General features: G+C 64.4%; 82 protein-coding genes. 30 read left to right on the forward strand and 52 right to left on the reverse strand.

Annotation, left to right across the window (positions count from 1 at the left end):
• Positions 1-19: 19 nt before the first annotated feature.
• The 7 genes from HB675_RS23170 to HB675_RS23200 form a co-directional block, all read right to left on the reverse strand.
• On the reverse strand, positions 20-1,492 hold the full coding sequence (locus tag HB675_RS23170; RefSeq protein WP_213881489.1) for an aldehyde dehydrogenase family protein: 1,473 nt from the start codon (positions 1,490-1,492) through the stop codon (positions 20-22).
• Between the two features lie 9 nt (positions 1,493-1,501).
• Positions 1,502-2,311 (reverse strand): ABC transporter permease, encoded by an 810-nt coding sequence (locus HB675_RS23175; protein WP_213881490.1) that lies wholly within the window; start codon positions 2,309-2,311, stop codon positions 1,502-1,504.
• Between the two features lies 1 nt (position 2,312).
• Complete coding sequence (locus tag HB675_RS23180) at positions 2,313-3,230, reverse strand: ABC transporter permease (RefSeq protein ID WP_213881491.1); 918 nt, start codon at positions 3,228-3,230, stop codon at positions 2,313-2,315.
• 31 nt (positions 3,231-3,261) lie between these two features.
• Positions 3,262-4,404, reverse strand: a complete 1,143-nt coding sequence (locus tag HB675_RS23185) for an extracellular solute-binding protein (RefSeq protein WP_213881492.1) — start codon at positions 4,402-4,404, stop codon at positions 3,262-3,264.
• Between the two features lie 35 nt (positions 4,405-4,439).
• A complete protein-coding gene (locus tag HB675_RS23190) occupies positions 4,440-5,555 on the reverse strand; it encodes an ABC transporter ATP-binding protein (protein WP_213881493.1) in 1,116 nt (371 codons plus the stop codon).
• A 101-nt stretch (positions 5,556-5,656) separates the two neighbouring features.
• Positions 5,657-6,466, reverse strand: coding sequence for a LuxR C-terminal-related transcriptional regulator (locus HB675_RS23195; protein ID WP_213881566.1), 810 nt, complete (start codon positions 6,464-6,466; stop codon positions 5,657-5,659).
• A 99-nt stretch (positions 6,467-6,565) separates the two neighbouring features.
• Entirely contained in the window at positions 6,566-6,829 is a 264-nt protein-coding gene (locus tag HB675_RS23200; RefSeq protein WP_213881494.1) for a DUF2798 domain-containing protein, read from the reverse strand.
• 128 nt (positions 6,830-6,957) lie between these two features.
• Between HB675_RS23200 and HB675_RS23205 the strand changes: the two genes are divergently transcribed.
• On the forward strand, positions 6,958-7,875 hold the full coding sequence (locus tag HB675_RS23205) for a LysR family transcriptional regulator (RefSeq protein WP_213881495.1): 918 nt from the start codon (positions 6,958-6,960) through the stop codon (positions 7,873-7,875).
• On the opposite strand, the gene HB675_RS23210 is transcribed toward HB675_RS23205, so the two are convergent.
• Complete coding sequence (locus HB675_RS23210) at positions 7,872-9,086, reverse strand: diguanylate cyclase (RefSeq protein WP_213881496.1); 1,215 nt, start codon at positions 9,084-9,086, stop codon at positions 7,872-7,874. The genes HB675_RS23205 and HB675_RS23210 overlap by 4 nt on opposite strands.
• Before the next feature lie 281 nt (positions 9,087-9,367).
• On the opposite strand from HB675_RS23210, the gene HB675_RS23215 reads away from it, so the two are divergent.
• Complete coding sequence (locus tag HB675_RS23215; protein ID WP_213881497.1) at positions 9,368-10,243, forward strand: undecaprenyl-diphosphate phosphatase; 876 nt, start codon at positions 9,368-9,370, stop codon at positions 10,241-10,243.
• Between the two features lie 53 nt (positions 10,244-10,296).
• Here the strand turns inward: HB675_RS23215 and HB675_RS23220 are convergent, their stop codons facing one another.
• Positions 10,297-10,638, reverse strand: coding sequence for a hypothetical protein (locus HB675_RS23220; RefSeq protein WP_213881498.1), 342 nt, complete (start codon positions 10,636-10,638; stop codon positions 10,297-10,299).
• Between the two features lie 57 nt (positions 10,639-10,695).
• Complete coding sequence (locus HB675_RS23225) at positions 10,696-11,148, reverse strand: response regulator (RefSeq protein ID WP_213881499.1); 453 nt, start codon at positions 11,146-11,148, stop codon at positions 10,696-10,698.
• Between the two features lie 321 nt (positions 11,149-11,469).
• Here HB675_RS23225 and HB675_RS23230 point away from each other — a divergent pair, with 321 nt between their 5' ends.
• A complete protein-coding gene (locus HB675_RS23230; protein ID WP_213881500.1) occupies positions 11,470-12,669 on the forward strand; it encodes an MFS transporter in 1,200 nt (399 codons plus the stop codon).
• A gap of 69 nt (positions 12,670-12,738) precedes the next feature.
• Here the strand turns inward: HB675_RS23230 and HB675_RS23235 are convergent, their stop codons facing one another.
• Entirely contained in the window at positions 12,739-13,434 is a 696-nt protein-coding gene (locus tag HB675_RS23235) for a CerR family C-terminal domain-containing protein (RefSeq protein WP_213881501.1), read from the reverse strand.
• Between the two features lie 99 nt (positions 13,435-13,533).
• Here HB675_RS23235 and HB675_RS23240 point away from each other — a divergent pair, with 99 nt between their 5' ends.
• The 3 genes from HB675_RS23240 to HB675_RS23250 are packed head-to-tail and all read left to right on the forward strand — an operon-like array spanning position 13,534 to position 17,613.
• Positions 13,534-14,643, forward strand: coding sequence for an HlyD family secretion protein (locus HB675_RS23240; RefSeq protein ID WP_213881502.1), 1,110 nt, complete (start codon positions 13,534-13,536; stop codon positions 14,641-14,643).
• A complete protein-coding gene (locus tag HB675_RS23245) occupies positions 14,636-16,201 on the forward strand; it encodes a DHA2 family efflux MFS transporter permease subunit (RefSeq protein ID WP_213881503.1) in 1,566 nt (521 codons plus the stop codon). Before HB675_RS23240 ends, HB675_RS23245 begins: the two co-directional genes overlap by 8 nt.
• The gene (locus HB675_RS23250) at positions 16,198-17,613 is read left to right on the forward strand and encodes an efflux transporter outer membrane subunit (protein WP_213881504.1); all 1,416 of its coding nucleotides are present in this window, start codon (positions 16,198-16,200) and stop codon (positions 17,611-17,613) included. Before HB675_RS23245 ends, HB675_RS23250 begins: the two co-directional genes overlap by 4 nt.
• Before the next feature lie 159 nt (positions 17,614-17,772).
• On the opposite strand, the gene HB675_RS23255 is transcribed toward HB675_RS23250, so the two are convergent.
• Entirely contained in the window at positions 17,773-18,681 is a 909-nt protein-coding gene (locus tag HB675_RS23255) for a LysR family transcriptional regulator (RefSeq protein ID WP_213881505.1), read from the reverse strand.
• A gap of 97 nt (positions 18,682-18,778) precedes the next feature.
• Between HB675_RS23255 and HB675_RS23260 the strand changes: the two genes are divergently transcribed.
• Positions 18,779-19,441 (forward strand): NAD(P)-binding domain-containing protein, encoded by a 663-nt coding sequence (locus HB675_RS23260; protein ID WP_213881506.1) that lies wholly within the window; start codon positions 18,779-18,781, stop codon positions 19,439-19,441.
• Positions 19,442-19,523: 82 nt separating this feature from the next.
• Positions 19,524-19,817 (forward strand): DUF2845 domain-containing protein, encoded by a 294-nt coding sequence (locus tag HB675_RS23265; protein ID WP_213881507.1) that lies wholly within the window; start codon positions 19,524-19,526, stop codon positions 19,815-19,817.
• On the opposite strand, the gene HB675_RS23270 is transcribed toward HB675_RS23265, so the two are convergent.
• The 3 genes from HB675_RS23270 to HB675_RS23280 all read right to left on the reverse strand — a co-directional run bounded on the left by HB675_RS23270 (position 19,809) and on the right by HB675_RS23280 (position 22,971).
• Positions 19,809-20,675 carry a DMT family transporter gene (locus tag HB675_RS23270; protein ID WP_213881508.1) on the reverse strand — a complete coding sequence of 289 codons (867 nt, stop codon included), beginning with the start codon at positions 20,673-20,675 and terminating at the stop codon, positions 19,809-19,811. The two genes, HB675_RS23265 and HB675_RS23270, sit on opposite strands and share 9 nt — an antisense overlap.
• 90 nt (positions 20,676-20,765) lie before the next feature.
• A complete protein-coding gene (locus tag HB675_RS23275; protein WP_213881509.1) occupies positions 20,766-22,406 on the reverse strand; it encodes a methyl-accepting chemotaxis protein in 1,641 nt (546 codons plus the stop codon).
• Between the two features lie 118 nt (positions 22,407-22,524).
• Positions 22,525-22,971 carry a multidrug/biocide efflux PACE transporter gene (locus HB675_RS23280; protein WP_213881510.1) on the reverse strand — a complete coding sequence of 149 codons (447 nt, stop codon included), beginning with the start codon at positions 22,969-22,971 and terminating at the stop codon, positions 22,525-22,527.
• 94 nt (positions 22,972-23,065) lie between these two features.
• Here HB675_RS23280 and HB675_RS23285 point away from each other — a divergent pair, with 94 nt between their 5' ends.
• Both HB675_RS23285 and HB675_RS23290 read left to right on the forward strand, forming a co-directional pair.
• Complete coding sequence (locus HB675_RS23285) at positions 23,066-23,920, forward strand: LysR family transcriptional regulator (RefSeq protein WP_213881511.1); 855 nt, start codon at positions 23,066-23,068, stop codon at positions 23,918-23,920.
• A 106-nt stretch (positions 23,921-24,026) separates the two neighbouring features.
• Positions 24,027-24,365 carry a hypothetical protein gene (locus HB675_RS23290; protein WP_213881512.1) on the forward strand — a complete coding sequence of 113 codons (339 nt, stop codon included), beginning with the start codon at positions 24,027-24,029 and terminating at the stop codon, positions 24,363-24,365.
• 54 nt (positions 24,366-24,419) lie between these two features.
• On the opposite strand, the gene HB675_RS23295 is transcribed toward HB675_RS23290, so the two are convergent.
• Entirely contained in the window at positions 24,420-25,343 is a 924-nt protein-coding gene (locus HB675_RS23295; RefSeq protein WP_213881513.1) for a LysR family transcriptional regulator, read from the reverse strand.
• Positions 25,344-25,456: 113 nt separating this feature from the next.
• On the opposite strand from HB675_RS23295, the gene HB675_RS23300 reads away from it, so the two are divergent.
• Together HB675_RS23300 and HB675_RS23305 are read left to right on the forward strand one after the other, a co-directional pair.
• Positions 25,457-26,452: an aldo/keto reductase gene (locus HB675_RS23300; protein WP_213881514.1), complete on the forward strand. Its 996-nt coding sequence runs from the start codon at positions 25,457-25,459 to the stop codon at positions 26,450-26,452.
• Between the two features lie 366 nt (positions 26,453-26,818).
• Positions 26,819-27,370, forward strand: a complete 552-nt coding sequence (locus tag HB675_RS23305) for a sterol desaturase family protein (protein ID WP_213881567.1) — start codon at positions 26,819-26,821, stop codon at positions 27,368-27,370.
• Here HB675_RS23305 and crtB read toward each other — a convergent pair.
• From crtB to fni, 5 genes are read right to left on the reverse strand one after another with little or no spacing between them, the layout of a single operon-like run.
• Positions 27,300-28,244, reverse strand: a complete 945-nt coding sequence (gene crtB, locus HB675_RS23310; protein WP_213881515.1) for a 15-cis-phytoene synthase CrtB — start codon at positions 28,242-28,244, stop codon at positions 27,300-27,302. The genes HB675_RS23305 and crtB overlap by 71 nt on opposite strands.
• Positions 28,241-29,731 (reverse strand): phytoene desaturase, encoded by a 1,491-nt coding sequence (locus HB675_RS23315; protein WP_213881516.1) that lies wholly within the window; start codon positions 29,729-29,731, stop codon positions 28,241-28,243. Before HB675_RS23315 ends, crtB begins: the two co-directional genes overlap by 4 nt.
• Positions 29,728-30,900, reverse strand: coding sequence for a lycopene beta-cyclase CrtY (gene crtY, locus HB675_RS23320; RefSeq protein WP_213881517.1), 1,173 nt, complete (start codon positions 30,898-30,900; stop codon positions 29,728-29,730). Before crtY ends, HB675_RS23315 begins: the two co-directional genes overlap by 4 nt.
• Entirely contained in the window at positions 30,897-32,171 is a 1,275-nt protein-coding gene (locus tag HB675_RS23325) for a glycosyltransferase (RefSeq protein WP_213881518.1), read from the reverse strand. Before HB675_RS23325 ends, crtY begins: the two co-directional genes overlap by 4 nt.
• Positions 32,168-33,217, reverse strand: a complete 1,050-nt coding sequence (gene fni, locus HB675_RS23330) for a type 2 isopentenyl-diphosphate Delta-isomerase (RefSeq protein WP_213881519.1) — start codon at positions 33,215-33,217, stop codon at positions 32,168-32,170. The genes HB675_RS23325 and fni overlap by 4 nt, the downstream gene beginning before the upstream one ends.
• A gap of 180 nt (positions 33,218-33,397) precedes the next feature.
• On the opposite strand from fni, the gene HB675_RS23335 reads away from it, so the two are divergent.
• Positions 33,398-34,276, forward strand: a complete 879-nt coding sequence (locus HB675_RS23335) for a polyprenyl synthetase family protein (RefSeq protein ID WP_213881520.1) — start codon at positions 33,398-33,400, stop codon at positions 34,274-34,276.
• Positions 34,277-34,315: 39 nt separating this feature from the next.
• Here HB675_RS23335 and HB675_RS23340 read toward each other — a convergent pair whose 3' ends face one another.
• A complete protein-coding gene (locus tag HB675_RS23340) occupies positions 34,316-34,774 on the reverse strand; it encodes a hypothetical protein (protein ID WP_213881521.1) in 459 nt (152 codons plus the stop codon).
• A gap of 65 nt (positions 34,775-34,839) precedes the next feature.
• The gene (locus HB675_RS23345; RefSeq protein WP_213881522.1) at positions 34,840-36,399 is read right to left on the reverse strand and encodes a sensor domain-containing diguanylate cyclase; all 1,560 of its coding nucleotides are present in this window, start codon (positions 36,397-36,399) and stop codon (positions 34,840-34,842) included.
• Between the two features lie 157 nt (positions 36,400-36,556).
• Between HB675_RS23345 and HB675_RS26100 the strand changes: the two genes are divergently transcribed.
• Positions 36,557-37,870, forward strand: coding sequence for a PAS domain-containing methyl-accepting chemotaxis protein (locus HB675_RS26100; RefSeq protein ID WP_213881523.1), 1,314 nt, complete (start codon positions 36,557-36,559; stop codon positions 37,868-37,870).
• On the opposite strand, the gene HB675_RS23355 is transcribed toward HB675_RS26100, so the two are convergent.
• The 11 genes from HB675_RS23355 to HB675_RS23405 form a co-directional block, all read right to left on the reverse strand.
• The gene (locus tag HB675_RS23355; RefSeq protein WP_213881524.1) at positions 37,833-38,132 is read right to left on the reverse strand and encodes a hypothetical protein; all 300 of its coding nucleotides are present in this window, start codon (positions 38,130-38,132) and stop codon (positions 37,833-37,835) included. The genes HB675_RS26100 and HB675_RS23355 overlap by 38 nt on opposite strands.
• A 144-nt stretch (positions 38,133-38,276) precedes the next feature.
• A complete protein-coding gene (locus HB675_RS23360) occupies positions 38,277-39,227 on the reverse strand; it encodes a GlxA family transcriptional regulator (RefSeq protein WP_213881525.1) in 951 nt (316 codons plus the stop codon).
• Positions 39,228-39,275: 48 nt separating this feature from the next.
• Positions 39,276-40,175 (reverse strand): LysR family transcriptional regulator, encoded by a 900-nt coding sequence (locus HB675_RS23365; RefSeq protein WP_213881526.1) that lies wholly within the window; start codon positions 40,173-40,175, stop codon positions 39,276-39,278.
• A gap of 104 nt (positions 40,176-40,279) precedes the next feature.
• Entirely contained in the window at positions 40,280-40,903 is a 624-nt protein-coding gene (gene ycaC / locus HB675_RS23370) for an isochorismate family cysteine hydrolase YcaC (RefSeq protein ID WP_213881527.1), read from the reverse strand.
• 26 nt (positions 40,904-40,929) lie between these two features.
• Entirely contained in the window at positions 40,930-42,768 is a 1,839-nt protein-coding gene (locus HB675_RS23375; protein ID WP_213881528.1) for an amidohydrolase, read from the reverse strand.
• Positions 42,765-43,385, reverse strand: coding sequence for an antibiotic biosynthesis monooxygenase (locus tag HB675_RS23380; RefSeq protein WP_213881529.1), 621 nt, complete (start codon positions 43,383-43,385; stop codon positions 42,765-42,767). The genes HB675_RS23375 and HB675_RS23380 overlap by 4 nt, the downstream gene beginning before the upstream one ends.
• Before the next feature lie 119 nt (positions 43,386-43,504).
• A complete protein-coding gene (locus tag HB675_RS23385) occupies positions 43,505-44,416 on the reverse strand; it encodes a LysR family transcriptional regulator (protein WP_213881530.1) in 912 nt (303 codons plus the stop codon).
• Positions 44,413-44,973 (reverse strand): AraC family transcriptional regulator, encoded by a 561-nt coding sequence (locus tag HB675_RS23390; RefSeq protein WP_213881531.1) that lies wholly within the window; start codon positions 44,971-44,973, stop codon positions 44,413-44,415. Before HB675_RS23390 ends, HB675_RS23385 begins: the two co-directional genes overlap by 4 nt.
• Positions 44,974-45,045: 72 nt before the next feature.
• Positions 45,046-50,241 (reverse strand): AAA family ATPase, encoded by a 5,196-nt coding sequence (locus tag HB675_RS23395; protein WP_213881532.1) that lies wholly within the window; start codon positions 50,239-50,241, stop codon positions 45,046-45,048.
• Positions 50,238-50,597: a response regulator gene (locus HB675_RS23400; RefSeq protein WP_213881568.1), complete on the reverse strand. Its 360-nt coding sequence runs from the start codon at positions 50,595-50,597 to the stop codon at positions 50,238-50,240. The genes HB675_RS23395 and HB675_RS23400 overlap by 4 nt, the downstream gene beginning before the upstream one ends.
• Before the next feature lie 71 nt (positions 50,598-50,668).
• A complete protein-coding gene (locus HB675_RS23405) occupies positions 50,669-51,670 on the reverse strand; it encodes a response regulator (protein ID WP_213881533.1) in 1,002 nt (333 codons plus the stop codon).
• Between the two features lie 274 nt (positions 51,671-51,944).
• On the opposite strand from HB675_RS23405, the gene HB675_RS23410 reads away from it, so the two are divergent.
• The gene (locus tag HB675_RS23410; RefSeq protein ID WP_213881534.1) at positions 51,945-52,667 is read left to right on the forward strand and encodes a pirin family protein; all 723 of its coding nucleotides are present in this window, start codon (positions 51,945-51,947) and stop codon (positions 52,665-52,667) included.
• A gap of 108 nt (positions 52,668-52,775) precedes the next feature.
• On the opposite strand, the gene HB675_RS23415 is transcribed toward HB675_RS23410, so the two are convergent.
• From HB675_RS23415 to HB675_RS23440, 6 genes are all read right to left on the reverse strand, one after another.
• The gene (locus HB675_RS23415) at positions 52,776-56,399 is read right to left on the reverse strand and encodes a transporter substrate-binding domain-containing protein (protein WP_213881535.1); all 3,624 of its coding nucleotides are present in this window, start codon (positions 56,397-56,399) and stop codon (positions 52,776-52,778) included.
• A gap of 17 nt (positions 56,400-56,416) precedes the next feature.
• On the reverse strand, positions 56,417-57,043 hold the full coding sequence (locus tag HB675_RS23420) for a response regulator transcription factor (protein WP_213881536.1): 627 nt from the start codon (positions 57,041-57,043) through the stop codon (positions 56,417-56,419).
• A 39-nt stretch (positions 57,044-57,082) separates the two neighbouring features.
• Positions 57,083-57,817 carry a molecular chaperone gene (locus tag HB675_RS23425; protein WP_213881537.1) on the reverse strand — a complete coding sequence of 245 codons (735 nt, stop codon included), beginning with the start codon at positions 57,815-57,817 and terminating at the stop codon, positions 57,083-57,085.
• A 152-nt stretch (positions 57,818-57,969) separates the two neighbouring features.
• Positions 57,970-59,157, reverse strand: a complete 1,188-nt coding sequence (locus tag HB675_RS23430; RefSeq protein ID WP_213881538.1) for a hypothetical protein — start codon at positions 59,155-59,157, stop codon at positions 57,970-57,972.
• Complete coding sequence (locus tag HB675_RS23435) at positions 59,154-61,709, reverse strand: TcfC E-set like domain-containing protein (protein WP_213881539.1); 2,556 nt, start codon at positions 61,707-61,709, stop codon at positions 59,154-59,156. The genes HB675_RS23430 and HB675_RS23435 overlap by 4 nt, the downstream gene beginning before the upstream one ends.
• Before the next feature lie 102 nt (positions 61,710-61,811).
• The gene (locus tag HB675_RS23440) at positions 61,812-62,306 is read right to left on the reverse strand and encodes a CS1 type fimbrial major subunit (RefSeq protein ID WP_213881540.1); all 495 of its coding nucleotides are present in this window, start codon (positions 62,304-62,306) and stop codon (positions 61,812-61,814) included.
• A 236-nt stretch (positions 62,307-62,542) separates the two neighbouring features.
• Between HB675_RS23440 and HB675_RS23445 the strand changes: the two genes are divergently transcribed.
• Complete coding sequence (locus HB675_RS23445) at positions 62,543-63,565, forward strand: DNA topoisomerase IB (RefSeq protein WP_213881541.1); 1,023 nt, start codon at positions 62,543-62,545, stop codon at positions 63,563-63,565.
• A gap of 164 nt (positions 63,566-63,729) precedes the next feature.
• Positions 63,730-65,352 (forward strand): methyl-accepting chemotaxis protein, encoded by a 1,623-nt coding sequence (locus HB675_RS23450; protein ID WP_213881569.1) that lies wholly within the window; start codon positions 63,730-63,732, stop codon positions 65,350-65,352.
• A gap of 35 nt (positions 65,353-65,387) precedes the next feature.
• Here the strand turns inward: HB675_RS23450 and HB675_RS23455 are convergent, their stop codons facing one another.
• The 3 genes from HB675_RS23455 to HB675_RS23465 form a co-directional block, all read right to left on the reverse strand.
• Entirely contained in the window at positions 65,388-65,918 is a 531-nt protein-coding gene (locus tag HB675_RS23455; protein WP_213881542.1) for a cysteine hydrolase family protein, read from the reverse strand.
• A 220-nt stretch (positions 65,919-66,138) separates the two neighbouring features.
• Positions 66,139-67,380 carry a Gfo/Idh/MocA family oxidoreductase gene (locus HB675_RS23460; protein WP_213881543.1) on the reverse strand — a complete coding sequence of 414 codons (1,242 nt, stop codon included), beginning with the start codon at positions 67,378-67,380 and terminating at the stop codon, positions 66,139-66,141.
• Positions 67,381-67,404: 24 nt separating this feature from the next.
• Positions 67,405-68,040 (reverse strand): DUF1275 family protein, encoded by a 636-nt coding sequence (locus tag HB675_RS23465; protein ID WP_213881544.1) that lies wholly within the window; start codon positions 68,038-68,040, stop codon positions 67,405-67,407.
• A 228-nt stretch (positions 68,041-68,268) separates the two neighbouring features.
• On the opposite strand from HB675_RS23465, the gene HB675_RS23470 reads away from it, so the two are divergent.
• Both HB675_RS23470 and HB675_RS23475 read left to right on the forward strand, forming a co-directional pair.
• Positions 68,269-69,498 carry an N-acetylmuramoyl-L-alanine amidase gene (locus HB675_RS23470; RefSeq protein ID WP_213881545.1) on the forward strand — a complete coding sequence of 410 codons (1,230 nt, stop codon included), beginning with the start codon at positions 68,269-68,271 and terminating at the stop codon, positions 69,496-69,498.
• Positions 69,499-69,572: 74 nt separating this feature from the next.
• Entirely contained in the window at positions 69,573-70,205 is a 633-nt protein-coding gene (locus HB675_RS23475) for a histidine phosphatase family protein (protein ID WP_213881546.1), read from the forward strand.
• 56 nt (positions 70,206-70,261) lie between these two features.
• Here HB675_RS23475 and HB675_RS23480 read toward each other — a convergent pair whose 3' ends face one another.
• A complete protein-coding gene (locus tag HB675_RS23480; RefSeq protein WP_256737660.1) occupies positions 70,262-70,792 on the reverse strand; it encodes a DUF4946 domain-containing protein in 531 nt (176 codons plus the stop codon).
• A gap of 86 nt (positions 70,793-70,878) precedes the next feature.
• Here HB675_RS23480 and HB675_RS23485 point away from each other — a divergent pair, with 86 nt between their 5' ends.
• The 5 genes from HB675_RS23485 to HB675_RS23505 all read left to right on the forward strand — a co-directional run bounded on the left by HB675_RS23485 (position 70,879) and on the right by HB675_RS23505 (position 77,271).
• Positions 70,879-71,904, forward strand: coding sequence for a GlxA family transcriptional regulator (locus HB675_RS23485; RefSeq protein ID WP_213881547.1), 1,026 nt, complete (start codon positions 70,879-70,881; stop codon positions 71,902-71,904).
• 62 nt (positions 71,905-71,966) lie between these two features.
• Positions 71,967-73,097, forward strand: coding sequence for a mechanosensitive ion channel family protein (locus HB675_RS23490; protein ID WP_213881548.1), 1,131 nt, complete (start codon positions 71,967-71,969; stop codon positions 73,095-73,097).
• 105 nt (positions 73,098-73,202) lie between these two features.
• Positions 73,203-74,903, forward strand: a complete 1,701-nt coding sequence (locus HB675_RS23495) for an amidase (RefSeq protein WP_213881549.1) — start codon at positions 73,203-73,205, stop codon at positions 74,901-74,903.
• 147 nt (positions 74,904-75,050) lie between these two features.
• Positions 75,051-75,641, forward strand: coding sequence for a hypothetical protein (locus HB675_RS23500; protein ID WP_213881550.1), 591 nt, complete (start codon positions 75,051-75,053; stop codon positions 75,639-75,641).
• Positions 75,642-75,675: 34 nt separating this feature from the next.
• Positions 75,676-77,271 carry a diguanylate cyclase gene (locus tag HB675_RS23505; RefSeq protein WP_213881551.1) on the forward strand — a complete coding sequence of 532 codons (1,596 nt, stop codon included), beginning with the start codon at positions 75,676-75,678 and terminating at the stop codon, positions 77,269-77,271.
• A 2-nt stretch (positions 77,272-77,273) separates the two neighbouring features.
• On the opposite strand, the gene HB675_RS23510 is transcribed toward HB675_RS23505, so the two are convergent.
• From HB675_RS23510 to HB675_RS23520, 3 genes are all read right to left on the reverse strand, one after another.
• Positions 77,274-77,636, reverse strand: a complete 363-nt coding sequence (locus HB675_RS23510) for a DUF427 domain-containing protein (protein ID WP_213881552.1) — start codon at positions 77,634-77,636, stop codon at positions 77,274-77,276.
• A gap of 230 nt (positions 77,637-77,866) precedes the next feature.
• A complete protein-coding gene (locus HB675_RS23515) occupies positions 77,867-78,577 on the reverse strand; it encodes a tetratricopeptide repeat protein (protein WP_213881553.1) in 711 nt (236 codons plus the stop codon).
• Positions 78,577-80,844 carry a TonB-dependent siderophore receptor gene (locus HB675_RS23520; RefSeq protein ID WP_213881554.1) on the reverse strand — a complete coding sequence of 756 codons (2,268 nt, stop codon included), beginning with the start codon at positions 80,842-80,844 and terminating at the stop codon, positions 78,577-78,579. Before HB675_RS23520 ends, HB675_RS23515 begins: the two co-directional genes overlap by 1 nt.
• A gap of 137 nt (positions 80,845-80,981) precedes the next feature.
• Between HB675_RS23520 and HB675_RS23525 the strand changes: the two genes are divergently transcribed.
• The 5 genes from HB675_RS23525 to HB675_RS23545 all read left to right on the forward strand — a co-directional run bounded on the left by HB675_RS23525 (position 80,982) and on the right by HB675_RS23545 (position 86,134).
• A complete protein-coding gene (locus HB675_RS23525; RefSeq protein WP_213881555.1) occupies positions 80,982-81,656 on the forward strand; it encodes a response regulator transcription factor in 675 nt (224 codons plus the stop codon).
• A complete protein-coding gene (locus tag HB675_RS23530) occupies positions 81,649-82,932 on the forward strand; it encodes a HAMP domain-containing sensor histidine kinase (protein ID WP_213881556.1) in 1,284 nt (427 codons plus the stop codon). Before HB675_RS23525 ends, HB675_RS23530 begins: the two co-directional genes overlap by 8 nt.
• 77 nt (positions 82,933-83,009) lie before the next feature.
• Complete coding sequence (locus HB675_RS23535; RefSeq protein ID WP_213881557.1) at positions 83,010-84,482, forward strand: MFS transporter; 1,473 nt, start codon at positions 83,010-83,012, stop codon at positions 84,480-84,482.
• Between the two features lie 303 nt (positions 84,483-84,785).
• Entirely contained in the window at positions 84,786-85,481 is a 696-nt protein-coding gene (locus HB675_RS23540) for a 3-oxoacid CoA-transferase subunit A (protein WP_213881558.1), read from the forward strand.
• A gap of 8 nt (positions 85,482-85,489) precedes the next feature.
• Entirely contained in the window at positions 85,490-86,134 is a 645-nt protein-coding gene (locus tag HB675_RS23545) for a 3-oxoacid CoA-transferase subunit B (RefSeq protein WP_213881559.1), read from the forward strand.
• Positions 86,135-86,228: 94 nt separating this feature from the next.
• On the opposite strand, the gene HB675_RS23550 is transcribed toward HB675_RS23545, so the two are convergent.
• The 5 genes from HB675_RS23550 to HB675_RS23570 all read right to left on the reverse strand — a co-directional run bounded on the left by HB675_RS23550 (position 86,229) and on the right by HB675_RS23570 (position 92,854).
• Positions 86,229-87,515 carry an amidohydrolase family protein gene (locus tag HB675_RS23550; RefSeq protein WP_213881560.1) on the reverse strand — a complete coding sequence of 429 codons (1,287 nt, stop codon included), beginning with the start codon at positions 87,513-87,515 and terminating at the stop codon, positions 86,229-86,231.
• Positions 87,516-87,608: 93 nt separating this feature from the next.
• Complete coding sequence (locus HB675_RS23555; RefSeq protein WP_213881561.1) at positions 87,609-88,796, reverse strand: L-dopachrome tautomerase-related protein; 1,188 nt, start codon at positions 88,794-88,796, stop codon at positions 87,609-87,611.
• Positions 88,797-88,929: 133 nt separating this feature from the next.
• Positions 88,930-90,306 (reverse strand): MFS transporter, encoded by a 1,377-nt coding sequence (locus HB675_RS23560; RefSeq protein ID WP_213881562.1) that lies wholly within the window; start codon positions 90,304-90,306, stop codon positions 88,930-88,932.
• A gap of 55 nt (positions 90,307-90,361) precedes the next feature.
• A complete protein-coding gene (locus tag HB675_RS23565) occupies positions 90,362-91,564 on the reverse strand; it encodes a mandelate racemase/muconate lactonizing enzyme family protein (RefSeq protein ID WP_213881563.1) in 1,203 nt (400 codons plus the stop codon).
• A 219-nt stretch (positions 91,565-91,783) separates the two neighbouring features.
• Positions 91,784-92,854, reverse strand: coding sequence for a LacI family DNA-binding transcriptional regulator (locus tag HB675_RS23570; protein WP_213881564.1), 1,071 nt, complete (start codon positions 92,852-92,854; stop codon positions 91,784-91,786).
• A gap of 138 nt (positions 92,855-92,992) precedes the next feature.
• Between HB675_RS23570 and HB675_RS23575 the strand changes: the two genes are divergently transcribed.
• On the forward strand, positions 92,993-94,033 hold the full coding sequence (locus HB675_RS23575) for a LacI family DNA-binding transcriptional regulator (protein ID WP_213881565.1): 1,041 nt from the start codon (positions 92,993-92,995) through the stop codon (positions 94,031-94,033).
• The last annotated feature ends 632 nt before the right edge of the window (positions 94,034-94,665 follow it).

A 94,665-nucleotide genomic window follows, 5' to 3' on the forward strand; every position in this document is an offset into this window, starting at 1 on the left:
CGGGGATTACATCAACGCCCTACTTCAAATACCACCCCCAAGCCCCCTCCCCCACATACTCGGTCACCTGTTTGACCTCCAGGTAATTGTCCAACCCCCAGCGCCCCAACTCCCGGCCGATCCCGCTCTGCTTCATCCCCCCCCAAGGCGCCTCGACAAAGGTCGGCTGCGAGCAGTTGACCCAGACGATCCCGGCGCGCAGTTCGTTGGAGACCCGCGTGGCGCGCTGCGGGTCCTGGCTCATGACAGCGGCGGCGAGGCCGAAGCGGCTGGCGTTGGCCATTTGCACGGCCTGGGCCTCGGTCTTGAAGCGTTTGACGCAGAGGAATGGGCCGAAGACTTCTTCGCGCCAGATCGTGCTGTCGGCGTCGGGTTCGTCGAAGATCGTCGGTTCGATGAAGAAGCCCCGGTCAAGGTGGGCCGGGCGCTGGCCGCCGGTGAGCAGGCGCGCGCCGCTGGCCTTGCCCTGGGCGACGAAGTCCAGCACCTTGGCCAGTTGCCCTGCGCTGACCAGCGGTCCCAGCAGCACACCCGGCTCCAGGCCAGGGCCAATGGTGATGGCGCGGGTGGCCTGCACCAGGCGCTCCATGAGCCGTGGCGCGATACCTTCCTGCACCAGTAGCCGGGAAGTCGCGCTGCACACCTGGCCCTGGTTCCAGAAAATCCCGAACAGAATCCACTCCACAGCGGCTTCGACGTCGGCATCGTCGAAGACGATGAAGGCCGACTTGCCGCCCAGTTCCAGGCTGATGTTCTTGATGTCAGCGGCGGCAGCCGACATGATTTTCGAGCCGGTGGGCACGCTGCCGGTGAAGGCCAGTTTGTCCACGCCGGGGTGTTCGGCCAGGGGTGCACCGGCCTCACCACCACGGCCGGTGATGACGTTGAGCACGCCGGCGGGCAGCCCTACACGGTCGGCGGCGCCCGCCAGTTCCAGCGCGGTCAGCGGCGTCAGCTCCGAGGGTTTGAGCACGAGGGTGGCGCCTGCCGCGAGCGCGGGCGCGACTTTCCACGCGGCCATCAACAGCGGGTAGTTCCAGGGAATGATCTGCCCGGCGACGCCGATAGGCTCCAGCCGCGTGTGGCAGCGAAAGCGTTCATCGGGCAAGGCCAGGGGCTGGTCCTGACGTTCATCCAGCTCCCGTGCCAGCCCGGCGTAATAGCGAAAGCAAGCCACGGCGTCGCCGATGTCCCATTGGGCCTCGGGCAGGGGTTTGCCGTTGTCGCGCACTTCAAGCTCGGCCAGGGCTTCCTGGCCGTGCTCAAGCTCTGCCGCCAACGCGTCCAGCCATTGCCCGCGCTCGGCCCCGGTGGTCTGCGACCAGCCCGAGGTGAACGCGCGCCGGGCCGCGCGCACGGCGTGGTCGACGTCTTCTTCGGTGCCGGCCGCCACGCGCTGCAGCGACTGTTCAGTGGCCGGGTCGATGACGTCCATGTAGCCGCCCAGGTCCGGGCTGACCCATTCTCCATTGATGTACAACTGGTCACGCATGCCAGACTCCTAGGCGCCGGTGCGGCGGTTCTGCAAATAACGGGAGGTGAACAGCAGCGCCATGGAGGCGCAGATGATCACGGTCGAGAGGGCGTTGATCTCCGGGGTGACCCCACGGCGGATCGACGAAAAGATGTAGATCGGCAGCGTGGTCTCTGGCCCGGCGACGAAGAAGGCAATGATGAAATCATCGAAGCTGAAGGTGAAGGCCAGCAGAAACCCCGCCATGATCGCCGGGGTGATCTGCGGCAGGGTCACCCGCACGAAGGTGTCGAACGGCGGTGCGTACAGATCTGCCGAAGCCTCCTGCAAGGCCGTGTCCAAGGCATCGACCCGGCTGCGCACGATGATCATCACCAGCGCCATGGTGAACAGCGAATGGGCAGCGATCACCGTGGTAAAGCCCATCTCCAGCTTGGGCAGTTGCGGCACCCAGTGAGCCAGCCACGGGTTGATCAGGTCGAACAGGCTGATGAAGGCAATCAAGGTGGAAATGCCGATGACGATCCCGGGAATGATGATCGCGCAGTAGGTGAAGGCCTCGAACACCGTGCGCACCTTGGGCCCGCAGCGTTGCAGACCGAACACCGCGAGGGTGCCGAACAGCGTGGCGATGATCGCCGAGGTGAACGCGATCAGAGCGCTGTGCCCCAGGGCCTCCATGATGAATGGGTTGCCGAAGGCGCGGCCAAACCATTGCACCGAACAACACTGGAACGCCAGCCCGCTGCGCCCGGCGTTGAAGGCAAAGACCATGATCAGCGCGATGGGCGCATAGAGGAACAGGTACACCGAGGCGGAATAATTGCGCAGCCACATGTCACAACCCTCCATCAGCAGGTCGGCCGCCGTAGCGCGCCACCAGCTTGAGGTACAGGCCGATGATCACCAGCATCATCGCCACCAGGGTCATCGCCAACGCGCTGCCGAACGGCCAGTTGCGCGATTGCAGAAACAGGTCCACCAGCGCGTTGCCGACGAAGAACACCTTGCCGCCTCCCAGTACCGCCGGGATCAGGAACTCGCCCATCAACAGGATGAACACCAGCATGACCCCGGTGATGATCCCCGGCGCCGACAACGGCAAGGTGATCCGGCGCAGGGTCTCGAAACCGCTGGCACCCAGGTCGGCAGACGCCTCCAGCAGGCGCTTGTCGAGTTTTTCCAGGCTGACGTAGATGGGGAAGACCATCAGCGGCAGGTAGCCATAGACGATGCCGATCAGCACCGCCCAGGGTGTGTTGATCAGCCGCACCCCTTCCAGGCCGACACTGGCCAGCAGCGCCGGGATGCCCTTGCCGCTGAGGATGAAGATCCAGGCGTAGGTGCGAATCAGGAAGCTGGTCCAGAACGGCACGATGACCAAAGTCAGCAACAAGGCGCGGTTGCGCCCGGCGCGTACCGCCAGAAAGTAGGCCAGGGGGTAGGCCGCCAACAGACACACCACAGTCCCCAGCGGCGCCAGGGTCAGGGTGTTGCAGAAGGCCGCCGCCCGCGAGCCCAGGTTCAGGTAGTTGTCCAGAGTGAAGCCCCCTGCGTACCCGCCCACCGGGCTGCGCACGCCGAAACTGAATACCAGGATGATCACCATTGGCATCAGCAACAACAGCAGAAACCACAGGGTTGACGGCAACAGCATCAACCAGGTGATTCGCCGCGCGAGGCTGCGCCGACGGTTCGGGTCAGCCGTATGAGCCGCGGCGGCCGGCAGGGTTCGGAGCGAGGCAGCAGCGCTCATGGGCGACTCCTTGGTACGCATAGGGACGGGATCAGGCCGACTTGAAGCGCGCCATCAGCTCGGCGCGAGCCGGGCTGGTGAGCGTGGCGGCGGCGCCGAATTCCAGGGGGCTGAGGGCTTCGGCCGCCGGGTACATGATCGGGTCGTCGAGCATGGCGGTGGGCAGCAACGCATCGACACGCTTGTCGCCGCTGGGATAGCCGTGGCTCAGCACTTCCATTTTGTTGTGCTGGGGGTCGAGCAGGTAGTTGATGAAGGCATAGGCGGCGTCCTTGTGCTCGGAGCTGGTGGGGATGGCGAAGAAATCGCTCCAGATCTCGCCGCCTTCCTTGCCCAGCTGGTAGTGCATGGCCGGGTTGTCACGGTGCAGTTGCGAGGCGTCGCCGGTCCAGGACATGGCCAGGGTCGCGTCGCCGCTGCGCATGGACGGCTGGATGTCCGAGTTGATGGCGAACAAGTGCGGCTTGACCTCGATCAACAGTTTTTCGGCGTCGGCCAGCTCTTTCGGGTCCAGGGAGTTGAAGTCGTAGCCGAAGGACTTGAGGGCGTTGCCGATCGCAGTCAACTGGTAGTCGTGGACGATCACCTGACCGCTGGCTTCGCCTTGGGTCAGGGCCCAGAACTCCTTCCAGGTGGTGGGGCGCGCCTTGAGCTTGCTGGTATCGTAGACCCAGCCGGTGGTGCCCCAATTTTTCGGCACGGCGTAGACCTTGCCGTCGACCGTGCCCTGGGCGATGAACTTGGCCTGGTAATCGGTGGCGTCGAAGTGCGGGATGCGCGACAGGTCCAGCGGCTCGATCAAGCCCAGCTTCACGTAGGTGCTGATGGCGTAGTTGGTGGGCACCAGCACGTCCCAGCCGCTACCGCCAGCCTGCAACTTCGCGAGCATTTCCTCGTTGGAGCCGAACACGCTCATGGACACCTTGGCACCGGTGGTCTTGGCGAAGTTGTCGAGGTTTTCCGGGCTGTGATAGTTGGGCCAGGTGGCCAGGGACAGGCGATCACCGATCTTGCCTTGCTCGGCCGCCTCGGCCGACGAGGTCAGCAGGCCCGGCATGTGGCTGGCGATCACGGCGGCGGCCACTCCCAGCCCGGTCCGACCGAGAAAATCACGGCGGCTGAGGGAGCCGTTCTGCCAGCTGCGCAGGGTCTTGATAAACGATTTCTGATCCATTGCCGTTCCCCGTTTCAGTGATTGATAGAAAGACTTCAGTGGGCCATCGCCAGGCCATTGGCGTGGTCCCAGCCGACGCAGACGGCGGCGCCATGTTCAAAACTGTTGGCCTCGTTTTCCCGAGGCCTTGCGACGCGCACGCTGACGATGCCGAAAGCGTCGGTGCGCACGCGGTATTCGGTACTGTTGCCCAGGTAGATGCGGTCTTCGACGACGCCGTTCAGCACCACATCCTGAGCCAGTCCAGAAGCCGGTGCGGCGATGTTGATCAGCTCAGGGCGCACGGCAATGCAGCCCGGGGCCTGGGCACTCAACGCCAGGCCGTTGGGCGTCAACGGGCTGCTCAGCTCCAGGCCCTGAGCCGTGCGCAACACCGCCGTGTTGCCGTGCAGGCGCTGCACCGTGCCATCGAACAGGTTCGACTCGCCGATGAAGTCGGCGACGTAGCGGCTGGCCGGGGCTTCGTAGAGTTGTTCGGGGCTGGCGGTCTGGACGATGGCGCCGTTGTGCATGACGCTGATGCTGTCGCTCATGGACAAGGCTTCTTCCTGATCGTGGGTGACCAGCACGAACGTGATGCCCACTTCCCGTTGCAGGCGCAGCAGTTCGGACTGCATTTCCTTGCGCAATTTGCGGTCCAGGGCCGCCAGCGGTTCGTCCAGCAACAACACCGTGGGTTTGTTCACCAGCGCCCGGGCCAGGGCCACGCGCTGTTGCTGGCCGCCGGACAACTCGCTGGGCTTGCGCGCGCCAAAACCGCTCAGCCGGACCATTTCCAGGGCCTCGTCGGCCAGCCGTTGCTGGGTCTTGCGGTCAGGGCGCGGGGTGCGATAACGCAGGCCGTAGGCGATGTTGTCGGCGATGCTCAAGTGCGGAAACAGCGCGTAGTGCTGGAACACCATGTTGACCGGCCGCTGGTAGGCCGGGATGCCGGCGACGTTCTGTCCGGCCAGGCGGATCTCGCCGGAGGTGGGCTGCTCGAAGCCGGCGATCATGCGCAGCGTGGTGGTCTTGCCGCAGCCGGAGCCGCCGAGAAAGGAGTGAAACGAGCCGCGCTTGACGCTGAAATCGAGATTGGCCACGGCCTGCACGTCGCCGTAGAGCTTTCTCACGTTGCAGAATTCGATATCGCTGGCTTGAGTCTCGTGCATGTTGGAACCCCGATTGGCGTGGCTGTCGTTCAACGAGGGCCACGCTATCAACCGGGGTTTTGCGGTGTATATATCCCCCGAGGGGTAGAGTCGTTTTCAGATCACGCAGGCGCGCTGATTTCGCTGCCGGCCAGTTCGCGAATGAAAAGCCCCAGCAGCTCCGACTGGCTGCCGATGCCGAGCTTGGCGTAAAGGTTCTTGCGGTGGATCTTCACGGTGCCGACGCTGATGCTCAGTTGCTCGGCCACCGACGCCCCGGAATGCCCGCGCAGCAGCAGTTGCACGATCTCGCGCTCACGGGCGGTGAGGCGCTGGGCACCGAACTGCTCGAAGGCTTCACGGATCTTGAAATCCAGCTCATGGGCCGGCCGGGGCTGCTCGGCGCGCTGCAATTGCCAGGCCTCGTGGATGATCTGCGCCACCGCGCCCTGGGCGCAGTCGAGCCACTGCAACTCGTCGCGACTGAACGCACAGTTGGCGCTGGCGCGCATGAGCGACAGCACCGCCGTGGTGCCCTCCTCCAGGTCGACGAAGAATGCCACTTCTTCGGCCAGCCCCGTTTGCTGGTAGTAGGTCAGGTAGTACTCGCCCAGGTAGAAGTGGTCGGGGGCGAACTGGCGCAGGCGCCACAAGCCCGGGGCCTGCTGGCGGGTGCAGGCGAGGTAGAACGGATCGAGCAGGTAGGGGCCGCACTGGTAGTCGTCGACATAGATGCGGCGGTTGTCGGCCGAAAAGGTGTCGAAAAGCGCCAGCGGCCGATGGCGGCCCTCATAGACGAACAGAACGAAATGATCGATCGGGCAGACCTGGCGCAACCAGCTGCACAGGCCGGACAGCCGCTGGCGGCCTGCGCTCAGGGTATAGACCTGGGCAAGTCCGGTGGTCCAGTTCTTGAGTTCCTTGGGGGTCATGATGAAGGCACGAGCCGAAATGCGAGGGTGCATCATAGGCGCCATTGGCGGGCGCGCCAACGGGGGCTGTGCCTGTCACGACATGCCCCGGCGCGCCCCTCAATGCCCGTGCACCGTCCACGCCACCAGCCGCGCCACCACCGGCCGCACGCCCAGCACACAGAAAAACGCCGACGGCATGGCCACCCGATACGCACTCATCACCCGTGCAAAGTAATGCCCGCCCAGCCCCGACTCGGCGGCGGTGATCACCAGGCACATGAGAAACGCCATGATGGTCGCCATGTACAAAGCGAACACGTAAGGCGTTACCGACTTGGGAAAGCGCAGGCGCGCGGGCTTTGCAAGCGTACTGTTGTCCATGAAACCGTCCTGATGCGCTTGAAGATGACTGACTGGCAGGCAAATTAACAAGCGCCGGGAGACGGCAGTAGCACCGCTGTGCTTGAATCATTGTTAAGTAAACGTGACGAATGCAAGGATCGGTGCCGATGGACCTGCTGGGCTTGATCAAGACGTTCATCCGTGTGGTGGAAAATGGCAGTATCGCCGCCGCCGCCCGCGCTCAGGGCATGAGCCCGGCGGCGATCAGTCAGAGCCTCACGCGGCTGGAAACCCACCTTGGCGTGCGGCTGCTGTCCCGCACCACCCGCAGCATGGTGCTGACTGAAAGCGGCACGCGTTATTTCGACAAAGTGCGGCTCATTCCCCATGAAGTCGACCTTGCCGCACAGGCGGCGGCGATCGCCAGCGCGCCGCAGGGCCCCTTGTGTATCGCCACCACCACTGCATTCGGCCGCCACGTGCTGGCGCCCTTGCTGCCGTCCTTCAAGGCCACCTATCCCGGCATCGACATCGAACTGATCAGCAGCGACCGGCGCGTCGATCACCGTCTGGAGGGTGTGGATGTCAGTATCCGCATCGAAGCACAGCTGAGCGACCAACTGATCGCCAGGCCCATCGGTGCCTTCCCGTTCGTGGTCTGCGCATCGCCTGCCTACCTTGAACGCGCAGGCACTCCCGAGACGCCCGAGGCCCTCGAACAGCATGATTGTCTGGTGTTTCGCTACCCCACCGATGGCCGATTTCTGCCATGGTTCTTCGTCCGCGATGGCCAGCGTTTCGAGGCCAGGCTCAGACCGGGTTTCGTCTGCGATGACATTGACACCATTGCGCAATTGGCCGTCGCCGCAGGCGGCATCGCGCGGTTGGCCAGCTACGTCGCCCAGCCATGGCTGGACGCGGGTCTGCTGCGGCCCCTGTTCACGCCCCAGGAACAGACAGTGGCCTGCGCGGCGCCCGAACCGCTGAACATCTTCGCATGTGTCACCGAACGCTCGGCACTGAATGCCAAAGTGCGGGCATTCATCGATTACCTTGAACAGGCGATTATCGACAGGCAGGTCTAGCCGACCGCTTCAAGACGCGCAAACCGCAGACAATTGCGCCCGGCATGCTTGGCCGCATAAAGAGCACTGTCCGCCGAGGCAATCAGGGCATCGGCGCTGGTGTGAGGAATGATGGCAGCCGCCAACCCGAGGCTGATGGTCACGCACGCGCCCTCGCCCAGCACCGGGTGCGGTATCGCCAGCGCCACCACCGCCGCACGCAAGGACTCGGCCAGCGCTTGTGCCTGAGCGACGTCGGCATCGACCATCAACACCAGCACCTCCTCCCCGCCGTAGCGAAACGCCACGCCACCACCGTCTACGGCGGTGTGGTGAATGACGCGACTGAGGATACGCAGGCAGGTATCGCCCTCAGGATGGCCGTAATTGTCGTTGTAGGCTTTGAAGTGGTCGATATCCAGCAGGATCAGCGCGACGCTGGCGGGTTGGGTCACTGCCTGAGCCCAGACCGAACTTAATACCTCACCGAGATAACGGCGGTTGAACAATTGGGTCAAGGGATCGGTGCGGGCAATGGCGGTCAATTGCACTTCCAGTAATCGCGCCCGTAGCGCATGCAGGTAACTACGTCGCGTGCCCCGTTCGAGGAAATACGACGCCTGCATCAACAGCAGGACCGTGGCAACAAAGAACAAGGCGTTGGACTGCCAGACGACAAAATCGGCCATGTCGGAAAGATAGGTGGTCACCAGCAGGATCACCAACATGCTGCTCAAGGCACCGGCCGCAAAACGTGTCGGCAGTTGCTGGATAAAGGCGCAGTAGACCATGAGCAATAACATGCCCAACTGATAAGGCACTTTGTATGGGCTGTTGCTGTAAATCATCACGATCAAAGGCAACAGCGAGGAGATCGCGGCGCCGGTCATCGCCACCGCTTCCAGACGCCAGCGGGCCATCAGGCGCTGGCTCCACAGAATCAGCACGATGAACATGGGCGTGATCAGCAACAGCCGCGCCAGGGCCACCCAGACGAACATGTCCCGCATCAATAACCAGTCACTGATCATGAACAGGTTGTAGATCAGTGCCCCACCGATCCCCACCGCCGTCAGAAAGTGCCGCCGAGGCTCGAGTGTATCGGCCTGATATCGCTGCTCCAGCCGATCGGCGAAACGCAGCCCCCTGGCCTTGGAGACGAGGGCGCCCTCGACCTCATCCAGCAGGGCGGGGTCGTCAGCGATGGAGCGATCAAATACAGGAGCCAGCATGCGCCACCACAAAATACAGGAGAGTCGAACCTGAGCAGCAAAGCAGTGTCCTAGTTCGGCTCATTCGGAACGGGTTCACAGTCTTCAATGCTCTGTCTAGCAGTATCGGCAGCGCGCCGAGGATAATGAATCCACTGGTCGGCCGGAGGATCGCGGCGAAAAGTGTCAAAAAAATGTTGTGCGAAGATGAAATTCCACTCAAGTAACGGGGTGGGTAAGTTTAATGTCACGGCTTAACGCTATGATCTGTTTTTCAGACTCATTTTATAAGGACATCCCCTTTGGCAACCCTCTGCTCAGGCGGTCTCGATACCGGTTTTGCTTCCCTCGACTACTTGCAAATCGGCATTCTGGGCGTTATCCAGGGTGTTTCCGAACTGCTTCCCATTTCCTCGACAGCGCACATGCGCATCATTCCGGCATTGCTGGGGTGGCAGGATCCAGGGTCGGCCTTTTCAGCGGCTATGCAAATGGCGGCGCTGGCGGCTGTGGTCAGTTACTTCTGGCGTGATATCCAACAGGTGGTGGGCGGCACCGTCACTGCCGTGCGGGAAAAGGACTACAGCAACCCGTGGTTCAAACTGGCGGTGGCAATCATCCTGGCGACCATCCCTATCTGCATTGCCGGGCTGGCCCTGGCGCCCCTCCTCAATGCTTGCAACTCGCCGCTGCGCGGGCTGATGGTGATCGGTGGGGTGTACCTGGTGATGGCGGTGCTGCTGGCGGTGTCTGAACTGACCTGTCGCCATCAAAGGACCATGGAGCAGATGCGCCTGCGTGATGCACTGATAGTCGGCATTGCTCAGGTGGGTGCCTTGATCCCGGGTGTGTCCCGTTCGGGTTCGACCTTGACTGCGGCCCTGTTCCTCAACTTCAAGCGCGAAGAAGCGGCGCGGTTCTCCTTCCTGCTGGGCTTGCCGGCAATCGCCTTGGCCGGGTTGAAGGAGTTCTGGGTGCTGGCCCATGCCAACATTGGCGCCGAGGGCTGGCAGCACCTGGCGTTCGGCCTGGTGATCGCGAGCATCTCGGCATTCTTCGCGATCTGGGGCTTGATGAAATTCCTGGAGCGTTTCTCCACCTGGCCGTTCATTGTGTACCGGGCGGTGTTGGGTGTGTTCCTGATTGTCGCCGTGACCAAAGGCTGGTTGCCAGCCTGATTCTCCTGCACCGGGCGACGGGCCTCATCGAGGCACCGTTGTCCGGTGTTTCCTCAGCGCATCGCGTGGACACCCCTCCCGCGATCGGCGTTTTCGCTGATGGCACTCAATAGCTCGTTGCTGGTTTCACAGACCGGTAGTGGCGTGTATTGCAGGTCGATCAACCGCCGACCATCAATCACCGGTCGCTCGCAGGGCCGGGCCCCGAAGGCCAGCGCCAGCGATTCGTGGGCCGCCTCGAAAAACACCACGGTCTGGGCATCAAGGGCGTCGATGGTCAAGAGGTAAGGGGTGGTCGCTTGTGGGCACAACTGATGACGCAGTTCATTGAGCACCCTCAGTTGGCCATAGCCGAGTGCCCCGCGATCCAACGATTTGCTGTACCAGCGATCCATAACCTGTGCTCATGACGGCTTGATTACAGGTATCGACCGTTGCCCGGTTTTTTTGGTTCAACCGGGGCTCGCGGTGCCGACCAGCTGCATGCTCGATGCACTGAACACGTCGAGGGCGGTCTGGTCGGCCATGACCTGCTCGATGGATGCCATCAGTTGGGGGATAGCCCAGGGTTTGCGCAGGCAGAACAGCCGTGGCGGCAACGGCGTGTGGTCCAGTGTGTACCCGGTGGTGAGGATCATCGGCACGGTCGGCCACTTCTGCCCCACGAGGGTCGCCAGTTCGATGCCGTTCAACTGGCCGGGCAGAAGGTAATCGGTGACGAGCAGGGCGCAGGGTGTCGAGTAAGTGAGCAGGTGCACGAGGGCATCGTCGGCGGTGGTGTACAGCGCACACTCGGCGCCGGCTTCTTCGACGATGTCACGCAGCAGCCCGCCCAGTACCGGGTCGTCTTCGACGACCACGACGTGGCCGGTCAGGGGGTTGAATGCCTGTGTCCCGTAGGTCATCGCTGACGCTCCATCATCCTGGTTTTTCGTGAAGGGAACGGCCTTCAGGGTAAGGCGCAGTCTTCCAGTAATAACAGGTCAGGTCCAGCAGTTGTAGCCGGCCGGCCTGGCGCAGGAACCCGACGCCGGATTGTTATCCATACGGGACATCCACCGCCGATGGCCTTTTAGCTTCAGTCATCTTGTATCCTCCTGGCTGCACGACTCAACGATAGCCCACGGATGACCGGCCACCCTCGTGACAACAAAGTCAGACTGCTGCGGCCGAACGAACACCTCGACCCATGACAGGTCGTACGCTGTACCAACCAAGGAGAACCCATGAGCGACAACCAAGCCCACGCCAGGCGCGATACCGTGCTGGCCGCCATCGCTTTTCTGATCGTGATGATCGGCACCACCCTCCCCACGCCGTTGTACGCCCTGTACGAGCAGCAGCTGGGCTTCGGTCCGACCTGGCTGACGCTGATCTTTTCCACCTACGCGGCGGGGGTCATTGCAGCGCTGTTGGTGGCCGGCGGCTGGTCGGATCAATTGGGCCGGCGGCCGATGATGTTTGCCGCCATAGCCATGTCGGCAATCAGCGCAGTGGTGTTTCTCAGCTGGCAGAGCATCCCCGGTCTGCTGGTGGGCAGGCTGTTTTCCGGGTTCTCGGCGGGGATCATGACCGGCACCGGCACAGTCGCCGTGATCGAATTGGCGCCCAAGGCGTGGCGCGGGCTGGCCACGTTGATAGCCACCGGTGCCAACATGCTCGGGTTGGGCTTGGGACCGTTGCTGGCGGGGATCACTTCACAGTACCTGCCGTGGCCGTTGCACCTGTCTTACAGCGGTCATCTGGTCATGCTCGGGCTGGCCACGCTGTTTGTCGCCATGATCCGCGAAAGCGCCCAACGCCCCGCGAAGCCTCGTCTCCAGGTACAACGACCCTCGATTCCCGCGCAGGTGCGCCCCCTGTTCATTCCGGCCTGCATCGCCGGGCTGGCGGGGTTTGGTGTCGCCGGGCTGTTTACTTCGATGGTGCCATCGATCATGGGCCAGCTCATGGCGCAGAAAGGCGGCGCGGTGATCGGCGCGGTCATCTGCATGTTCTTTATCGCGTCAACCACCGGCCAGGCGCTGATGAAGTGGCTGCCAGAGCATCGGCACATGACCTTCGGTTGCAGTGCACTGATCCTCGGCATGCTGGCGTTTGGTTACAGCATTGCCAGCCATCAGGTGCTATGGCTGCTGCTGGGCGCGATCATCTCCGGAGCCGGCCAGGGCATCGCCTTTCGTGCCGGGATGGCGGCGGTGACGGCGGCCACGCCGGCTGACCAGAAGGCCGCCGTGACCTCTGCCCTGTTCATCGTGCTGTATGGGTCAATGGCCACGCCGGTGATAGCCGTAGGCGTGAGCGTGCCGAGTTTCGGCCTCAGCCATGTGGGCGAGCTGTTCGCTGGCCTGGTGGCCTTGGTCGCGCTCGTCGCGTTGGTGAGCATGGCGGTGGTGCAGGGACGACGCTCGTCCGAGCCCGCGTAGACCCGTCTCGCGCCAACCGAACGGACTGCAGGACCGAGCTTGCACGATCCTGTAGTTTTCCCACGCCGATCACTTGCACCGCGCCAACCCTTCAAGTGTAAATCGCGCCTGGGTCAGCACCACTTCCCTGACCAGTTCCATCTCCGCGTTGCCAATGGTCGACCACTTCAACGCCATCAGCAGCTTGGGCCGCTGGGCCCGAAACGCCAGCCCCTGGGCGAACAGCGACAACGAATGGATCACCGTGCGCTCATCCTTGACGTCGAAACCGGTCAACCGCGCGATCAACCGGTGGATCACCTCGACCATCCGCGAGCGGAAGCGCTCCTCGAACAGCATCGACGCACTGGGCGGCGACAGGCCTTCCTGGTGACGGTCCATGAACGCACGCCAGGCGCTGGTCTCGGTGCAGTCCTGCAACATCGAGATCACCGCCCCCAGCAAGCCCAGCACGCTCTCGATCAATTGCTCATCGTCGGCCAGTGGATCATCCAGCGTGCGCTGCGCGGCGTCGACAGTACCGCCCATCTGCCGCCAGAGCAGGCTGATCATCTGCTCGACACATTGCAGGTACACCCCTTCCTTGCCTTCAAAGTAATACTGCAGCGCCGGGGCGTTGACCCCGGCGGCGGCGGCGATTTCACGGGTGGAGGCGCCTTCGTAGCCGCGCTGGCCAAACACCGCCACCGCCGCCTCGATGATGCGCGCGCGGGTCTGTTCACCGCGCTGATAGCCACCCTCGGCGGCCGGTTTGTGTCGTGCCATGTGTCACTCCTGTCCGGACGACCGCCAAAATATACCCATTGACAAATTTTAGCGAAAACCTGATTTTATTCCGACTGGTATAAATTCGGAGTTTCACCGATGTCCGCTGCAAGCGAGCCCACTGCACCCGCCACCGAACCCAATGCGCCGGCCCAAAAAGGCAAGGCCCGGCGCATCCTCTTGACCCTTGCAGTGCTGGCCCTGATCGGCGCAGTGGTTTGGGGCGCCTGGTACTGGCTGGAAGGCCGTTTTATCCAGAGCACTGATGATGCCTACCTGCAAGCGGACAGCATCAGCGCCGCGCCGAAGATCAGCGGTTATGTTGCCCAGGTGCTGGTGGCAGACAACCAGACGGTTCACCGCGGCGACCCGCTGGTGACACTCGACGCGCGCAAATACCAGGCCGCCTCGGACCAGGCCTCGGCCACCATCGCTGCGCGCCAGGCCGACCTGGCCAAGGCCCGGGCCGATCTGGTGCAGCAGGACTCCACCATCGCCGAAGCCGTCGCCCAACTGCAGGGCGCCGACGCCGACGCTCGCCATGCCCAGTCCGAAGTGGCGCGCTATGCGCCACTGGCCCGCTCGGGTGCAGAGCCAGAAGAACGCCTGGCGCAGTTGAACAACGAACTGGCTCAGGCCCGCAGCACGGTGGCTGCCCGGCAAGCCTCGCTGCGTTCCAGCCAGACCCGCTACGGCACCCTGCAGGCCCAACTCAAGCAAGCCCAGGCACAACTGGGCGTGGCCCAGGCCAGCGCCGCCGAAAGCCAACTGGACGTCGACGATGCAGTCATTCGCAGCCCCCTGGACGGGCGCATCGCCGACCGTGGCGTACGAGTCGGTCAGTACGTGCAACCCGGCACTCGTCTGCTGACCATCGTCCCGGTCAGCGCTGTCTACCTCACCGCCAACTACAAGGAAACCCAGATCGGCGACATGCGCGCGGGCCAGACCGTGACCGTGCATGTCGATGCCCTGCCAGGGCGCGACCTGCGCGGCTACGTCGACAGCCTCGCCCCCGGCACCGGTGCGCAGTTCGCCCTGTTGCCGCCGTCCAACGCCACCGGTAACTTCACCAAGATCGTCCAGCGGGTGCCGGTGCGCATCGCTTTAGATGTGCCCGACGACCTGCGCCAGGTGCTGGTGCCCGGCCTGTCCGCCACCGTCGACGTGGACACCCGCACCGGCCAGGCGGACGCCCATCATGGCTGATGCGCCCGTGCAACGTGCCGCCAACGCCTCGCTCACCGACTGGATCGCCGTGGCCGCCGGCTCCCTCGGTGCCTTGCTGGCGACCCTGGACATTTCCATTACCAACTCGGCGCTGCCGCAGATTCAAGGCCAGATCGGCGCCACCGGCACCGAAGGCACCTGGATCGCCACCGGCTACCTGATGTCGGAAATCGTCATGATCCCGTTGGCGGCCTGGCTGACCCGAGTGTTTGGCCTGCGCCGCTTTCTGATCGGAACGGCCTTGATGTTCACCTTTTTCTCGATGTTCTGCGGCCTCTCGTCGAGCCTCGGGGCGATGATCGCCGGGCGCATCGGCCAGGGTTTTGCCGGTGGCGCGATGATCCCCACCGCGCAGACCATTGTGCGCACCCGGCTGCCGGCCCATCAACTGTCCATCGGCACCACGCTGTTTGGCATGACCGCCATCCTCGGGCCGCTGCTGGGGCCGGTGATCGGCGGCTGGCTGACCGAAAACATCGACTGGCGCTGGTGTTTCTTCCTCAACCTGCCCATCAGCGTGGCGTTGATCGTGCTGCTGATCACCGGTCTGCCATCGGAAAAAATGAACCTGGAACGCTTCATCAAGGCCGACTGGCTGGGCATTTTCGGTCTGGCGGCAGGGCTGAGTTCGTTGACGGTGGTGCTGGAAGAAGGCCAGCGCGAACACTGGTTCGACTCCACGCTGATCTGCTCGCTGAGCGCGCTGATGGTGGTCGGTTTCTTCGCCATCGCTGTGGGTCAAGTCCGCGCGGCCACGCCAATTCTGCAATTGCGGCTGGTGACCAACAGCGCCTTCGGCAGTGTCCTGTTGATCGGCACGGCAGTGGGTGCCGGGCTGTATGGCACCGCCTATCTGGTCCCGCAGTTTCTTGGCCTGCTCTCCGGCTACAACGCCGAGCAGTCCGGGGGCATCATGCTGTTATCGGGCATTCCGGCCTTCGTGGTGCTGCCCTTGCTGCCCCGTATCCTGGCCCGCTACGACCTCAAGTGGCTGGTGGCCGCCGGCCTGCTGCTGTACTGGGGCAGCTGTTACCTGGACACTGACCTGACGGCGCAAAGCGTCGGCCACGATTTCTACGCCTCGCAGTTGATGCGCGGCTTCGGCCAGATCCTTGTGATGCTGCCCTTGAGCCAACTGTCCATGCGCTCGGTGGCCACCCGCGACGCCGGGGATGCGGCCGGGCTGTACAACATGTCCCGTAACCTGGGGGGCACGCTGGGGCTGGCCTTGCTGGGGGTGCTGATGGACCGGCGCAGCCACTTCCATGACGACGTCCTGCGCGAAGGCATCAGCGCCAACAGCCAGCTGGCCCAGGACCACATCGCCAGCAGCACCGCCAGCTACCTGGCCCAGACGGGTGACCCGTCCACCGCCTCGCTGCAAGCGTTCGCGAACCTGGCCAGCGACATTGCTCAGCAGGCCTCGGTCATGGCCTATAACGATGCCTTCCACCTGCTCGGCCTGGCCATGCTGGCGTGTCTGCCGCTGATCTTTCTCCTGAAAACCCGCACCGTGCCCACAGGCTCCAGAACATGAATACCCACTCAGCCCTGCTCCTGCTGGCCGCCGGCCTGCTGTCAGCCTGCACCGTCGGCCCCGATTACCACGGCGCGCCCGACGTTGCCCCCAAGACCCTGGCCGTCGGTCATCTGCCCCAGGCGCTGGCCAATGCCCAGCACGTGCCGACTTCGGCACCCTGGTGGCAGGCGCTCAACGACCCCTTGCTCGACGATCTGGTGCGCCAGGCTTTCGCCAACAGCCCCGACCTGGCCACCGCTCTGGCGCGGGTGCGACAGTCCCGCGCCAGCCTGAGCGGCAGCCAGGCCGACGCCCTGCCCAAGGCCAGCCTGGACGCCGCCATGCTGAAATTGCGCTCCCCAGACACCTCGGCGCTGGGCGGAGGCGACGGCCGCGGCCCGTTGAACCTGTACCTGGCCGGCTTCGATGCCAGCTGGGAAGTCGACCTGTTCGGCGGCACCCGGCGCGCCATCGAAGCCGCCCGAGACGAAGCCGAGTCGTCCCAGGCCAGCCTCGCCGATGCCCAGGTGCAACTGGCGGCCGAGCTGGTGCAGACCTACACCGACCTGCGCGACCAGCAGGCGCGCCTGGCGCTGGTCGATGCCAGCGTGACCCTCGAAGAACAAGCTCTGGACCTGACCCGCCAACGCCGCGCCCGGGGCGTCGCCTCGCAACTGCAGCTTGAACAGGTCCTGACCCAGGCCGAAAACACCCGCGCCCAACGCTTGCCGCTGCAAGCCTCGATGGTCGAATCCATCGATCAGCTCGGCCTGCTCTGCGGTCTGGAGCCCGGCGAGTTGAACGCCCGCCTCAATCCCGTCCAGGGGCTGCCCACGCTCCCCGAGCACACGCCGCTGGCCGACCCGGCCGTGCTGATCAAGGCCCGCCCGGACATCCGCGCCGCCGAACGTAAACTGGCCTCAAGCAACGCCCAGATCGGCGAAAAGTCCGCCGACTGGTTTCCCAAGCTGAGCCTGATGGGTGACCTGTCGTTCACCGCTGCCGACCCGGGTCACCTGGCCCGCGAAGACAACGGCACCTGGCTGATCCTGCCTCGGCTGAGCTGGAACGTGCTGGATTTCGGCCGGGTCGCTGCCGGCGTCAAAGGAGCCGAATCTGCCCATGATGTGGCGCTGGCCCAGTACAAAGGCACGGTGCTCAGTGCCCTGCGCGACGCCGACGTGGCCCTCGCCCGTTACGGCCATGACCGCCAGAACGCCGTGCTGCTGCGCAACGTCGAAGCCTCTGCGGTGCGCGCCGCCGACCTGACCCGCCAGCGTTACCGCGCCGGTACCGCCAGCACCCTGGACTGGCTGGACGCGGAGCGCACGCGGTACCAGGCTCAGGAGAGCCGGATTTCCGGGGATGCGACGTTGCTGAAGGATTATGCGTCGTTGCACAAGGCGTTGGGGTTGGGGTGGCAAAGTTAGACCCGTAGCCGATCCCCGTCGCCAGCGTGGTTGCCCATTCGGATTCCTCGTCTGGGCGCTGGTCGCTTCGCTGGGTGCCAAGAGCGGTCGATTCAAATTGGAGAAAGGCTGGCTGCGCAAATCGTTCTTTTCCTGCCCCATGTGATCAGATGACCCCCATCAATCCGACAACGCGGTCAGGGGCCCAAACCGCCCCACCACCGCCTCGATAAATCGCCGCACCTTCGCCGTCTTCTGCCGATGCGCACTGTACAGCAAATGCATCGGCCGGCTCGGCGCCTGGAAGTCGGCCAGCAAGCGCACCAACTGCCCACTGCCCAGGGCCGGCTCCAGAAAATCTGCCGGCCCCAGCACGATGCCGAAGCCGTCGATGGCCGCCGTCAGCAAGGCCTTGCTTTCGTTGACCTGCAGGCGGCTGGCAACCCGCACGGTGTGGGTCTCGCCATTTCGGCTGAACTGCCATTCGCGGTCGGCCGGACGCGACCAGAACACGTACCCCAGGCATTCGTGGCCCTGCAGATCCGACGGAATCAGCGGGGTGCCGTGCCGGGCCAGATAATCGGGCGCGGCCGCCACCAGGAGGCGGTAGGGTGCCAACGGTCGGGCCGTCAGACTGGCGTTGTGCAGCGGCCCGATACGAAAGGCCGCTTCAAAGCCCTCCTCCACCAGATCTACCGCGCGATCGGTCAGGTGCAGATCGATCTCCACCTCCGGGTACTGGCGCAAGAAGCCGGTGATAAAGGGCATCAGGCTGTAGGACCCGAATGTCACCGGGGCGGAGATTTTAAGGGTCCCACGAGGCATGTCGCTCATGACCTGGGCCAGGGAATCTGCGGCCACGGCCTCGTCGACGATGTGCTTGCAGCGTTCGTAATACGCCGCGCCCAGTTCAGTGAGGCTTTGTCGGCGGGTGGTACGGTTGAGCAGGCGAGCGCCGAGGTGCCGTTCCAGTGCGGCTACGTGCTTGGCCACCATCTGCGCAGACAGGCCCAGGCGGGGCGCTGCGCCGGCATAGGAACCCGCCTGCACGGCCGCGACGAAAGCGCTCATGCTGGTCAAACGATCCATTCACTATTCCTGGTATTGAGAGCAAGTACAGAACGAGGATTTATCTCTTCGTCGTCGCCAATCATCATAAGCCCTCCAACACATCGAGGAGAACGACATGCGTATCGGAATCATCGGAGCGGGTTTTATCGGACGCGCCGTGGCGCAACTGCTCATCGCCGCTGGCCATGAGGCCATGCTCAGCAATTCCCGCGGGCCGAAGACCCTGACCAGTGTGGCCAGTGGCATCCCCGGCAGCCAGGTGGGCACGGTGGAACAGGCGGCAGCTTTTGGCGATATGGTGTTGCTGGCCATCCCGTTCGAATATTACCCGCACGTTCCTGCTCAGTGGCTGGCCGGCAAGATCGTGCTGGATGCCAACAACTATTACCCCGACCGCGACGGCCAAGTGCCGGTGCTGGACCGGTTCGAGACCACCACCAGCCGCCTGATTGCCGAGCACTTCAAGGATGCCCGCGTGGTCAAGGTGTTCAATGCCATTCTCGCCAACGACCTGTTGACCGATGGGCGCCCCAGCCACACGCCAGAGCGCCGTGCCCTGCCGATTGCAGCGGACGATGCCGAAGCCAAGGTGGCGGTCACGCAGTTGCTGGATGACGTCGGTTTCGACACCGTGGACACGGGCGGACTGGATGACAGCTGGCGTTTCGAGCGAGCCAAGCCGGCCTATTGCGTCCCGCTGGACAAGGACGGCCTGCGCACCGCCTTGGCGGCCGCCGAGCGCGAGGTGGAATTGCCCATGGGCTCGTGGCGGCGCTGAACCGGCCACCCGCGCACTGGACACGCCGTTCGTTCGCCATTAGCCTGTGCCGCTGGTTTTTTCGGCAGTCAGGTTTTTCCATATGGACATGAAACTCCCCGCGCTCGGCGTGCTCCTGTGCGCATTCTCGTTCCAGGCCTCGGCGGCCATGCGTTGCAATTCGACGCTGGTCAGCGAAGGCGATTCTACCTTCGAAGTCCAGCGCAAATGCGGCGCTCCGGCCAACCGCGAAGTGATACCGGCCGCGCCGGTGACGGGCAACAAACCCAACCAATCGGTCACGGTGGAGAACTGGGAATACGGCCCCTGGTCGGGCGCCTATTACCTGCTCAAATTTTTCGACGGCAAGCTGGTCAGCATCGACATGTCACGCTGAAGCCGGCACGGCGGCGCGCCGCAGCTCGCTGATCACGATCCCGCCCAGGATCAACAGCGCGCCGAAGAACTGCACCGCCGTGAAGCGATCTCCCGCCAGGAAGTAGCCGAAAAGGCCACTGAAAACCGGCTCGCAGATCAGCACCAGCGCCACGGTGCGCGGCGCCAGCACCGCTTGGGCGCCGGTCTGGATGTAATAGGCCAGAGCTGTCCCCAGCAGCGCGATGGCCACCACCGCGCTCAACGTGGAGTACGAGTCCGGCAGGGCAAAATCCCCCGTCGCCTGGCTCCAGATCAGCGACAGCACGCCCACCGTGCTCAGCTGAATGAACGCCGAGGTCTGCGCCGATGCTGCGGTCCGGATACGCGAAAGCATCACCACGTGGCTGGCAAAGCCCACCGCGCAGCCGAGGATCAACAGGTCGCCCACGTGCAGGCTGAACCCTTCCAGACTCAGCAACCCGAGGCCCGTCAAGGCGATCAGGGTCCCGATGGCCTGCCGCAGGCTGGGGCGGCCCTGGCCGATCAGAAACAGAATGAGCGGGGTGAACACACTGGTCAGACCGGTGATGAAACCGGCGTTGGACGGGGTCGTCAGCCCTACCCCGCTGGTCTGCAGGGTGAAGGCCAGAAACAGGACCGCGCCGATGCTGATGCCGCCTGCCCAGTCGCGACGGGACAAACGCGGCAGGGCGCGAATCACGAAGGGCAACAGGGACGCGGCGGCCAGAAGGAAGGTGCAGGCATTGAGCGCGGAGGCACTGAGGGTGGCAAGGCTGTCGTGCTTGGCGACAAAGCTCCAGCCCCAGATCGCGGTGACCAGGACCAGCGCGGCCAGCCAGAGGGGTTGACGAGACATGGATCGAGTAGACATGGGTACCATCTGTGCAGGGTGCCAACCCTAATGGTGCCCGACAGAAATTTCAAGACATCTGTCGGGCACCGAGGCTTACAGCTTGAAGCGCCCGACGAGCACGTTGAACGAGCTGGCCAGCCGTGACAGGTCCTGGCTTGACGAGCTGGTCTGGTTGGCCGCCGTTGCGGTCTGGGTCGACAGGTCCTGGATGTTGACCAGGTTGCGGTCCACTTCGCGCGCCACGTGGGCCTGCTCTTCAGCGGCGCTGGCGATCACCAGGTTGCGCTCATCGATACTGCCGACGGCGACGGTGATGCGGTCCAGCGCAGCGTCGGCGGCCTGTGCCAGCTGCTGGGTGTTGTCAGCCAGTTTCTGGCTGTTGCCCATGGCGGCCACGGCCTGGTGGGTGGTGTTCTGCACCGCGCCGATCATGCTCTCGATTTCACCGGTGGAGGTCTGGGTGCGATGGGCCAGGGCGCGCACTTCATCGGCCACCACAGCAAAGCCACGGCCCTGCTCGCCGGCCCGAGCCGCTTCGATGGCAGCGTTCAGCGCCAGCAGGTTGGTCTGCTCGGCGATGCCACGAATCACGTCCACTACTTTGCCGATGTCGCGCACCTGACCGGCGAGGGTCTGCACGGTCTCGGACGAGGTGGTGATTTCCCGCGACATGCTGGCGATGGCACCGACGGCTTCACGTACCTGGCCGCGGCCGGTCAGGGCTTGTTCGCTAGTGGTGCGCGAGGCTTCGGAAGCCGACACGGCGTTGCGCGCCACTTCTTCCACGGCCGAGGTCATCTCGGTAACGGCGGTGGCGGCCTGCTGGATTTCATCGTTCTGGCGGGTCAGGCCGCGGGAGCTTTCCTCGGTCACGGCGTTGAGTTCTTCAGCGGCCGAAGCCAATTGGCCGGAGGCGTTGGCAATTTCCAGGATGGTCGACTTGAGGTTGATCTGCATGTCGTTGAGCGCGGTCAGCAGCTGGCCGGTTTCGTCGGTGCTGGTGCTGACAATAGCGGTCTGCAGATCGCCCTTGGCAATGCGCTGGGCGCCGGCCACGGCGACGCTGATCGGCCGGGTGATTGCCCGGGTGATCAACAGGCCAAGGCCGATGGCGGCGATAAAGGCGATGAGCATGCCGCTGTAGAGCATCCAGGTCGCCGACTGGGTGCTGCGGTGAGCGGCTTCGGCCGCTGCGTCTGCGGCACGCTTGTTGGCATCGATGATCTTGTCCTGGGACGCCATCACGCGACGGTAGGATTCGATCACGTCGCTGCCCAGCACCTTGTGAGCCGTATCGAAATCATGGGCCATGACTGCCGTCACCACGCGGTCCATGCCGGCCTGGTACATCGGCAGGTCCGTGGCCATCTGGTCGGCGGCGGCGCGCTCTTCGGCGCCCATTGGCGTGGCGCGGTAGGTGGCGAAGGCTTTTTCACCCGCCGCGCGGTTGGCCTTCATGGAATCCAGGGTGGCAGTGATGTCTGACGGCGACGCGTTGTTCTGCGCCAGGGCGATCAGTTTATAAGCGTCACGGTGCTGGGCGACGTTCTTGGCCTTGGTTTCGTAGGCGTTGGTGACCGACGCCAGGTTGATGGAAAACACCGAATCCAGGCGGCCCGACAATTCGTTCATCGTCAGGCAGCCGAGCACGCCAATCACCAAGGTGATACACGCGCAGACAATAAAAGACGCGAGCAGCTTGCTCGACAGTTTTGCATTTGCAAACAAGGCCATGAGCGGATGCTCCCCAAAAAGGTGTGCTTCAGCTATCGGCCGGCCTTGAGAAAGATTCAGGGTAAACATGAAGAAATTTACAGGTTTACCCGCGATCACGAACCCGCAAACCCGACAGTCACCGGTGCGTGACCAGAGAGTCACGCCCGTAGCGTGCAATGAGACGAGGCCGCAGGGTGTCGTAGCTCCAGAAAAACAGGTAGGTGTACGGCAGGAAAAACAACAATACCCCCAAGTCCAGCAACAAGGCCTCGATCAGGCTGAGGCTCAGCCACCAGGCAATCAAGGGCACGCCGACCATGATCAGCCCCCCTTCGAACGCCAGCGCATGCAACAGGCGCAAGGCTGTGCCCTGTCGCCAGCCATATCGGGATTTCAGGCGATCAAAGCCCATGTTGAACAGTACGTTCCAGCCCAACGCCAGCACACAATTGGCCGCCGTGACGGCGCCCATGTCCCAGAACGCCTTCCCGGTGATCCAGGCAAACAGGGGCGTGCACAGGAGAATCGCCAGCCCTTCGAAGCAGGCGGCCTGGAATACACGTTCGACGGTGCTTTTGCTCATGATCCTCACTGCCCTGTAAGGGAGACTCGTGTTGCGATTATCCACATTCAATCCGATACTAATAATCAATTAGTATCGAAATAGACGATAATTGATGATTTCCAACGACATGCTGCAAGCTTTTGTCATGGCCGCGAGCAAGGGCTCGTTTTCGGCGGCCGCCCAGGCGCTGGGCAAAAGTCAGTCGACAGTCAGCGCGGCGGTGGCCAACCTGGAGATCGACCTGGGGCTGCAATTGTTCGATCGCAGCACCCGCAAGCCTGGCCTGACGCCGGCCGGAAGGGTCATGCTTCAAAGGGCCGAGGACATGCTGGCGGCCAACAGCCGCTTGTTGCTCGCGGCGGCGGAGCTGGGAGGGGGTCAGGAAGCGCGGCTGACGGTCGCCTTGTCCGACACCTATCAGTCCGACCGCTTCGAGGCTGCCTTGAGCGGCTTTGCCCAACGTTATCCGCAACTGGAACTCGAATGCCTGATCGCCGAGCACCTGGACCAACTCACCTTGCTTGAGCAAGGGCGCGCGCAGCTGGCCTTTGTCGAGCAGCAGGGCAGCTACCCGGCAGACCTGAGCTGCGCCACGGTCAAGGAGCGCACAGAATTTGCCCTGTTCGTCCACCGCGACCACACCCTGGCGAGTTGGGACGGGGTAGACCGCCAGCGGCTGCGCGAGCACCGAGAGTTGCGCCTGAGCACCATCGCCGACGCTCACCGGGCACCGAGCCAAGGCCAGGTGTGGTCGGCGTCCAGTTACCTGTTATTGGTGGAAATGGCCCAGCGCGGCGTTGGTTGGGCCTCGCTGCCGCGCTGGCTGGTGGCGCGCTTTGCCGATGGCTCGCTGGTGGAATTGCCGGCCCGGGGCTTTCCCCGGGCAGTGGCCGTCGATGCCCTGTGGTCGCGGCTGCATCCTCCGGGGCCGGCCGGGGCCTGGCTGCTGGCGCAAATGCTCGATTGAGTCGCTGCGGTTTACGTAACCTTTACCTACCCTAGACCTGCCTTTACACGCATCCGTGGTTTTATACGTCCATGGCGAACCCAAACATGACGCCAGAGGAGACACCATGTTTTCGAAGATGACCCAAGCCTTGATCCTGTCCGGTTGCCTGCTTGCCGCTGGAGCGGCATCGGCTGATCAGCGTGATGTGATAGTGCCCGTCATCGCCGGGGCGGCCGTCGGCGCCGTGTTGGCCACCGCCCTGAGCGACGGCCACCCCCACCACTACCACCCGCAGTATCAGGGCTACTACCAACCGCGCTATCAGCCGGTGTATCAGCAGGTAGCCTACGTACCGGTTGGACCGCGCCCCGAGTACCGCCACTGGGCCCCACCACCACCCCGCGGCTATTACGACCGGGGCTACGAACACGGGTATGACCGTGGTCCGGGTGGTCGCTGGTAACTGAAACGCGGTGGCCTGCCAGTCCATGGACTGACAGGCCACCGCCTCCCCACCTCAAACCCGCACCATCAAATCCCCCCGCTCCTGCGCCACCTCGTGCAACACGTCACGCACCCAATCGATGAACACCCTGACCCGAGGCGACAACTGCCGATGGGGCGGGTACACCGCCGATACCGGCCAGGCCGGCACTGGAAAATCGGGCAACACTTCAACCAGCCGCCCCACTTGCAACTGGCGTTGTACGTTGTAGCGCGGTGCCTGGATCAGGCCGAAGCCGCCCTCGCAGGCGCTGACATAAGCATCGGCACTGTTGATTGTCAGCACCCCCGGCAACATGACCTCGCGCACCTGCCCGTCCATTTCGAATTCGCAGGCAAAAGGTTGCCCGCTGCTCGACGCGAAATGCACCGCACGATGCCCGGCCAAGTCCTGAAGGGTCTGTGGGATACCGTGCTCGGCCAGATAACCGGGGCTTGCGCAGGTCACCTGCGCCAGGCGCACCAACGGTCGCGCCACCAGGCCCAGGTCGTGGATGATGCCGGCGCGAATGGCGCAGTCGACACCCTCGCGCTGCAAATGCACCTGTCGATCATGCAAACCGATGTCCAGCTGCAACTCGGGATAGCGCCGATAGAAGTCGGGCAGGCGCGGCATGATCCAGACGCAGCCGAACGCCGCCGGCATGTCCACCCGCAGGGTGCCTCGGGGCTGGCCGCGCTGGACCGACAGCGAGTTTTCCAGGTCATCGAGCTCGGCCAACAGATGCCGACAGCGCTGGTAATAGGCTTCGCCGTCCAGCGTCGCGCGGACTTGGCGCGTGGTGCGCACCAGCAACTGCACCCCCAAGTGCGCCTCCAGTTGCTGGATGGCCAGGGAAACGCTGGCCCGAGGCAGGTTGAGGTCGTCGGCGGCCTTGCCGAAGCCGCCCAGTTCGATGATGCGGCTGAACACCAGCATCGCCTGTAAACGGTCCATGGTCCCACCCATTGTTTAGATTTGACGAATAGTTAAAACAATATCAGCGGGTTTATCCAGAAAAGGATCAAGCAGACACTGATCAGGTCTTTTCACAGCAAGGAGAACGCCTCGTGATCACACGTCAACTCGGCCAGCAGGGTCCACAGGTCAGCGCCATCGGTCTGGGCTGCATGGGCATGTCCGACTTCTACACCACCAACATCGACGAGCAGGAATCCATCGCCACCCTGCATCGCGCCCTGGAACTGGGTGTGACCCTGTTCGACACGGCCGACATGTATGGCCCGCACACCAATGAGCAACTGTTGGGCCGTGCGCTGCAAGGCAAACGCGAAGGCGTCTACGTGGCCAGCAAGTTCGGCATCGTGCGCGGCGAGGACCCGAACGCCCGGGGCGTCAACGGCCGACCGGAGTACGTGCGCCAGTCCATCGACCAGAGCCTCAAGCGGTTGAATACCGACTACCTGGACCTTTATTACCAGCACCGTGTCGACCCCAAGGTGCCCATCGAGGAAACCATCGGCGCCATGGCCGAGCTGGTCAAGGCCGGCAAGGTGCGTCACATCGGCATCTCCGAAGCCAGCGCCGCCACCATCGAGCGGGCCCACAAGGTCCACCCGCTGGCGGCAGTGCAGAGCGAATATTCGCTGTGGTCGCGGGACCCCGAGCACAACGGGGTGCTGGAGGCCTGCCGTCGGCTGGGCATCGCCTTTGTCGCCTACAGCCCGCTGGGCCGCGGCTTCCTGAGCGGCGAACTGCGCAGTGTCGAGGATTTCGCAGCGGATGACTTCCGCCGGTTCAACCCGCGTTTTCAGGGTGACAACTTTGCTCGCAATCTCGCGCTGGTGGAGCAAGTCAAAAAACTCGCCGCTGCCAAGGGCATCAGCGCCTCGCAACTGGCGCTCGCCTGGGTACTGGCCCAGGGTGAGAAGATCATTCCAATTCCCGGGACCAAGCAGCGCAAGTACCTGGAGAGCAACGTGGCGGCTGCTTCGGTGGCGTTGAGCACAGCTGAATTGCGCCAGCTGGACGAGATTTTCCCGGTGCAAGGCGCCGTGGCCGGAGAGCGCTATGGTGCCGAGGCGATGAAGACACTCGACGGCTGAGCCTCCTCTGCTGCAGGCGCCTGCGATCGCCGCCACACCCAGGATCCGCGTGGCAGTGATCGCCATCTTTTACCGGGTAAAATTTTGCATCATACTGTCCCGGATCACCGTTACATCACCTGAACAAGGGATGCCTGGGTACGGCTACAGGCTGGCGACGCCCCCTCGGTCCATCTCGACGTCGAGTGTCGATCGCCCCTTGATTTCGAAAGGCTGCCGGGCAGGCACCCGTGTAGGCGTTTTCATCGCCGCACGACAGAAATACCCCCCACTCAGCTCATTATCAGCTCCGCACAGCCCGGCTGTTTTGCCCACCGCAAAACTTGCCCCTTGTTCCAGGGTCCAAATCAAGTCTTCCTCCAAGGCCTGCCCATGCTCGTCGACACCCTCATCTTCCTCACCACCCTGACCCTCATGGAAGGCTTCGCCTGGTGGGCGCATAAGTATGTGATGCATGGGTGGGGCTGGGGTTGGCATCGCTCCCATCACGAGCCGCACGCAGGCTGGTTCGAAAAGAACGATCTGTATGCGCTGGTGTTCGCCGGGGTGGCGATCCTGTTGATCTGGCTCGGCACGAACGGGATGCACCCGCTGGAATGGGTCGGCGCGGGCATGACCGGCTACGGTCTTCTGTATTTTCTGGTGCATGACGGCCTGGTGCACAAGCGCTGGCCCTTGCGCCACGTGCCGCGCCGCGGCTACCTCAAGCGGCTCTACCAGGCCCACCGCATGCACCATGCCGTGGATGGCAAGGAGCGGTGCGTGTCCTTCGGCTTTCTTTACGCGCCGTCCGCCGAGCAACTCAAGCGCGAGTTGCGCGACCTACACGGCGGGCCACTACGCCGCACTAACGAGGGCGTTGCCACAACTGCTCAGGACGCGGCGGCCAGGTCGCACCCCGAGCGCTCAAAGCCGTGAGACCGCCTTGCAGCACCAGCCGCAGCTTGTCCAGCGACGAGGTGGACACCCGTGTATCCCAGGCCTTGGCCCCCAGCCGGTCGACGCGCACGCCGATCTGCCGGTAGACATTGCGCGCCGTACCCACCGCCCATGCCGAACGCAGCGGCAGTTGGGCCAACCCGGCATTGGCACTCTGATAATACGGTTCGGCCAGCGCCACCAGCCGTCGCGCCAACACTGCAAGCACCTCGCGGTTGGCCACTGCGGTCAATTGCTCCGGGGCGATGTACAGCTCGTGCAGCCACTCCCGAGGCAAATAGCAGCGCCCCATGTCGGCATCTTCGACAATATCGCGGGCTATATTGGTTAACTGGAAGGCAATGCCCAGATCGCAGGCGCGGTCCAGTGTCGCCTCGTCCTTCACGCCCATGACCCGGGCCATCATCAAACCCACTACGCCCGCCACGTGGTAGCAGTAACGCAGGGTGTCATCCAGGGTCTGATAGATATGCCCCTGCACATCCATGGCAAAACCTGCCAAGTGATCCAGGGCGTCGCGCTGAGGTATCCCGTGGCGCAAGGCAACTTCCTGAAACGCCGCGAACGCCGGATCGCTCATGGCTTGACCGGCATAGGCGGCACGGGTCCTGTCGTACAGCTGGACGAGACGCAGTTGATGCTCCTCACTGTCCAGTGCCACGGCCGCGAAACCCAACTGCTGGCCGTCGATGACATCATCGCAATGCCGGCACCAGGCGTACAGCATCAAGGCGCTGCGCCGGGTGACAGGGTCGAACAAGCGTGCGGCGGCGGCGAAACTCTTCGAGCCGACCGCGATGGTCTTTTTGGCGTGATCGAACAGGCCCTGATCGGCCGAGGTGGATGAACTCATGGCTGACTGTCCTTGAGCATGAGGCCGGCGGTGGCCTTGGCGGAACCGATGACACCGGGCACTCCGGCTCCCGGATGGGTGCCCGCGCCCACCAGATACAGGTTGGGCACGCGGGCGTCACGGTTGTGCGGGCGAAACCAGGCACTTTGGGTGAGGATCGGCTCCAGTGAAAACGCCGAGCCGAGGTGAGCATTGAGCTGCTCGCGAAAATCCAGCGGGGTGAACACCCGGCTCGTCACCAAATGCTCGCGCAGGCCCGGCATGTAGCGCTGCTCCAAATAGTCGAACAGGCGCTCGCGGTAACGCGGCCCCTCCTCTTCCCAGTCCACCTCGGCGTTGCCCAGATGAGGCACGGGCGACAGCACGTAATGACTGGAACAGCCGACGGGCGCCAGGCTCGGGTCTGTGACACAGGGCGCGTGCAGGTAAAGGGAAAAATCGGTGGCCAGGCCCGGCCCTTTGAAAATCTCGTCGATCAGCCCGCGGTAGCGCGCGCCGAAACATACGGTGTGGTGCTGCAACTGCGGCTGCGGCCGGTCGAGGCCGAAATGCAGGACGAACAGCGAGTTGCTGAAGCGCTGTTTGCGCAACCGTGCGCCTTCCTGTTGGCCACGGGGATGCTCCCCCAGCAACTGCGCATAGGTGTGCACCACATCGGCATTGGAGGCCAACTGATCGCAGGCGAACTCGCGGCCATCCCGCACGCGCACGCTGCTGACCCGCCCCGACTGCAGCGCAATGTGCGCCACCTCGGCGTTCAACTCCAGGCGGCCGCCGAGGTCCTCGAACAGCCGGACCAGCCCGCGCACCAACGCCCCGGTCCCACCCTTGGGAAACCACACCCCCCAACGCCGCTCCAGCGCGTGAATCAAGGTGTAGATGGACGAGGTCGCAAAAGGGTTGCCCCCCACCAGCAATGAGTGAAAGGAAAACGCCTGGCGCAGTTTCTCGTTCTGGATGAAGCGCGAGACCATGCCATAGACGCTTTTCCACGCCTGCAACCGCGCCAGTTGCGGCCCGGCCTGGAGCATGTCGCGGATGGACAGGAACGGTACCGCGCCGAGCTTCAGGTAGCCCTCCTCGAACACCGCCCTGGAGTAGGCCAGAAAGCGTTGATAACCGGCGACATCGGCCGGGTTGAGGGCATGAATCTGCCGGTCCAGTACCGCCTGGTCGTTGACGTAGTCGAAGGTGCTGCCATCCTCCCAGCACAAGCGGTAGAACGGCGCCACCGGCAGCAGCTCGACGTAGTCGGACATGGGCTTGCCCGCCACCGCGAACAGCTCCTCGATGGCCGACGGGTCGGTGATCACGGTGGGGCCGGCATCGAAGGTGAAGCCCTGATCCTCATAGACATAGGCGCGGCCACCGGGCTTGTCGCGTTTTTCCAGCAGAGTGGTCTGCACTCCCTGGGCTTGCAGGCGGATGGCCAGGGCCAAACCGCCGAAACCGGCGCCAACGACCACAGCGGTACGACTCAAGCTCATGCCGGTCTCTCGAAATGATGGGGAGAAAAACGCAAGGCAGCCGCCACGGCCGCGCCCACAGGAACCGGCGGTTTGCCGGAGACGATGCGCAGCTTGTCCAACAGACCCAGGTGCTCGGCGTAGAAACGCTCGATCAGGCCTTCGGGCAAGCGATAGAAGCGTTGCATGACCTGCCAGCGGTCGGCCGGTTGCCCCGCCAGAAACAGCATGCGGTTGAGCAGCCGATAGAACCGCTGATGCCGCCATTGCCCCAGCGAGCGACGACGCAGGGCTTCGAACAGGCGATCGGCGTCGATCTGCGCAAACTGTCCCAGCCAGCGCGCCAGGCGCACGGCATGGGGCAGCGAGTAACCCGTGGTGCAATGGAACAACCCGGCCCGCAGCCCGGAACGCGGCAGCCCCTCGGCCTCGGCCCAAAACCCGTCAATGTCCCCCGCCAGGGTAATGGGCAGCATGCCTTGTTCCTCGCGCAGCACCTCGGCGATCTCCCAGCCCTGGGCCTGGGCGTAGCGGGCAATGTTGCCGCGCAGGCGTTCGATGGCCAGCGGTTGCTCGTCGATGTAATGGGTGTCTTCGATCAGTACTTGGTGCTCGCTGAAGGGCAGCAGGTAGACAAACCGGTAGCCGTCGGCCTGTTCGACCCGGGCGTCCATGAGGATCGGGCCGCTCAGGCCGTGGGGCTGGCGCAGGCGCAGCATCTGCCCGACGAACGCCTGGCGGCCCAATACCAGCTGTGAGCTGGGCACCGCGCCGCGCCCATCGATGACCGCCCGGGCGTGCAGCACATCGCCGTTGTCCAGCAGCACCTCGCGCGGTGTCAGGCTGGCAATACGGGTCGCCATCATCAGCGTCTTGCCGAGGACCGGGCTCAACACCTCGCTGAACCGCTCGGAAGTGATGCTGGCATAGCCGCTGGGCAGGCGCCGGCTGAAGGTCGGAAAGTGCACTCGGTAGTGGTCCCAGCGCTTGACCACCAGTGGCTCCAGCCAGGCCTGTTCGGCCGCATCGAGGTCATGCTGGTGAAAGGACCAGGTGTGGTTGCCGCCCAAAGTCGCCTGCTCCTCGACCAGCAACACCTTCAACTGCGGCTGGCAACGCCTGAGCTCCCAGGCAATCAGACCGTTGGCCAGGCCGCCGCCGGCGAGAATCACATCGTAATCGCCGCTCATGCCAAGTGCTCCCGGCGGCTGACGGAGCGACATGCGGCCACCGCTTCCACCAGATCAGCGGCGCGCTGCACGCCGCCGGCCGCGGCCAGCGCCGCCGCCAGGCGCTGCAGGGGCTGACGCGGCAGCTCGTGCAAGGCACGCAAGCGGCTGGCCAGCAGGGTCGCGTTGGCCCGACGCCCGACCCGCAAGCCGACAGCGTGGTGGGCCACCCGCGCCGCCACCCCAGGCTGGTCGAACGCGATGGGCATCACCAGCATCGGAGTGGTGTGGGCAATGGCGTCCATCACCGTGTTCAACCCGCCGTGGGTGATCAGCGCATCGGCACGGGCCAGCACGCTTTGCTGCGGGGCAAAATCGGTCACCCAGGTGGCGCCCTCCCTTATCAGGTGACGGGCTTGACCCTGATCAAGACCGCCGCAATGGGCGATCAACAACTGCGCATCCACCTCGCGGCAGGCCCGGGCGATCTGCCGAAACATCGCCAAGCGTCCGCCTTGCAGGGTGCCCAGGCTGGCAAACACCAGCGGGCGCCGGGATTCCACCGGCCAGCCCAGCGGCGCGGCGGCGGCGGAGCTGCGCAACGGCCCCACCTCATGCCAGTGCGGCGGCGGCTCGCGCCGGGGGAAATCGAAACCGGGGAAGGTCTGGCTGATCTGGGCCCAGGGTGACAGGCAATCATGCAGACCGTCGCGCAGCGGCACCTGCAACGTGCGGCAGGCGCGATGCAGCACCTCGCGCAGCGGGCGCATCAGCCAGTCATAGACTTGAGTGCTGCTGGCGTAGAGCTGCTGGTCGAACTCCCGCGTGCCAAAGGCAAACGGCATCACCGCCAGCGGCAAACCCGCTTCGCGATTGACCGGCAACGCACAGGCCAGCGATACGAAGGGCAAACCCGACGCCTCGGCCACCAGGCCACCGGCGGCCTCCATCTGATCGCACAGCAGCAGGTCGACGCCGTGACACTCAAGGGCTGCGGGCAGCTCGGCACACAGCATGGCGCTGGTGCGGCTGAGGTCGGCGATCACCCGACGTACACCCAGCACCCCACCCGGACGGGCCGCACGTTGCAAGACCTGCGTCAGGCTGCCGGGTGGATGGCTGTCGGCACCCAACGTGCAAAAGTTGATGCGTGGATCATAGAGCCAGCGCGCCGCATCGGCCTGATGAAAAAAGGTCACCCGATGACCCCGCTCGATCAACAGCCCGGCCAGCGCCTGCAAGGCCTGGTAATGGCTAAAGAACGGCGGTGCTACCACGGCGAAATGACTCATCCGGTGGCCCGCTCGTTGGGCGGCAGCAGACGCGCGCCGCGCAGAGCGGCCAAATTGGCCGAGCCGGTGCAGAAACAGGTGATCGCCAGTTGGCGGATCACGATGTCGAAATGCTCGATCACCGCCTGAGTCGACAGGGTGGCGCTGTGCAGCACCCCCGCTGCCTGACCGGCGATGTCGGCGCCCAGCCGGATCGCCCGGGCCACGTCGACACCGTCGCGCAGACCGCCTGACGCAATCAAGGGCACCTGCGGCAAGGCCGCGCGAACGGCGGTGATGCACTGGGCTGTGGGGATACCCCAGTCGGCGAAAGCCATGGCCACGGCGCGATCCTCGGGTCGCTCGGCGCGCTCGGCTTCCACCGCCGCCCAACTGGTGCCCCCGGCCCCGGCCACGTCGATCACGTGCACCCCCGCCTCCACCAGTGCCACGGCCACGCTGGCGCAAAGCCCCGCACCGACCTCCTTGGCAACCACCGGCACGCCAAGCTTGGCCACCATGTCGGCGATGGCCTCGAGCACGCCACGCCAATCCCGATCGCCTTCGGGCTGGAGGGCTTCCTGCAGCGGGTTCAGGTGCACGATCAGGGCATCGGCCTGCAGCATGTCCACCGCACGCCGGGCGCTGTCCAGCCCCTGTTTGCCGAGCAACTGCGCGGCCCCCAGATTGGCCAGCAAAGGCACGTCGGGTGCCAGCCGGCGCAGTTCGCGGGTCAGGCCCTGGGCGCTGTCGCCCTGCAGGGCCACCCGCTGCGACCCTACCGCCATGGCAATGCCCAGCGCCTGCGCCGCCTCGGCCAGGTGCCGGTTGATGGCCTCGGCACGCTGGGCCCCGCCAGTCATCGAACTGATCAGCAGCGGCGCGCGCAGCCGGCGCCCCAGCAGCGAGGTGCTCAGGTCGATGTCGCTCAGACGCAACTGTGGCAAGGCACAGTGTTCGAACTGTACCGCAGAGAGACCCGTGCGCGTGTTGCGCAGGGCACGCGCGGGGTCCAGCACGATGTCCAGGTGATCATCCTTGCGGCGGGTCAGGTCGAGCTCGGTCATGGCCGCTCCGAAGGCAGGCGTCGAAGACAGGGAGTCTTTTTGCAATTGCGCGGTCTCTTGTACACGGACCAATAATTTGCATAACTAATGTACAAGAAAACGACTTGCATAAGGCAACCCCGAACGTCAGGCGTTCCCTTGGGGTTGGAGATAAAACACGGATTCGCCACGGGGACGCTCATGACCACACAACTGACCAAGCTGGACCTGACGCAAGCGCGCGAGGACATCGAAGCCCGTCTGGTCCAGCTGCTGCCGGCCATTGGCAACGAACGCGATCTGGTGGCCCAGGCCATGCGCGACTGCACCCTGGCGCCGGGTAAACGCATGCGCCCGCTATTGCTGCTGCTGGCCGCGCGGGATCTGGGCTGCCAGGACAAGGCGGCGCTGGACATGGCCTGCGCCATCGAGATGGTCCATGCGGCCTCGCTGGTGCTGGACGACATGCCGTGCATGGACGACGCGCAACTGCGGCGCGGCCAGCCCACTACCCACAAGCGCTACGGTGAAGACGTGGCCATTCTCGCCGCGATTGCCCTGCTCAGCCGTGCCTTCGGCGTAGTCGCGGCCGCCGCAGGCATCAGCCCGCTGGTGCGCACCCAACTGGTCGCCACCCTGGCCAATGCCGTGGGCATGCAAGGGCTGGTGCGCGGCCAGTTTGAAGACTTGCGCGAAGGCACCCGCCCTCGCTCGGCCGAAGAGATCAGCCTGACCAACGATCTCAAGACCGGCGTGCTGTTCAGCGCCACGCTGGAAATGGCCTGCCTGCTGGCAGGCGCCGATGAGCCCACGCGCACCGCCCTGCAAGGCTTCGCCCTGGAACTGGGCCAGGCCTTTCAGCTGTACGATGACCTACAGGACAACTGCGCCGACAGCGCCAAGGACCAGGGCAAGGATGCGGGCAAGTCAACCCTTGTCGCATTGCTGGGCGAAGCCTGTGTGCGTCGCCGTCTGACGGCGCATTTGCAGCAGGCGCAGGGGTTTCTGGGGCAGGTGTTCGCCGAGGAACAGCCGATCAGCGGGTATGTGCGGGGGGTTTTTCGGCGGGTGATGGGGTGAGATGGGTGGGGCTTCGAAGGTTTCATCACGGCCCACCGCCTAAGGCCGCAACCCCTCCAAAGCCGCCGCCAACTGGCCTGCATCGCTGAATTTCTGCTGCTTCACCACCTGCCCATCCTTCAACTCCAGCCACTGTACCGTTTCGCGGTCACCGTCATAACGCGGGGCGACGCGACCGGTCTGGTCCAGCAGAATGCGGTAGTTGGCCGAGCGCATGGCCGGGACGGCAAACGCCTTGGCGATGGCGGGCATTTTCTCGATGTCGGCGACATAGACCGTATGGCGGGCTTCCAGGTAACCGGCCGGGCGGTTTTCCAATGCCGCGTTCACCAGTTTGGCCGTGGACATGCTGCGCGCTACCAGCAACACGCGCGCCTGGTCGTCCAGGGTATAGGCCTTGTCGAACTGGTCCAGCAGGGTCCAGGGAGCGACGGGCGTTTCGGCGGCGCCGGCGGCGCAGGACAGCAGACTCAGCAGCAGGAAGGTGCAGCGCTTCATGGGATGGGCCCGGCAAAAAAAGATGCCAAACCATAGCGGTTTGACCGCTGGAGCACCAGCCTCGCTCAATTGCGCGTGGGCAGCTTGACCACTGACGCCGAAGGTCGGTCGGCCTCCTGGCAAATGCGGTTACGGCCATTCTGCTTGGCCAGGTAAAGCGCCCCATCGGCCGCTTCCAGCAGGCCCAGGGCAGTGGTGGCCTCACTGCGCTGTATCGCGTGCACACCGCCACTGAGGGTAACCCGGCCCAACAGACTGGCCCGGTGCGGCAGGGCCGCCTCGCTCACCGCGAAGCGCACCTGCTCGGCCACGGCCAGGGCGCCGGCAATGTCCGTGTCGGGCAACAGCACCACGAACTCTTCGCCGCCGTAGCGTGCCACCACGTCAGCGGGACGGCGCACGTTGGCCTTGATCAGCTCGGCCACCTGACGCAGGCAATCGTCACCGGCCACGTGGCCGTAGGTGTCGTTGTATTGCTTGAACAGGTCGATGTCGAACAGCGCCACCGCCAGCGAGGTGCGGTTGCGCATCGCCCTGGCGAACTCCACCTGCAGCGCCGCATCGAATCGGCGGCGGTTGGCAAGGCCCGTCAGGCTGTCGGACTGGGCCAGGGACTCGAGAATCTGATAGGCATCGGCCAGTTTCTCCTTGGCCCGCTCGGCGCGGCCGAACTGGCGATACAGCAGTGACCCGAGCAGGCACAGGGCGACGATCACCCCGCTCACCAGCAAGGTGTCGCGGTAGGCATCCATCCGCCAGTCGCCGAGGATCGACTCGCGAGACAATCCTGCCGCCACCACCAGCGGAAAATGCTCGGAGTCCGTATACCCATACAGGCGTTGCACACCGTCCACCACCGAGGTCACCATCGCCGTGCCTTGATGGGACATCGGCAGGTACTTGCTGAAAATCTCGCCCTTGATGAGCGTCGAGGTCTGGCTCGAGGTGCCCGCCGGGCGGCGGACCAGGATCGTGCCATCACGCATCGCCAGAAAGATCACGCCCTTGTCATCCAGTGACAGACGATTGAAGAAGCTCTCGAAATAACTCACCGGAATGGTCGCCAGTACCACGCCGGCGAAACTGCCGTCCGGGTTCTCCAGGCGTCGGCTGACAGGAATGATGGCATCGCCCGTGGTGCGGCTCATCACCACCGGGCTGATGTGCACCTGGGTCCCTGGATGATCACGATGGTAGATGAAGTAGTTGCGGTCGCCGTTGTTGGGGTGGTCGCCGCGCTCACCGAACGAGGTGGCCATCCAGTTGCCCTGGGCGTCGTATACGAACAAGCCCTGCAGGCCTTCCTGCGCCAGCACATGGCGGCGCATCAACCGGCTCAGCCGAGCCTGCTGGGCCGGGGCCAGGCCGTCTTCGGCCACCCGCTCGGAGAGTTCGATCAGCACATTATCGGCCTGATGCATCGCGTCTTCGGCCTGGCGATCGATGGAGCTGGCCAGATTGCTCACCGCCACCTCGGCGTTGCGCAGGGCAATGTTGCGCGCCTGCCAGTCCTGCCAGAACGTCGCCGCTACCAGCACCACCGACACCAGCACGATAAAACCCAGTAGCCCCCTGAGGGAGCTGGTGGTGGGCGCGGGACGCATGAACGGTCGAGACGTCGGCATGATAGAAATCTGTCAATAAAGTGGCTCTTGCTTGCTCAATGAAATAACCATGCCAACGGTCGAGACCGATTCGCTGGCGCGGCGATCAACGGTGCATCAAGTTCTCGTCTACATGCCCGATAGCATGGGATCCACTCGCTATCTTCACGGTGTCACCATGTTCAATTCTCGCTCCAAACAAGAACTGGCCGCCTTGCGCGCCGAGGTGCATCAATTGCGCCAGGCCACGCAGGGCGTACGTGAAGAGCTGCTCCTGCTGACTCTCGACAGTCAGCAGCGCATCGAATCGTGCAACAGCAAATTCCTCCAGGCCATGGGCTACAGCGAGTCGGCGCTGATCGGACGATCGGTCGATGACCTGGTGCCGCCTTACGTCAAACAATTGAGCTGCTACCGCAACCTGCAAGCCTCGATCAAGAATGGCGGCCATGTCAGCGACCTATACCGGCTGATTGGCGTCGATGGCAACGAAGTCTGGCTGCGAGGCATGTGGAACACCTTCAAGGACCTCGATGGCCGCATCAGCAGCACCGAATTCACCTGCATGGATGTCACCTCCGCCGTGGTGGCGGCCAAGGAGAACTCGGGCTTGATCGGCGCCCTGCTGCGCTCCACCGCCGTGATCGAATTCAACCTCAAGGGTGAAGTCATCACCGCCAACGACCGCTTCCTGCAAGCCATGGGCTACTCGCTGAATCAGATCGTCGGCAAGCACCACAGCCTGTTCTGCACCCCGGAAGAAGCCAGCTCGCCGGCCTACCGCGATTTCTGGGCCACCCTCAACCGCGGTGAGTTCGTTGCCAATCGTTTCAAGCGCCTGGACAGCCGCGGCAATGTGGTGTGGCTGGAGGCGTCCTACAACCCGGTGCACAACACCCGTGACCAACTCTACAAAGTGGTCAAGTTCGCCACCTTGGTCACCGACCAGGTCAACCGCGAAGAAGAAGTCAGCGAAGCGGCCAACATCGCGTTCAGCATCTCCCAGCGCACCGACCTCAGCGCCCAGCGCGGCGCTGGCGTGGTCAGCGACACCGTGCAGACCATGCGCCGCATTGCCTTGGAAATGGAATCCGCTTCCCAAGGCATCGAAGCCCTGGGCAAACAGTCACTGTTGATCAGCTCCATCGTCCAGACCATCGGCGGCATCGCCCAGCAGACCAACCTGCTGGCGCTGAACGCCGCCATCGAAGCGGCCCGGGCCGGTGAACAGGGCCGTGGCTTTGCCGTGGTCGCCGACGAAGTGCGGCAGTTGGCCGGGCGCACCAGCGCGGCCACCGAAGAAATCATGGGCGTGGTGCAACAGAACCAGAAACTGGCCGACGAAGCCGTCAAGGGCATGGCCAACAGCCGCGGCCAGGCTGAGCAAGGCCTGGAGTTGGCCAACCAGGCCGGCGAAGTGATCGTGGAAATCCAGGACGGCGCCAAACAGGTGGTCAGCGCTGTCGGGCAGTTCGCCAGTCACCTGGGCTGATGCCAGCGGAACCGGTGGTGCCCAGTTGCAGCAGCAGCGCCGCCAGTTCCTGGAACGGGTAACGATGCTCGTCGTTACCCGGGCACGCCCCACGGTGCAGGAACGGCTCGGCGCCCTGACGGGTGGTCTGGCTGGCCTGACAACGACTGCAGGTCAACTGCCCACGGGCCAGGGACCAGCGCAAGCTCCAGTACGCCACGCGGTCGCAGGGGTTGACGCTATCGCTCAAGGCTGACGCGATTTCATCCATCACGCCATTCATCGACCCGCTCTTCAACCTGGTACCGGGCATCTCCCACCTCCCACTTTTTTATCGTAGGCCTAGCATGGCAGGCGCCGATGGGCGTTGCAGCGCGCAAAGCGGAACCAGACGGACAAGGGCGTGACCGATTCGGCCCTCGCCGGTTCAGCCGAACTGTTGACGATATTGCGTAGGGCTCAGACCCAGGCGTTCGCCGAACAGAAAACGCATGTGCCGTACACTTCCAAAACCACTGCGCCAGGCCACGGTCTTGAGCGGCAGGTCACTGCTTTCCAAGAGCTTGCGGGCGCGGTCGATGCGCGCATTCTGCAAGAACTCCATGGGCGTCATCCCTGCCTCGCGGGCAAATACCCGGCTGAAATGCCGCGTGCTCATGGCCGCCAGCCCCGCCAGCCGCTCAACGCTCAACGCCTCTTCCAGGTGGTCGAGCATGAACGTCTGCACCCGCGCCATGGCCGTGTCCTGAGCCGCCATGGAAGCCACCAGCGGGCTGAACTGGGCCTGCCCGCCCTGCCGGGTCATGATCACCAGCAACACCTTGGCCACGTCCAGCGCGACACTGCGGCCATGGTCCTCGGCGACGATGGACAAGGCCAGGTCGATACCTGCCGTCACCCCGCCGGAGCTGATCAGTTTGCGGTCGTGCACATAGATCTGGTCGGTGCCGACCGACGCCTTGGGAAAGGCCTGGGTCAGGCGCTCGGTATAGTGCCAGTGCGTGGTCACCTGATGGCCGTCCAGCAAACCGGCATGGCCGAGAATGAACGCCCCGGTGCAGATCGAGCCATAACGGCGGCTCTGCTCGGCGGCGGCATTGAGCCACGGCAGCAGTTCGCTGTGCAGTCCTGTATAGGCTCCCGGCCCTCCGGGCACCAACACCAGGTCATTGTGGGTCGGTGCCTCGTCGAGCAGGTAATCGCTGTGCACCGTGATGCCGTTGGAGGCCCGCACGCGCTGTTCGACGGCGCTGACGGTGATGATGCGGTAATGCTGGCCGGCAGCCAGGTAGCGGTTGGCGATGGAAAACACTTCCACAGGTCCGGCCATGTCCAGCAGGAGGAAGTCGGGATACAGGACAACGGCGACGGTCTTCATCGAGACTTCCGATCGGGACGTAGCCGGGGATTATAGGCACAAATCTGCCTAGCCCACCGGATTCAACGCCTCGCGCAAAAACTCCACCAACGCCTGTACCGGCCGTGAGCTTTGCCGGTGTTGCGGGTAAACCGCCGACAGGGTCAGGGGCTCGGTGGCGTATTCATCCAGCACGCTGACCAGGCGGCCGTCTTTCAACGCCGTCCCGACGATGAACACCGGCAAGTAGGCAATCCCCAGACCGGCGATGGCCGCGTCGCGCAGCAAGTCGCCGTTGTTGGCGCGGATTCGGCCGCTGACGGCCAGGGTCACGGGCTTGCCTTGCCCTTTGGCCGGGTCGCGAAAGCGCCAGTTGACCTGGCGGCTGTGGCCGTAGGGCAGGCAATCGTGCTGTTGCAGGTCTTGCGGGTGCAACGGGCGGCCGCGGCTGGCCAGGTAGGCCGGGCTGCAGCAATAGACCCGAGGGATGGCCGCCAGGCGACGGGCGATCAGGGTCGAGTCTTCGAGGATGCCGATGCGCAGCACCAGGTCGTAGCCTTCGCTGATCAGGTCGACGGAGCGGTCGCTGAGGTCGACTTCGACGGTGACGTCGGGATAGCGCTGGAGAAAGGCTGGCAGCAGGCTGCCCAGATGGACCACGGCAAAGGACAGCGGCGCACTCAAACGGATGGTGCCGCGCGGCTGGCTGTTCTGACCACTGATGCCCTGCTCCACCTGCACCACCTCAGCCAGCAGACGCACCGCCGATTCATAGTAGTCCTGGCCCAGCGGGGTGACGTCGAGGCGCCGGGTAGAGCGATTGAGCAGGCGCACGCCGAGGCGTTCTTCGAGAAGCATCAGGCGGCGACTGACGTATTGCTTGGACAGTCCCAACTGCTCGGCGGCGGCGGTGAAACTGCCGGACTCCATGACCTGGGCAAACAGGCGCATGTCTTCAAACGCATTCATTGTCACTTCCCGGTGGACAAAAGATCCTTATAGCACCTTGTGAAGCAGGCGCCCCTGCAGGACCGAGCTTGCTCGGTCCTGCAGGGAATCGCGTCGTGGCACAATCAGCCTTTGCTTACGGCCGCATAGCTGTTCATCAGGTTGCGGTAGTTCGGCAGGCGGTTGGACAAGAGGTTGCCCAGGCCTTCGATGTCGTTGCGCCAGTCAACCTGCAGTTCACAGGCCACGGCAAACCAGTTCATCAGGTGCGCACCGGCAGCACTCATGCGCGCCCAGGCGGCTTGCTGCACGGTCTTGTCGAAGGTGCCGGAGGCATCGGTCACCACGAACACGTCAAAGCCTTCGGCCAGCGCCGACAGGGTCGGGAACGCCACACAGACGTCGGTGACCACACCGGCAATGATCAGCTGCTTGCGCCCGGTGGCCTTCACCGCCTCGACGAAATCGCTGTTGTCCCAGGCGTTGATCTGGCCAGGCCGCGGGATGTACGGCGCGTCCGGGAACATCTGCTTGAGCTCGGGCACCATCGGGCCGTTGGGGCCGTGTTCGAAGCTCGTGGTGAGGATGGTCGGCAGGTTGAAGAACTTCGCGCAATCGGCCAGGGCCAGCACGTTGTTCTTGAACTCGTTGGGGGTGAAGTCCTGCACCAGCGAGATCAGGCCGGCCTGGTGATCGACCAGCAGGACAACGGCTTCATCTTTGTTCAGACGCTTGTAGGGAGTGCTCATGGAATCTTCCTCGTGGGTTATGTGGATCAAAAGGCAAAGCAGGAACAGCCGAACGCGCCCCAGAAACCCTGGAAGTCGCTGACCGGTGCGCTGGAATGGCGGGCCCGCTCATGGCTGTGCTGGTGCACGCCGCACGGGCCGCTGCACTGGTGGGCCTGGTTGAGCAGCGCAGAACCGGGACGCCAGTGACCTGGCACACGGGCCACCGGTGACCAGTCGGGCAATACCGCCAGGCTCGGCGGGCACAGCGACGAGAAATCGTCGGCGGCGTACACCACCTTGCCGCCGACCACAGTGAGCACCGACTCGATGGATTTGATCGCGTCCTGGGAGACGCTGAAGAAGTCCGCCGACAGCGCCGCCAGGTCAGCCAGCTGGCCCACCTGGATCTGGCCTTTCTTGCCCTGCTCGGAGGAGAACCAGGCGCTGCCACGGGTATACAGCTCCAACGCCGTGGCGCGGGGCAGGCCCTCGGGGTACAGCGCCAGGCCGCCCACGGTGCGACCGCTGACCATCCAGTACAGCGAGGTCCAGGGGTTGTAGCTCGATACCCGCGTGGCGTCGGTGCCCGCACCTACCGGCACGCCCTCGGCGAGCATGCGCTGGATCGGCGGGGTAGCCTCGGCGGCCTTGGCGCCATAGCGCTCGACGAAGTATTCACCCTGGAAGGCCATGCGGTCCTGAATGGCAATGCCACCGCCCAACGCCCGCACCCGCTCAATGTTTTTCGGGGTGATGGTTTCGCAGTGATCGAAGAACCACGGCAAGCCGTTGAACGGGATCTCCCGGTCGACCTTCTCGAACACATCGAGCATGCGGCTGATGGATTCGTCGTAAGTGGCGTGAAGGCGGAACGGCCAGCGGTGCTCGACCAGGTGACGCACCACCGGGGTCAGCTCGGCTTCCATGGACTGAGGCAGGTCTGGGCGGGGTTCGAGGAAGTCCTCGAAATCCGCCGCCGAGAACACCAGCATTTCCCCGGCCCCGTTATGGCGCAGAAAGTCATCGCCCTGGTGCAGGGTGACGCTGGAGGTCCAGTTCTTGAAGTCGGCCAGCTCTTCCTGGGGCTTCTGGGTGAACAGGTTGTAGGCAATGCGTACCGTCAGTTGCTGGTCTTTGGCCAGTTGCTCGATGACCTGGTAGTCGTCGGGGTAGTTCTGGAAACCGCCGCCGGCGTCGATCACGCTGGTCAGGCCGAGGCGATTGAGTTCGCGCATGAACTGGCGGGTCGAGTTGACCTGGTATTCCAGCGGCAGCTTCGGCCCTTTGGCCAGGGTCGCATAGAGAATCATCGCGTTGGGACGTGCCACCAGCATACCGGTGGGGTCGCCGTTGCTGTCGCGCACGATTTCGCCGCCCGGCGGGTTGGGCGTGTCGCGGGTGTAACCGACCACCCGCAGCGCCGCGCGGTTGAGCAAGGCGCGGTCATACAGGTGCAGGACGAACACCGGGGTATCCGGCGCAGCCTGGTTGAGCTCTTCAATGGTCGGCATGCGCTTTTCGGCGAACTGGAATTCGTTCCAGCCCCCCACCACGCGCACCCATTGCGGGGTTGGGGTGCGGTCGGCCTGCTCCTTGAGCATGCGCAAGGCATCGGCCAGGGACGGCACGCCCTCCCAGCGCAGCTCCAGGTTGTAGTTCAAGCCGCCGCGAATCAGGTGCAGGTGCGAGTCGTTGAGGCCAGGGATGGTGGTGCGCCCCTTCAGGTCGATGATTTGCGTGGCCGGCCCGCGCAGGGTCATGGCCTGGGCATCGGTGCCCACCACGACGAAACGCCCTTCGCGGATGGCCACGGCGCTGGCCTCGGGGTTGGCTTTGTCGACGGTGTGGAAGCGGCCATTGAATAGAATCAGATCAGCGTTCATTTCAAGTCCTTGGGAGCAGTTGAAATCGAAGGGGAAACTTGCAGCACCGCAGCGGCGGCACGCGGTTGCAACCACGGCGCGAACAGCCGGGTGGCCAGCGGCATCAGCAGGTACACCACCAGCAAGACGATGGTCAGGGTGACCACGACGGTGCTGGGCATGTACCCCCCCAGCCACGGCACGGCCTTGAACAAGGGGCCATAAAAAATCGGCAACAGCGAGGTCAGCGGCAGAATCACGCACAGGGTGACAAAGGCCTGTTTCCAGCGCGGCGGCTGCGCGTCGGCGGCCGGGGTGAACCAGAATTCGTTCAGCGGGTGCATCTGGGTCTGGTCGCCGTCGGCCAGCATCGGTGTGGCTTCGGCCACCAGTTCATGGCGCTCGACCGAATCCATCCAGTGCTGCAGCAACTCCACCGAGCCAAAACGCAGCACGCTGGTGAAGGTCTGCAGGCCCGCCTCACGACCACCGATAACATCCACTCCCAGATGCCCGGGAAAGCCCTGCGCCATATTGACCGTGCGCTTGAGCCAGGCCTCGTAACGCGACTCGGCACCGGCCTTGATGCGGTGTTTGATCACCAGCGTGACCACTTCCTCGGCGAGGCGTTGCGGCATGGGGTGGAGCTCCTGAGTCAATGTGGGGGGATGATGAAGGGTGTGGTCGGGACGGGCTTGCATGGGTGTGCTGTCGTTTGGCGATGGTGTGCTGTGCATCGCCCCTGTGGGCGCTGCGGCTAACCCACCGCAACCGACATGAACCGATCGATATGCCCGCGCAACCATTTCTCCCCCGGGTCGTTGTCATGGACCCCGCTCCAGACCATCGACAGCTCCGCCGGGTTGATCTCGAACGGTGGCTCTTCGGCGCGCAGGGCGCCGTCCTCGACCAGAGCGCAGGCGGCGTAATCCGGAACGGTGGCGATCAGCTCGGTGCCCTTGAGCAAGGCCCGCAACCCGTTGAACTGCGGCACACCCAGCACCACGCGGCGGCTGCGGCCGACCTTGGCCAGGTCCAGGTCGATATTGCCGGACAGGTCCCCGGAGAACGACACCATGGCGTGGGGCCGCTCGCAGTACTCATCCAGCGTCAAGGGCCGCGGCCGGTCGTCGCCGCGCAGCACCTTGCAGCCGATGTCGCGCAGCTTGCGGCGCTTGGCGTTGGCCGGCAGCTCGGTGGTGTAGCTGACCGCCACGGAGATTTCCCCCGAGGCCAGCATCGCCGGGGTCAGCAGGTAGTTGGCCCGGCGCACCACAATGACAATGCCCGGTGCTTCCTGCCTGAGGGTGTTGAGCAGCGGCGGGAACAGCCCGAATTCGGCATCATCGGACAGGCCGATGCGAAACACCCCGCAGCTGCTCGCCGGGTCGAAATCCTTGGCCCGGCTGACCGCACCGGAAATGGTGTCCAGGGCCGGTTGCAGCTCCTGTAAAATGGCCAGGGCCCGCGCCGTGGGGTCCATCCCGCGACCGTTGCGGATCAGCAGCGGGTCATCGAACAGGTCGCGCAAACGGCTCAGGGCGGCGCTTACCGCCGGCTGGCCCATGAAGTGCTTTTCCGCCACCCGGGTGAGGTTGCGCTCGAACATCAAGGCTTCGAAGATCACCAGCAGGTTCATGTCGACGTGACGCAGGTCATTGCGGTTCATGAACGCTTACCCCCAGGGATGCTATCCCTGCGGTCAATGCCGGCCACCGAGCGCCGCCAGTTGAACGGCGTGCTGCCGGTGGCTCGGGTGAACACCCGAGTGAAATGCGACTGATCGGCAAACCCGCAGTCCAGGCTGACCTGAGCGATGGAGGCCTGGGTGCTTGCCAGCAACTCGCGGGCCCGTTCAATGCGCGCCTGCAACCACCAGTCGCGAGGCGACAGGCCGGTGGTTTTCTTGAAGGCGCGGGAAAAGTGGCTGCGCGAGAGCGCGCATTCGGAGGCGACCTGGGCGATGGGCATGCCCACCGCCATGTGCTCGACCATGGTCTGCTTGGCCAGGCGCTCCTGCCACGGCGACAGCGCCACTTTCTGCTGCGTGCGGGCGACATCGGGTTGCCCCAGCAGATGCGAACACAGCGCCTGGCAACGCTGGAACACGCCTTGGGGCTCGGCGGTGCCGCCCTCGGCCAACGCTTGCAGCAGTGACTGGATCAGTCGATAGGACACGGCATCCAGCGGGACGGGGCTGCCCGCGATCTGCACCGGTGCGTTCATGGCTCTAGCTCCTTGCAAAGATCTGATGAGCCATACTCGCCGATCCCCGCCGGAACGTCCTTGGCGCCCGTGTTAATTGTTCTTAAAGGCCACCGGCAGGCTGAACACGAACAGGGTTTCGCCGCCGCGCCCTCGCAGGGCATGCAGGGTGCCACCCTGGGCGATCATGATCGACCGGCAGATCGCCAACCCCATGCCCATGCCGTTGGGCTTGGTGGTGAAAAAGGCATCGAAGACCCGGCCCAGGTGCGCGTCCTGAATGCCGCCGCCGGTGTCTTCCACGGTGACCACCACCTGATTGCCAGCCTCCACCGACGAGGCCAGGGTCAGGTGCCGATGGCCTTCGTCGAGGGTGGCCATGGCATCCAGTGCGTTGATCACCAGGTTGTAGATCACCTGCTGCATCAGCACCCCGTCGGCGAACACCCGACTGCCAGCGGTGTTGAGCCGGGCAGTGACCGCCACGTGGCGATGGTCCACTTCGGTGGTCGTGAGCAGCAGCACCTGACGGATCACGTCATCGATGATCAGACGGCTGCGATTGGGCGTGCGCTGCTTGGCCAGCGCTTGCAGGGCGACCACGATGTCGGCGGCCCGGCGGCCGTCACCGACGATGTCGCGCAGCCCTTCCAGGGCCTCGCCCACCTGGGGTTCGGCGCGGTTGAGCCAGCGCACGCTGGCGCTGGCGTTGGCGACGATGGAGACCAGCGGCTGGTTGATTTCATGGGCGATGGAGGCCGCCAGCTCGCCCATCAGAGTGCTCTGGTTGACCTGGGCCAGTTCCGCCCGGGCACTGCGCAATTGCACTTCGGTCTCGCGGCGACGCTGGTTCTCTTCCAGCAGCTCGCCATAGAGCCGCGAGGTTTCGAGGGAGATCGCCGCCTGGGCCGCCAGCAGCTCGATCACGCCAATCCGGGCTTCACTGAACAGGCCCCGGGCCAACGGGTTTTCCAGATAGATCAGCCCGGTGACTTCGCCTTGCTTGAGCAATGGCAGGCACAGCATGGAACCGCTTCCGGGCACCCGGAACAGGCTGTCGCGGGCGTCGGGTACCTGCTCGGCGTCGTTCAGGGCAACCCATTGGCCGCTGCGCAGCACGCGGTAGATCACCGCCACGGGCAACTGCGCTTCGTCCAGGCTGACCCGGGACAGATCCATCTCGATCCCTGACGCGTGGGTCTGGCCACGCGCTACCACCAGCGGTTCGCCCTTGTGCAGCAACACCAGGGCGCCGCGCTGGGCGCCGGCGTGCACCAGGGTGTTGCTGATCAGGGTCTTGATCAGGCGCTCGAACACCACTTCGCGGGACAGCGCCTGGGAAGCCTTGGTCACCGAAATCAGGTCCAGGTGTTGTTGGCCATGGCGCAACTCCACCGAGGAGCGCGCATCGCCGGGCTGGTCATGCAGGCCCTGGTGTGCCGCCTCCATCTGCCGAACCTTGGCCAGCGCGCCCCAACGCAGGTAGGCGTCCCGTGCCTGACGCCGATGACTGCGCGCGGCGGTGATCAAGCCCTGGGCCTGGCTGCAGCGCCCTGCCAGTTCATGGGCCAGGGCCTGCATGGGCGCCGACTCCAGGCTGGCGGCGTGCCCGATGGCAGCCTCGAACAGCCCCAGGGCCCGCAGCGGTTGTCCCTCGATGCGGGCCATCTCGGCCTCCACCAGCAGTTGCTTGTCGAGAAACAGTGATGGGTTCAGATCGGCCCAGCGCCGCAGGCTGCCGAGGTCGGGCGCCATGGCACGCAGGGTGCTGTCCGGATCACTGCCAGGCACGTGCAGGGCCGCCAGGTTCAGGGCGCGGTACAGCACCAGATCCAGCTGGTGAATATGCGCCGGCAGGCTCCAGGCCAGGGCCTGGGCGCGCCCGAGGCTGGCTAGCGAATGCCGGTGTTCGCCCTCCAGCCAGGCGACAATGGCGTCGAACAGCCACCAGCACAGTTGTGCAGGAGCCATGCCCGAGGCGGTCACGACTTGCTGTTGCAAGGCCCATGACCGCACCGAGACCGAAGTTTCGCCGCGCAGGTGGCGGATGTACATCAACTGCGTCTGCAACAGCATCTGCGCATCGCCGGTGCCTGGCAGGCCCGCCAGCAACAGGGCCTGCTCGATACTCGCCTGAACCTTGTCCAGCCCCAACCCCTGAGCCAGAAGAAGACAGACCCACTGGTGACTGGCATAACAGCTGGTGGCCGTTGCGCCTTCCTTGCGACCCGCCGCCACGGCACGTTCCAGACACTCGATGGAGAAACTCAAAGGCCGCATCCACACACTCACCTGCCCCAGCGCCAGCAGCATCGACGCTTCATGGGCGGGCACCGGCAAGCGCGCCACCAGCCGGGCGGCCAGGTCGGCAAAGCGCAGGCCCTGTTGGTAGTCGCCCCACTGGTGGGCCACAGCCACGCCCAGCCAGGCCAACCCGCGCGGGGTCACCGGGGAAACGCCATGGAGCAGTGCCATCTCGGTCATTCGGCATACCAGCGGCAAGGCCAGCCCGGTGCGGCTGAAGGCAGCCGGCACGATCAGGCTGGCCAGCAACTCCTGAGCCGCGTCGATCAGCGTGTTGGCGCTCATCGGCAGGTCGATCAAGGTCGCCACCGATCGCTCGGCCAACAGCGCGCGCACCCGTCCGTAGGCCGTTTCGGCCTGACCGGCACGGCCGTTGAAGTCGATGTCGAACAAGGTCAGACCGGCCAGACCGGCCTGCACCGCGCCCGCGTAGTCGCCGGCCAGCGTACTGGCATGCACCTTGAGCACGTGCAGGGCGGCACGCTGCTCCAGGCGAGTGGCACGTTCCAGCAAACGGTTGATGTGGGTGTCGGCCTCGACGTATTCGCCGCCATGCACCAGGCACTGGATATACAACTGTTCCACGGCGTGGCTTTGCAATGAATGGTCGAGCCAGCGCTGCTCGTTGCCCAGGCTGCGGGCCAGGCGCAGGTACTCCAGGGCAAACGGCAGCGCGGCGGTGTCCCGGGCACGCTGGGCCGCTTGCAACAGGATGTCGATAAAAGCGGTGCGGTCGGCTTCGAGCACTTCATCCCGGGCCGCCTGCTGGATGTGCAACGCAATGCGAAAGAGCATGCCGCGCCGGTCGTCCGCACGCAGGGTCTGCGTGGCCAGGCCGACGGGGCGCGCCGGTGCCGGGCGGCTCATCTCGGTGATCAGCAGTCGTGCGATGCGGGTGTGCTGCACGCTGCGCTTGTCGTCGGGCACCAGCCGCCAGGCGGTTTCCCGTACCCGGTCGTGGCTGAAGCGCCAGCCTTCGGCGTCGATCAGCAGCAAGCCGGCGCTGACGGCCGGTTGCAGGTCGCTGCGCACCGCGTCGACGCTGTAGTCGGCCAGCCGTGCCACGCTGCGGGCATCCGCGCGGTTGCCCAGCATCGCCATCAGGCCCAGCAGGCGCCGGGTCGAACCGGGCAGACGGCTGAGCCGGCAGAGCATCAATTCGAGAACGTTCTGCGCCACCGGGTATTGGCTTACGCGCTCGGCATCCCAGCGCCAGCCGGGCACACCGGGTGGGGCCTCCAGGAGGCCGTCTTCGATCAAGTTGCACACCAGTTGCTGGACAAAGAACGGGTTGCCGGCGGTCTTCTCCATCAGTAACTCGGCCAGCGGCGCAAGGAGCGCCGATTGCCAGCGCAGCTGCCCGGCCAGCATGGACTGCACCGCCGGCGTGTCCAGCGGCTGCAACTTGAGGCGGTGCACCGCCAGCCCGGCGGCAGGGTATTCGCGCATCCGCTGCAAGAGCTGGGCGAAGGCCGCAGCGTGATCGCCCGAGGCATCACGGTAAGCCCCCACCAACACCATATGGCGGACACGTCGCGCCGGCAGCCCGGCAAAAAAGGCCAGGCTGTCACGGTCCAGCCATTGCAGGTCGTCGAAGAACAACAGCAACGGTTTCTGGGCCCGGGCAAACACCCTCAGGCAATCGCTCAGCAGGTCTTGCAAATCACGCTCCTCACCGACGCTGCGCTCGCCCTCGGCGGACAACGGCCCCAACACCCATTCGATTTCCGGCAGCAACGCCAGCATCCAGTGGGCCCGAGGCCCCAGAGCTCGCTGCAAGCGTTGCCGCCAGCGCTGCAAGGCGGCCGGACGCTCGCCCAACACTTGCAGAACCAGCCCGCGCAAGGCCCCGCACACCGCGGCGTAGGGCGTGTTCTGGCGTACCGGGTCGAAACGGCAGGCGGCAAAACGCAAGGCACTGGTGGCCAGATCTTGATGCAACTGGCGCAATAAGGCGGTCTTGCCGGTGCCATAGGGTCCGCTGACCAACACCGTGCTGCACTGGCCCTCTTCGCGCAGCTGATGGATCAGGCCGTGCAGGCGCAGCAGCTCACCCTCGCGCCCGGCCAGGCTTTGCGCCCAGGCCACCGGTGGCGGCTCCATGGCCTGCACTTCACCGTTCTCGCGCCACTGCACCAGGGCCCGGCGCAACACCTGAGTCAGCGTCGCGGCATCGGGATAGCGCTGGGTCGGGTCCTTGGCCAGCAAGCGCAGAATCACCGCGCTGACGGCGGGTGGAACATCGGCACGGGCGCGCTCCGGTGCCTGCGGCGGCTGGGCCAGATGCTGGTGCAGCCATTGCACGGCATCACTGGCAGTGAAGGGCAGGCGGCCGGTGAGCAGTTCGTAGAAGGTCACGCCCAGGCTGTACAGGTCACTGCGCTCGTCCGCCGCGCCGCCAACCCGGCCGGCCTGTTCCGGCGACATGTAGGCGAGGCTGCCGCTGATCACCGCCGTGTCCGGGACGGGATGCCCCCGCCGGCTGCTCAAAGCAAAACCGCTGAGTCGCACCACGCCATCCTCGCCTTCGAGAAAATGGCAAGGCTTGAGGTCGCGGTGCAGCACACCCTGATGGTGCAGGCAGGCCAACGCCTGAGCGGCACCCACCGCCAGTTGCAGGAACAGGGTGATGGACAGCTCGCTGCCCTGAGTGTCATCCAGGCTGCGACCGCCCGGCTCGTCGAGCACCAACAGCGGCCCTTCGGCGGTGTACAGCAATGCGGTCGGCACCACGGCCCAGGACGGGTCGAGCACATCGCGCAGATGAAACTCATGCTCCAGGCGCCGGAACACCTGCTCCGAACCGCTACCGGCCGGGCGCAGGATCAACCAGGGTCGCACGGCATTGGGCGAACGCACGCGGTAATACGCGACCTCGCCGTCGACCCGCAACAATTGCCATTGCAACTGCTCCAGCCACTGATCGTTGAAACCGCCGATCTCGCGTCCATGCCCGCCTGGGCGGGTGTGCACCTGGTGCGTCATGGGCACCCCCCGGCCAGGGCCCGCTCGATGGCTGCCAGCAGGATGTCTTCGTTGAAGGGTTTGTGCAGAAAATCCAGCGCCCCCGCGGCATAGGCCTCATCGATGCAGGCCGGGTCCTGATGAGCCGACATGCAGATCACCGCTACCGTTTTGCCGCCGCGTTTCAGGCAGTGTTGCACCTGCAAGCCCTGCAAGCCCTCCATGCGCAAGTCCAGCAGCACACAGGCGGCTTCATTGACTTCTCGCGAGCCCAGGAAGGCTTCGCCCGAGGCAAAGCTGACGGTCCGGTAACCCACTGACTTGAGCAGGTTGGTCAGGCTCTTGCGCACCGACGCGTCATCGTCGACCACGCACACCAGATCCACTGCGGGGGCCACAGCAAGGGCTTGAGTACCATCGACCGCGCGCGGGCGAGAGGTGGAGGAACTCAAGTGAAGCTGGGCTCATCAAGGGCGGCGACGATGTCGATTCGCTCGCACAGGCGCACCAGCTCCACCAGGTTGCGCGCCTGCATCTTGGCCATGATGTGCTTTTTATGCACCTTGGCGGTGACCTCCTGGGTGCCGAGCTCGCTGGCAATCTGCTTGTTGAGGCGGCCTTGCAGCAACAGCAGCAAGACCTGCTGCTCCCGGGGCGTCAACGACCGGTAGCGCGCGCGTAGCTGCTGCTTGATGGCCAGCTCGACGTGGCGGCTGCGGGCGCTGGCGAAGGCGGCGGACACCGCGTCCAGCAACTGGTTCTCGTCGAATGGCTTGGTCAGGAACTCCAGGGCGCCGGCCTTGATGGCCTTGACGGACATCGGGATGGTCCCGTAGCCGGTCATGAAGATGATCGGACACTCCAGGCCCCGTTCGGTCATGACCTGTTGCAGGTCGAAACCGCTGGCGTCGGCGAGGTTGACGTCCAACAGCAGGCAGGCCACCGGCGCGGTCAGAGGGCAAGCGAAGAAATCTTCGGCACAGGCAAAGCTCATGCTCGGGATCCCGGCTGAACGCAGCAAGCGGCCCAGCGCCACCCGCACGCTGGGTTCGTCATCGACGATATAGACCAGCCCGGCCTCGTCGGCTTTTACAGCCACTCCCGGCTTGACCTCGCTCACGTGCGGCGGCGCCCACCAGGCCGCCACGGCCGGCGCCACCGGCGGTTCGAGAATCAGCCGGTAACCACGACCCGGCACAGTACGGATCGCTTCGCGCTCATCGCCCAGCAGTTTGCGCAAGGTCGAGACATGCACCTGCAGGTTGTTTTCTTCCACCACCAGATCCGGCCAGACCCGCGCCAGCAGTTGATCCTTGGACACCAGCTGGCCTTGGGCGGCAATCAATTCGGCCAGCACATCGAAGGCACGACTGCCCAGCTTGACCACACCCTGTTGGTCGAGAACTTCGCGCCGCTCGAGCGAAACACTGAGTTTGCCGATTCGAATCATGGGGTTCTCGTGGGTACGCTGCAGACATCCGGGAAAGACATCCGGGACCGTTGACGGAGGCTGGGAAACCTCAGGGTAGTGATCCACGGGCCCGGACGCAATTACCCCCGAGGATAGTGCCGTCGTTAAGGTAAAGGGAGTGGGTTACTGTCAACCAGCGGGAGACAGTGAGACCTGTTTGAGCCGATTTATGAACTTATCCTTCCGCCGTAATCTAGCCCCAACACGACCGAACAGGCATTCAACCCCGGCCGTGAACCTACTGGAGAAGATTATGCTGACCCTCAGAAAAGCATCGCAACGTGGCCTGGCTGATCATGGCTGGCTGAAATCGCGCCACACGTTTTCCTTCGGCCATTACCGTGACCCGCTGGAACAGGGCTTTTCCGACCTGCTGGTGATCAACGACGACCGCGTCGCCGCCGCCAAGGGCTTCGGCCAGCACCCACACCGGGACATGGAGATCTTTTCCTACGTGCTCGAAGGCGCGCTGGAACACAAGGACACCCTGGGCACCGGTTCCGTGATCCACCCGGGCGATGTGCAACTGATGAGCGCTGGCACCGGCGTGGCCCACAGCGAGTACAACGCTTCGTCCACGCAGCCGGTGCACTTTCTGCAGATCTGGATCGTGCCGGAAGTGGCTGGCGCCAAACCGCGTTACCAGCAGGAGCACTTCACCCGTGAGCAGAAACAGGGCCGTCTGCAATTGATCATCTCGCCCGACGGCGCCGACGGCTCGCTGACGGTGCGCCAGAATGCGCGGGTCTACGCCGGGCTGTTCGACGGCGACCAGAGCGCCACGCTGGAACTGGCGGTCGATCGGTATGCCTATGTGCACGTGGCCACTGGCTCCGTCGAACTCAATGGGCAACGGCTGGAAGCAGGCGATGGTGTCCGGGTTCGCGAAGAACACGCGCTGACCCTGAGCCGCGGGATCGACGCCGAGGTGCTGGTGTTTGATCTGCGGGCGCAGGAATTGCCGCGGATGCCTTGAGGTTGTTCAGGGGGTTGTCGGTACATGGCTGGAGATCTCGTCAAGCCTCACCACCGGCCGCACGGCCGGCCCGTGGCAGGTCTTGACGAGATACCATGACAGCACCCCCTACCCCGCCAACCCCCGCTCCAACCCCCGCAGCGCCCTCGCCACCCCTTCGATCGGCGCCTCCAGCTCCAGCGCCGCCCACTCGTCGGAACAGGCCCCTTCCAATATTTCCAGCGCCTGCAGCAACCGCTGTGCACGGATGATCCGTGCAGCGCCCTTGATGCGGTGGGCCAAGGCGGCGATGGCCGGGTAGTCGGCACTGCCGCGCAGGTTTTCCAGCTGCGCCAGGTCGTTGCGGTTGCTATCGAGCAAGTCGCCAAGCAAGCGCTGCACCGCCTCGGGGCTGGCGCCCGTAAGCTCACGCAGGCCGGCCAGGTCGACCACATCACCGTCTACCACCGCCTCGGGGATGGGCGGTTCGGCGGTATCGGGCGGGGCAAACACGCCGAGGTGCTCGGCCAGTTCGGCCAGACTCAGGGGCTTGAACAGGCAGTCGTCCATGCCCGCCGCCTGGCAGCGCTGACGCTCCTCGACCTGCGCATTGGCAGTGCAGCCCAGTAGCAGGCACGGCGTCTGGGCCTGTCGGCGTTCGTGCTCGCGAATGGCCTGGGCCAGTTCGTAACCGTTCAGGCCGGGCATGTTGCAGTCGCTGATGACCGCATCGAAACCGCCCTGCAGCCAGACCCGCAGGCCCTGTTCGCCATCGCACGCGAGGCTCACCTGATGACCCAGATACGCCAACTGGTGGTCCAGCAACAGGCGATTGGGCGCATAGTCGTCCACCACTAGAATTCGCAGCCGTCGTGACGCTTGGGGTGCCGCGCCAATCAGTTCGGCGGTCTGCGCCTGCGCGTCCTGCCCGCCCGGGACCACGGGCAGGCTCAGCGACACCGTGGCACAGGTGCCCACCCCCAATTCGCTGGCCAGCACCAGCCCCCCGCCCATGGTTTCGCACAAGGTGCGGCTGATGCTCAGGCCCAGCCCGGAGCTGGCCCGGGTCGACTGGCGCTGGTTGCTGGCCTGACTGAAAGGCCGCCCCAGATCCGCCAGCTCGTCAGGGGGAATGCCGATGCCGGTGTCACGCACCTGCAGACAAATGTGAACCCGATCGCTCACACACTGCAGTTGCAGATCCACTCGCACCCAACCTTGGTCGGTGAACTTGATGGCGTTGCCGAGCAGGTTGCTCAGGATCTGCCTGAAGCGCAGAGGGTCGACCATCACCGTCGGCTCGGGCTCGACCGGCTCCTGCCATTGCAGGGTCAACGCCTTGTGCCGCGCCTGGCCGTCGAACAGCCCGATCAGTGATTTCACCAGCGCACCGATCTGCACCGGCTGCGGGCTCAGGGGCAACTGCCCGGCCTCGATGCGAGTAATGTCGAGAATGTCGCCGATCAGCTCCAGCAGGCCACGGGCAGCATTGGATGCAACGTCCAGCGCCAACTTGTCGAGCACCCCGGACTCGGCCTTTTTCGAAGCCAGCTCCAGCATGCCCAACACCGCATTCATGGGGGTACGGATCTCGTGACTCATGCTGGCCAGAAACTCGGTCTTGGCGCGGTTGGCTGCTTCGGCCTCTTCCTTGGCGGCCTGAAAGGCCTCGCACAGGTGCTGGCGATCGCTGACATCGATCCAGCCAGCGATCATCCCGTCGATACTGCCGTCGCTCCGTCGGTACGGCAGCACCCAATGGTGCAAGGTCATCACATCGCCACTGGCCAGGGTCAACTGCCGGTCGCCGATCAGCGCCTGGCCGCGCGCCATGACCTCCAGGTATTGCTCCTGCACCTCGACCGCATCGCCAGGCAGCATGACGGCCGTCTCGGCCAGGCGCTGACCTATCACCTGCTCGCGCCTGACCCCCAGCGCTTGCAGGTAACTGTGGTTGCAGTTGAGCAGGCGCCCATCGCGGTCACGCACATAGATGGGGTGCGGGGTGCCGTCGATCATCACACGCATGAACTCCAGCTGATCGGTCAGCGCCTGCTCGGCCTGGACCCGTTGCCTCACCAGGGCGCGCAGCGAGGCGATCCAGCGCAGCGCCAGCAGCCAAAGCGCCACACTGAGCCCCCCTACGGGCAGAATCCAGGCGCGATAGCGTTGCCAGAAGCCGTCGGCGACGATCACTTCACTGTGCCAGCGGGCAATCAACTCATCCATTTCCTGGGGCGCAATGCTCAGCAGCGCCTTGTTAAGAATACTGTGCAGCTCGGGAGCATCGCGGCCGGTGGCAAACGCAAAGTTGGCTGGCTCGTAAGGCAGCACGGCGCTAACCCGCAGGCGATCGAGGTAGCGCTGGGAGATCATGTAGCGTGCGCCGATCAAGGTGATCACCGCTGCCTTGGCCTTGCCGGTGTCCACCAGGGCCAGTGCTTCGGACGAGTTCTGCGCCTCGATCAAGACCATGCCGGGGTACTGGCGGTGCAGGCGATCGAGCAGATAACTGCCAGCCACGAACGCCACCGGTTGGTGGGCCAGCAACTCGAATCGGTCCAGTGCCGCATCCTGCTCGCGGGTCACCAGCACCAGGCTGCTGGTCAGGTAGGAACGGGTAAAACGCACCTGCGCAGCCCGCGTCTTGCTGGGCGGCAAGGCAGCAAGCACGTCGGCTTCGCCGCGCTCTACCTGATCAGCCATGCGCCGCACCGACGTGGCATTGACCACGTCGAAGATCAGCCCGGTGCGCTGGGTGATCAGCTCCAGCACGTCGGCGGCGATGCCACGAAACCGACCTTGACCATCGCGGTAACTGACGGGCAGAAACTGCTCGTCGATCACCACGCTGACCCGCGGGTGAGCTTCGGCCCAACGCTGCTCGGCATCGTCGAGTTGCACCCGGTGACCGGCGGCTACCCGTACCCCGGCCACGCTCCAGCGCCGCAGAATGTCCTCGTGCATGCGCCGCGGTACCACATCCAGTGCCGCATTGATCAACGCCAGCAGGCGACTCTCTCCGGGGGCCAGGGCGAAACCGAAATGGTTGGGTTCCATCTTCGAGAAGCGCGCCAGCTGCAACCCGTCCAGGCCACCTTTGGCCACCTGATAGTGCGCCGCCATGGCATTGCCCAGAAAACGGTCGGCCTGACCGAACGCCACGGCGCCCAAGGCACTGAGGGTGGAGTTGAACGCCAGCACCCGCGTACCGGGGTACAGGCGCTGGACCTCCTCGTCGGGCAGATAGTCGCGCAGCACCGCCAGCGAGCCCGGCACCTCGGGCTCGGCCGGGGCGGAGCGGTCACGCCGGGTGGCCAGTACCGCGCGGTCCTCGACATAGGCCTGAGACAGCACCAGGTTGCGGGTGGCCACCTCGAAACCGTTGGCGCTGCCCACCAGATCGATCTGGCCCTTGCCCAGGGCGCCCAAGGCTTCTTCGCGGGTTTCGTAGCGGGTGACCTGCACTCGCAGATTGAGCAACTCGCCCAGCAACCCGGCATAGTCGGCGGTGATGCCTTCATACTCGCTGCCGGTGCCGGTCAGGTCGAACGGCGGGTAGTCCGGCTGGCTGACGCCCAGGCGCAACACACGTCGAGCCCAGAGCCAGCGGCGATCGTCGTCGGTCAGGTCGATCGCCGTCAACATGGCCGAATCAGCGCGCGAGCGCCCATAGAGTTGGGGATGATCACTGGCGCTCAAGGCCAGCATGTCGCTGCAAAACAGCACGGTCGCCATCAGGGTCTGGCGCAACCACCTCGAGGCCCTCATCAGATGAGCGAGTGACGTCTGGCAACGTCCGCCAGGTCAACTACCGAGCGCACCCTGAGTTTTTCGATCAGGCGCGTCTTGTAGGTGCTCACGGTCTTGTTGCTGACCAGGATCGCGCGGCTGATCTCCATATTGGTCATGCCCTTGGCCAGCCCGCGCAGAATGGCCAGCTCGCGATCGCTCAAGCTGGCGATGCACTCCTGTTCGGAATACACATGCTCGCTGCAATGCACCGAACTCAAGACCACATCCGGAAAAAAGGTGAACCCGGACATCAACGCCAGCGCCGCCCGGCCCAGCGCCGGCAGATCATCGCTCTTGCAGATATACCCCATGGCGCCCATTTTCATGCTGCGCAGGGAATAGTAATCCGGCGTCTGGGTGGTCAGGATCAGGATGCGGATACGCAAGCCGAGGCTGCGCACCCGGTTTGCCACCTGCAGACCGTCCAGGCCTGGCAGGGCTATATCGAGTACCAGCAAGTCGGGTTCCAGATCGCGGGCCATGTGCAGGGCCTCGATGCCATTGTCGGCCTCGCCGATCACGTCGAAAAAATGATGCTCGAGCGTCAGCCTGACACTGGCGCGAATGAACGGATGATCATCAACGATCATGGCGGTGGGCATGTAAACCTCCTTGGACATGGATGGCGCAGCGGGCCGTGATCAGCCGTCGAGCTCGACGTGCTCGCGTTTTTCGCCCTGGATCAAGTCGAACCGGTACACCCGCCCCGGCTTTTTCTCGAAGCGGCGCTGGCTGCCGGGCAGCAGGTGATGTTTGGTGGCGTCAGCGCATTCCAGGCCGTCGGGGGTGCAGTTGATGACGTGATCCAGCACCACGGTGGCGTTGCCGTCGTTGGGTACACCGAAGTCCCTGGCCTGGTCGTCGACCCGCGCGCTGAACCGGGTCTGCGCGGGGCGCACGAACAACAGCGAGCCGTAGCCGGCGAGGATGTTGACGCCGGCTTTCATCTGTTCCTGATAGGCCTGGGCCTGGGCGGCGTCGATGTCGAAGCCCTCGTTGGCTTCAGGCAGCACCGGAATGAATCGCAGGCGGAAGTAGCGCTCATGGTCACGCTCGCCACGAAACAGCAGACGCACCGACTGCATGCCATTGGCTGGCACGATCAACCGCGCGGGGCTGGCCACCAGCGGCCGCTCGGCAGCCGGCACGCCTTCCAGGCTGATTTCTTCGGGCTGGCCTTGGGCGTTGTAGACGATTTCGGCAACGCTGACCCGCACAAACGCGGTGGTGTCACCGCCATTGCGCACCCGCTTGAGCAGGCTGCTGCGGGTGCCCGGCAGATAGTCGTAGAGCCCACCGATGTTCAGTTGCACCGCGCCCTGGGCAGCGCTGCAGAACAGCCCCAGGCACACCAGCAGCAAGATCGAACCTTTCATGCAAATACCTCATGGCGGCGGCCGCAAGGGCCGCCCGTTGATGGCGTCAGAGGGTGAGGTGTCCGGCAAGAATTATTCGCCGATCATTCGCCAAGTGATGTAGGAAGCTTCCGATTTGCTTGCAGGACGCTTCCGATACTGCAAACAGCCGGTCACAGCTCGGCATCGAAGACGATCCACACCATGCCGGTGTAAGTCGCGCCGGGGCGCTTGAGCATCTGGGTGATGTCATCGCGCCCGGCGATCTCGTAGCGCAGGCTGCCGCCTCGGTCCAGGGATTTGCCGGCGCTGTCGAATTGCAAGGCATTGGCCCGTCCGACGCCCAACGCCACGTTTTGCACGGAGGTGCCGGCGTGGGTATGGGCCGGCGGCAAGGTGAGGCCAATGGTCAAGGGCACCTGGTGACTGCTGCGCCGGTCCTGTATGCCGCAGGTGTTGCCCATGTTGTGCTGGCACTCGATGTAGGCCTTGAACGGTCCCGACGACCAGAGCCGGAAGGGTTGCACCCGGTACAGCCTCGGCGGGATCAGCCCACCGTGTTCGTAGGCGGCCCAGCCTCCGGGCGGCTCGAGTACCGCCCTGTCGGAGTCGGGCGCAAAATCGATGACGAAGGCGTGGATCACTTCCAGTTCAATGTCGAAGGTCACCCGGGCACCGCGGGTCACCACCGCCTGATTGCCGAAGTCAATGTAGCCGCCATTGCCGACGTCGATGTCGACGCTGCCGCGCCAGATGCCGTGTTTCATGCGATGCGGCGATGGGGTGTCGAGCCGGACAATGGCGCTCATTTCGTCACTTTGGGTGTCACCTTCCATACCGACCGCCAGGCCGCCGGAGGTATAACAGGCGCCTGCTCCCGGGAATATCCAGCCTGTCGTCACAAAATCAGCGCCTGGGTGGAGGCCGATGGCTGTACAGCCTCCGTCGAGAAAGGGGCTCCAGGCCGGATGGTGATCCATTCGCCCAAATACCCGCTGCCCGACCGTGGGTATGGAAAACATCAATTTTTCACGATCACCGGTCTGCTGATGGGTGATGATGACTTCGACAGGCGGGGATACCGCCACATAGAACTGATCTCGTGGATTCGGCGCGCGGGCAATAGTGTGCTTGGTGTATTCCACCGGCAGCGGTACGCCAAATGCCTTCCAGACCTGCTTGCAGAAGAAGGAATACTCGACGCACATGCCATAGGGTGGATTGACGTCCATGAAGTCAGTCTGATCGGGCCGATAGCGGGCCTGAATCGACACGGTCTCCGCGTGTGCCGCCGGTAAAACGGGCAACAGGGTCGTCAGCAGGGCCATGACCGCCAACAGCTTGCGAAACAGCGTTTTCATGCGCCCTCCTCCAACGGTGGCTGCAGCACGACGGCCAGCCCTTTTGATGTGCAACTGCGGTCACCGACCAGCAGCGTGTCCTGTTCGCGCTGCACGCCCTCGCCGGTCAGGCTTAGGTAGCACAGGCGCTTGCCTCCATGGCGCACTTCCAGCACTGGCGACTGTTCACTCATCTCGACGCTGAAGAAGCCGTCGGGCTCGCTGACACCGCGTCCGGCATGATTGATCACCAGCGCGCCTTTGAGCGGATCGCCCTTGGCGTCGATCAGTCGGCCGAGCACGGTGACGGTGCGCATCACCCGCACTGTGCGGTGCTCGACGCCGCCACGGTTGAGGTGATAGGTGAGCAGCGGCGGCTGGATCACCGCGCTGGGGTCATGGCTGTCGGCAAAGTCCAGCTGCACGCTGGAGGCCTTCCAGGCGCTGGCCGGGATCAGGTTGCGCCCGGCATGCAGTTCGCTTGCCATGCCCTGGCTGTCATCGGCGCGCAGGCGCAGGCCTTCGATGTCCGATTCGACATCGACGATCAAGCCGCCCTCGCGGCCATAGTATTGGCCGCTGACGGCGACCTGGTCGCCGCCCAGGGCCAGGCTGCTGTCCAGGTTCAGGCCACCCGAGACGCTGCCGTCCCAGGAGGAACGCTGGGCGAACAGATCGCCCTGGGCCAGCGGATGCTCGAATTGGCCGTTGCCACTCAGGCCTGCGCCATAACGATCGACGCTCAGGGTCCCGGCGACGTTGCGCAGCGGTCCCAGTTCGACTTCCTGCTGATAACCCAGCGAGGCGTTGCGGTCCACCTGGCCGTCGCGGGATGTGCGGGTGCCCAGACTGGCCGACAGGCGCTTGCCTGGCTGGCCAAGGTTCAGGCTGAGCGACAGGTTGATACCGCGATTGCGCTTGTGCCCGGTGCTGTCACTGCCGGGACGGTCGAACAGCGCCAGGCGCCAGTCGGCGTCCGAGCCCAACAGCTGGCTGCGGCTGGACCAACCCAGGTCGACGGCCAGCCCGGGGGTGTAACCAGTGCTGTGGGATATCCGTACCAGCGCGCTGCTTTTGTGGGTCACGCGGTGGTGCACCGCCAGCGAGGTCTGCTGGGTGTCCTGGCCGCTGCGCGAGCGGTAACGCTGGCGGCCGTCAGCGTCGAGTTCATTCCAGTAGCGCGAGGCATCGCGGTCGATGTCGTACTGCCAGGCACGAGACTGGCTCAGCACCACGTCACCCGGGCCCAGGCGACTGCTGTAACCGAGCAGGGCCTGCAGGTCATAGCCCTCGCCCCGGCGCTCGGTGTGGTAAAGGTTACCGTAGAGCTTGAGGCGGTCGAGGGCTTCCCAGTCCAGGGAGGTGCCGTATTGCATCTGCTCGTCCGCTCGCTGGGCCGACAGCCCCAGCACGGCCCGTGGGTGCAACAGGTAGTTGCCCAGCACCCCGGCACTCAGCGCGCCGCTGCGATCGCGGTCCCAGTTGCTGAGCAGCTCGCTCTGACGGCCGATGTACAGATTGTAGCGCCAAGGCTCATCGGTACTGCTCCAGTTGACCGGCTTGTAGACCATTTCCTGGGTACTGCTGCTGATGTGGCCGTCTTCCAGCACACGCACTTCCACCGCATAGATGCCGCCGGGCAGCACGCGGGTGTCGAGGGTTTGCAGGCCTGGCTGAACCGGCTGGCTATTGATCAGCGTGCCGTCGCGGTAAAGCTCCACCACGCCGGGGCGGCTGGGGGTCACATACAAGGGGGTGCTGCTGGTGGAGGCGGTATCGATCAGCAGGCTGTCGGTGCTGCCGAACATCATCCCCAGGGTCGTGTCGGGCGTGTCGCCCAGCAGCCGGGGTGTGCGCACCAGGCCGGTAGAGGCCGGGGCAAAATAGCCCAGGCGCCAGAAATGGCTCTGGTGCAGGCGCTCGCCGTACAGCTGACTGACCCGGTGGCGAGTCTGGTCAAAGCTGTCGGTGCTGCGGTCAGCCTGCGCTTCGGCCAACGTGGTCCAGTGGCCGACGCTGCCCTGGGCCTGCAAGGCGTAGCGGCCGGCCTGCTGGCGGCGATCACCGGACAGGTTGAGTTGATTGCGTACGATCAGGCCGCGGCTGCCATGCTCCGGCTGGACGTGGTAGCGCGCCGCTTCACCATGGCGCTCCACCCCTTGGGTAAGGATCGAGACCTGGGAGTTTTCCAGGCTGTAGTGCAGTGCCACCAGACCGTTGGCGCAGCTGCGCGAGCAACTGCCCAGGGGGCGGGCGTCGCTCAGGTAGTCGGCCCAGTACTGGCGCACGGCAGGCGTCTCCTGACTGTCGGAGACGTCGGTGAATTCGAGAAATTGCAGGTGTTCATCACGGGTCAAGATCACCATGGCTTCGCCCATGAAACGACCGTCCAGATCCAGGCGCACGGCCAGTGGCACCTCAAAGAAGTGCTCGCTGAATTCCTGGGGCAGACCGGCGGCCTGCTGCAGGATGCCCGCAGACTCGGCTGCAGTAGCCGCATTTACGCTGGTCGCCAGGAGCAGGCAGCCTGTGGCCAGGCGAATTGCGTGGGGTAAATCATGGGTGGGCGGCATCGATCACGTTCACCATCGCTGTGTTTTTCAGGCAAGACCACGCCGCAGCGGTGGCGCAAGGCCGCCGCTGGGCATGGCACAGAGGGGGTTACCGAGCGTGAATTACGGTACGGTTGGGGTGACGGTTTCGAACATCATGCTGACCGTGCCCTGGTAGTTGCCGGGCAGGTATTTCTGGTTAGCGGTGTTGGCTGCCTGGGCGAGGATCATGAAGTCGACCACCGACTCGCTGGCCGCCTCTGGCGCCGGCACGATGACGCTGGCGGCGGTGGTCAGCTTGGCGCCGTTGATCTGCACGTCCAGGCCGATGTTGCCGGCACCGGCGGTCATCGCAGGTGGGTGCAGCAGGTAGGCGGAGATGGCGCCGGTGGTGCTCTTGACCCGCAGTTGCTTGCGGATCGGCTGCAGGGTTTCCTGGATGGAGTTCCAGGCCATGTCCTGGGGTTCGCTCATCCAGTTACCACCGATCGGGTCGACATAGAAGTTTTCGGTCGGTATCGTGGCGGTCACTGTGACCTGCTTTTCGATCGGATCGACGGCCATGGCCGGCGCAGCGATGATCATGGCAAGGGGCAGTGCGAGCAGTACGTTTTTCATGGGTGGAGATTCCTTGTCACCAGTTTGGAATGGAGCGTTACACGCTTCGGTTCAGCCGCGGTACCCGAAGTGGGGTGCGGTTGGCGAGAGGAATTATTCAGGGTCCGGCCGACAAAGGATGTAGGACGCTTCCCAAAGTTGCTGCGAAATTTCCTACAAATTTACATTCGAAAATCCGACAAAACTCCCCGCAAACCCCGATGTCCATTGGGTATGACCCCTCTCGGACCGCCTCCATGACCGATTCGCTCGACCACGCCGGATTGCCGGCGGACCTGCACTACGTCGACGACACCCAGCCCGGTCTCAGCCGTCGCACCCTGCGCGGCCACTTTGCCTATTTCGACTCGGACGGCGAGCGCATCCGCGATGCGCAAGCGATCAAACGCATCAATGCCTTGGTGATTCCGCCGGCTTATCGCGACGTGTGGATCTGCGCCGACCCTAAAGGCCACCTGCAAGCCACCGGCATCGACGCCCGCGGGCGCAAGCAATACCGCTACCATCCGCGCTGGCGAGAAGTACGCGACGAGGACAAGTACAGCCGCCTGTTGTCGTTCGGCCAGGCCTTGCCACGTCTGCGCAAGCAGGTGGAGGCCGACCTGGCCCGGCCCGGCCTGCCAAGGGAGAAGGTCATGGCCACCGTGATCTCGCTGCTGGACAGCACCCTGATCCGGGTGGGCAACAGCCAATACGCCCGCGACAACAAGTCCTACGGACTGACCACCCTGCGCAACCGCCACGTGGAGGTTCACGGCAGCGCCATTGCCTTTCACTTTCGCGGCAAGAGCGGCGTGGAACACCAGGTGTCAATCAAGGACAAGCGCCTGGCGCGGATCGTCAAGCGCTGCATGGACCTGCCAGGACAGAACCTGTTCCAGTACCTGGACGATCAAGGCGCGCGGCACAGCGTCAACTCCCATGATGTCAACGCCTACCTGCAACAGCTGACCGGCGCCGACTTCACCGCCAAGGACTACCGCACTTGGGCCGGCAGCGCACTGGCCCTGTCGATGCTGCGCGAGCTGCACTGGGAGCCGGAACCGGATGCGAAAAAGCACATCGTCGAGATGGTCAAGCACGTGGCCCGGCAACTGGGCAACACCCCCGCGGTGTGCCGCAAGTGCTACATTCACCCCAAGGTGCTGGAGCACTTCGTCATCGGCGAACTGGCGCGGCTGCCCAAGGCAAGGGTGCGTAAGGGGTTGCGGATGGAAGAGGTGGCGTTGGCGAGTTTTCTGGAGAATCTGGTGGTGTGAAGCGAGCGCACCCTTCATCACCACCCGTGAAAAAACCACCGTCAATAAACCGATGTCATAAAGACATCACACAAGCGCCCTATAACGGCAAGTCACCCCCGTCTTGCTGTCGGTGCTCCTCCGTGAAAATTCTCAAGTTCCTGCGCGATCCGCGCCGCTCATGCCTGCGCCAGATACGTATTCCCGCACGCCTGCTGCTGTGTTTCGCCATCGCCGCCCTGCTGCTGGGTGGCTTGGGTGGCTTTTGCCTGTGGCAGATGCAGATCATCCGCCAACAGGGCAGCACCATCGAAACCGGCGCCCTGCCAAGCATGGCCGCCGCCGACGGGATTGCCATCGACCTGGGCAAGTTGCGCGGCGAGGCCCTGAGGCTGATTACCGATGCCGATGATCCCGGCGCAGTGGTGACCAGCACGATCACCATCGGACAACTCAAAGATGAAGTCGACGCCAGCTTCAAGGCTTATCTGGCCCGAGTCATCGACAGCACCGAGCACGATTCCATCAGCGCCCTGCAAGCGGCCAGCGAAACCTTCATGGGCGGCCTGCATGACGAGGTCGGGCTGATTGAACAGCACCAAATGGCCGCCGCCAAGGCCTTGTCCGACAACACCCTGTCGATGCAGGGCGACCTGATGGACATGCAGGTGCAGTTGCTGCGTGAACTCAACAAGCAAAGCGCTGCCAATGCCGTCAACCGCGCCGGCGCGCGCTACCAGCAGGCACGGGTGATCGCCCTGAGCGTAATCGGCGCTGCATTGTTGCTGATCGTGCTGCTGGCCTGGCGCCTGAGCGTCAGCATCATCCGCCCGCTGCGCGAAGCCTTGCAGATCGCCGGGACCATCGCCGATGGCGACCTGAGCCAGGCCGTGATTGCCAACGGGCGCGACGAAACCACCGACCTGCTGAACATGCTCGGGCGCATGCGCAGCAACCTGCACGGTACCGTGGGGCAGATCAACGCCGCCGCCGACCAATTGAGTGCATCGGTGCAGCAGATGGGTTCGATCGCCGAAAGCAGTGCCCAGACCTTGCAGTGCCAGAACGAAGAAATCGAACAGGCGGCGCTGGCGGTGACCCAGATGACCCAGGCGGCGGGCGACGTGGCGGTCAATGCCAACGACACCTCGGCGCAGTCCCAGGCGTCCAGTGATGCCGCGAGCATCGGCCAGGGCAAGCTGGGGGCGACCATCGTCTCGATTCGCGCCCTGGCCGACAACGTGCTGGACTGCTCTCGGCAGGCCGAGGGGCTGGCGAGCAGCACCTTGAGCATCAGCAAGATCCTCGACGTGATCCGCGCCATCGCCAACCAGACCAACCTGCTGGCGCTCAACGCGGCCATCGAGGCAGCTCGCGCCGGCGAGGCCGGCCGCGGCTTTGCCGTGGTGGCCGACGAGGTCCGCTCACTGGCGCAGCGCACCAGTGCCTCTACCGCCGAGATCGAGACCTTGATCGGTGATGTGCAACGCCGCGCCGAGGGTACTGCCGACGCGCTGCGCGCCACCGCCGAGCAGTCCGGCCAGACGCTGGACCAGGCCGCCGGCACCCAGCAGGCGCTGGTCACCATCATCAGCGCCACCGCCGGCATCAACGACCGCAATCTGCTGATCGCCAGCGCCGCCGAACAACAGGCCCAGGTGGCCCATGAAGTGGACCATAACCTGGGCAGCATTCGCCAACTGTCGGTGCAGACGGCGGCGACCGCGCAGCAGACCCGTGTGGCGAGCGGTCAGCTGGCGCAGTTGGCCCAGGATTTGAATCTGACCGTACGCCGTTTTGTGTTGTGAGAGGGGGGCTTGGCGAGATCTCTGCGACAGCCCCCTTAAAACACTACCTCCCCAGTGGCCGCCACCCGCGCAAACGGCCCTCCCAGGGTCAGGTTATGATGGGCAATAATCTCCCTGGCCCCCAGCACTGGCGTGTCCGAACAACTGTGTGCATCGCTCACCAGCACTGGCCGCCACCCCAGCGCCGCCGCTGCGCGGCAGTTGGTGTCGACGCAGTACTGCGTCTTCAGCCCGGCAATCACTAGCTGTCCCACCTCGGCCGCCGCCAACTGGTTGGCAAAATCAGTCCCGAGAAAGGCACTGGGCGCGGTCTTGTCGAAGACCCGATCGTGGGCCGGGTTGATCTCCAACTCCGCCGCCAATTGCCAGAACGGGCTGCCTTGGGCGATCGGTGAACCCTCGGGGCCGGTGTGGCGCACTGCGAAGATCGGCGCATCGGCGGCCCGGGCCTTGGCGATCAGGCGGTTGAGGTTGTCCAGCAAGCGCTGTTTTTCGAAGAGCGGCTCTGGCCCGTGGAACAGGCCGACCTGGAAGTCGAGAATCAGCAACGCGGCACGTGGGTTCATCTTTCTTTCTCCTTGAAAAGCCGATGATGGCGCAGAAACCAAAAGGCCCCGTCCATCACTGGCGGGGCCTTGGGCAATACGTTATCGCGTGTTCACGTATCAGCCACACACCCCGCCCGAGGCGGTGGTGGTGACGGTGGTGAGGTGGCGCGATGACAGGTTCATGGACCGACGATGCAATGGGCCATACACACGTGTCAATCAGTGCCACATGAAACTGTTATTGGCGCGCCGATACATGGATGCTTTCCCAATCGATGTCCACCGGCCGGTTTTCCCGGGCCGAGCGGTACAGCGCTTCCATCAACAGGTGATCTTGCAAACCCTCTTCGCCCGGCGTGCGCGGCGCCTTGCCGTTGAGGATGCAATCGGCGAAATGGTCAATCTCCAAGGCGAACTGATTCTTGACCCCCAGGCGAATCTCGTCCACCGCTTCGCTGCTGCCTCGGCGATGAGACACCCGCAGCCGCTGACCGCGATAGGCGAAGGCGTTTTCCAGATCGAGGGTGCCTTTCTCCAGGTGGATGCGCAGGTCTTTGGATTCGTGGGCGCCATAACTGGTCACGCAGTTGGCCACCACTCCGCTGGCAAAGCGCAGCACGAAACTGACCGTTTCCTCTACTTCGGCAAAGCGCGGATCGCCCTCGGAGTTGATGATTTGCGCGTAGACCTGCACGGGGTCTTCACCGAGCATGGCGCGCACGCCGTTAAGGCAATAGAGCCCGATGTCCGGCAGCGACCCCCCGCCGGCCAGCGCCGCGTCCAGGCGCCACTGACCGGTGGGGCCTTGCACCTGGGTGTTGCTGGCCTCGATGACGCGTGGACGGCCCCACTCACCCGATTGCACCTGACGCGCGGTCTCCCGGTTGAACAGCTCGAACTGGCAGCGGTAGGCGACCATCAATTTGACCTTCGCTGTCGCGCAATCCTTGATCATCTGCCGGGCCTGCTCGGCGGTGTTGGCCATGGGTTTTTCCGAGAGCACATGCTTGCCGGCCCGGGCCGCCGCTTGCAATTGCTCAGCGTGCAGGCCGTTAGGAGTGACCAGGTACACCGCCTGCACGGCAGGGTTGTCCGCCAGCCGGTCCATTTCGTGGTAACCGTACACCGCATCGGCCGCAATGCCGTATTGCGCCGCCACCACGCGGGCCTTTTCCGGGCTGCCGGAGACCAGTGCCACCGGGCGAGCCAGGTGGCATTCATTAAAGGCCGGGAGAATTTCCCCCAACGCCAGCCGGCCGAGGCCGACGATGGCAAAGCCAACGCGCTCGGAAGGCGGCAGGGCCGCCGGCGGTGGCGCATCGGGGCGGTCGGCCGCGCCTTTCCAGTTGCCGAACTGCACACGGCCTTGCTCGACCTTGCCACGGTCAAGCTCGGTGGCCGCACGGGTCGGGCCCGAGGCCGGTAGCGCCGGGTGGCTCGCGGAGCCGGGGCCGTTGGGGGTCAAGGGATAATCGGTCATGGTCTTCTCCTCGTTCGAGTGAAATCAGATGAGAGCGGTGGCACGGCGCGGCAGGGCGCACAGCGCGTTGAGGGCGATGAAGGCGGCGATGATCAAGAGGGTAGCGCTACCAAATCGGCCATCAAGCCACGTGCCTATCAAGGCGCCCAGCAACAGCGCCAGCCAGCGCAGCAAGCCGCTGCCCGCAGCCTTGAACTCGCCGCTGGCCAGCTTGCGCCCGGCCTTGACCAGCACCCCGGTGACGAAGCTCACGCCCGGCTCGTCGGCACGGGCCTGGTTCAGGCTGCCGATGGCGGCAGCAATCACCATCACGGTGGCCAGGCTATAGGTGGACTGATCGAGTGCCGCGAGCGGCGCGGCAAGGGCCAGCAACAACCCGCTCATGGCCAGCACCAGGGTCCCGCGCCACTCCCCGGCGCGCTGCCCCATCCATGCGGCTACGGTGGTCGCCACCAGGAAGGTGCCGATCACCGCCAGCAGCGAGCCGACCATCGGCCACTGCCTGTCGAGCAGAAAGTGGCCCACCTTGGAGGTGTCGCCCGTCATGTACACGGCGAGCAGCTCCTTGCTGTGCAGAATCATCAACGCGTCAGTGGCACCGGCGATGAGCACCAGAGGGATGACCCCAAGAATGATCGGCGAAGGCCTTGGATCGGGCATTGGCAACTGACTCGCAGGTTTGGGTAGTTAACAGGTCGACCCGGTGCGTGCGGCAATCGTTCAGCCAAATGCGCCCGCAACCGTACCGTCGGTCGGCCTGCCAACTGTGCGATCCGTCACAATTTCACGTGGAAAATTGCCAACATGAAATTTCGCTCAGGCACCGCCGAAAGGCTTGTTATACAGTAACATTGTCTTATCTCAACAATGACTTACGGCGGGTTCTTCATGTACAGACGACGCCTTCTCACCTATCTGCTGGCTGGCCTTACCCTGCCCGTTTCGCTCCGTGCCATGGCCCAGCAACAAGTGCTGGCGGCCCGTGGTGCGCGCGACGGTGAAAAGCTGCGCGTGGTGTTGGAGCTCAGCGGGCCGGTGCAGTACCAGTCCTTTGAACTGGGCTCGCCGCCCCGTCTGATTCTCGACCTGCACGGCACCCGGCTGATGACTGCCCTGCGCGACCCATCGCTGCTGGCTGCGCCCATCAAAGCCATCCGCAGCAGCCCCCGTGGTGCCGGCGATACCCGCGTGGTGCTGGAGTTCGACGAACCGGTGCAAAGCAAGACCTTCCTGCTGCCCCCCGGGGACGGCAAGGGTCACCGCCTGGTTCTCGACCTGCAGACCCAGGCCAGCCACGCCATCGTTCAGGCCGCTCCGGCGGCAGCGGTAGCACCGGCGGTGGTGGAGAAAGTGGAGCGTGTTGCCAGCAACAAGCCGCAGCGCGACATCATTGTTGTGGTCGACGCCGGTCATGGCGGCAAGGACCCGGGCGCCATCGGCGGCGGCGGGCAGCAGGAGAAGCACGTGGCCTTGGCCATCGCCCGCATGCTGGCCCAGCGCATCGACCGCCAGAAAGGCTTCAAGGCCCGTCTGGTGCGCAATGACGACGTGTTCGTACCCTTGCGCAAGCGCGTCGACGTGGCCCACAAGTACAACGCCGACATGTTCGTCTCGGTGCATGCCGATGCCGCGCCGAACCTGACCGCCAGTGGTGCGTCGGTGTTCGCGCTGTCCGAGCACGGTGCCACCTCGGCCATGGCCCGTTACATGGCCGACACCGAAAACAGCGCCGACATGCTCGGCAGCCGTCAGTTGCTGACCCTCAAAGACAAGGACCCGATGCTGGCAGACGTGATCCTCGACATGTCGATGAACTCCACCATCAGTGCCAGCCTGGACCTGGGCAATATCGTCCTGGGCCACGTGGGCAAGGTCGCCGGGGTGCACGGCATGCGCGTGGAGCAGGCCGGGTTTGCAGTGTTGAAATCCCCGGACATTCCGTCGATTCTGGTGGAGACCGGGTTCATCTCCAACTCCAGTGACTGCCGCCGACTGATCGACAGCCGTCACCAGCAGAACCTGGCCGACGCGATCTTTACCGGCGTCACCCAATACTTCGGCCGCAACCCGCCGGAAGGCACCTACCTGGCCGAGGTCAAGGGCAACTCGATGGCATGATGCGTCCCGCCGCCCGGACCTGAGGTTCGGGCGGTGCCGGGTCTGTTTGCGATGTGATCAAGGAAACGCCCCCCATGACGCAAAAGACGCCCACCCTCTATCTGGTTCGCCACGGCGAAACCGACTACAACGCACAGAACCGCCTGCAAGGGCGCCGCGACATCCCGCTGAACGCCACAGGCCGACGCCAGGCTGCCGAGTCCGGGTTGTGCCTGCACACCTTTCTCGCCCGCCCCGACAGCCTCGATTTCATCGCCAGCCCGTTGGGCCGCGCCTGCGAAACCATGGAAATCATCCGCATCCGGCTGGGCCTGGCGGCAGCGGACTACCGCACCGACCAGCGCCTGATGGAGATCGCCTTCGGCGAGTGGGAAGGCATGACCTGGGACGACATCGCCCAGGCACAGCCGACACGTTATGAGGCAAGGGCCACCGACCCGGTCCATTTCATCCCCACGGGCGGCGAGAACTACCCCATGGTGTTCGAGCGCCTCGGCGCCCTGCTGTCGAGCCTGGAATGTGACACCCTGCTGGTGGCACACGCCGGCATCCTGCGCAGCGCGCTCGCGTTGCTGGCCGGGGTGGAGCGGGAGTGGGTGCCGCTCATCGAGATTCCTCAGGACCAGGTGCTGGTGTTGAGGGACGGCGGTTTTACCTGGCTGCGGGCAAGTTCGGCGCTGGATGGCCGGGGGGTGGATTGGGGGTAGGTCTGGCCGCTGGACGCCTGTCATGCCATCTCATCAGAGCTGCACTGCAATCACCCTCACCGCAACAATTTCAATTCCCGCCGAATCCCCATCACCTCGTCCTCGGTCGCCTCATAACCATCGGCCGACCCCGCATAGGACAACGAATACGCCGTGCTCTGCTGTGCCGCCGCCACCAGGGTCTGGGTCAGGACATGGCCGCCGTCGAGCTGGATCTCGCAGGTGGTCTCAACCGCCGGCAGGTCTCCCAGCAGGCTGTCGTGAATGGGCGTGCAGCGGCTTTGATAACCGCCGTGGCTGAAGTTGAACTGCACGGCCCTGCGCATTTCCAGGAGCACCGCCTGCAGGTTGACCTGATGCCCCGGCTGCAGGGTGGTGCGGGTCAGCTCCACCACCATCAGCGGGTTGCCGCCAGCATCATTTTTCACCGCACGTTCGCGGCGGGCATCGCCGCCGCCGGGTTTGCTCATGGACGGTTGCGGCTGGATCTGCCAGCCACCGGGCCAGGCGATCATTGCATCATCGGCGTGAACCGCGCTGACCGCGCCCAGCAGCGCAAGGCCGTATAGACAGTTGAGACGAGACAAGAAGAGCAGCCTGGTGAAAGTCGGTTGCACAGTCTCGCAGAGGCAAGGCAAGGGTTACAATCGCCACCTGGCCAGGAGTGAATGCGTTGACCCGACATCGAACCTTCAGCGGCGGTACCCACAGCAAGAACATGCTGTACCTCAAATCCACCCCAGCCGACCCGGCCACCGACCGGCACGAGCCCCAACGCGTGGGCTTCGTGCTGCTGGCGCATTTTTCCCTGGCGGCATTCACCGGCGCCCTGGACACCCTGGTCACCGGCAACCTGCTGAGCCCGGGCCTGTTCGCCGTCACCACCTTCAGCCTGCAGGGCAGCGAAGTGCTCAGCGACCTGGGCCTGCTGATCAAGCCCGACGCCGTACTGAGTGCCACCGCCCTCGCCGGCCTGGACCTGCTGATGGTCTGCGGCGGCTTTCGGACCCCGCTCAAGGCCGACCCGTTGCTCAACCGCTGGTTGGTGGACGCCGCACGCCAGGGCATCGATCTGGGCGGCTTGTGGAACGGCGCCTTCCACCTGGCCCGGGCCGACCAGCTGCGCGGCTACCGCTGCGCCATCCACCCGGAAAACCGCACCGCGCTCACGGAAATCAGTCCCGAGAGCATCGTGACCCCGGCCAGCCATGTCATCGACCGCAACCGCTACACCGCCGCCAGCCCCAACGGTGCCTTCGCACTGATGCTGGAAATGCTGCGCAACCGCCATGGTGCGACGCTGGCCGAAGGCATCGAGCAGATCCTGGCGTTCGAAGGGCTGCGCTTTCGCCGGGTCGGCAGCAGCACCCCGGCCAAACTCAGTGCACCGCTGCGCAACATCATCGATTTGATGGAAAACAACCTGGAGGAGCCGCTGAGCCTCGATCAACTGGCAGCCTTCGTCGGCCTCTCGCGGCGCCAGGTCGACCGCCTGTTCCAGCGCCAGCTGGCGACCTCGCCGCACCGCCACTACATGGAACTGCGCATCACTGAAAGCCGGCGCCTGTTGCAGCATTCGAGCCTGTCGATCATGGAGGTGGCGGTGGCCTGCGGCTTTGTCTCGGTGTCACATTTCAGCAAGTGCTACAGCGCCTATTTCAACTACCCGCCCTCCAAAGAGACGCGCCTGGGCGAGTAGTCGCGGAACTGACAGGCGGTGCGCGGAGTCGATTCAGCTGGACCTGTCGAAGAGCGCTCCCCATGCAACTTGCCATCCCCAGCGCCACTTGGCTCGACACCGTACCCCTGCCCTGGCTCAGCACCCTGGTGGTGGCCATCATCGCCGTCGGCATCACCTTGCTGATCCGCTGGGTCGGCCTGGTCATTCTGCGGCGCCTGACCAAGTCATTGGTCTTCACCCGCCAACTGGTGCTGCGCTCCGAACAACCGACCCTATGGCTGATGCCCTTGCTGGCCCTGCAAGCGGTGTGGACCTCGGCCCCCGACGACCTGCGCTTGATCGAGACAGTGCGCCACGTCAACGGCATGCTGGTGGTGGCCGTGGTGACCTGGCTGGGGATTCAGTGCGTGCTGGCCCTGGGCGACGCCATGGCCATTCGTCATCCGCTGGACATCGAAGACAACCTGCACGCCCGGCGCATCCAGACGCAGGTCAAGGTGCTGGTGCGTTGCCTCAACGTGCTGGTGCTGATCTTCGGCACCGGCCTGGTGCTGATGAGTTTTCCGGCCGTGCGCCAGATCGGCGCCAGCCTCCTGGCCTCGGCGGGGCTGGCCGGGCTGGCGGCGGGCTTTGCCGCCAAACCGGTACTGGGCAACCTGATCGCCGGGTTGCAGATCGCTATTTCCCAGCCTATTCGGCTGGACGACGTGGTGATCGTCGAGGGCGAATGGGGCCGCATCGAGGAGATCAGTGGCACCTACGTGGTGGTGAAGATCTGGGACGAGCGGCGCATGGTGGTGCCGTTGCAGTACTTCATTGAAAAACCGTTCCAGAACTGGACGCGCAGTACGTCCAGCCTGATCGGTTCGGTATTTTTATGGGTGGATTTCTCCGTGCCTCTCGAAGCGTTGCGTGAAGAAGCGCAACGCGTGTGCCAGGACATTCCACAGTTGTGGGACGGTCGGGTCTGCGTCCTGCAGGTTTCCGACACCAGTGAAAAATCCATGCAGCTGCGGATTCTGCTCAGCTCCGCCGACTCATCCCGCAGTTGGGATGCGCGTTGTCACATGCGTGAGCGAATGATCGGCTTCATCAACCAGAACTACCCCGAATGCCTGCCGCAGGTGCGCGCCGAAGTCTCGACCAAGACGCCCCATCCGGAGGCTGTCAGCAGCGAAAACGCAGAGGTGGCGCGCCAACCGCCGGTGTGAGGTTTGTGGGGGGATTGCCATCGCGTCTCATCAAGTCTCTCCTCTGGCGGCCTCGACCCATTTTGATACACTCCGATCCCCTCACCTGCCCACAGTGATGACCGCATGATCGAAGTGACCGAGGTTTCCATTGCCGCCCTGCGCGCCGCCCTCGAGGCCGGCCGCACCACCGCGGTAGAGCTGGTACAGGCCTACTTCGCGCGTATCGACCAATACGACGCCCCCGACACGCCGACGGCGCTCAATGCCCTGGTGGTGCGCAACCCGCACGCCTTGAGCGAGGCCCGGGCCTCGGATGATCGCCGTGCGCATGGCCAGACGCTCGGCCCGCTGGACGGCATCCCCTACACCGCCAAGGACAGCTACCTCGTCAAGGGCCTGACCGCGGCTTCCGGCAGCCCGGCCTTCGCCCATCTGGTAGCCCAGCGTGATGCCTTCACCATCGAGCGGCTGCGCGGCGCCGGGGCGATCTGCCTGGGCAAGACCAACATGCCGCCCATGGCTAACGGCGGCATGCAGCGCGGCGTCTACGGCCGCGCCGAAAGCCCGTACAACGCCGACTACCTCACCGCGCCATTTGCCTCCGGCTCCTCCAATGGTGCCGGCACCGCCACGGCAGCCAGTTTTGCCGCCTTCGGCGTGGCCGAGGAAACCTGGTCCAGCGGCCGTGGCCCGGCGGCCAACAACGGTCTGTGTGCCTACACGCCCTCGCGCGGGGTGATCTCGGTGCGCGGCAACTGGCCGCTAACGCCGACCATGGACGTGGTAGTGCCGTACGCGCGGACCATGGCCGACCTGCTGGAAGTCCTCGACGTGGTGGTCGCCGACGATCCCGACACCCGCGGTGACCTGTGGCGCCTGCAGCCCTGGGTGCCGATCCCGGCGGTGTCCGAGGTACGCCCGGCGTCCTACCCGGCCCTGGCCGTGGGCCGCGAGGCGCTGCAGGGCAAGCGACTGGGGGTGCCGCGCATGTACATCAACGCCGATAACGCCGCCGGCACCAGCGACAAGCCGGGCATCGGCGGCCCGACCGGCCAGAAGATTCATACCCGCCCCAGCGTCATGGATCTCTGGCAAGCCGCCCGCGATGCCCTCGAAGCCGCCGGGGCCGAGGTCGTGGAGGTTGACTTCCCACTGGTCTCCAACTGCGAAGGCGACCGCCACGGCGCTCCTACCGTGTTCAACCGTGGGCTGATTTCACCCGAGTTTCTCCACGACGAGCTGTGGGATCTGTCTGCCTGGGCCTTCGACGATTTCCTGCGGGCCAACAATGACCCGACCCTCAACCGCCTGGTGGATGTCGACGGCGCGAAGATCTTCCCCCACGACCCCGGCACCCTGCCCAATCGTGAAGACGACCTCGCCGCCGGCATGGACGAATACGTGCGCATGGCCGCGCGCGGCATCACCCCCTGGGACCAGATCGCCACCCTGCCCGACGGCCTGCGCGCGCTGGAACACACGCGCCGCCTGGACCTCGAAGACTGGATGCAGCGACAAGGACTGGACGCGGTGATCTTCCCCACCGTGGCCGACGTCGGCCCGGCCAATGCCGACGTTGACCCAGACTCGGCGGACATCGCCTGGAGCAACGGCGTCTGGGTGGCCAACGGCAACCTCGCCATCCGCCACCTCGGCGTGCCCACCGTGACCGTGCCGATGGGCGTCATGGCCGACATCGGCATGCCCGCCGGCCTGACCTTTGCCGGAAGGGCCTACGACGACTCGTCGCTGCTGACCTTGGCCGCAGCGTTCGAGGCCACGGGTTCGCGGCGAAAGGTACCGCCGCGTACACCGGCGTTGTAAGCAGCCGGCCCCGCTCCCACGGGCTGACGCAGACCCGCCGGGGGCCGGCCTTGGGCGCGAGGCAGGCGCCGCGGTCTATCAGAACGATTGACGCACGGTCAACGCTTGGCGATGCTGGGCTGGCAACCGTCATTCAAGGAGTGCCCGATGCGAGTGCCCGACTTCGATACGCTGTTTCAGGCGGCCATCCGGCTTATCCCGCTCGCCGAGGTAATGACGGCGCTGGCGCCGGCCATCGAGCCGGACGTCATCGGCGCGACCGTTACCGCCGGCGGCCAAACCTTTGTCATCAGCCACGTGCAGCACGCTACAGAGCGGTTGATCCACACGATGCTCAGCCAGCCCGGTGCTGGCGCCGACAAGCGCTTTGACCTTTTTCGCGAAGCCGCCGTGCAGGTGCGCCAGGCCCGCAGCTACACGCTGATGTACGAGTACCAGAAAGCCGAGCTGGCTCGGCTGGCCGAACAGCCTGCCTTGCTCAGCCAGGCCTGGGCAAACCTCAACAACGCCGTGGTGGTCAACGGCGAGTCACCGCAGACCCGGGAATGGCGAGTGTTGCTGGACTTCCCCATCGCCGACATCGAGGACGTGGTGCTGACCCATTCGGATCACGCCCACGAACTGCGCAAGTTCTCCCCCGCCCGCGGGTTGATCTCCGAAGATGAACGCTTTGCGATTTCCGAACGGGTCCGTGCGGGCCTGCGCGAGCGCAACGCGCAGCAGGACAGATGCGACTAAGGTAAGTGCAAGCGTCAGCGATTCGAGGATCTCCATGCTGGACACCGCGCCACACGACCACCCTCAAGACGACCCCTCCAACAGCCAGGGTATTGGCCGCACGGCCGGCGTGTTTCGCCTGACCGTGTGCTTCATCGCGCTGGTGATCGTCACCTTCGTGGCCGTGGAAGGCTGGCGGGCCTGGCGTGACTATCAGGACGCCTTCGCCCAAGCCTATGATTCGGTGATGAACCTGTCCCAGGCCACCGCCCAGAATGCCGAGGACGCCGTGCGTCAGGTGGACGTGATGACCGGCGCCCTCGCCGAACGGGTCGAAGGCGACGGGCTGGCCAAACTCGACGTGCCGAGGATCCATACCCTGATGGTCGAGCAGGCCAAGCTGATGCCGCAGCTGCACGGCCTCTTCATCTATGACGCCCAGGGCCGCTGGGTGGTGACCGACAAATCGGCCACCCCGGCCGGCGTCAACAACGCCGACCGGGACTACTTCATCTACCATCGCACGCACCTGGACCGCCATGTGCGCATCGGCAAGGTGATCACCAGCCGTTCCACCGGGGACCTGATCATTCCCGTGTCCCGGCGCCTCAATAACCCCGACGGCTCGTTTGCCGGCGTGCTGCTGGGCACCATCAAGGTGAGCTACTTCGTCGACTATTACGGCGATTTCAAGATCGATGGCAAGGGCGCGCTTGTGCTCACCTTGCGCACCGGGGAAATCCTCGCGCGACGCCCCTTCACCCCCGGCATCACCGACCAGAGCATCGCCCAAGGCGAGATTTTTCAGCGCTATCTGCCCACCTCCGGCTCCGGCGTGGCCGAGGTCCAGGCCGTGGTCGACGGCACCTATCGCATCTATGGCTACCGGGCGCTGACCAGCTACCCGCTGATCGTCGAGGCGGGCATCTCCAGGGACTCGGTGGTAGGGCCCTGGCGCCACGGGGTGACCAAGACGGCGGTGGTGCTGCTGGTGCTGATTGCCGGACTGGTGGGGTTCGGTTTCATCCTTTTGCATCAGCTGCGTCGGCGGATGCGGGTGGAGAACGAGCTACGGCGCGCCCATGAGGTCATGCAGGAAATGGCACTGACCGACAGCCTCACGGGCCTCGGAAACCGCCGCAAACTGGACATGCTGCTGCCTCAGGAGATCAACCGGGCCCGGCGCCAGGGCTACGCCATTGCCCTGATCATGCTGGACGTCGACTACTTCAAGCGGTTCAACGACCGCTACGGTCACTCGGTGGGCGACGACTGCCTGCGGCGCGTGGCCGGCGCCATCGCCCAGACCCTGAAAAGGCCGGCCGACCTGGCCATCCGCTACGGCGGCGAGGAGTTCACGGTGCTGCTGCCCGACACCACCAGCACCGGCGCCAGTCTCATGGCCTCAGAGATTCTGGCCGCCATCAGTGCGCTGGGCATCGAACACAGTGACCACCCCTTGGGCGTGGTCACCGCCAGCGCCGGCATTGCCGCCAGCCTGCCGAAATCCGACGAAATCACCCCCGCCGGCATGATCAAGGCCGCCGACGCTTTCCTCTATATGGCCAAGAACAACGGCCGCAACCGCTGGTACTCGCCGATGGGCAACAGCGCGCTGGAAGCGCTGATGGAGTCGCGTCCCCCAGCGTGATATCAGCTCCCTGCCACTTGAAAGCTCACCCGGTCAGGATAAAACGCCACGTGCTCCTCGATCTGCGCCACCGCCGGGTAGGGCGTTTCATAGCTCCATACCGCGTTCTCGTCGGCCTCGCCATGGGCGATCAGGCTGAAATAGCTGGCATCACCCTTGTACGGGCAATGGGTGCTGCGTTCGGTACGCCGGTAGTGGGCCGCGACGATGTCGGCGCGGGGAATGTAGTACACCGGCGGGTAGCTGGACTCCTGAAGCACCAGGGCGGCATTGGAGTGTGCGACCACCTCGCCCTTGAAGGTCACGGTCAAGGGCTTGCCCAGTTTTTCGACGGTGATGGGGTGCGCGGCACTTGGTAGTTTCATGGTGGTGGGTCTCTTGAAGTAGGCAGGTGACAAGAGCCTAGACCACGCGGCTCATCGCCGACCTTTGCAGTGACAGGCAGCACCTCGACTTGCAGGTCATTCAACGGGCACTGATTACCCCAGCGTCGCCCATGGCGGCGCGCCGTTCGCCGTGGGCCTGGGCTTCGAGGTATCCTCTGCGGAGCGCGGGTTCACAGTGGGTTGACAAGGGGGGTCGGTTTGAGAAAACCTCACGTCAAACGCCCGTCGATGGCCGCCAAAACCCGCAGAAACCCGTCCCCCGGCAACCGCTTGACCGCCTCCCGGATCGTCACCAGAAAGGCCGGCGTCGCCGTCTGCGTGGCCTTCACCAACCAGCCCGCCGCCTCCTCCCCCCGCCCCCGGCGGATCAACATCGCCGCATAGCTGCACTGGCCACGAAAATCCCCGGCCAGGGCCGAACGCTGAAACCAGGCGAAGGCCATGTCCAGGTCCTGCTCCACCTCCCAGCCTTCCTCATGAAAGCGCCCCACCAGGTTCATCGCCTTGGCGTGCCCCTGGTCCGCCGCCCGTTGATACCAGACCAGCGCCTGGGCCATGTCTCGTGCAACGCCACGGCCCTGGCCAAGCAGGTTGGCGAAGTTGTACTGGCCCCAATCCAGCCCGCCCACGGCCGACCTGTGGTAACACGCTGCAGCGCCCGCGAGATCGGCCGTACAGCCCCACCCCTGTTCCAGACAGCGCCCGGTCATGTTGATCGCAGCCAGGTGCCCGGCGGCGGCGGCAATACGAAACCAGCGCAAGGCCAATGCCCCATCCTTCGTAATGCCATGCCCATCCAGCAACAGTTGACCCAGACGCGCCTGGGCCTCCACGTTGCCCGCACCCGCCTGATCCAGCAGCAGCCGGGCCAGGGAAGTGGGGTTCCGTACGCCCAGGCGGAGCACCGGGTCGGCGATCATCAGAAGCGATACTCGCCAGTAACCGTGGCGCCGCGACCGTCGCCGGGAATGCCGTAGCCGCGATCGTTGTATTCACTCCAGTAACGCTTGTCGAACAGGTTGGTGATGTTCAGGCGTACGTCGATGTCCTTGTTGATCGCATGGGTGAAGGCCACGTCGTGCACCACATAATCCGGTACGGTGGTCTTGCCCGCCGCCGTGGTGACCGAATCGGCGCCGGTGCCGGTGCCTTGGTAGATGTCCACGGTGTCGACGTAGCGCACGCCATAGCTGAAGGTGTTATGGCCGGGCAACTTCCAGGTGTTCCACAGGCTGGCCGTGTGCTTGGGCGTGTTGGCGATGCCGATGCCGTCCTCGGAACCGCTGTTGGCGGCCTTGAGGGTCTTGCTGTCCTGGTACGCATAACCGGCGTAGATCGACCAGTAGTCGTTGATGTTGCCGGCCAGGCCCAGTTCCAGGCCGCGCACCCGCTGCTCGCCGCCGACGTTGAGGGTCGCGCCGGTGTCGTCGTCGGTGTAGGTCAGGCTGCGCTTGGTTTCATACAGCGCGGCGGTCAGGCTCAGGTTCTCGTTGAACACGTCCCACTTGGTACCCAGCTCATAAGTCTTGCCGCGCTGGTTGTTGGCGCTGCTGTCGCTGCCGGTCTGGCTGATCGCGTCCAGGCTTGCCGGTTGGCGGGCGTTGGCGTAACTCAGGTAAATGCTGCCCGCCTCCACCGGCTTGTAGACCAGCGCGGTGTGCACGCTGGTGATCTTTTCGTCGTCCGAGGAGTTGCCGCCATCGACCCACGCGGCCGTCTCGCTGGCCCGGGAGTCGTTACGGGTGATGCGCGAGTCGTAGTGATCCTGGCGCGCTGCCAGGTGCAACTGCCAGTGATCGTTGAACTTCAGGGTGTCGAGGGCATAGAAGGCCTTGTCAATCTGCTCGGCGTCAATCTCCTGGGAGGTGTAGGTGTTGGCGCCATAGGGGTACTGCGACCAGTTGTTGCTGTCGCTGGTCAAGGTCAACATCTGCGCCGCGTCAGTGGCGGTCAGCTTGCCGATGTCGGAGTCGAGGGTTTGCTTGCTGTATTCGATCCCGGTGACCAGGGTGTGGCCGATGCCGAAGGTGTCGAAGCGAAACGTCAGGTTGCTCTGGTCGCTCCAGGTGGCGTTGGTCTGGTCGCGCTGCGGGGTGCTGATGGTGCGGCGGTACACACCGATATTGCCGTGCACACCGGGGGCTGGACTGTTCACACCGTAATAGGTGCCGCCCGGGGTGGTGACGAAATAATCGTGATCAAGGTGGAAGTAGGTCAGCTGGTTATCAAAGCTGACGTTGTCGTTGAAGTCGTGGGCGAACTTCAGGTTCAGGCGATGGGACTCGTTATTTTCCTTGTCCAGGTTGCGGTAACCCCAGTAGCTGCTGTAGCTGGCCAGCCGGTGCGGCGCGCTCCCGTTGGTGCCGTCCACCGTGGGGATGCCATAGTCGACGTTGCCGTTGTCGTGCAGGTACTCGTAGGCGATGGTCAAGCGTGTGTCGGTGCCCAGGCCCAACGCCAGGGAAGGTGCAAAACCATTGCGCTCGCGCTCGATCCAGTCGCGGCCGTTGACGCCGCCCTTGAAGCCGACCACGTTGAGGCGAAAAGCTGCGCCCTCGCCCAGGCCGTCAAGGGTGTGGTTGATGTCCAGCGTGCCACGTTTGTAGTCGGCGGTGCCGACGCCCAGGTCCAGGGTGTCGAAGTTCTTCAGCTCCGGGGTCTTGGTGACCATGTTGATCGCCCCGCCGATGGCACCCACCCCCCAGCCGGAACTGCTGGAACCCTTGAGCACTTCCACCTGTTCGGTGTTGAACAGCTCGGAATGGGTGTATTTGGCCGGGTCGCGCACGCCGTCGCGGTAAATGTTGCCGTCGGCGCTGAAGCCGCGAATGTTGATGCTGTCCCCGACCCCGCCGCCGCCCTCGCCCGAGTTGAAGGTGATACCGGGCACATTGCGCAGTACGTCCTTGAGGTCCTGGGCGTTCTGTTCTTCGAGGACACGCTTGGGCACTACGCTGATGCTCTGCGGAGTGTCCCGCAGCGGCTCGGTGAACTTGCTGCCGGACAGGCGCTCGGTCTGGTACGGCGTGCCGCCGGCGTCCGGCGTGGCGTCGATCAGGGTCGGGCTCAATTGCAGCGTGGTGGGTGCGGGTGGGCTGGCGTCGGCGCCATGGGCCAGGCTGCTGAGGCTGGCGATGGCCATGCCCAGGGACAGATCCAGGCGAGGGTTGAAGGGGGGGCGGCTCATGGATTCATGCACTCGGCGTCGGAAAACAGTTAAAGTAAACAACAACGATTCGCTTTCGCGGGCATTCTGCGACAGTGCTTCTCAAGTTCTTGTTAAGAAGATGTCATGCCCGACACATTGCCCCTGACGGCCCCGCCATGCGCCTGCTGATCATCGAGGACGACCTCGACATTCTCACCAACATGACCCGCTACCTGACCCGGCGGGGCTACATCGTCGACTGTGCGGAAAACGGCGCCCACGGCCTCGAAATGGCCTGCAGCGGCGATTTCGACTTGATCGTGCTCGACCTCATGCTGCCGCGGCTCGACGGCGCCACCCTGTGTCGTCGCCTGCGCGAGCACAGCGGGCGGCGTACGCCGGTGATCATGGTCACCGCCCGCGATACCCTGGGCGATCGCCTGGAAGGCTTCGAGGCCGGTGCCGATGACTACCTGATCAAACCCTTCGCCCTGGCGGAACTGGCCGCGCGGGTCAATGCCATCCTGGTACGCGCCACGGCGCCGATCACTGATGTGCTGCAAGTTGCCGACCTGCGCCTGGACACCGGCACCCTGGCCGTCAGCCGCGCCGGCCAACCGCTGAAACTACCGCCCTCGCCCCTGCGCCTGCTCAAGGCCCTGATGCAGGCCAGCCCTGCGGTGGTCGGCCGGCGCAAGCTGGAAGAACTGCTCTGGAGCGATTCACCGCCCGACAGCGACAGCCTGCGCACCCACATTCACCAGCTGCGCCAGGTGGTCGACAAACCCTTTGCCCAGCCCCTGCTGCGCACCGTGCACGGCATCGGCTACCGGCTCAGCGCCGATGGCTGAACCGCGCCGCTTCAGCCTCGGTCGGCGGCTGATCCTCAGTTATGGGTTGGTCAGCCTGCTGACCGGCGTGCTGGTGTTGGCGGTGTCGAACTTCAGCCTCGATCACCTTGAGGTGCGCTTGCAGGAGATCGACATGGGCATCGCCATCGAACGGGTGCGCACGGAAGTGGCCGGCGGCGGCCCTGGACGGCCGGGACGTTTTTTCGTCGGCACACCGGGGGCAGCGGTGTTCCCCGAGGACCTGCGGGCACTGACCCCAGGCTTCTACAAAATGATGCGCGGCGCACGCCTGTGGCACGTGCGGGTGATGGACGACGGCCCCCAGCGCTTTCTCTTGATGCGCGACTACACCGACTACGAGCACGGCCAGAGCACGCAACTGCTGCTGGGAATCATCAGCGTCGGCGGGCTGGTGCTACTGGCCGCCGCCCTGGGCTTGATCAGCGTGCGCCGGCTGGTACGCCCCATCGAGCGGCTGGCCACGCGCATGACCGAACGCGCCGAGCTACCGCCCAGCAGCCGCCTGGCAGGGGACTTTCCGGCCAACGAAATCGGCACCGTGGCCCAGGCCTTCGACGACACCTACAACCACCTGGAGCAGGCACTGCAACGCGAGCGCCTTTTCACCGCCGACGTCGGCCACGAACTGCGCACGCCGATGATGGCTGCGCTAAGCACCTGCGAAGTGCTGCGCGACGAAGAGGCCTTGAGCGCCGAGGCCAGCGCTCGCCTGGCCCGTCTGGAAGCCTCGATCCAGGACATGCGCCAGCGCCTGGACACCTACCTGATGCTGGCACGCGACGACGACTGCCTGGGTTTCGCCCACGCCACCCTCGCCGCCACCGCCGAGGAACAGGTCGCCCACTGGCAGCCTGCCTTCCAGCGCCAGCGCCTGAACCTGAACCTGCAACACCTTGAAGCGCCGCCTGATCCGGGGCGCTACCCCGTCCCCCTGCTGCGCACCGTCCTCGGCAACCTGCTGCGCAACGCTCTGCAATATGCCGGGCGCGACAGCCGCGTATGGGTACGCACCGGCGCCCACTGGCTGGAAGTCGAAGACAACGGCCCCGGCGTGCCGGCGGACCAGCAGCAAGCCATCTTCCAGCCCTTCATCCGCGGCGATCAACCGGGCGAAGCCAACCTCGGGCTGGGGCTGTCACTGGTGCGACGCATCTGCGTGCACCAGGGCTGGACGGTGCGGGTCAACTCGCCGGAAGGTGGGCCGACACGGTTTCGGGTGGAATGTGGGGTGCCAATAAATTCCCAAGACCGTTGACCGCTCCTCGTTGAACTCCTGGCCCGGCGCCCCACTCACACGGCAAACAACACTCCAATACCGACAAGGAGCAGCCAATGGCGACCCAGGCGCAAACCGACAGCGGCGCGGGTGATCGTGTCTATGAGACGGACCTGCCGGCGCGACTGGATCGGCTGCCCTGGGGGCGCTTTCATACGCTGCTGGTCATTGCGCTGGGCATCACCTGGTTGCTGGACGGGCTGGAAGTCACCCTGGCCGGGTCGGTGTCCGGCGCGTTGAAAAGCAGTCCCGCCTTGCACTTGAGCAACGCCGAGATCGGGCTGGCGGGCGGTGCCTATATCGCCGGTGCGGTGCTGGGCGCCTTGTTCTTTGGTTGGCTGACCGACCGGCTGGGGCGGCGCAAGCTGTTCTTCATCACCCTCTTTGTCTACGTCGGGGCGACGGCGCTGACGGCGTTTTCCTGGAGTCTGTGGAGCTTTCTGCTGTTTCGCTTTCTGACCGGCGCGGGCATCGGCGGCGAATACACCGCCATCAACTCCACCATCCAGGAATTCACCCCCGCGCGCTTTCGTGGCTGGGTCGATTTGACCATCAACGGCACCTTCTGGATCGGCGCCGCGCTGGGCGCAGGCGGCTCCATCGTGCTGCTGGACCCCAGCATTGTCGGCGGTGATCTGGGCTGGCGTCTGTGCTTCGGTATCGGCGCGGCGCTGGGGTTGGTGATCATGGTCCTGCGCCTGTGGGTCCCGGAGAGTCCGCGCTGGCTGATGATTCATGACCAGCCCGAAGAAGCCCAGCGCATCGTCGAGCACATCGAACAGCAGTTCCGCGAACATGAGCCCGACCACACGTTGCCCGCCGTCACCGAAAAACCCTTGCGCCTGCACGCCCGCGACCACACCTCGCTGGGTGAGGTATTCAAGACCTTGTTCGTGCTGCACCGCCAGCGCGCGCTGGTGGGCCTGACCCTGCTGACCGCCCAGGCGTTTTTCTACAACGCGATCTTCTTTACCTACGCCCTGGTGCTGACCGACTTCTATAACGTGCCGTCCGAGCACATCGGTTGGTACGTGCTGCCCTTTGCTCTGGGCAACTTCTGCGGGCCCCTGTTGCTGGGGCGGTTGTTCGACGTGGTCGGGCGCCGGGTAATGATCAGCAGCACCTATGCCCTCTCCGGCGTATTGCTGTCGATCAGTGGCTATCTGTTTCAACAACAATTGCTGGATGCCACCCAGCAGACCATTGCCTGGATGGTGATTTTCTTCTTCGCCTCGGCTGCGGCCAGCTCGGCCTACCTGACCGTGGCCGAGACGTTTCCGCTGGAAATCCGCGCGCTGGCCATCGCGGTGTTCTACGCCTTCGGCACCGGGTTGGGCGGGATCATCGGGCCGAGCCTGTTTGGCGCTCTGATCGAAAGCCATGACCGCAATAACGTGTTCATCGGCTACCTGATCGGTGCGGCGCTGATGATCGCGGCGGCCGTGGTGCAGGCGATCTGGGGCGTGGCGGCCGAGGGCAAATCACTGGAGACGGTGGCGCGGCCGTTGTCGCAGGCTCAGGACGGCTGAGTCCCCTGCAGGACCGAGCTTGCACGGGAAAAGGCCATTGCGATCTGTGTGCCTGCCGAGCGGTGGGGTTACCGAGCAAGCTCGGCCCTACAGATGTTCATTATGTATGGATCCGCACATCGCACAACGGTCCGATAATCGCCCTGATTTCGTTACGACCCCTCTCCCTTGCGGGCCGACTTGCGGCACCCTATAGCCCAGTTCGGCCATGCTCGGTGTCGACTAATCTAATAACAAGTGCTGAAGAGCCATTGGCCCGCGCCTTGAATCTTCTTTCACTCCAGGAAAAACCAGGAGCTCGCTTTGATCAACAAAACGTTTGAGTCCGTCGCTGCCGCGGTGGAAGGGATCGCCGACGGTTCGGTCATCATGGTGGGTGGCTTCGGCACCGCCGGCATGCCTTCGGAACTGGTGGACGGTGTTATCGCCACGGGCGCTCGCGACCTGACCATCATCAGCAACAACGCCGGCAACGGCGACCTGGGCCTGGCCGCGCTGCTCAAGGCCGGCAGCGTGCGCAAGGTCATCTGCTCGTTCCCGCGCCAATCGGACTCCTACGTGTTCGACGAACTGTACCGCGCCGGCAAGGTCGAGCTGGAAGTCGTGCCCCAAGGCAACCTGGCCGAGCGTATCCGCGCCGCCGGTTCGGGCATCGGCGCGTTCTACTCGCCCACCGGCTTCGGCACCCTGCTGGCCGCCGGCAAGGAAACCCGGGTCATCGACGGGCGCAATTATGTGCTGGAAATGCCGCTGCACGCCGACGTGGCGCTGATCAAGGCCTACAAGGGCGACCGCTGGGGCAACCTGACCTACCGCAAGGCAGCGCGCAACTTCGGCCCGATCATGGCCATGGCCGCCAAGACTGCCATCGCGCAGGTCAACGAGATCGTCGAACTGGGAGAGCTGGATCCCGAACACATCATCACGCCGGGCATCTTCGTCCAGCGCGTGGTTGCGGTGCGCAGCTATCCCGTTTCTTCGTCCGCCCAAGCTGTCTGAGGCCTGCCATGACTCCTATCACCAAAAAACTCTCGCGCAATGAAATGGCCCAGCGCGTGGCCGAAGACATCCTCGAAGGCGCCTACGTCAACCTGGGCATCGGCGTGCCGACCCTGGTGGCCAACTACCTGGGCGACAAGGAAGTGTTCCTGCACAGCGAAAACGGCGTACTGGGCATGGGCCCGAGCCCTGCGTCCGGCGAAGAAGATGACGACCTGATCAACGCCGGCAAGCAGCACGTGACGCTGCTCACCGGCGGTGCGTTCTTCCATCACGCCGACTCGTTCTCGATGATGCGCGGCGGCCACATCGACATCGCCGTGCTCGGCGCCTTTCAGGTATCGGTCAAGGGCGACCTGGCCAACTGGCACACCGGCGCCGAAGGCTCGATCCCGGCAGTAGGCGGCGCTATGGACCTGGCGACCGGCGCACGCCAGGTATTCGTGATGATGGACCACCTGACCAAGACCGGCGAAAGCAAGCTGGTGCCCGAGTGCACCTACCCGCTGACCGGGATCGCCTGCGTCAGCCGGATCTACACCGACCTGGCGATTCTGGACGTGACCGCCGATGGCTTGAAAGTGCGCGAGATCGTCGCGGACATCAGCTTTGAAGACTTGCAGGAATTGAGTGGCGTGCCGTTGATTCGCTAAGCCACACCGCTCCCCTGCAGGATTGAGCTTGTTCGGGAAAAGGCCTGCGCCTGCTTTCCCGGCAAGCTCGATCCTGCAGCAGGCCTGTTGAATCTCACGGCGGTGCCACCTGCGCCAACAAACCCGCCACATCCACCCCCAGTAACCGCCCGCCGCGTTTCAACAGGCAGCCATCGGCAATCACAGTGTCCACGTTCCCTGCCGTCGCCGTTTGCACCACCGTGGCCACCGGGTCGAGCAACGGCATCATGTCCAGCCCACGACCATCAATCAGCGTCAAATCCGCGCGCTTGCCCACGGTGATCGAGCCAATCCGCTCGCCCAGACCCATGGCATTGGCCCCGCCCTGCGTGGCCCAGAACAACACATCCCGCGCCATCAGCGCCTGTTCGTCGCCAGTCTCGGCGCAGGCCAGGTTCAGGCTCGTCTGCATCACCTTGAACAGGTCGGCACTGCCGCTGAGGACCAAGGTATCGATGCCCACACTCATGGGCACGTTGGCCCGGTGCAAGGCCGCCACCGGCGCCAGCCCGTAGCCAACACGCATTTCGCTCAACGGCGTGATGCACACGCTGGCGCCACTGTGGGCAATGCGCTGCAGGTCATCGGCGTCGGCGTGGGTGCAATGCACCAATTGCACCGAGGCGTCGAGCAGCTGTTGATGCGCCAATTGTTCGATGGCCTTTTTCTTCTGCATGGCCGCCGTTACCGCAATGTGGGTGGATATCGGCAGCCCATGGTCGCGGGCAAAGGCGAACTCCGGCTGCCAGATGGCGGGCGCGGTACGTTCGGGCCCGCGAATGGCCAGGCCGAGGTCGAAAGCCCCACCGTCCAGGTGTTGCTGCACGCGCAGAATATCGGCGAAATCCATGGGGGCGCCGGCGGCCAGATCCTGCGGATAGCCATACCACAGCCGACCGCGCAGGCCGCTGCTGCGCATCGCCTGCAGTTCGGCATCGGCCCAGGCGGGCCCGCGCAGGTTGTGCGCCCAGTTGTTGATCGTGGTAATGCCAGCGTTGACCGCTTGCGCCAGGCCCATGCGCACCCCCAGCGCCGAACGGGCGGGCGTGAACTGCGGGCTGATCGCCAGCTGCCATTTGAAGAAGGGTGGGCCCTGCGGCGCCGGCGACCGGTTACGCAAAGCACTGTTCCAGAGGTGCCAGTGGGCGTCGACCAATCCCGGGATCAGGATCATCCCGGCGGCATCGAGCACCTGCGCATCGGCGGCGGGCAGGTTCGCGCCCACCGCTTCGATACGCCCATCACGAATCAGCACATCGGCCCTCGCCAGGTCGCCCAGGCGAGGGTCCATGGTGATCACGCAGGCATGGCGGATCAGCAGATGCACCGGCCCATCGGAGAAGGTTGGAGGGGCTGCCACGGTCGGTAACGACCAGGCGGCACCCGCCATCGCACTCAATTTGATCAGGGTTCTTCGGTCAAGACCCGGCACCGGCACCTCCTTCTGGTCATGTCATGTCGCGTTCATCAGCGGCTTGCCCGTCGACGTCGGCACGGTTTCGTTGGCGCCCAGGTCTGCCGGCAATTTCACCTTGTAGATCCGGTACGGACCCTTCACGGTGCTGGTGCCTCCTGGCCCGCGATTGTTGGACTGGCGCGCGCTTTGCGGCACCGGGATGTAAAGCTCGCGCTGAGCGGTCACGACCATGGCGTCGGGGTTGTACAGGCGCTCGTCCTCGACGATGACCTGCACGCTGCCGTCGGGCCGCAGCACCGACACCCGTGGCTTCTCGTACTCACCCATGTAGATGTTGCCGGCGCTGTCGATGGCGGTGCCGGTCAGGGCCGGAGTGTCGTAGACGAACTCGACCTTGTCGCCCACCGCCTTGTCGCTCAGCTGGGTGTCACGCAGGGCCTGGGTCGGTACCCGCCACAGCGGCCCGGCCAACGGCTGGAAGTACAGCCATTCACCGTCCGGGCTGATTTCGATCGGGTCCGAATGCACCAGGTGCAGGCTGCCGTCAGACATCAGGAACGGCTGGCCGTCTTCGCCGATCACCTTGCGACCAGGGTCCATCTGCGTGGCCGGGTGCCCCGCCAGACGGCGGATCGACAGGCCGGTCTTGAGATTGACCACGATGATCGCGCCCAACCCGGAATCGGTCAGGTAGGCATGCTCGCTGTCCAAACGCAGGTCGTTGAGGTTGGCCCCCGCCGGCAGCACTTCGGGTGCCAGGGTGATCGAGCGCAGCAGGTGGCCGGTACGGGTATCGAATTGGAGAATCTTCTGCCCCGGGTTGATGCCGTGGGGACCCGCGTCATCCCCTTGGTCGATGGCCCACAAGGTGTCATCGTCGAAAATATGGATGGTGTTGATTTTCACCATGGCTTCGGCCACCGGCTTGCCGGGTGCCCAGGCGTTCCAGCTGTTGCCGGGAAACGGCTTGAGGCTGCCGTCGTGCATCACCTCGACAATCGACGGGCTGTTTTCATACCCCGGCCAGCGCGGCAGGCCAAGGAAGACCCGACCTGCCTGGGTGATGCCGACCGCGTTGCATAACCAGGGGGACTGCGCGACCTCGATCAAAGTCGCGCCGCTCTTGATCATGGCGTTGGCGGCCTGGACCAGATGACTGGAACCCAGCGCTGCGGCGCCGCAGGCCAAGGCCGTGGTGGTGCAGAAATGACGTCTGTTAAGCATTGCTATCCCTCTTGTAATTGGAATCGTCGGCGCGGCCCTGCGCCATGCACAGAGTCGGACTCGACGGGACATTGGAAAATTTCACCGAACCACGGGATGCGACTCGGCGATTTGACGCAAAACCTTCAAAGGCTCAATGCGAAGGGGCGGGCTCCAGAGCGCCGGGCGGCGCTTTCACAGGCTCTTCATCGGGACGACGCAACTCGCCGACGACAAACATGTAACTGACAAACGCCCCGGCCGCGTTGAGCGCGACGTAGATCAGGGCGCCATTGAACGAGCCCATGGATTGCACCATGTAGCCGATCACCACCGGCGTGACGATGCCGGCGAGGCTGCCGAAGCTATTGAAGATCGCCCCGTTCATGCCGGCGCCACGCTTGGGCGAGACGTCAGAAATGATCGCCCAGCCGAGTGCGCCCATCCCCTTGCCGAAAAACGCCAGCGCCATGAACACCACGACCCAGACGTCGCTGGTGGCGTAGTTGCACAGAATCATGCACATCGACATGGCCATGCCGATGAAGATCGGCAGCTTGCGCGCCTTGGTCAGGGACACGCCCTTGCGCAGCATCCAGTCGGAAACCATCCCGCCGCCGATGCCGCCGATGAAGCCGAAAATCGCCGGCACCGCCGCCAGCAGGCCGGCATTGAGGATCGACAGGTGGCGCTGCTGCACCAGGTACACCGGAAACCAGGTGAGAAAGAAAAACGTCAGGGTGGTGATGCAGAACTGGGCAATGTAGATCCCCAGGAACATGCGTTGACTCAGCAAATGTCTGGCGGTGGCCCAGCTCTCGCCCAAACTCTGCTTCTTGCCGGCCGACGGCGGTTGCTCCTGCAGGTTGGCACCACCGGCACGCATTTCTTCGAGCTCGGTCGAGGTCAGGGCAGGATCGTTCACCGGCACTTTGATGCGCAGGAAAAATACGATGCCGATGCCGATGCCCGCCGCACCCATGACATAGAAAATCCATGGCCAGCCCCAACGCGTGGAGATCCACGCCAGCAACGGCGTGAACACCACGGCGGCGAAATACTGCGAGGCGTTGAAGATCGCCGTGGCAGTGCCGCGCTCGGCGGTGGGAAACCACATCGAGACGATCTTGCTGTTGGCCGGAAAGCACGGCGCCTCGGCCACGCCTACCATGAAGCGCAGGGCGAACACGGCAAAGAAGGCCAGGCCCACCGGCATCATCACCACAGTGCCGATGGCGGCGGTAAACACCGACCAGATGACGATGGCAATGCCCAGCACCTTGACGCTGCCAAAGCGGTCAATGGCCAGGCCACCCGGCAATTGCAGGAGCATGTAAGCCCAGGCGAACGCCGAAAACAGCCAGCCCATTTCCGACTGACTCAAACCCACGTCCTTGGAAAGGCTGGCACCGGCCACCGACAACGTGGCCCGATCACCCTGGTTGATGATCATCATGATGAACAACAGAGCGATCACCTCGTAGCGGCGGTGTTCGCGGATAAAGCGTCGAAGAGAATCTATTTTTTTCATTGTATTCTCGCTACCGGTTTACGGTGCTTCGCTATCGAGCGTTAGAAGACGGCTATCACGCAACCGTCTCCTTGATGATCGCGTCTTTACGCTGCCTGACTTCCGGTCGCAGCGCCGTTCCCAGGCCAGGCAGCGTGGGGGCGGCGGCAAAGCCGGCGGTGATGCTCGGCAGGTGGGTGACCAGTTCGCCGTACCAGGTTGACAGCGAGGCGCGGACCACTTCCTGCAGGACTGCAGTGGGCGCATGCAGGCCCAGTTGGAGGCCGGCGAACAGCGCCACCGGGCCGGTACAGTCGTGAGGCGCCAATGGCTTGTTGTAGACCTGGGCCAGGGCGGCAATCTTGCGCGCTTCGGTGAAGCCGCCGCACCAGACCAGGTCCAGCATCAGGTAATCGAGGCTGCCTGCATTGAGCAGGTCACGGTAGGCAGTACTGCCACCCAGGGTTTCACTGGCGCAGATCGGCACTCGGGTGCGATTGCGCAGGTCAGCCAGGGCCTGGGCGTCGTCCATCTTGCACAGCGGGTCTTCGACCCAATACGGGTCGAATTCTTCGAGGGCCTGACAAATGCGCAGCGCTGCGGTGCTGTCCCACAGGCTGTGCAGTTCGCACATGATTTCGATGCGGTCACCCACGGCCTCGCGGATCTGGCGGAAGGCTTCGACACCCTGGTTCACCTCCGCCAGGCTGATGGTATTGGCCCCGGCCTGACGGGCAAAACGGTCGAACGGCCAGATCTTCATGGCCGTGTAGCCCTCTTCCACCAGACTGATGGCCAGGGCGCCAGCGTCGCGGGCAAAGGCCAGTTGGTCGTCGTAAGGGCCCTGGGCGCGGTCGTTGGCGGTGATTTCGCGGCGAGCGCCCTGCTGGGTATTGAACTCATAGCCGGCGCAGGTGTTGTACACCCGGATCCGGTCACGGCAGGCGCCGCCCAAGGCTTCATGGATCGGGATGCCGTGGCGCTGGCCCTTGAGGTCCCACAGGGCGATGTCGATGGCACTGGCGGCACGGATTTCAGCGCTGGCGCTGTGGTAGCCCACGTAGGGGGTGGTCAGTTCCAGGGAGATCGCTTCGATCTGCCGCGAGTCACGACCGATCAAGCCGGGGGCAATCAGTTCGTGCACCGCCGCCTCGACTGTGGCCGCGCCGCGGAAGGTTTCACCAAGGCCGATCAGGCCTTCATCGGTCTCGATTTCCAGCCAGATCAACTTCGGGCGCTCGGGCAAACGGAGCGTGCGCACGCAGGTAATTTTGGACATTGTTATTATTCCGCAGAGGTTACGGGTTAATGGTAGCGTTACCATCTTGATGACAAAGCTATCGCAGAGTTCGGCGTTTTGACAATGAATTTTGTGAAGGTGTGTTGAGCCAGCGGTTCGTTTTTGCGCGCAGCCAGCGCAAGCGGGCCCCTGCCCCCTGCCCCGATCTGGCAGGTGGGCCTGCAGCCCTGCGTTTGTTGGCTGCGCCGCTGGCAAGGTCTACCAGGCCCGCTTGGTGCTCGGGTTGCTCTGCGCAGTACTGTCGCGGTCCACCAGCGTAAAACCGATATCCTTCACGCCCGCGCCCACCACCTGGCCTTGCAAACGCTCCAACAGCATCCGCGCCGCCGTGTCGCCCATCTGGCTGCCATCGATGCGCACGGTCGACAGCGCAGGGAAGGTCTGGCTGGCAAAGTTCATGTCGCCAAAGCCCAGCACGGCGACCTCCTCGGGCACGCGAATCCCGCGCGCGGCCGCTTCGGTCAGTACGCCATGGGCGATGGTGTCGGAGGTGCAGACGATCATCAGCGGCCCCCCTTGGGTCGCAGGCACCGACTCAAGCAACGCACTGAGCCCGGTTCGGCCATGGGCCAACGTGGGCACGCCCTGGTAGACATGCTGAAGGACATGGGGGATACCTTGCGCCGCGAGGGTCTGGATAAAGCTTTCGGCCCGGCGCAGACCACGCGGGTCGTTCACCGCCAGCAAGGCAAATTGCCGATAGCCCAGGCCCAGCAAGTGCGTGGCGCAGTCATGCCCGACCTGTTCGTGGGAGAAGCCCACCAGCATATCGATGGGTTCCGGGCTGAGGTCCCAGGTTTCCACCACCGGCACCGCGCCGCTGCGCAGGCGGTTGCGGCTGGCGGCGGTGTGCAGGGTGCCGGTGAGGATGATGCCATCGGGACGCCGACTGAGGATCACGTCCAGCAGTTGCTGTTCCTGCTGGCTCTGGTAGCCGGAGATGCCCAGCAACACCTGGTAGCCGGCCTGACTGAGGCGCTGGTTGATGGCCTCGAATGTGTCGGAAAACAACGGGTTGGTGACCATCGGCAAGACCACCGCCACCAGCCGGCTGCGGCTGCTGGCCAGGGCCCCGGCCAGGCGGTTGTGCACGTAGCCGGTCTGGTCGATGGCCCGCTGCACCTTGAGGCCAGTCTCGACGCGCACAATGGATGGCTCGTTGAGATAGCGCGACACCGTCATTGGCGCCACACCCGCCAGACGGGCGACATCGCCCAAGGTCACGCTGCGGCCGGGTCGGGGGAGTTGTTCGGTTTTTTTGCCCGTCATGGTCTGCCAGTTCATGCCTTTCGAAGGAGCGGATCGTACCAGCGACGATGAACTGATGCGAATCTGCCACAGGGAGGCAGGACACGCGCCCCCTACTCCCGGTATATTCCCCGCGATATTTGCCATGGACGAGTCGTCTTGGACAGCGAAAAACACAAGAAGGGCTTGAGCGACGTTGCCGACCTGGCCGGGGTCAGCCTCAGCACCGTCGATCGAGTCATCAATGAACGGGGCAGTGTGTCGGATGTGAAGCGGCGCAAGGTTCTCAGCGCCGCACGGGCGCTGGGGCTCAAGCGCTTGCTGCCGTCCCCGGTACACGGCCTGCTGCGCTTTGACGTGCTGCTGGTGGAGAGCCACACCGACCACTACCAGCGCATGACCTATGCCTTTCAACGGCTGGCGCGGCTGTTCAAATCGCGCCTGGTGCTGCAATTGCAGACCTGGCACGATCGCCAGCCCGAAGCGCTGTTGGACTTCATCAACCGCCCGCGCACCCCGCGCCAGGGCCTGATCGTGGTCGCTCACGACACTCCGCAGATCCGTCAGGCACTGCAAGCCCAGATCGCTCAGGGCGTGCCAGTGGTGCTCCTGACCAGCAGCCTGTCGGGACTCGAAGGGGCGACCTTCATCGGCGTCGACAACTACATGGCCGGGCGCTGCGCCGCACGCTTGCTTTGCCAATGGCTGAGCACTGAAAGTGGCCGAGTGCTGTTGCTGACCAACTCCCTGCTGTATCACGCCCACCAGCAGCGGGTCGCCGGTTTCATGGAAGTGCTGCGCGAGCGCGCGCCGCAACTCAAAGTCAGTGCGCCGGTGGAGTGCTTCGACGACGACACCCACACGGCCATTGCCGTGCACAACGCCTTGGCCGGCGGCAAGCCGGTGGATGCTATCTACAACAGCGGCAGCGGCTCCCTGGGCATCCGCCAGGCGCTGCTGGCTCAGGCCATCCGCCCGGTGTGGATCAGCCATGAAGCCAGTGCGCAGCATGCCGAGCTGCTGCGCGAGGGCCTGCTTTCGCTGGTCCTTGACCAGGACCCCGAGGGGCAGGCACAGGCGGCGATCCAGCATTTGCTGTATCGCAACGGCGACATCGACCAACCGCCCCAGTTGCTGCCGCAATTACGCATCATCATCGACGAGAATCTGCCGCAGGCTGAACCGTTACACGAGGCATGAGCCGGGTCTTTTTCCCATAGATTCGGGCCTGTCAATACCCGGTCCTGGTTATAACGGCAAGCTGTCAAAGGCGGCTGGTCAAAAAACGTTCATATGACTCAAGGGCTTGATCCACAAGGGCTGGAGCGTTTTATCCACAGACATACTCAAGGATTTCGTGGACAACCTTGCCGGGGTAACAGATTGCGATTTTGGCTGCAAGGGGTGAGTTAAGGGGAAGCGAAGAGTTGGCTTTTGCTTGGCTTTTGATCGTGATGGTCCGTGCCCTCAGCAGGCCGACTGGAGCAGCGCGGGAGTGGGGGGCGAGGCAGGAAGCCGTGCTGGCGCTGTAGGCCCTGGATGGCCGTACAGCGCGACCCCCACGGAGCGATGCGCAAGGCGAGAACCCGTAGCGGAGCGTAGGCCAATGCGGGTGAGTCATACCCTTCAGCCACCATGGAGATGCCGGATAAGCCAGCAGATTTCAGTAGCAACTCTGAGATCGTCATGGCGACCCGAATTCAAGTGAGCTAATCCGTTTTACGCAGAGGTGCAGACTCACCTTTTCGCCCTTACGGCGACTCCCTTTTGGAAAGGCCCAAAAGGAAGCAAAAGGCCTCCGCACCCGCATTGGCCCTACGCTTCGCTATGGG

The sequence above is a fragment of the Pseudomonas sp. dw_358 genome (genome assembly GCF_018449655.1).
Taxonomy (GTDB): domain Bacteria; phylum Pseudomonadota; class Gammaproteobacteria; order Pseudomonadales; family Pseudomonadaceae; genus Aquipseudomonas.

Coding starts and splice junctions, on each gene's coding strand:
- HB675_RS23345 (WP_213881522.1), bottom strand. CDS start 36,399: ATGCCGACGTCTCGACCGTTCATGCGTCCCGCGCCCACCACCAGCTCC.
- HB675_RS23230 (WP_213881500.1), top strand. CDS start 11,470: ATGAGCGACAACCAAGCCCACGCCAGGCGCGATACCGTGCTGGCCGCC.
- HB675_RS23195 (WP_213881566.1), bottom strand. CDS start 6,466: ATGACCCCCAAGGAACTCAAGAACTGGACCACCGGACTTGCCCAGGTC.
- HB675_RS23285 (WP_213881511.1), top strand. CDS start 23,066: ATGATTTCCAACGACATGCTGCAAGCTTTTGTCATGGCCGCGAGCAAG.
- crtB (WP_213881515.1), bottom strand. CDS start 28,244: ATGAGTTCATCCACCTCGGCCGATCAGGGCCTGTTCGATCACGCCAAA.
- HB675_RS23250 (WP_213881504.1), top strand. CDS start 16,198: ATGAATACCCACTCAGCCCTGCTCCTGCTGGCCGCCGGCCTGCTGTCA.
- crtY (WP_213881517.1), bottom strand. CDS start 30,900: ATGAGCGGCGATTACGATGTGATTCTCGCCGGCGGCGGCCTGGCCAAC.
- HB675_RS23355 (WP_213881524.1), bottom strand. CDS start 38,132: ATGAATGGCGTGATGGATGAAATCGCGTCAGCCTTGAGCGATAGCGTC.
- HB675_RS23460 (WP_213881543.1), bottom strand. CDS start 67,380: ATGACCGATTATCCCTTGACCCCCAACGGCCCCGGCTCCGCGAGCCAC.
- HB675_RS23295 (WP_213881513.1), bottom strand. CDS start 25,343: ATGGACCGTTTACAGGCGATGCTGGTGTTCAGCCGCATCATCGAACTG.
- HB675_RS23545 (WP_213881559.1), top strand. CDS start 85,490: ATGACTCCTATCACCAAAAAACTCTCGCGCAATGAAATGGCCCAGCGC.
- HB675_RS23240 (WP_213881502.1), top strand. CDS start 13,534: ATGTCCGCTGCAAGCGAGCCCACTGCACCCGCCACCGAACCCAATGCG.
- HB675_RS23275 (WP_213881509.1), bottom strand. CDS start 22,406: ATGGCCTTGTTTGCAAATGCAAAACTGTCGAGCAAGCTGCTCGCGTCT.
- HB675_RS23170 (WP_213881489.1), bottom strand. CDS start 1,492: ATGCGTGACCAGTTGTACATCAATGGAGAATGGGTCAGCCCGGACCTG.
- HB675_RS23560 (WP_213881562.1), bottom strand. CDS start 90,306: ATGAAAAAAATAGATTCTCTTCGACGCTTTATCCGCGAACACCGCCGC.
- HB675_RS23470 (WP_213881545.1), top strand. CDS start 68,269: ATGTACAGACGACGCCTTCTCACCTATCTGCTGGCTGGCCTTACCCTG.
- HB675_RS23205 (WP_213881495.1), top strand. CDS start 6,958: ATGGACCTGCTGGGCTTGATCAAGACGTTCATCCGTGTGGTGGAAAAT.
- HB675_RS23220 (WP_213881498.1), bottom strand. CDS start 10,638: ATGGATCGCTGGTACAGCAAATCGTTGGATCGCGGGGCACTCGGCTAT.
- HB675_RS23510 (WP_213881552.1), bottom strand. CDS start 77,636: ATGAAACTACCAAGTGCCGCGCACCCCATCACCGTCGAAAAACTGGGC.
- HB675_RS23530 (WP_213881556.1), top strand. CDS start 81,649: ATGGCTGAACCGCGCCGCTTCAGCCTCGGTCGGCGGCTGATCCTCAGT.
- HB675_RS23385 (WP_213881530.1), bottom strand. CDS start 44,416: ATGAACCGCAATGACCTGCGTCACGTCGACATGAACCTGCTGGTGATC.
- HB675_RS23375 (WP_213881528.1), bottom strand. CDS start 42,768: ATGAACGCTGATCTGATTCTATTCAATGGCCGCTTCCACACCGTCGAC.
- fni (WP_213881519.1), bottom strand. CDS start 33,217: ATGACCGAGCTCGACCTGACCCGCCGCAAGGATGATCACCTGGACATC.
- HB675_RS23490 (WP_213881548.1), top strand. CDS start 71,967: ATGCAACTTGCCATCCCCAGCGCCACTTGGCTCGACACCGTACCCCTG.
- HB675_RS23525 (WP_213881555.1), top strand. CDS start 80,982: ATGCGCCTGCTGATCATCGAGGACGACCTCGACATTCTCACCAACATG.
- HB675_RS23520 (WP_213881554.1), bottom strand. CDS start 80,844: ATGAGCCGCCCCCCCTTCAACCCTCGCCTGGATCTGTCCCTGGGCATG.
- HB675_RS23340 (WP_213881521.1), bottom strand. CDS start 34,774: ATGAAGCGCTGCACCTTCCTGCTGCTGAGTCTGCTGTCCTGCGCCGCC.
- HB675_RS23555 (WP_213881561.1), bottom strand. CDS start 88,796: ATGCTTAACAGACGTCATTTCTGCACCACCACGGCCTTGGCCTGCGGC.
- HB675_RS23265 (WP_213881507.1), top strand. CDS start 19,524: ATGGACATGAAACTCCCCGCGCTCGGCGTGCTCCTGTGCGCATTCTCG.
- HB675_RS23395 (WP_213881532.1), bottom strand. CDS start 50,241: ATGACGCACCAGGTGCACACCCGCCCAGGCGGGCATGGACGCGAGATC.
- HB675_RS23505 (WP_213881551.1), top strand. CDS start 75,676: ATGCTGGACACCGCGCCACACGACCACCCTCAAGACGACCCCTCCAAC.
- HB675_RS23270 (WP_213881508.1), bottom strand. CDS start 20,675: ATGTCTCGTCAACCCCTCTGGCTGGCCGCGCTGGTCCTGGTCACCGCG.
- HB675_RS23260 (WP_213881506.1), top strand. CDS start 18,779: ATGCGTATCGGAATCATCGGAGCGGGTTTTATCGGACGCGCCGTGGCG.
- HB675_RS23535 (WP_213881557.1), top strand. CDS start 83,010: ATGGCGACCCAGGCGCAAACCGACAGCGGCGCGGGTGATCGTGTCTAT.
- HB675_RS23405 (WP_213881533.1), bottom strand. CDS start 51,670: ATGATTCGAATCGGCAAACTCAGTGTTTCGCTCGAGCGGCGCGAAGTT.
- HB675_RS23495 (WP_213881549.1), top strand. CDS start 73,203: ATGATCGAAGTGACCGAGGTTTCCATTGCCGCCCTGCGCGCCGCCCTC.
- HB675_RS23380 (WP_213881529.1), bottom strand. CDS start 43,385: ATGCCGCAACGCCTCGCCGAGGAAGTGGTCACGCTGGTGATCAAACAC.
- HB675_RS23390 (WP_213881531.1), bottom strand. CDS start 44,973: ATGAACGCACCGGTGCAGATCGCGGGCAGCCCCGTCCCGCTGGATGCC.
- HB675_RS23570 (WP_213881564.1), bottom strand. CDS start 92,854: ATGACGGGCAAAAAAACCGAACAACTCCCCCGACCCGGCCGCAGCGTG.
- HB675_RS23430 (WP_213881538.1), bottom strand. CDS start 59,157: ATGAAAACGCTGTTTCGCAAGCTGTTGGCGGTCATGGCCCTGCTGACG.
- HB675_RS23290 (WP_213881512.1), top strand. CDS start 24,027: ATGTTTTCGAAGATGACCCAAGCCTTGATCCTGTCCGGTTGCCTGCTT.
- HB675_RS23420 (WP_213881536.1), bottom strand. CDS start 57,043: ATGCCCACCGCCATGATCGTTGATGATCATCCGTTCATTCGCGCCAGT.
- HB675_RS23445 (WP_213881541.1), top strand. CDS start 62,543: ATGACCGATTCGCTCGACCACGCCGGATTGCCGGCGGACCTGCACTAC.
- HB675_RS23185 (WP_213881492.1), bottom strand. CDS start 4,404: ATGGATCAGAAATCGTTTATCAAGACCCTGCGCAGCTGGCAGAACGGC.
- HB675_RS23225 (WP_213881499.1), bottom strand. CDS start 11,148: ATGACCTACGGGACACAGGCATTCAACCCCCTGACCGGCCACGTCGTG.
- HB675_RS23180 (WP_213881491.1), bottom strand. CDS start 3,230: ATGAGCGCTGCTGCCTCGCTCCGAACCCTGCCGGCCGCCGCGGCTCAT.
- HB675_RS23410 (WP_213881534.1), top strand. CDS start 51,945: ATGCTGACCCTCAGAAAAGCATCGCAACGTGGCCTGGCTGATCATGGC.
- HB675_RS23190 (WP_213881493.1), bottom strand. CDS start 5,555: ATGCACGAGACTCAAGCCAGCGATATCGAATTCTGCAACGTGAGAAAG.
- HB675_RS23255 (WP_213881505.1), bottom strand. CDS start 18,681: ATGGATCGTTTGACCAGCATGAGCGCTTTCGTCGCGGCCGTGCAGGCG.
- HB675_RS23235 (WP_213881501.1), bottom strand. CDS start 13,434: ATGGCACGACACAAACCGGCCGCCGAGGGTGGCTATCAGCGCGGTGAA.
- ycaC (WP_213881527.1), bottom strand. CDS start 40,903: ATGAGCACTCCCTACAAGCGTCTGAACAAAGATGAAGCCGTTGTCCTG.
- HB675_RS23440 (WP_213881540.1), bottom strand. CDS start 62,306: ATGAAAAACGTACTGCTCGCACTGCCCCTTGCCATGATCATCGCTGCG.
- HB675_RS23515 (WP_213881553.1), bottom strand. CDS start 78,577: ATGATCGCCGACCCGGTGCTCCGCCTGGGCGTACGGAACCCCACTTCC.
- HB675_RS23210 (WP_213881496.1), bottom strand. CDS start 9,086: ATGCTGGCTCCTGTATTTGATCGCTCCATCGCTGACGACCCCGCCCTG.
- HB675_RS23435 (WP_213881539.1), bottom strand. CDS start 61,709: ATGCCGCCCACCCATGATTTACCCCACGCAATTCGCCTGGCCACAGGC.
- HB675_RS23565 (WP_213881563.1), bottom strand. CDS start 91,564: ATGTCCAAAATTACCTGCGTGCGCACGCTCCGTTTGCCCGAGCGCCCG.
- HB675_RS23500 (WP_213881550.1), top strand. CDS start 75,051: ATGCGAGTGCCCGACTTCGATACGCTGTTTCAGGCGGCCATCCGGCTT.
- HB675_RS23325 (WP_213881518.1), bottom strand. CDS start 32,171: ATGAGTCATTTCGCCGTGGTAGCACCGCCGTTCTTTAGCCATTACCAG.
- HB675_RS23280 (WP_213881510.1), bottom strand. CDS start 22,971: ATGAGCAAAAGCACCGTCGAACGTGTATTCCAGGCCGCCTGCTTCGAA.
- HB675_RS23465 (WP_213881544.1), bottom strand. CDS start 68,040: ATGCCCGATCCAAGGCCTTCGCCGATCATTCTTGGGGTCATCCCTCTG.
- HB675_RS23175 (WP_213881490.1), bottom strand. CDS start 2,311: ATGTGGCTGCGCAATTATTCCGCCTCGGTGTACCTGTTCCTCTATGCG.
- HB675_RS23425 (WP_213881537.1), bottom strand. CDS start 57,817: ATGAAAGGTTCGATCTTGCTGCTGGTGTGCCTGGGGCTGTTCTGCAGC.
- HB675_RS23360 (WP_213881525.1), bottom strand. CDS start 39,227: ATGAAGACCGTCGCCGTTGTCCTGTATCCCGACTTCCTCCTGCTGGAC.
- HB675_RS23365 (WP_213881526.1), bottom strand. CDS start 40,175: ATGAATGCGTTTGAAGACATGCGCCTGTTTGCCCAGGTCATGGAGTCC.
- HB675_RS23335 (WP_213881520.1), top strand. CDS start 33,398: ATGACCACACAACTGACCAAGCTGGACCTGACGCAAGCGCGCGAGGAC.
- HB675_RS23455 (WP_213881542.1), bottom strand. CDS start 65,918: ATGAACCCACGTGCCGCGTTGCTGATTCTCGACTTCCAGGTCGGCCTG.
- HB675_RS23315 (WP_213881516.1), bottom strand. CDS start 29,731: ATGAGCTTGAGTCGTACCGCTGTGGTCGTTGGCGCCGGTTTCGGCGGT.
- HB675_RS23475 (WP_213881546.1), top strand. CDS start 69,573: ATGACGCAAAAGACGCCCACCCTCTATCTGGTTCGCCACGGCGAAACC.
- HB675_RS26100 (WP_213881523.1), top strand. CDS start 36,557: ATGTTCAATTCTCGCTCCAAACAAGAACTGGCCGCCTTGCGCGCCGAG.
- HB675_RS23200 (WP_213881494.1), bottom strand. CDS start 6,829: ATGGACAACAGTACGCTTGCAAAGCCCGCGCGCCTGCGCTTTCCCAAG.
- HB675_RS23245 (WP_213881503.1), top strand. CDS start 14,636: ATGGCTGATGCGCCCGTGCAACGTGCCGCCAACGCCTCGCTCACCGAC.